This is a genomic window from Pseudomonas sp. Marseille-Q8238 (assembly GCF_965111915.1).
In genome coordinates this window covers 4,772,388-4,883,914 of the sequence record NZ_CBCOPI010000001.1, presented here as the reverse complement: position 1 = coordinate 4,883,914, position 111,527 = coordinate 4,772,388, and the positions used below count along the sequence as shown (strand labels likewise).

Here is a 111,527-nt window from a genome sequence, read left to right as displayed (position 1 = left end):
ACGAGGTGCTGCTGCCCCTGTTCGTCGTGCCGGTCGACCCTGCGCAACGTCAGCGCGAACTGCGGGAGTTGCGCGAACAGACCAAGAGCCTGGTGTTCCACCTCGACACCCTGTTCGTGCAGATCAACGAGCTGGAAAGCGGTCGTGATGTGCTGACGCGCATGCTCAACCGCAAGTTCCTGCCCGTGGTGCTGGGCAAGGAAATTGCCTATGCCCGCGAGCACAAGCGCTCATTCGCGGTGCTTGCCGTGGATATCGATCACTTCAAGCACATCAACGACACCTTCGGCCATGAGTCCGGTGATCTGGTGTTGCAGCAGGTTGCCACGCTGTTGAGCAATCAGAGCCGGGGCGGTGACTACGTGTTCCGCCTGGGTGGCGAGGAATTCCTCGTGCTGCTGGTGGATATCAACCAGTCAGCCGCACTGATCGCGGCAGAGAAACTGCGGCAGGTGGTCGAGCAGGAAGTCTTCCGTCTGCCCCACGACAAGAGCTATCGGCTGACGGTCAGTATCGGCGTGACCTTGCACGATGGGCATCCGGACTACCAGCAAATGCTGCGTCGGGCCGATCAGGCGCTGTACGACGCCAAGCATGGCGGGCGTAACCAGGTCGTGCTGCTTCAGGCCCAACCGGCGGCAGCCAAGGACTGAAACGAAAAACCCCGGGCTAGCCCGGGGTTTTCGTATGCGCTGAGTGGTGCCAGGTCGATCAGCCGTTCTGGCGGATACCGGCGACCAGCCATGGCTGGTTGTCGCCATTGGCCCGCTCCATGCGCCAGCTCTCGCTGAAGGGCTCGCCCTGGTCGAAGCGCGAGGTCTTGGCCACGCCACGGAAGGTTAGGGTGGCGACAGTCTTGTCGGCCAGTTCGTCGATGCCATCGAGCTGGGCGTCGAGGTCGTCGATGTAGGTGGACTGGAAGCCATCACCCAGGCTGGCCCGTTCTTCCTTGAGGAAGCTGAGCATCTGCGGCGTGACGAACTCGGCGATCTTGTCCATCTCGGCGGCGTCCCAGTGCTGCTGCAGCGATTGGAAGTGCTCGCGACCGGCGGCGATGAAGCGCTGCTCGTCGAACCAGGCCGGGGCGTTGATGACCGGGGCCGGTGCGCTGGCAGTGCTGCTGCCGAAGATTGGGGCCTGCTGTGGCATCTCGCGGAACATGCCACCGGCCGCCGCTGCGCTTGGTTGGCCTTGAGCCCGGCGACGGGCGGCAAGCAGACGGAAGATGACGAAGGCGATCAGGCCGAAAATCAGGATGTCGAAGAACTGCAGGCCTTCGAAGCCATCACCCATGAACATCGAGGCGAGCAGACCACCGGCGGCGATACCGGCCAGCGGGCCGAGCCAGCGCGATGCACCGCTGGCGGCAGGCGCGGCGCGTCCGGCGGCACCCGGTGCAGCCTGAGCGGCGTTGGGTTTGGGCGCATCGGCCTGGCGGGTCTGGTGGGTCGGCGAGGAGCCGAAGGTCTTGCCGCCGCCCATGCGCTTGGCACTGGCGTCGAGGCTGAAGGTCAGGCCGATGCAGAGGGCCAGAGCCATGCTGAGAAAGCGTTGCATATCAGGAATCCCGGATTGTGGTTATACGCGCGCCATGCTGCCGAGTCCGGCAGGCAAAGGCCAGCTACAGAGTGTTTCGGGATTTATGGCAACTGTATCTGTTCGCCGTTCGTGGGATGCGGTACATCAGCGGATGATGACAACCGAGGTACGCCATGTACGTTCCCAAGACTTTCGCCCAAGACGATCCCGCTACGTTACACGGGTTTATCGAGCAAACGCCGCTGGCCATGCTGGTGACCCAGGGCGAGCAGGGCCTGCTGGCCAGTCACCTGCCGCTGCTGCTGGTACGCGACGAAGGGGAGTACGGCACCTTGTACGGGCACTTCGCTCGCGCCAACCCGCAGTGGCGTGTCTTGCAGGGCGGTGATGAGGCGTTGGTGGTGTTCCAGGGTGCCAACGCCTATGTCAGTCCGAGTTTCTATCCGGCCAAGGCCGAGCATGGCAAGGTGGTGCCGACCTGGAATTATCAGGCGGTGCATGCCTATGGCCGGGCCGAGGTGTTCGACGAGGGCGAACGGCTGCTGGCGTTGGTCAGTGCGCTGAGTGACCACCATGAGCAGGGTCGTGAGCGGCCGTGGGCGGTCAGCGATGCGCCGCGCGAATACCTCGACAGCATGCTGCGCGCCATTGTCGGCTTCGCCCTGCCGATCAGTCGACTCGAAGGACAGTTCAAGCTCAGCCAGAACAAGGATGCCGCCAACTTCCACGGTGTGCAGCAGGGCTTGCAACGATCTGAGCGGCCGGGTGATCAGCACCTGGCCCAGGTGATGGCGAGTCTCACGTCCTAGCTTCGTGCGCAGCAAGGACTAATAGGGTGCGCCGTGCATGCCCTCCGGAACGGCAGTCACAGCGTACCCTGTGGAGTCGCAGCGAGTCGCCTTACAGCGCTTCCAGCTTGGCGTAGCTGAGCATCAGCCACTTGCTGCCTTCGTTCTCGAAGTTGACCTGCACCCGGGCCTGGGCGGCACTGCCTTCGAAATTGAGGATCACCCCGTCGCCGAACAGCGCATGGCGTACGTGCTGGCCGAGGCGGAAGCCGGTGTCCGGTACTTCGGCGTTGGCGAACATGCTGCTGGTCGAGCTGCTGGCACCCGCGCCGCTGTAGGGGCGGCTGACGCTGTTGGACAGGCGCACTTCCTGGATCAGCGTCGGCGGCACTTCGCGGACGAAGCGCGAGACCTTGTTGTAGGTCTCGCTGCCGTACAGGCGGCGGGTCTCCGCGTAGCTCAGCACCAGGTGCTGCATGGCACGGGTGATGCCGACATAGGCCAGGCGGCGTTCTTCTTCGAGACGGCCGGGTTCCTCCAGGCTCATCTTGTGTGGGAACAGACCTTCTTCCATGCCGACCAGGAACACCATGGGGAATTCCAGGCCCTTGGCACTGTGCAGGGTCATCAGTTGAATGCTGTCTTCGTTCTCGCTGGCCTGGGTGTCGCCGGCCTCCAGTGAGGCGTGGGTAAGGAAGGCTTGCAGCGGGCTGAGTTCCTCATCCTCGTTGTTCTCGAAGGCGCGCGCGGCGCTGACCAGTTCCTCGAGGTTTTCCACCCGAGCCTGGCCTTTCTCGCCCTTTTCCGCCTCGTGGAAGGCGATCAGGCCGCTCTGCTCGATGACAGTCTGGGTCATCAGGTGCAACGGCATGTTGAGCACCTTGGCGGCGAGGTTCTCGATCAGCTCGCTGAACGTCGCCAGGGCACTGGAGGCACGCGCCGGCAAGGCCTTGTTGGCCAGCATCAGGCGGATCGCTTCCCACATGTGCACGTCGTGGGCGCGGGCGTATTCACGGATGGTCTCGACGGTCTTTTCACCAATGCCACGTGCCGGCACGTTGATCACGCGCTCCAGCGCGGCGTCGTTGCCACGGCCGTCGAGCAGGCGCAGGTAGGCCATGGCGTTCTTGATCTCGGCGCGCTCGAAGAAACGCTGGCCGCCATAGATGCGGTACGGGATCTTCTCGCGCAGCAGCGCTTCCTCCAGCACTCGCGATTGGGCGTTGGAGCGGTAGAGGATGGCGATCTCGCTGCGCTTGAGGCCCTCTTTGCGCAGGGCGTCCTCGATGCTCTCGACCACGTAGCGCGCTTCGTCGTGTTCGTTGAAGGCGGCATACAGGCTGAGCGGCTCGCCGTCGCCGACATCGGTGCGCAGTTCCTTGCCCAGGCGCCCCTGGTTGTGGGCGATCAGCGCGTTGGCGGCGTTGAGGATGTTGGCGGTGGAGCGGTAGTTCTGCTCCAGGCGGATGATCTCGGCGCCGGCGAAGTCGCTGGTGAACTGCTGGATGTTCTCGATCTTGGCGCCGCGCCAGCCGTAGATCGACTGGTCGTCATCGCCCACCACCATCAGGCTCTCACCGCCCTGGGCGAGAAACTTGAGCCAGGCGTACTGCACGGCGTTGGTGTCCTGGAATTCGTCCACCAAGATGTGGCGGAAGCGCCGCTGGTAATGCTGCAGGATGCCGCCGGGGTTGTTGCGCCACAGGTCGAGGGCGCGCAGCAGCAGCTCGGCGAAGTCGATCACCCCGGTGCGCGCACAGGCGGCCTCGTAGGCTTCGTAGATGCCGCGCATGGTGGCGAGGAACAGGTCGCCGCTGGCCTGGATGCTCTGCGGGCGGATGCCCTCGTCCTTCTGCCCGTTGATGAACCACTGCGCCTGCTTGGCCGGCCAGCGCTGCTCGTCCAGGCCCAGCTCGCGGATCACCCGCTTGACCAGGCGTTGCTGGTCGTCGGAGTCGAGGATCTGGAAGTTCTCGGCCAGCCCGGCCTCCTGCCAGTGCGCGCGCAGCAGGCGGTGAGCCAGGCCGTGGAAGGTGCCGACCCACATGCCAGCGGGGTTGTGCCCGAGCATGTCTTCGATGCGGTGGCGCATCTCGGCGGCGGCCTTGTTGGTGAAGGTTACCGACAGAATGCTGTGCGGCGAGACGTCCAGGCGCTGGATCAGGAAGGCGATGCGGTGCACCAGCACGCGGGTCTTGCCGGAGCCGGCGCCGGCCAGCACCAGTTGATGCCCAGGCGGCGTGGTTACCGCATGGTGCTGGGCTGGATTGAGGGTGGTGAGCTGTTGGTCGAGGTCATTTTGCATCGCGGCATTCTACGGGCCGGGACGGGGGTGGGCAAACCGCCGCTCGGCATATGGTTGCAGTGGTTGCACGGGGTTGGAAAAAGGTGACCCGCAGGTCGTATAACGGTCAACTTCTCCTACTTTGGAACTAGATGACAACGGTCGGCATAATACTTGGGCGAGCCGTCTAGCTCGGGTATGCTGCGCAAAAGTCGGGCACACCATTACAAGAACATCGCCTATGACCACCCCCGTACAGAATTCGTCGGCCAGCTTGCCGCAAAACGAATCGCGCGCCATTCGCCAACAGTTCGCCACCCAGATGGCGGCCGAGCAGACGCGCCTGCTTTACCAGGGCTCCCAAGTCCCTACTTTTCTCATGTTGCTCAATGCATTGGCCTGCGCCGGTCTGCTGTGGGGCGGCAAGCAGAGCGCATTGCTCGCCGGTTGGCTGGTATGGGTCGTGCTGCTCGCGGTGCTGCGCCTGATCCAGATGACCGCGTTCAAGGCCGCCCTGCCTTCGCACCAGGCCCGACCGCAATGGCAGCGCATGTTTCTGGTGGGGGCCGCGCTTTCAGGTCTGACCCTGGCTTTCGCCGCAATCTTCCTCGTACCGCCTGACCAGTTCCTGTTGCAGGCGCTGGTCTACGGGCTGATCGGCGCGGCGATTCTGTCCGCCAGCGTGGCCTATGCGGTCAACCTGTCGGCGTTCCTGGCCTTTTCCCTGCCATCCCTGCTGCCGTCGGTGGCGTACCTGTTGCTCAGCGCCGACACCCGCCAGCAGGGCTGGGGCGTGCTGGGATTGATCCTGTTGCTGAGCCTGTGGGTGGTGGCCTGGCAGGTCAATCGCCTGGTTCAGAGCGGCCTGCTGCAGCGCTTTCAGAACCAGGCGCTGATCACTGGATTGGAGCAGGCGCGACAAAGCGCCGAAGGGCTGAATCTGGAGTTGGCGCGTGAGGTCGAACAGCGTCGTCGCGCCGAGCGTGATTTGCGCCAGGCGCACGATGAACTGGAGATTCGCGTGGCCCAGCGCACCCTGGAGCTGGATGATGCCAGCCATGCCCTGGGCAAGAGCGAAGAACGTCTGGCCCTGGCCCTGGAGGCCAGCGAGCTGGGGTTGTGGGACTGGAACCTGCAGACCGATGAGGTACACCACGGCCAGTTGGAGGCCATCTTCGGGGTTAGCCAGAACGAGGTGAAAGGGGTGCTCAGCCACCTCAAGCCGCGCCTGCACCCGGATGACCTGCCGCTGCTGCGGCGTTCGCTGGTCGAGCACCTCAAGGGGCTCACCGACGGCTACACCGTCGAATACCGCGTACGCCATGCCGATGGCCGATGGCCGCTGGGTATGGGTCGAGGACCGTGGCCGGGCTGTCGAGCGGGACGAGCAGGGCCATGTGCTGCGTATGCTGGGTACTCGTCGTGACGTAACCGAGCGTCGGCAGCGCGAAGAACAACAGCGCCTGGCGGCTACGGTCTTCGAGGCGGCCAGCGAGGGCATCGTCATTCTCGATGCCGACTACCTGCTGCTATCGGTCAACGAGGCGTTCAGCCAGGTCACCGGTTATCGCAAGGATGAAGTGCTCGGGCGCAGTGTGATGAGCCTGGCCAGCAGCCGCGAGGCGCGTCGCCAGTACCAGCTTATCCGTCAGGAACTGGATGAGCACGGTAGCTGGCGTGGCGAGCTGATCGACACGCGCAAGAACGGCGAGCTCTACCCGCAGTGGCTGCAACTCAGCGTGGTGCGTGATGCCCGCGGGCGGGTCAGCCATATCGTTGGTTTCTTCGCCGACCTGTCCGCTCGGCGCGAGGCCGAGGAGCGCCTGCGCTACCTGTCGCACTACGACGAGCTGACCGGCCTGGCCAATCGCACGTTGTTCCGCCAGCGCCTGCATGAGGCGGGCGAGAGCGCACGGCAGGAAGGCCGCAGCCTGGCCTTGCTGCACATCGACCTGGACCGTTTCAAGTTGCTCAACGACAGCCTCGGCCATGAGGTCGCCGATCAGTTGCTGCGGCAGATGGCGCGGCGCCTGACTCAGTCCGCGCCCGAGGCCAACACCATCGCACGGCTGTCCGGTGACGAGTTCGCCATCCTTTTCGATGCCTACGGTAGCCTGTCCAGCCTGGCGCGGTTGTCCAGCCGCCTGCTCGGCAAGCTGCGCATGCCGATGGATGTCGGCGGCCACGAACTGGTGGTCAGCGCTTCGATCGGCATCAGCCTGCTACCGGACAACGCCCGGGAAATCCCGGCACTGATCAGCCAGGCCAACATGGCCATGCAACACGCCAAGCACCTGGGCGGCAACACCTTCCAGTTCTATACCGACAACCTGCAGGCCTGCACCCTGGAGCGCCTGCAGCTGGAGAACCAACTGCGCAAAGGCATCGCCGACGGCCAGCTGGAAGTCTTCTATCAACCCAAGCTGTGCCTGGCCGACGACAGCCTGAATGCTGCCGAGGCGCTGGTGCGCTGGCGTCACCCCGAACTTGGCCTGGTGCCGCCGGGCGACTTCATCCCGTTGGCCGAAGAGACCGGCCTGATTGCACCAATCGGCGAATTCGTCCTGCGCCAGGCCTGTCGCCAGGCCCGTGAGTGGCAGGTGCAAGGGCTGTGCGACCTGCGGGTCTCGGTCAACCTGTCAGTGCACCAGTTGCGTCAGGGCAATCTGGTCAGCCTGGTGCGCCAAGTGCTGGACGACACCGGCCTGCCGGCACATATGCTGGAGCTGGAGCTGACCGAAAGCCAGTTGCTCGACAACGTGGAGAACGTCATCGCCACCTTCCAGCAATTGCGCGAACTCGGGGTCAAGCTGGCCATCGACGACTTCGGCACGGGCTATTCATCGCTGAGCTACCTCAAGCGCTTCCCGGTGGATTACGTGAAGATCGATCAGACCTTCATCCGCGACCTGTCAGCCAACGGCGAGGATGCGGCGATTACCCGTGCGATCATCGCCATGGCCCATGGGCTGGACCTGAAGGTGGTCGCCGAAGGGGTGGAAACCCAAGGGCAGATGGATTTTCTCAAGGCCCAGCGCTGCGACGAGATCCAGGGCTTTCTGATCAGCCGCCCGCTGCCCGCCGAGCAGTTTGCCCAGTTGCTTCGCGATCAGGCTGCACCGATCTGAGTTGAGGTCTTTCTGCACGAGCAGCGGGGCGCCCAAGGTCTGTTGACGTTTCGACATGGATGGCCTGATCGAGGTAGTTGCGGACGCTCGACTTTGCGTTTTATGACGCGTCGATTGGTGGGCCAAAGCCCACCCTACGCGGGGTGCAAGACTTGTAGGGTGGGCTTCAGCCCACCAGTCGCAGTGTCTGCAATTGCCTCGAAGAGGCCCGTGCGAAGGGCTGGATTGGAAATACATCCCCATCCGCCTCCATGAGTTAAAGCGAAACGTCAACAGCCCCTAGCCTTGCTCGCGATACGGTCTTGGGTGGACGCTACTGGCCATCTAAATAGCGCATCAGCAGGGCATGGCGCAGGTCGATGTCCTCGGGCAGCGGCAGGTACAGCACGTAGCCGTCGCCGGGCGCCACGCTGGTCGCTTCGCCAGTGGCGGTTTCCAGCGCGCCGAGCACGAAGTTCAGGTTGCCTTGCGGGGTCATCAGCTCCAGGCGGTCGCCCACCATGAAGCGGTTCTTCACCCGCACCTCGGCCATTTCGCCACGGCGGTTGCCGGTCAGTTCGCCAACGAACTGCTGACGCTCGGAAACCGAGTTGCCGCGCTGGTAGTTCTGGTAGGCGTCATGCACGTGGCGGCGCAGGAAGCCCTCGGTGTAGCCACGATTGGCCAGTGATTCGAGGGTGTGCATCAAGCTCGGGTCGAACGCTCTTCCGGCCACCGCATCATCGATGGCCTGGCGATAGACCTGGGCGGTACGCGCCACGTAATAGTGGCTCTTGGTACGCCCCTCGATCTTCAGCGAGTGCACGCCGAGCCGGGTCAACTGCTCGACGTGCTGCACGGCGCGCAGGTCCCTGGAGTTCATGATGTAGGTGCCGTGCTCATCCTCGAACGCCTCCATCAGTTCGCCGGGCCGGCTGTTGTCCTCGAGCAGGAACAGGCGTTCGCTGCTCGGGCCGAGGCCGAGCGTCGGCTCGACCTGCTGTACGCCGCAGGACGATGGCTGCGCTGGTGTGTCACGGACGATGGCGCCCAGTTCGTCCTCGCGGCCCTCGTGGGCCTGATACTGCCAGCGGCAGGCATTGGTGCAGGTGCCCTGGTTGGGGTCGCGGCGGTTGATGTAGCCGGACAGCAGGCAGCGTCCGGAATAGGCCATGCACAGGGCACCGTGGACGAAGACTTCCAGTTCCATATCCGGCACCGCCGCGCGGATCTCACCGATCTCCTCCAGCGACAGCTCGCGCGACAGGATCACCCGGCTCAGGCCCTGGCTGCGCCAGAACGCGACGCTGGCCCAGTTCACCGCGTTGGCCTGCACCGACAAATGGATCGGCATCTGCGGGAAGTGCTGGCGCACCAGCATGATCAGCCCGGGGTCGGACATGATCAGTGCGTCCGGGGCCATTTCGATCACCGGTTGCAGGTCCTTGAGGAAGGTCTTCAGCTTGGCGTTGTGGGGCGCGATATTGACCACCACATAGAAGCGCTTGCCCTGGGCGTGGGCTTCATCGATACCGAGCTTGAGGTTGGCGTGGTCGAACTCGTTGTTGCGCACGCGCAGGCTGTAGCGCGGCTGCCCGGCGTACACCGCATCGGCGCCATAGGCGAAGGCATAGCGCATGGCCTTGAGGGTGCCGGCGGGGCAGAGCAGTTCGGGGCGCAAGGGCTGGTTCATGGTGAATCGCACGCAGGAAAAGACGGGCGGCGATTCTAGGCAGTCGCGGGCGCGGTGTTATTGATCTGGAACAGGCTGCTGGCAGCCTGTCAGTCCTGCCAGTAGCGCCCCTGCAGTTCGAGCAGGCTCTGTGCCTGTTCCGGGCCATCGGTGCCGGCCGGGTAGGGGCGTGGCGCCTGGTAGTACTCCAGCCAGCCTTCGAGGATCGGGTCGACCCAGGCCCAGGCGGCCTCCACTTCGTCACGGCGCATGAACAGGGTCGAGTCGCCTTCGATCACGTCCAGCAGCAGGCGCTCGTAGGCGTCCCAGCGGCGTTTCTGCGGGAATACCTGGGCCAGGTTCAGGTCCAGCTCCATGGGGGTCAGGCGCATACCCTTGCCCGGGCTCTTGCCCATCAGTTGCAGGCTGATGCGTTCTTCCGGCTGCAGGCGGATGACCAGGCGGTTGGCCTGGCTGGCCTCGAACAGGCGATGGGGCACGGGTTTGAACTGGATGACGATTTCCGAGCACTTCCTGGCCATGCGTTTGCCGGTGCGCAGGTAGAACGGCACGCCCGCCCAGCGCCAGTTGTCGATTTCCACCTGCACGGCGGCGAAGGTCTCGGTATTGCTGTCGTTGTCGACGTTTTTCTCGAAGTAGTAGGCCGGTACTTCCTGGCCGCCGATCTTGCCGGCGGTGTACTGGCCGCGCACGGTCTTGTCCTGCACGTCGAGGCCGGAGATGGGCTTGAGTGCCTCGAGGATGCGTACCTTCTCGTTGCGCACGGCTTCGGCATCGAAGCGCACCGGCGCTTCCATGGCCACCAGGCAGAGCAGCTGCAGCAGGTGGTTCTGGATCATGTCGCGCATGGCGCCGGCATGGTCGTAGTAGGCGCCGCGGTTTTCCACACCGAGGGTTTCGTTGACGCTGATCTGCACATGATCGATGTGCCCGGCGCGCCAGATCGGCTCGAACAGGGCGTTGGCGAAGCGCAGTGCCATCAGGTTCTGCACGGTCTCCTTGCCCAGGTAGTGGTCGATGCGGAACACCTGGGTTTCGCTGAACGCCGCGCCGATCGCCGCATTGATTTCCAGGGCTGAGGTCAGCGAGTGGCCGATGGGTTTTTCCAGGACGATGCGCGTGTTGTCGCCGGCCAGGCCGACCATTGCCAGGTTGTCGGCGATGGCCTCGAACAGGTCGGGCGCGGTAGCCAGGTAATAGATTCGCGCGCGCTGGCAGGCGCTGGCGCCGAGGAATTTGTTCAGCCGCCCGAACTCGGCACTTTGCGAAGCGTCCATGGCGAAATAGTCGAGGCGCTCGGCGAAGCTGGCCCAGGTCTCGTTGTCGAAGTCGTTGCGCGCCACCTGGGCGCGGCAACGGCGCTCCGCCAGGGACTGGTAGTCGGCACGTTCGAGCACGTTGCGCGCCACCGCGAGGATGCGCATGTCGGCGGGCAGGCGGCCGTCACGGTGCAGGTGATAGAGGGCGGGCAGCAGTTTGTGCAGGGCGAGATCGCCAGTGCCACCGAAGACCAGCATGTCGCATGGGGTGTTCACTACGAGGTACTCCGAGCGGGTTTGCCTGTGCGGTACAGGCAGTCATGTAGTATAACTACAAGGTCACTACAGCCTGATCATAACAGGCTGCGTGAAAACCTCGCGAATGAGGGTTGCCGTGGCATGGGCAGGATGCAAAGACGTTTTACTCCCGTAGAACGGCTCTGCATCCGCAACATGCCGGGTTATCCGCCCCGTTGGCGATTTGCCTTCCATGCGTCTGACAGCCCGAGTCCTGCCTGTGAATCTTCTGCAGCATATTGCCCAGTCCCGCCATCTGCTCCGTAAGTCCGAACTCAAGGTCGCCGACCATGTCCTGCTGGACCCGTCCGCGGTGATGCACAGCTCCATGGCTGACCTGGCCCATGAAGTGGGCATCAGCGAGCCGACCATCGTGCGCTTCTGTCGCGCCATTGGCTGTACCGGCTTCCAGGACCTCAAGCTGAAACTGGCGCAGAGCCTGGCCGCCGGCGCCAGCTTCGGCCAGTTCGCCATCCACGAGAACGACTCGGTCACCGATTTCAGCCTGAAGATCTTCGACACCACCCTGCACACCCTGATGGAAGTGCGTGAGCGGCTCGATACCCAGGCGCTGCAGCGGGCGATCAACGCCATTGCCCATGCCCAGCGCATCGAGTTCTACGGCTTCGGTGCCTCAGGCGCGGTGGCAGCGGATGCCCAACACAAGTTCTTCCGCCTGCTGCTTACCGCGGCGGCCTATTCCGACCCGCACATGCAGGCGATGAGCGCGGTGACGCTCAAGCCCAATGACGTGGCCATCTGCATTTCCCAGTCGGGGCGTTCCAAGGACCTGCTGATTACCGCCAACCTGGTGCGCGAGTCCGGCGCCACGCTGATCACCCTGTGCCCGAGCCAGACGCCGCTGGCCGACCTGGCCACGGTCAACCTGGCCATCGACGTGCAGGAAGACACCGAGATCTACACCCCGCTGACCTCGCGCATCGCCCACCTGGTGGTGATCGACGTGCTGGCGATGGGCGTGGCCATGGCCCGCGGGCCGAGCCTGGTCAACCACCTGAAGAGCGTGAAGCGCAGTTTGCGCAGCCTGCGCCTGTCACCGAAGTCGGTGCGCGCCAGCGAGGATTGAGGTCTAGCCGCCTCTGGCTTCACCGGATCGTCACGACCTGGCCGTCAAATCGTCATGCAAGGGCTCCACGCTGATGCTTCCCGCATCTGCACTGGAGTCGTGTCATGTCTCGTCACCATGATGATCTGCAAGCCCATCCGGGCAAGAGCCGCCGCCAGCAGGAAGACCTGCGCCGCATGCAGTTCCGCCGCGCCATCGAAGACTATTCCGAGCAACGCCGGTTGAGCCTGCAGATCGCCGATTTTCCCGAGCTTATCGCCGCCAATGCCGCCGTCATGCAACAGGCTGCTGGCCGCCGAAGCGCTCGCCCAGCGCGCTGATCTGTGCTCGCTCGTTACGGATGAAGTCGAGGAACGCCTTGGCCACAGGCGACAGGTGCTTGCCGCGTGCATGCACCGCGCACCAGCTGCGGTACAGCGGCAGTTCATCGACGGGTAGCTCGCGCAGCAGGCCGGTTGCCAGTTCCAGGCGTGCCGCATGGCGCGGTAGCAAGGCCAGGCCGAGGCCAGCGATTACTGCTTCGACCTGGGACTCGGTCGAGCCCACCTCCAGGGTCTGGGCAAAGTGCGCACGCTTCTGGTGGCAATACTCCTCGCAAGCCTTGCGCGTGCCCGAGCCCGCCTCGCGGACCAGCAGCGGGTAGCACGTCAGGTCCTGCAGGCGCAGGTCTGCGTGTGCGCCCAGGGGGTGATCCGCCGGCGCCACGGCGATGATCGGGTTGTTGAGGAAGGGGAAGAAATCCAGCGCCAGCTCACTCGGTACCTGGGACATGATCAGCAGGTCGTCGCGGCTCTGCGACAGGCGTTTGACCGCCTGGGCGTGGTTGACCACCACCAGTTGCAGGTTGACCTCCGGGTGTTGCGCGCGAAAGGCGGCGAACAGGTGCGGCACCAGGTACTTGGCGCTGGACTCCACCGCCAGGTTGAGCTGCCCCTGTAGCGTGCCCTGCAGGTCGGAAAGCTGCATATCCAGGCTTTCCAGGCGCCCGAAGATGTCTTCGCTGGTTTTCAGCAGGGCCTCGGCGGCCTGGGTCAGGTAGAGCTTCTTGGCAACGTAGTCGAACAGCGGCTGGCCGATCAGCTCTTCCAGTTGGCGCACCTGCAAGCTGATTGCCGGCTGGGTGAGTGCCATTTCTTCCGCTGCGCGGCTGTAGGAGCGCGTTTCACAGACCGCCCGGAAAATCTGCAGTTGGCGAAATGTTATTCGCATCAATGACTTGCGCATCGATAAGGGGACCGTATGGCGTATGGATCGAATAACTATAAGGTTTAACTAATAGATATCCCAAAAATTATTGATTTTCGGTAATCGATCGAGCGGCGTAGGGTATTTCGCAGGCCGCTACATCCTTGCGGTCACACGTCGCCCGGCCTTGCCGGGCGCCTGTTCACGTGATCGAGGAAGCTGGCTCGTGATCAAGAAAATCCTGATTGCCAACCGTGGCGAGATTGCTGTTCGTATCGTGCGCGCTTGCGCCGAGATGGGCATCCGCTCGGTGGCTGTCTATTCCGACGCCGACCGCATGGCCTTGCACGTCAAGCGCGCCGATGAAGCTCACAGCATCGGTGACGATCCGCTGGCCGGTTACCTGAACCCGCGCAAGCTGGTGAACCTGGCGGTGGAAACCGGCTGTAATGCCCTGCACCCCGGTTATGGGTTCCTCTCCGAGAACGCCGAGCTGGCCGATATCTGCGCCGAGCGTGGGATCAAGTTCATCGGCCCGAGCGCCGAAGTGATCCGCCGCATGGGCGACAAGACCGAGGCGCGACGCAGCATGATCAAGGCTGGCGTGCCGGTCACGCCGGGCACCGAAGGCAACGTCGCCGACCTGGCTGAAGCGCTGCGCGAAGGTGACCGCATCGGTTACCCGGTGATGCTCAAGGCCACGTCCGGTGGTGGTGGCCGCGGTATCCGCCGCTGCAACAGCCGCGAGGAGCTGGAGCAGAACTTCCCGCGGGTGATTTCCGAGGCGACCAAGGCCTTCGGTTCCGCCGAGGTGTTCCTCGAGAAGTGCATCGTCAACCCGAAGCACATCGAGGCACAGGTGCTGGCCGACTCCTTCGGCAATACCGTGCACCTGTTCGAGCGTGACTGCTCGATCCAGCGCCGCAACCAGAAGCTCATCGAGATCGCTCCCAGCCCGCAGCTGACCCCCGAGCAGCGCGCCTACATCGGCGACCTGTCGGTGCGTGCGGCCAAGGCGGTGGGCTACGAGAACGCCGGTACCGTGGAGTTCCTGCTCGCCGAGGGCGAGGTGTACTTCATGGAGATGAACACCCGGGTGCAGGTGGAACACACCATCACCGAGGAAATCACCGGCATCGACATCGTCCGCGAGCAGATCCGCATCGCCTCCGGGCTGGAGCTGTCGGTCAAGCAGGAAGACATCCAGTACCGCGGCTATGCCCTGCAGTTCCGCATCAACGCCGAGGACCCGAAGAACAACTTCCTGCCCTCGTTCGGCAAGATCACCCGTTACTACGCGCCCGGCGGCCCCGGCGTGCGCACCGACACGGCGATCTACACCGGCTACACCATTCCGCCGTACTACGACTCGATGTGCCTGAAGCTGATCGTCTGGGCACTGACCTGGGAAGAGGCGATGGACCGTGGCCTGCGTGCGCTGGATGACATGCGCCTGCAGGGGGTGAAGACCACCGCGGCCTACTATCAGGAAATCCTGCGCAACCCCGAGTTCCGCAGCGGCCAGTTCAACACCAGCTTCGTCGAAGCCCACCCGGAACTGACCAACTACTCGATCAAACGCAAACCGGACGAACTGGCCCTGGCCATCGCCGCCGCCATCGCCGCCCATGCCGGCCTGTGAGGAATTGAATCATGGCTAAAAAGATCACGGTCACAGACACCATCCTGCGCGACGCTCACCAGTCGGTGATCGCCACGCGCATGCGCACCGAAGACATGCTGCCCATCTGCGACAAGCTGGACAAGGTCGGCTACTGGTCGCTGGAAGTCTGGGGTGGCGCCACCTTCGACGCCTGCGTGCGCTTCCTCAAGGAAGACCCATGGGAGCGTCTGCGCAAGCTCAAGGCCGCGCTGCCCAACACCCGCCTGCAGATGCTCCTGCGCGGGCAGAACCTGCTCGGCTACCGTCACTACAGCGACGACGTGGTGCGCGCCTTCGTGGCCAAGGCCGCGGTCAACGGCATCGATGTGTTCCGCATCTTCGACGCGATGAACGACGTGCGTAACCTGCGCGTGTCCATCGAGGCGGTGAAGGCCGCCGGCAAGCACGCCCAGGGCACCATCAGCTACACCACCAGCCCGGTGCACACGGTCGAGGCATTCGTGAAGCAGGCCAAGGCCATGCAGGCCATGGGCATCGATTCCATCGCGATCAAGGACATGGCCGGCCTGCTCACGCCGTTCGCCACGGCCGATCTGGTCAAGGCATTGAAAGCCGAGATCGACCTGCCCGTGTTCATCCACTCGCACGACACCGCCGGCCTGGGCTCGATGTGTCAGCTCAAGGCCATCGAGGCTGGCGCTGATCACATCGACACCGCCATCTCCAGCTTCGCCTGGGGCACCAGCCATCCGGGCACCGAGTCGATGGTCGCCGCCCTGCGTGGCAGCGAGTACGACACCGGCCTGGACCTGGCGCTGATCCAGGAGATCGGCATGTACTTCCACGCCGTGCGCAAGAAGTACCACCAGTTCGAGAGCGAATTCACCGCCGTGGATACCCGCGTGCAGGTCAACCAGGTGCCGGGTGGGATGATGTCCAACCTGGCCAACCAGTTGAAGGAGCAGGGCGCGCTCAATCGCATCAACGAAGTGTTCGCCGAGATTCCGAAAGTGCGCGAAGACCTCGGCTTCCCGCCGCTGGTGACGCCGACCTCGCAGATCGTCGGCACCCAGGCGGTGTTCAACGTGCTGGCCGGCGAGCGCTACAAGACCATCACCAACGAGGTGAAGCTGTACCTGCAGGGCCGCTATGGTCAGGCGCCGGGCAAGGTCAACGAGCAGCTGCGCAAGCAGGCGATCGGCAGCGAGGAAGTCATCGACGTGCGTCCGGCCGACCTGATTCCGCCGGAGCTGGCCAAGCTGCGCGCCGAAGTGGGCGCCCTGGCCAAGTCCGAGGAAGACGTGCTGACCTACGCCATGTTCCCGGACATCGGTCGCAAGTTCCTCGAGGAGCGTGCTGCCGGTACCCTGACTCCGGAAGCGCTGCTGCCGATTCCGGAAGCGGGTGGTGTGGCGCCGGTTGGCGGTGAAGGTGTGCCGACCGAGTTCGTCATCGACGTGCACGGCGAGAGCTACCGCGTGGATATCACCGGTGTGGGCGTGAAGGGCGACGGCAAGCGGCACTTCTACCTGTCCATCGATGGCATGCCGGAAGAGGTGGTGTTCGAGCCGCTCAACGACTTCGTCGGCGGAGGCGGCAGCAAGCGCAAGCATGCCAGCGCACCGGGCGATGTCAGCACCACCATGCCGGGCAATATCGTCGATGTACTGGTCAAGGAAGGCGACACGGTGAAAGCCGGCCAGGCCGTGCTGATCACTGAAGCGATGAAGATGGAAACCGAAGTGCAGGCGCCGATTGCCGGTACCGTCAAGGCCATTCACGTGGCCAAGGGCGACCGCGTCAATCCGGGCGAGGTGCTGGTGGAAGTCGAAGCCTGATCGCGCTGTCCGTAGATGAACATCGGGGCCCACAAGGGCCCCGATTTCGTTTCAGCGCCGCAGGCGCTGGTTGGAGCGCAGGTCGACCATGTCCTGATGGGTGCAGGTTTGCGGCTCGGGACCGGTCAGGTCGTAGCAGCGCTGACCGAAGCCCATCGGCCAGTAGGCAATGGCCACTGGCGGCCAGAACAGGGACGGCACGCGGAAGCGGCTCCTCAGCTTGCCGGCGTTGACGGTGCCGGCCTGCTTGTCTTCGATGCGATAGGGAATCCCCGCAGCTGCGCCCCACGCGAAGGGACGGCTTTTCACCAGGCCCTGCGAATACTGGGTCGGGCGTTCACCAATGACCAGGGTGCTGTTTTCCGGCAGTTTGAACCAGGAAGAGGTGGAGCAGCCGGTGGTGGTCAGGGCAAGCAGGAGCAATACGGCGGCGCGTAGCGAGGGCATGTCTTCGTCCTTGTAGGCATTGGGATGAGCGAAAAATCGCCGACGACTCGTCGAGCGGGGCGCAAATATAGCTATTTGCCACCAGCGGTGCAGAAGAATTTTCGCGATACCGCGCCAAGGCGCAGCGCAGACATGTGCCTGTGCTGCGACCTGCCCTTGGGTCAAGGACCAAGACTGGAAAGAAGCGGTGCGTGCGGGTGCGTTAGCGCCAGAACGGCTTGCGGACTTCCTGGGAGCGTTGCATCAGGCTGATGCCGGCATCGGCTAGCAGGCGCTCATCCAGCCGGGCCAGTTGATGGCGGCTGACGATGCGGCGTTTCCATAGCAGCAGGGTGGAGAGGAGGCTCGGCGACGAGTGGTCGTGAGTCGATACGGGGGACTGTTCGGCGAACAGATCGGAACCGAGGGTACGGTCCATGGTGGTCTTCCTTCCGCTTGTGGCGGCATCAGAGGGTGTTCTACTGGAAGCCTATTTTCCTGATCGAATGGGCAGATTTACAGGCACAGCTGGACGAAATTCTCGGGCTATTGATCGAGTCACACGACAACTGTTCTGCTTTTATGCCTGCAACTGTATGGGTCATAAGTGAATAGCCATGCGGTTACCTGAAAGGCAGCGATAATCACTGGCTGTATAGGTTTTGGCATGATTTTATCACTGGTACAGTTCTGATCTTTTTGTGAATAAGGCAGGCACTGTTACGCTCGCAAGGCAGCGCAACGGCATATCGGGTTGGCGTACAGTAAGGCGCATTCACCTGCCACCGACGGTGGGATTGGAGGAGCCCGAGCATGACCGATCAGACCCAGCAATTTGCCAGCGACAATTATTCCGGAATCTGCCCGGAAGCCTGGACCGCCATGGCCGAGGCCAATCAGGGGCACCAGCGTGCCTACGGCGAAGACCAGTGGACGGCGCGTGCCGCCGACCACTTTCGCGCACTGTTCGAGACCGACTGCGAGGTGTTCTTTGCCTTCAATGGCACGGCTGCCAACTCCTTGGCGCTGGCCTCGCTGTGCCAGAGCTACCACAGCGTGATCTGCTCGGAGACCGCTCACGTCGAGACCGACGAGTGCGGCGCGCCGGAGTTCTTCTCCAACGGCTCAAAGCTGCTTACGGCGCACACCGAACAGGGCAAGTTGACTCCGGCGACCATCCGCGAGGTCGCGCTCAAGCGCCAGGACATCCACTTTCCCAAACCGCGCGTGGTTACCCTGACCCAGGCCAGCGAGGTCGGCACCGTGTACCGCCCGGAGGAAATCCGCGCGATCAGCCAGACCTGCAAGGAGCTCAAGCTCAACCTGCACATGGACGGGGCGCGTTTCTCCAATGCCTGTGCGTTCCTCGGTTGCAGCCCCGCAGAGCTGACCTGGAAGGCCGGCGTCGATGTGCTGTGTTTTGGCGGCACCAAGAATGGCATGGCGGTCGGCGAGGCCATCCTGTTCTTCAACAAGGCCCTGGCCGAGGATTTCGATTACCGCTGCAAGCAGGCCGGGCAACTGGCCTCGAAGATGCGCTACCTGTCCGCTCCCTGGGTCGGGTTGCTGCAGGACGGCGCCTGGCTGCGTTACGCCGACCATGCCAACCGCTGCGCACGCCTGCTCGCCGAGCTGGTCGATGATGTGCCGGGCGTCAGCCTGATGTTCCCGGTGGAAGCCAACGGTGTGTTCCTGCAGCTTTCGGAGCCTGGCCTCGCGCGTCTGCGCGAATGGGGGTGGCGGTTCTACACCTTCATCGGGGCGGGTGGCGCACGCTTCATGTGTTCCTGGGACACGGAAGAGGCGCGGGTGCGTGAGTTGGCGGCGGATATCCGCAGGGCGATGGCCTAGGCTTCCAACGCGGGGATCGATGGGGCGCGTACAGCGAGCATGTTGTGAATGCTCGTGGAGCATGCGGCGCACCCTAGGGTCGAGCTGGGCTGGTTGGTGCCACTCAATACAGCAGTGCGATCCGCGTGGACCTGTAAAAAAGAACCGGCCAATGGGCCGGTTCCGGGTTCAGAGCAGGCGAATCAGTTGCCCGATTTCACTTTTACCCAGGCGCGGGTGCGTACCCGTTCGATCTTCTGCGGCAGCGGCTGCAGCACGTAGAGGGTCTTCTGCGCTTCGGCGGTCGGTGTCAGGTTGGGGTTGTCGCGGATCTCCGGGCCCACCAGCGGCATGGCGTCCTTGTTGGGGTTGGGGTAGCCAAGGAAATCGCTGACCGGAGCGATGACCTTCGGGTCCATCAGGTTGTTGAGGAACTCGTGGGCTTCCTCGACATTCTTCGCGCTGGCCGGAATGGCGAAGGAGTCGTACCACAGCGGCGCACCTTCCTTGGGCAGGCGCCAGTCGACCACCACGCCGTTGCCGGCTTCCTTGGCCCGGTTGGCGAACTGGTAGAAGCTGCCGGAGTAGCCGATGGCCACGCAGATGTCGCCGTTGGCGATATCGGTCATGTATTTGGCGGAGTGGAAGTAGGCGACGTAGGGGCGGATCTTCAGCATCAGTGCAGTGGCTTTCTCGTAGTCCTCGGCCTTGGTGCTGTTGGGGTCCAGGCCCAGGTAATGCAGGGCGATGGGCATGATGTCACCGGGCGAGTCGAGCATCGCCACGCCGCAGGACTTGAGCTTCTCCATGTTCTCCGGCTTGAACACCAGGTCCCAGCTGTCCACGGGCGCATTGTCGCCGAGGGCGGCCTTGACCTTGGCCGGGTTGAAGCCGATCAGCACGGTGCCATACATGTAGGGCACGGCGTACTGGTTGCCGGGGTCGTTGGTGGTCATCAGTTGCAGCAGGCCCGGGTCAAGATGCTGCCAGTTGGGCAGCTTGTTCTTGTCCAGCTTCTGGAACACACCGGCCTTGATCTGCGTGTCGAGAAAGGTATTGGTCGGCACCACCAGGTCATAGCCGGAGTTGCCGGCCAGCAGTTTGGCTTCCAGTGCTTCGTTGGTTTCGAAGGTGTCCCAGGTCAGCTTGATGCCGGTCTTCTGCGAGAAGTCCTTGGGCACCGCTGGCAGGATGTAGTCAGCCCAGTTGTACACGCGCAACTCGCGCTGCGCCGCGTTCGCTGCGCCGGCCAGCAGGGTGACGCCGCAGAGCGTGGCGCCGAGTAGTCGGTTGATCGCTTTCATCGTTTCGCTCCCTTGACTCGTTATAAGCGTTGGCGGGTGGATGGCGGTTTATCCATCGCCCCGGTCTTTCTGGAATGCTAGCGGTGGACGGAAAGGGCGTCGTTCACCCTACGCGCCCTCGAAACCTTCCAGCACGTTCACCGCATTGATGCCGATTTCCTCCACCGCATAACCGCCTTCCATGACGAACAGGGTCGGTTTGCCGAGACGGGCAATGCGCTGACCCATGCGCAGGTAGTCGGGGCTGTCGAGCTTGAACTGGGAGATCGGGTCTTCCTTGAAGGTGTCCACGCCGAGCGACACCAGCACCACATCGGCGTCGTAGGCGGCGATGCGTTCGCAGGCGGTGTCCAGGGCCGCGCCCCACACATCCCAGGCGCTGCCGGCCGGCAGCGGCAGGTTGAGGTTGTAGCCCTCGCCGGCGCCTTCGCCGGTTTCGTCGGCATGGCCGAGGAAGAAGGGGAATTCGAACACCGGGTCGCCATGGATCGAGGTGAACAGCACGTCGTTGCGCGCGTAGAAGATCGACTGCGTGCCGTTACCGTGGTGGTAGTCCACATCGAGGATGGCCACACGCTTGGCGCCCTGGTCGAGAAAGGCCTGGGCGGCGATGGCGGCATTGTTCAGGTAGCAGTAGCCGCCCATCACATCGGCAGCGGCGTGGTGGCCAGGTGGACGGCACAGGGCGAAGGCACTGTGGGCGCCGTCGGCGATCAGCTTCTGGGCGGTAAGGGCGACCTGGGCGGCGCTGTAGGCGGCCTGCCAGGTGCCGGCGGTGATTGGCGCGCCGGCGTCAAAGCTGTAGTAGCCGAGCTGGCCGTGCAGGGTGCTCGGCAGGGTGGCGCGCAAGGTCCGGGCCGGCCAGGTGTAGGGCAGCAGGTCGGATGTGTGGCCGTCGGCGGCCCAGCGTTGCCAGGCGCTGGCGAAGAAGTCCAGGTAGGCGCGGGTGTGGACGCGCTCGAGGGGGCCGCGGCCGAAATCGGCCGGCTCGCGGACTTCGCCGATGGCGCGGTCCTTCACGCGTTGCAGCACGTGGTCGGCGCGCGACGGCATCTCGAAGCAGGGCTTGAGTTCACCGTCGATCAGCTCGCAGCGCCCGTGGTGCAGGCGGTGATCGTCACTGTAGATGGTCAGCATCTTGTTGTTCTCCGGTCGATCAGACTGTCCGCATTGTTGGCAGCGGACGGCCGTGGCGAGAACGTTCGGGATGGCCAGTAGGGGATAGATGTGGCCATTTTGTTGGTTATTTGCCCACCAACTGGTGCATGCAACGCGGCAGGGGCGGGTCCTGTATGCCTGTTTTTCAGGCTGGTGGGTGCAGCGACTCAGGCGCGGAAACGGCTGGGTGACAACCCGCTCCAGCGCTGGAACGCATGCCGGAAGCTGGCGGTTTCGCTGTAGCCCATCACTTCGGCGATGTGATTGATCGGCAGAGCCTGGCCGAGCAATTGGCGCGCCTGCTCGAAGCGTAGCTCGTCCAGCAGGGTCTGGTAGCTGGTGCCGGCATCCTGCAGGTGGCGGCGCAGGGTGCGGGGCGAACACTTCAATTGCCGCGCCAGGCTGTCCAGGCCCGGCGGTGCCGGCAACTGGCTGGCGAGGGTCTGGCGGCAGCGGGTGACCCAGCCCTGGTGGTGGACGAACTCGCTGTTCTGCTGGCGGCAGCGTTCGCGCATGTCGCGGTGGGTCACCGGATCGGCCAGGGGCAGGCGCTGGGCCAGCCAGGCGGCGTCGAAGCACAAGGCGTTACGCCCGGCATCGAAGCGCAGCGGCGCATCGAAACTGGCGGCGTAGGACGCGCGGTAGTCCGGCTCGGGGTGTTTGAATTGCACGTCGCGCAGTGGCAACGGACGACCGAGCAGGTCGTCGCAGACCAGCTTGAGCGAGGCCAGGCAGAACTCGGTATTGAAAGTTTCCAGTTCATGCAGGTCGCGGTAGCCGTCTGCCTGCAGCCAGACGCTGTCACCTTCATGGTGCAGGCTGAGCTCGAAGTAGGTGCCGAGCAGGGCGGGGTAGCTCAGGGCCAGTTCGAGGGCGTCACCCAAGGTGGCACTGGAGAGCAAGGTGTAACCGAGCAGCCCATAGGACGATACGTGCATGCGCTGGCCGAGCAGCAGGCCGAGCTCTTGCCGCCGTGCGCGGGCGTTGGCGCAGACGCGCATTTCCTGTGCGGTGGTGATGCGAATATCAGGGTGCTGCAGGTCGTTCAGACGAATGCCGCTGCCGGCCAGCAGGTCTTCGGCGCTGTCCTCTCCCTCCTTGTCGAGCAACTGGAGGATCAGGGAGATGGTGTGCAGGGTGGTCAGGTGCGAATGCAGCATGGGCGTTATCGGCAGTGACAATGCCAATAAGCAAAGCAAGAACCATACCTCGTCACGGCGAAAGGCTCATGGCCGTCGCCGTGGCACGATGTTCAGCTGTCCCAGCGACCTGGCTCGTAGGAGAACACCGGCAGCGACCACGACCAGCGGATCGCCGCCAGGCGCAGGCTCAGGCCGGCGGTGAACGAGGCCAGCAGGTTGAGATCCTCGTCCACACCGAGGTGGCGCAGCCCCAGGTAGAGCAGCGCGACCAGCAGCGAAACGCTGGCGTACAACTCTTCGCACAGCACCAATGGGGTGCGGTTGCACAGAATGTCGCGCAGGATGCCGCCGAAGATACCGGTGGTGATACCGGCCATGACCACCACGGGCAGCGAGTAGCCCAACTGCAGGGCGACGTTGCAGCCAATCACCGTGAAGGCGATCAGGCCCATGGCATCGAGCAGCAGGAACAGGCGATGCAGGTGGTGCATGAAGCGCGCGATGAGCATGGTGAACAGCCCGGCGCAGATGGTCAGGTAGATATAGGCGGGGTGTTGGGTCCAGGTAACCGGGTAATTGCCCAGCAGCATGTCGCGGACGGTGCCGCCACCGAGGGCGGTGACGAAGGCGATCAGGCCCACGCCGAACATGTCCATGTTGCGGCGTCCGGCGGCGAGTGCCCCGGACATGGCTTCGGCGGTAATGGCGATCAGATAGACATAGAGCAGCACACAGAACTCCTGCGTTCGAATGCCTCTCCCCCTGTCCGGTGTACCTGAGAGTTTGTGCAGCGCGATGCCGCTTGCCCCTTCGGTGGGTTGCTCGAAGCAACCGCTCTCCAGTCGGCTTGAATGGACGTCCGCAGTACTGAGCCTGAGCGATTATGGGAGTTTGCGCCTTCGGCGGAGGACCTTGCGGTCTTCACTCTCCTGCGAGGTGGCGGAGTATAGGGGAAAAGCGGGGTGGTTGCCTGGCCATCCGATGTGGGTTTGGATGAGTGGGCTTGTAGGGTTTTTGATTCTTGGCGTGGCTGTTTGCCGAACTGGCTGAGGAGCTGTTGATGTTCCGATTTAACTCATTGACCCGGATGGAAATATATTTCCGGTCCAGTCCTTCAAACGGGCCTCTTTGAGACGCAAGCGGACACTCGACTTTGCGTTTCATGACACGCCAGTTGGTGGGCTGAAGCCCACCCTACAGAGTCATACCCCCGCGTAGGGTGGGCTTCAGCCCACCAATTGCGGTGTCCGCTTGTGCCTCGATCCAGCCATCCATGCCGAAACGCCAGCGGACTCTAGCCCCCAAGGCCAAGGAATATCGCTCTGATACCAACCTTTCCCCAGAGCTAACGCCTTCAAGACGTGGGCCGAAGCAGCCTCGCATGGCTTAGGGAAGCGGCGTGTCCGTGTTCCAGCCCCCACCCAGCGCCCGCGCCAATGCCACGCCCGCCTGCAAACGAGCCAGGCGCAGTTGCACGCTCTGGTCCTCGGCAGCGTAGAGCGTACGCTGGGCATCGAGCAGGTTGAGCAGGTCATCGGCACCCGCCCGGTAGCGTCGCTCGGCCAACTGCAACGCCCGCTCGGCCTGGGCCTGCACTTCGCGCTGGGCTTGCCACTGGGCATCCACGCCAGCACTGGCATTCAGCGCCACCTGCACATCGGCAAAGGCCTCGACGATGCGCTGGCGGTACGTGGCCAGCAATTCCTCGCGCCGCGCGGCACTGCGGTCGCGCTCGGCAGCCAGGGCGCCGCCGTCGAAGATCGGTGCAGTCAGAGCCGCAGCCAGCGAATACACCGGATCGGCGAATACCCGGTTCAGTCCCCCGGCGGCACCACTGGCACCCGCTGACAGGTTCAGGCGCGGCAGCAGGGCGGCGCGGGCGGCACGCAGGTCCGCGTCGGCGGCGCTCAGCTGGGCTTCGGCGCGGGCCAGGTCGGGGCGGCGTAGCAGCAGGTCGCTGGGCAGGCCGGCGCTCAGCGACGGTGCGGCGAGGGTGGCGAGTGCCGCACCTGTCGCGTCGGCCGATGTGCCCTGGCCGAGCAGCACGGCCAGGTTGCTGCGGATGTCATCGGCCTGCTGTCGCAGTTCTTCGCGGGTGCGCCGCTGTTCCGCCACCAGGCCGCGTTGCTGGGCCAGTTCCAGCGGCGTTGCCGCGCCGGCGGCCTGGCGGGCCTGCACGGTGGCCAGGACCCGTTCGGCGTTGGCCAGGTTGAGATCGGCCAGGCGCAGGCGTTCGGCCAGCGCGACCTGCCGCAGCCAGGTCTCCACCAGGGTGGCGGTGAGGGTCAGGCGCAGGGCGTCGCGGTCGAAGCGGCTGGCGGCCAGCTCGGCCTGGGCGGCATCACGGTCGGCGGCGAGGCGGCCCCACAGGTCCACTTCGTAGCTGGCGGCGAGGCCACCGCTGTAGCGGTTGCCGGCGGTGTCGGGATTGTCACCAAGGCGGCCATCGCGGTTGGCGCCGAGGTTGCCATCCAGGCGCGGCAGCAGGGGCGCACCGGCGGCGCGGGCGGAGGCTTCGGCCTGGCGCAGGCGGGCGGCGGCAGCGGCCAGGTCCTGGTTGTCGACCAGGGCGCGCTCGATCAGCGTATCCAGCTCGGTGCTGGCGAAGCCACGCCACCAGGTATCGGTAACGGTTTCACCGGCCTGCGCATGGCGCCACTGCGTCGGCGCGGCGGATCGCTCGGCAGGCGCTTCGGGCTTGTGGCTGCAAGCGCTCAGCAACAGGGCGGCGCACAGTGCCGGAGCGAGGTAGCGAGTCATGGGAAGTCCTGTCATTGCGCGGCCAGCGCCACGACTGGATCGAGCCGCGCGGCGGTCTTGGCTGGCAGGTAGCCGAACACCAGGCCGGTCCCTACCGAACAGGCGAAGGCCAGCAGCATGGCTGAAAGCGAGAACACCAGCGGTACCTCCCAGAGAATCAGCAATGCGCCGAACAGCAGGCCGCTGGCCACGCCGACGCTGCCGCCGAGCAGGGTGACCAGCACCGATTCGGTGAGGAACTGACGCATGATGTCGCGCTGACGCGCCCCGGTGGCCATGCGGATGCCGATCTCGCGGGTGCGTTCGCGCACGGTCATCAGCATCACGTTCATCACGCCGATACCGCCGACCAGCAGTGAAACGGCGGCGATCAGGCCGAGCATCAGGGTCATGCTCTGCCGCGTCTTGGCTTCGGCCTGCAGTTTGGCGGCGGAGTTGTACACGCGGAAATCCTGGCGACCGTGGCGCTGCTGCATAAGCTCTTCCACCTCGGTCTGCGCCTGGCTGACCAGGTCGCTGCTCTTCACCTCGATGACGCCGTAGCTCTCGTCCCGTAATTTGGGGAATACCCGCACTACGCCCGTGCTGTGGGGTACCAGCACCTGTTCGTCGGGGTAGTTGCCACCGGCCTCGCTGCCTTTCTCGCTCATCACCCCGATCACTTCGAACGGTGAGCTGTTGATCAGGATGATTGCGCCCAGTGGGTTGCTGCTGTCGGGGAACAGGCTCTTGTAGACCTCATGGCCGAGCACTGCCACGGGGGCGATTTCGCGGTTTTCCGCAGCGCTGAAGAAGCGGCCGCGTGCCACCGGCCAGTGGTGGATCTGCGGCAGTTTCTCGCCCACGCCGAGCACCTCGGTCTGCAGGGCCTCCTGGCCATGGCGAATCAACGCCGGATCGCGTAGCACCGGCATCACTCGAGCGACTTCACGCAACTGGCTGATGGCGGCGAGATCATCCAGTGTCAGTACACCGATTGGGCCGCCGCTGCGTGGCACGCTGCTACCGATGTACATCATGTTGGCGCCCATCACGCCCATTTCGGCGACCACCTTCTGCCGCGCACCTTCGCCGACGGCGAGCATGACAATCACCGAGGCCACGCCGATGACGATGCCCAGCAGGGTCAGCGCGGTGCGGAAGCGATGGATCAGCAGCACGCGCAGGGCGCCGCGCAGCATGTCGCCCAGTTCGCTGAAAAACGGCACACCGCTGCTGCGGCCAGCCTGGCGCATGTCGGGGGCGGGCAGCGCCTTGCTTGGCACGGTGGCGCCGCTGTCGCTGATCACTTCGCCGTCGCGTATCTCGACCACCCGCCGCGCCTGGGCGGCGACGTCGCGGTCGTGGGTGATGAGGATGATGGTGTGCCCGGCATCGGCCAGTTCGTGCAGCAACGCCATGACCTCCTTGCCGCTGCGGCTGTCCAGCGCGCCAGTGGGTTCGTCGGCGAGGATGATGCGGCCGCCGTTCATCAGCGCCCTGGCAATCGACACGCGCTGCTGCTGACCGCCGGAGAGCTGGCTGGGGCGATGCTCCAGGCGTTCGTCCAGGCCCAGGCGACGCAGCAGGGCGCAGGCGCGCTCGTGGCGCTGCTCGGCCGGCATGCCGGCATACACGGCCGGCACTTCGACGTTCTCCCGCGCTGACTCGGTGGCGATCAGGTTGTAGCCCTGGAAGACGAAGCCGAAGGCCTCGCGGCGTAGCCAGGCCAACTGGTCGGCATCGAATGCCGCCACATCCTCGCCAGCGAAGCGATAGCTGCCGGCGCTGGGCCGATCCAGGCAGCCGAGGATGTTCATCAGGGTCGACTTGCCAGAGCCGGAGGTGCCGACGATGGCGACGAATTCACCCGCTTGCACCGACAGCCCGATGCCGCGCAGAACGTCCACTGCCGGTGCACCGTTGTCACCGCCGTAGGTGCGGCGGATGCCCTGCAGTTCGATCAGTGGTGTTACCACTGGAACCTCGAAATCCCCGCTTCTGCCGGCGCCTCACCCGTTACCAGGCGTTCGCCTTCTTCTATGCCATCGAGGATTTCCGCAACCTGACGATCACGCGCACCGACTTTCACCGAACGCAGTTCAGGCTGTTCGTCCTTGCTCAGAATGCGCACCTGGTAAGCGCCCGGGCTGCCTTGCAGGGCGTCTAGCGGCGCCGTGAGCACGTTCTTGGCCGAGTCGGTGACGAATACCACCTGGGCGGTCATCTGCGGCATCAGTTCGCCGTCGTCGTTGTCCACCTCGAACAGCACGGTGTACTGCACCACCTTCTCGCTTTCGCTGCTGCTGGCCGACTCGCCCTGGCTGCCGGCTGGCACCGGCGGTGCCGGCAACACCTGGCGCACCTTGCTGTGCCAGCGGCGCTCGTCGCCACCCAGGGTGGTGAAGTACAGCGGCAAGCCGGCCTTGACCCGGCGAATATCGGCCTCTGAAACCCGCGTCCAGCCGGTCATGCTGGAGAGATCGGCGATACGCATCACCGTGGGCGTCTGGTAGGTAGCGTTGAGGGTCTGGCCCTGTTTCACGTCGACACCCAGCACCGAGCCGGCGATGGGGGCGTAGAGGCGGGTGTAGCTGAGCTGCGCCTCGTTGCCGCGCAAGCGGGCCTGGGCTTCGGCGATCTGCGCGCGCAGTTGTTGCAGGCGGGCCTGGGCTGAATGCAGGGTGGCGACGGCAATCTGCACGTCTTCCTCGCGGGTCGCTTCGTCGGCCAGCAGGCGCTGTTGGCGGCGATGCTGCTGCTGCGCCAGGTCGAGCTGTGCCTGTTGCTCGGCCAGTTGCGCGCGCAGGCCGTCGAGGGCGGCGCGGTCGGCTTCCACTGTGGCTTCGTGCAGGCTGGCGTCGATCTCGGCGAGCAGTTGGCCTTTCTCGACCCGATCACCGGGCTCCACATGCAGACGCATGATCTGCCCGGACACCTGGGCGCCGACATCCACCGAGTGGCGTGGCTGCAGGGTGCCGATGGCCACCACCGTGGCCTCGACATCACCGCGTCCGAGGGTGACGGTGGTGTAGCCGGCGGCGGGTTCGCTACCCAGCCACCAGGCGGCCGGCACGACGAGCAGGGCCAGCGCCGCGAGCCACCAGCGGCGTCGCAGCGGTCGTTTAACGCCCGGCATTACAGACCGCTGCCCTGGACGAGCAGCAGGGGCAGTGACACCAGCGCCGAGAGGCCGGCGAGCGCCGCCGCGGGGCGTGGTCGGTACGCCAGCAACAGCACCAGCAGCAGGGCGCCGGCACCGATCAGGCCGATCCAGGCGACGATGCCGACGCTGACACCCCAGGTCCACAGGCAGGGCAGCAGGGCCAGGGCCAGCAGCAGCCAGCCGCCGAGACGCAGACCTCGTTGACCGAACGGGGTGAGTTTCTTCTTCGGCCAGACCTGCGCCGCATGGCGGTTCATGCCCAGGCTCAGGCCGGCCATGCCGGCGTAGGACAGGGCCAGGCCCAGGGATAATGCAAATCCGATGGTCATCAAAGCACCTGTGCAGCTGTGCGATTACGGGCCGGGCGGGTGGCCGGGGCCTGCTGGCGACGGTGCAGCTTCCACGCGCACCAGGCGCTGAGCAGGCCGAATGCCAGGGCAGTCACTTCCAGCCAACCGCGTTCGAGGTCACCGCGTTGCAGGTAGAGCACGAAATGCTCGCCCACCGTGGCCCAGTTCAGCAGTGGCAGGGCCAGGCAGAGCGCGGCACAGGCAGTGAGCTGCTCGATCCAGGCGCGGCCTGCCGGGCGCAGTGCGGCGTGGCCGTAGGTCAGCGCCCACACGGCGAAGAACGCCGCCAGTTCCCATTCGGCACGGTTTTCGATGCCCACCGGAATCAGCCGGTTGCCCCAGAAGAAGGCGATGCAGGCCACGCCCAGCCCGGTGATGGAGCCAATGTTGAGCACTTCGATCAGGCGGTAGATGCGCGGTGTCTGCGCGCCGAACTCGTTGAGCGAGCGCTGGCGCCGCTTGACCATGAACAGGATCGCGCCGGTGGCCATCATGGCCGCACCGGCCAGGCCGCAGACGAAGTACAGCCAGCGCAGGGCCGAGCCGCCGAAGGCCGCGAAGTGCAGGTTGCGCATCACCGTCTGCACGTCCTGGGTTTGGCCACCACGGCGCTCGGCGGGCATCTGGACGTCCCACTGCTCACCGGTGATGCCGTCGAAATGCACCAGGCCATTGCCTTCGCCGCGCAGGGTGTACTCGCCTTCCTTCTCGATGAAGCGGCCGAACACGCGCACCGAGGCGCTGCTGTCGCCAGGGTGCTCGACCGCGACGAAGATCGCCGGGCGGCCGATCTGTTCTTCGCTGCGCAGCAGCAACTGGTCCAGCGGGACGACCGGCGCGGCGATGTGGGTCTGCTCACGGTGCGGCGGGGTGGACAGCAGCTCGGAGAAGTAAGTGTCGCTGTCGGCATAGTGGCCGATGATGCCCAGCGGCATGTACAGCGCGTAGAAAGTCGCCAGGCCGGTGTAGGCGATCATCAACTGGAACGGCAGGGTCAGTACCGACACCGCGTTGTGCGCATCCAGCCAGCTGCGCTGGCCCTTGGCCGGGCGGAAGGTGAAGAAGTCCTTGAAGATGCGCTTGTGGGTGATCACCCCGCTGACCAGCCCGACCAGCATGGCCATGGTGAAGAAGCCCACCAGCCAGATGCCCGCAGTGCCGGCGTGGAACTCGAAGTGCATGTGCACGAAGTGGTGGCCACCTTCGGTCTCGCGCTCGTTCTTGCTGGTGATCGGTTGGCCGCTTTCGATATCGAGCTGGCCGCGGTGGAAGACTTCCTGCTCGTCCTCCCAGAACACGCGCAGAGTCGGGTTTTCCTCGTTGGGCAGGGCGACGCCCCAGAAATGGCCGACCGGCGACACCTGCTCCAGGTAAGCCTGGGCGCTGCGCACCAGAGCCGGGCGGTCGAGGTGCTCGATGACCTGTTTTTCGCCGGCTTGCGGCATTTCCGGCTTCATCCAGCGGGTGATGGCGTCGTCGAACACGCCCAATGTGCCCGTGAGGAAAATGACGAAGAGAATCCAGCAGGCCCACAGCCCGCCCCAGGTGTGCAGCCAGGACATGGACTGGCGCAGGCCGCCCTGTGCGGCGCCGTTCGGCGTTGCCGTGCTCATCGATCACCCCCGATCAAGACGATGCCCATGCCCAGGGCGGTGAATACCAGCGCCGTTACCAGCATGCCGATCCATACCCGTTTCAGACTTTTCTCCGCAAATGCCCAGATGATTGCCGCGGTATACACGGCAAAGCTGGCCAGCGAACCCGCCAGCACAGCCTGGCCCTTGGGCAGTGGTAGCACCGCGCCGAGCAGAATGGTCACCGCCGTGGCCAGCAGGTAGCCGCCGAAGATCGCGGCGGCAATACGTGAGAGCAGCGCGAGCGAATTCGCGCGAGAGGAAGTCGATGGTTTCATGGATAAGGGGACATCGTGGCGAAGAAAAAATACGCGCAGTCGCGAAGCGTCAGACACGTGAAAACTGTGTGTCTGTACATCCAAGACGGACGAGCCTCGGAAAACCCGCACCCACTGGTCAGACTATTTGCAACAGAGTGTGTCCAGAAGCCGGTATTGCTGCGTCCCGTTGCGCCGTGAAGGTGCAGATCAGAGGCCCTGGAGCGTGATGCAGCACACGCGCCGCGGTGTGCCGCGTGCGTTTGCCGGATGGCGCAACGTATTCTTGCCCACTGCCCCAGACAAGGACTGCATCCCATGCACAGCAACCCCTTCGACATCCCGACGAGCGAGGCATGTGCCGAGCCCGTGCAGTCAGGATTGCGTCCGGCGTCGCGCTTGCCCTACGCCATCATGGGTGTGGCGGCGCTCAGCAGCCTGCTGACGATGCTGCTCAGTGCGCTCTCGATCTGGTTCTGGGGCGAGTCTGACGTCTTCAGTTCATACCTCGAAAACCTGCCGTTCATGTTTCCGGGCTGGATCAGTGGCGTGCTACTTGCCTGCCTGGGCACGTTGCTGCTGAGCCGCAGTTACCTCGAGCGTCATGGTATCGCCGCGTTCCGCCAGCCACTGACGGTGCTCGGGATGTATGCACTGCTGAGCGTGGTGTGTTCCCTGGTGCTCTGGCAGGCCACGGTGCCGTTATTTGGCGCGTCCCTCGAGTGGTCGAATGAGCTGACGGGCAGCTACACCCTGGCCCTGTTGCTCAATGAGCCCATGCATTGGCTGAATTTCGCCCTGAGTTCGTTGGTGCCGTTGTGGTTGATCATGCATGTGCTGCGCACAGGCGCCCAACTCGACAGCCAGGCCCGCGTGATTCCGCGCTGGGAGGCGGCACTGGCCTACAGCCTGTGCGTTGAGGTGGTGTTCATGAGCATCCTGGTGATGATGCCGATGCTCTTCGGCGTGCTGTACGACATCGATTGGCTATTCGGGCTCTACGTAGTGGGTGTTCTGGGGCTTTTGCTGCTGGTGTTCCTCAGTGCCTGGCTGGTCTTGCCGGTGCGCCTGGCCCGGCTCAATGCCGGTCGGCTGGTGCTGGCCAGCCTGCTGAGCCTGGTGTTGTGGGGCATCGTGGTAGCGGTGGTGCTGGCCGTGCTGGTTATCGCCGTTGTAGTGGGCGCGGACATCGCGCCAGTTTTGCTGGGGTTGATCGGCTTCGGGCTGCTGGTGCTGCTGTGGTTTTTTACCCGCCTGGGCCTGCGCTGGGTCTACCGGGCTGAGCCGGCCTGATCCCAGCGAAAGTTCAAACTCCTGCGTGCCTCAACAGTCACAGTCGAATGCCGTTGCTGTAGCGCAGGATGTCCCTGTTTTTGCGGCTGAATTGACTAGTTGCGAATTCAGGAGTGACACATGAGCAAGAAAATACTGGTGGTACTGACCAGCGTTGCCAAGTACCCGAACCTGGCTCGCGCCACTGGCCTGTGGCTTGGCGAAGCAGTGCATTTTGTTCGCAAGGTGGAGGCGGCCGGTTTTCAGGTCGACTATGTAAGCCCGGAAGGCGGCTATACGCCGATCGATCCTCACAGTCTGGCTATGGCCGAAGAAGGTGACTGGGACTGGTACCAGGACAAGACGTTTATGGATCGGCTGGGAGCGACTCTCAAGCCGAGCCAGGTCAGCCCGGATGATTACGTTGTCATCTATTTCGCCGGCGGCCATGGCGTGGTCTGGGATTTTCCCGACAATACGGAGCTACAGGTGCTCAGCCGTGGCATCTACGAACGCGGTGGGATCGTTTCCTCAGTCTGCCATGGCGCAGTTGGCCTGTTGAATATCACCCTGTCCGACGACTCCTTGCTGATAAAAGGCAAGACTGTCACCGGCTTTTCCAACGCTGAAGAACAACTCGCTGAACTCGATCAGTACGTGCCGTATCTCACCGAAGACGAACTGGTGAAACGTGGTGCCGTGTACCAGAAAGCGGATGAGCCCTGGGCACCTTTCGCTGTCGCCGACGGGCGCGTTATTACCGGGCAGAACCCGGCATCCGGCGGTCCGGTGGCTGATCTCGTTCTGAAAACACTGGCGCGCTAGTGGCGCAATCAGCCGGATGCCACTGCCCGGCTGAGCCGGGCAGGTCTCAGGCTGCTTTTTCGTAGTGAAGTAGAGTGATTCGACCCTTTTGGATCGATATTTCCGGTACTTCCTGGATTTGCCTTTTGCAGTCTGTGGGCGCGTCATTGCTCGCCCAGTCATGGCAACCCCATACCGCCACGGTGGCAGCGTTGGGGGCTGAAAAAACAAACCCCAGTGCCTTGGGCAAGGCACTGGGGTTGTTCGTTTTCGGCGGGGTGAATCAGGGCTTCAGAAGCGCGCCTGCCATTGGGCGACCAGGGCGTGGTTTTGCGCGTGGCTGCCGTGCTCGCCGCTGTAGCCCAGGCCGATGCTCTGGCCGGTGCTGATGCCGAGGTCCAGGCCGGCTTCGAGGAGCAGGCTGTTGCGGTCCAGGGCGCTGCCTTCGACGCTGAACGCGCTGCCGCCGCTGAGGAAGGACTGGCGCACGCTGCTGTCGAGGGTGCCGTAGGTGTGACGCCAGGCCACGCTCAGGCGCGGGGTCAGGCTCATGCCGTTGTCGAGCATGCCGAGGTGGGCCAGGCGTACACCGAAGGTGCTGCTGAAGTTGTCCTGGTCCTGCTGGTCGACGTGCAGGGCCGCGGCGCCGCCTTTCTCGTTGTACGACTCCTGGCTGTAACGCTGGTAGCCGAGGCTGGCGAACGGTTCGGCGGCCAGACGCCCGCTGCCGAGTTGATAGCCCAGTTCGGCGAAGGCCTGCTGGCTGTCGGCGTTGAAGTCGCCACGCAGGCGGTCGCTGAAGCCATTGAAGGCGATCTTGCGGGTGCTGCTGTTGTCGTGCCGGCTGTAGGCCGCGCCCAGGCGCAGGGCCAGCGGGCCGTTCTGGTGCTGGGCGTAGACGCCGAGGTGCAGGCTGTCGACATCACCGGAGGCGCCGGAGCCGGCATCTATATCGGTCTTGGCGTAGCCACCGAGCACGCCCAGGCGCCAGGCGGAGCCCAGGCCCCAATCGGCACCGAGCACGGCGCCACGGGTGTCCTGGCTGATGTCCTGGCCGCCGCGCGGGCCGTCCAGCTTGCCGTGGCTGCCCAGGCCTTGCAGCCAGAGGCGGCCCTGGGCCTGTGGGTCGTTGAGGTTGCGCGCGCTGCTGGGGACGCCGCTGGCGGCGAGCAGCGGGCCGTTGTCATGCAGCAGGGCGGCTTGCAGGTTGTTGGCGCCGCCCATGGGGCGCATGGCGCTGCGCATGCTGTTGCCGAGCTGGGCACCGCTGGCCAGGCTGACACTGGCCAGGCTGGCGTTGCTGCTGGCGGCCAGTTGTTCGAGGCCGCGGCTGGCATCGGCATTGCTGCTGGTCAGCAGGGCCTGGTACAGCGGGCCGCCGGCCTGGCTTTCGAGGGCGTTGGCAACATTCTGGCCATTGCCGCTCTGGGCGACGTCGGCGAAGGCGCTGCCGTTGCGCAGCAGTTCCAGATCCACGCTGTTGCTGCCGTAGGTCAGGGTCGGAGTGAGGAACGCCAGGTTGCTGCTGACGTTGGCGAAGGTGCCGCTGACACCACCCGTGGCCTGCAACACATTGTACAGGCTGCTGGCCGGGTAGCCGCCGGGCAGGGCGTCGATGCGCAGGTTGGCGCCGGCGAGGCTGGCGCTGCCATCGACGGTCACGCCGTTGCCATGGCCGCTGGGGTCGACCTGCAACACCAGTGTCGCGCCGCTGGCCAGGTCCAGATTGCCGCCGATGTGGCCGCCACCGTAGGCGCCGCCGTCGTCCACCTGGACGTTGCCCTGGATCAGGCCGAGGTTGCGCAGGCCGGCGCCGGCGAAGATGTGGGCGTTGTCGCTGAAGTCATTGGTATCGAGGGTCCAGTTGCCGGCTCGCACGTCGAGGCGTTCGAAGTTGATGCTGTTGCCGAAGCGGCCGCCGGCGCTGTTGTCGAGTACCAGCAGGTCGTCACCGCTACCGCCGTCGACCAGGCCGATGAAGCGCCCGCTGCTGCGTACGGTGAGGCTGTCGTCGCCGTCACCGAGGTCCACGGCCAGGCCGTTGAGGCCTTCGATCAGGCCGGCGTTGATCAGGCTGTCGTTACCGCCGCCCATCTGCACGGCCGCAGCTGCGGTGGTGCTGTTGTCTTCGTCGACGCGAGTGGTGTCGAGGCCGCCACGGATGACCCCGCCGGCATGGTTGATCAGCACGTCGTCGAAGTTGCCGACCAGGCCGATGGCCGCTTCGTCGGCGCCGATGATGCTGCCGGCGTTCTCGATGCGCACCACGCCGCCAATGGCCGTGCTGGTGCCGCGTCCGCTCGCCACGGCGGTACCCGCCGCGCCGTCGTCGATGAGGATGCCCTTGGCCTGGCCGAAGATTTCGCCACCGGCATGGTTGATGAGGGTGCCGCCGCCGGCCGCGATACCGTCGGCGCCGTTGGGGTTGCCGTCGGAGTCGAAACCGCCTGCGCCGGTGCCTTCGATGCGCCCGTAGTTCTCGACGTAGGCGATGCCGTCGATATCGACGCCGTCACCGTCGCCATTATTGATGGTTTGGCCTTGGCCTTCGTGGTCGTAGACGTTGCCGGCGCCGGCGTAGTTGCCGCTGATCAGCCCGTAGTTGAACACCACGCCGTGGCCGTCGAGGCCGACACCGGAGCCGTTTTTGCCCCTGATCTCGCCATCGGCGTAGTTGATCACCACCGGGTTGAGGATCTGGATGTTCTCGGTGGTGATGCCGTCGACCACCTTGTCGAAGGTCACGCCGTTGCCGTCGGCGCTGCGGATGATCAGGCGCTCCAGGCCGATCAGGTTGCTGTCCGCATTGGCGGCCAGGGGGTCGCCGCCGTCGATGCCATGGCGCGGGCCGGTGATGGTGCCGTGGTTGAGGATGGCGACGTTGGAGCGTTTGTTCTCGATGGCCACGCCATCGGCGGCGGATTGGCCGTTGTCGCACAGCGTGCCCATGTAGCGCGGGCAGCTGGTGTTGACCAGGCCGGTGGAGAAGATGTTGCCGTAGTTGACCAGGGTGAAGTTGTTACCCAGGCGCAGGGCGTCGTTGCCGTTGGAGCTGATCACTGCGTTACGGTTGTCGGCGGCGCCGTTGATGATCTGGTTGTGCAGGCTGGTGTATTCGGCATCGGCCTTGATCGCCCGTTCACCGCCAACGCTGACGCCGACCTGCGCGATGGTGCCCTGGTTGTTGATGATGTATTGCCCGGCCGGCCGATTGAGGCGGATGGCGACGTTGCCGGTGGCGGTGATCACCCCGCCGATTTCGTTGTTGATGGTCAGCGTTGGTGTGCCGCTGTCGGAGTCGATGGCGCGGCCGGTGCCGGTCTGGCTGATGGTGCCGGCGTTATTCAAGACAGTGGTGCCGGTCTTGATGTCGACCGCCACGATTTTGGCATCTGTGACCAGGGTGCCACCGGCTGCAACCGTGCCAGTGTTGCCGTTGTTCAGTGTTTGCCCGGCGGTCTGGGTGGTGCCCGCACCAACGGTGAAGTCGGCGCCGATGGCTTGCCCGGCGAGCGCGGCTTGCAGGGCGAGTACCAAAGGAAGGGGGCGCAACAGCGGATTCAGTCGAGGCATGGGGCACCAGGCGTTGGAATAATAAGGCCAGCGACTATGCCCAGCGGGTATTACAGAACGTTGACGAACGGGTGACGGAATTGCGTTCAGGTATCGGCCTGTTCGCCGCACAGGTCGAGGGTGAACCAGTGCTCGGTCTGTTGCTGATCGAGACCGGCGCCGAGCAGGGCGAACAGCTTGCCCAATGCGGCTTCGCGGGTCATGCCGTCGCCGCTGATGACGCCGGCATCGGCCAGCAGGCTGCCGGCGGCATACAGGCCGAACTCGACATGCCCCTGCGGGCACTGGCTGATTGCCGCGAGCACCACGCCGGCGGCATGGGCATCGCGCAATACCTGGACGAAAGCCTGGTCGGCAGTGGGCCCGGTGCCGCTGCCATAACACTCCAGCAGCAAGCCGCGTACACCGCTGGCCAGCACCGCGCGCAGTTGCTCGGCGGCGAGTCCGGGAAACAGCGGCTGGATGGCCAGGGCAACGGTTGTACGTGGCTGGCGGTAGTCGAGCTGGGCCGGCAGGTGAGTGGCGCGCATGCCCCGACGCGGACGGCGGGCTTCGACGAAGGCATCGACGGCATCGCTCTTGAGCTTGCTGGTGCAAGCGCCGTGCAGCAGCTTGCCGTTGAAGTACAGGTGCACGCCCGACGCCACGCCCTGGGCCAGCACTTCGAGGGCGCCGAACAGGTTCGGCCAGGCATCGCTACCTGCTGCCCCGGCCGGCTGCATGGCGCCGGTCAGCAACACCGGCACGGGCAGGCCAAGCAGCAGGAAGGACAGGGCGGCAGCGCTGTAGGCCAGGGTGTCGGTGCCGTGCAGCACCAGCACCGCGTCGTGGCCGTCTTCCACACCCGTGACGATGGCGTCGCGCATGGCCAGCCAGTTGGCCTGGGTCATGTTGGCGCTGTCCAGCGGCGGCAGCAGCTCGCGGAACTGCCAGGTAGGCACCGTGCGTTGCGGCTGGTTGAGTTGCTCGGCGCGCAGGCGGGCCTCGAAGCCGGAGGCGGGGGCCAGGCCGGCGTCGGTCATCTGCATGCCGATGGTGCCGCCGGTGTAGAGCACCAGCAGATTCTGTACGGGCTGCATGGTGGACCTCACGGGAACAGGTGGCGGTACTGGATGAAGCCGGAACGGCTGGCGATGCGCTCGTAGAGCAGGCGGGCCTGGGCGTTGTCCTCCTGGGTCAGCCAGTGCACGCGGCTGGCGCCGGCGGCCTGGGCCTCGGCGTAGACGTGCTCGATCAGGGCGCGGCCGACGCCACCCCCGCGCACGTCGTCAGCCACGTAGAGATCCTGCAGGTAGCAGTAGTCGCCGGTGGTCCAGCAGGAGCGGTGGAAGATCCAGTGCACCAGGCCGATGGCGACGCCGTCGCGCCAGACCAGGGCGGCATGCATCGGTTCGGCCGGGTCGAGAAAGCGTTGCCAGGTGGTGGCGCTGACCACCTCGGGAATGTCGCTGTGGTAGAAGCGCTGGTAGCCCTGCCACAGGGGCAGCCAGGCAGCGTGGTCGGCAGCGGTGACGGGGCGGATGTCGAGTGGCATGGGTGGCTCCTGAAGGGCGAGTGATCATCCTGCCGCCGCGCAGGGCTCCAGGCAACCGGCATCTGCGTGCCGACCAGCGGTGGTGGGCGAAACGGCTGGGGCGGCGGTCTAGACCCTATCGCTGTGACTCAAGGAGACTTGCCCATGTTGCTCGAAGGTTCCTGCCATTGCGGTGCGGTCACGTTCAGCCTGACCAGCGCCCATCCCTACCCGTACCAGCGTTGCTATTGCTCGATCTGCCGCAAGACCCAGGGCGGTGGCGGCTATGCGATCAACCTCGGCGGCGATGCCGGTAGCCTCACGGTGCGGGGGCGCAAGCACATCAGCATCTACCACGCGCGGCTCAAGCCCAAGGGTGCCAAGCGTGCCCACGCCAGCAGCGCCGAGCGGCATTTCTGCCAGCACTGTGGCAGTGGCTTGTGGTTGTTCAGCCCGGAATGGCCAGAGCTGATCCACCCATTCGCCTCGGCAATCGACACCCCGTTGCCGGTGCCGCCGGAGCACACCCACCTGCTGCTGGATTCCAAGGCGTCCTGGGTCGAGATCGACAAACGCCCTGGCGATCAGGTGTTCGAGGGGTATCCGCAGGAGGCCATTGCCGAGTGGCATGAACGTCTCGGCCTGGCGCGTTGAGCGCTGACGCGCATCAGCGGAATAAAAAAAGGGATGGCCGGAGCCATCCCTGAGGGAAAGAGGCTGGGGGCAGCCTCTGGTCGATAACGCGCGGATCAGGCGTTGGCGCTGAGCGGGATCAGGCGCGGGGCGATCATGTTTTCCGGGCGCAGGATGTCGGCCAGGGTGATGTCGTCCAGCAGCTTCTCTTCGCGCACCAGTTCCAGCACACCACGGCCAGTGTCCAGGGCTGTCTTGGCCAGGCGGGTGGCGTTCTCGTAGCCGATGTAGGGGTTGAGCGCGGTGATCAGGCCGATGGAGTTTTCCATCAGCTCGCGGCAACGCGCTTCGTTGGCGGTGATGCCGTCGATGCACAGCTCACGCAGCATATCCATGGCGCGGGTCAGCAGGCGGATCGAGTCGAAGATCTTGTAGGCGATCAGCGGCTCCATGACGTTGAGCTGCAACTGGCCGGCCTCGGCGGCGAGGGTCAGGGCCAGGTCGTTGCCGATCACTTCGAAGGCGACCTGGTTGACCGCTTCCGGGATCACCGGGTTGACCTTGCCCGGCATGATCGAGCTGCCCGGCTGGCGCGGTGGCAGGTTGATTTCGTTGATGCCGGTGCGCGGGCCGCTGGAGAGCAGGCGCAGGTCGTTGCACAGCTTGGACAGCTTGACCGCGGTGCGCTTGAGCATGCCGGAGAACAGCACGAAGGCGCCCATGTCCGAGGTGGCTTCGATCAGGTCGGCTGCCGGCACCACCGGGTGTCCGCTGATGATCGCCAGGCGCTGCACGGCGAGCTTCTGGTAGTTGGGGTCGGCGTTGATGCCGGTGCCGATCGCCGTGCCGCCGAGGTTCACTTCGGTGAGCAGGGTCGGGGCGAGCAGGCGCAGGTGCTGCAGGTCTTCGCCGAGGGTGGTGGCGAAGGCGCGGAATTCCTGGCCGAGGGTCATTGGCACGGCGTCCTGCAGCTGGGTGCGGCCCATCTTCAGGACGTGGCTGAACTCCAGGCCTTTGCTGGCCAGCGCCTGGATCAGCTTGTGCAGGCTGACCAGCAGGGCGTCATGGCCGAGCAGCAGGCCGATGCGGATGGCGGTGGGGTAGGCGTCGTTGGTCGACTGCGCCATGTTCACGTCGTTGTTCGGGTGCAGGTGGTTGTACTCACCCTTTTCATGGCCCATGGCTTCGAGGGCGATGTTGGCGATCACCTCGTTGGCATTCATGTTGGTCGAGGTGCCGGCGCCGCCCTGGATCATGTCGACCACGAACTGGTCATGGAACTCGCCCTGGATGATGCGTGCGCAGGCGGTGCTGATCGCGGTGTGCTTGGCGGCGGACAGGTGGCCCAGCTCGCGGTTGGCGTCGGCGGCCGCCTGCTTGACCATGGCCAGGGCGATTACCAGTTTCGGGTAATGCGACAGCGGCACGCCAGACAGTCGAAAATTCTGCACGGCGCGCAGGGTCTGGATGCCGTAATAGGCCTCGGAAGGGACTTCCAGGGTGCCGAGCAGGTCTTTTTCGATACGCGATGATGCAACAGGGGACATGATCGAGATGTTCTCGCTGGATAAGCGGCACACGCCGCGATGTGCATATCCTCGGCTTTTTATTGGTCTTTCGACCAATGCTGTTAAACGCTATGGTATGCATAATCGGCATAACGTGGGCGTGACTTCCTTTTTGGGGTGGTCGTGCGGAATTTCGAACGAAATCGGGCGGGTACGGCGCGTGTGCCCGCAGCAGGGTGGAGGGCGCTTTCTCCATCCACCACAACCGGGCAGCAGGGCGGCCGCGGATGAAAGATCCTCAGCCACGCGCCCCGATCCACCCTAGGAAAAGCGGGAGCATCGATGAACCTGGAAAGCAAATGGCTGGAAGACTTCGTCGCCCTGGCGGCCACGCGCAGTTTTTCCCAGGCGGCGGAAAAGCGCTTCGTCACCCAGCCGGCCTTCAGCCGCCGCATCCGCAGCCTGGAGGGCGCGCTGGGGCTGACCCTGGTCAACCGTTCGCGCACGCCGGTGGAGCTGACCGAGTCGGGCCAGTTGTTCCTGCTCACGGCGCGCAGCGTGGTCGAACAGCTCGGCGAGGTGGTGCGTCACCTGCACCATGTCGAGGGCCAGCAAGGCGAGGTGTTGCAGATCGCTGCCGCCCACTCGCTGACCCTGGGCTTCTTTCCCGAATGGATGGCGCGCCTGCGTCGCGAAGGCCTGCCGCTGAATACCCGGCTGGTGGCGGCCAACGTCGGTGAGGCGGTGCACTCGCTGCGCGAGGGCAGTTGCGACCTGATCCTCGCCTACTACGACCCGGACGCCGCCCTGCAGCTGGCGCCGGAGCTGTTCCCTTCCCTGCACATGGGCCGTACCGAGATGCTGCCGGTGTGTGCGGTGGATGCCGATGGCCGTCCGCTGTTCGAGCTGGAAAGTGGCCAGAGCGTGCCCTTGCTGGCCTATAGCGCGGGGGCGTTTCTCGGCCGCTCGGTGAACCTGCTGCTGCGTCAACGGGCGCTGCGTTCGACCACGGTGTACGAGACGGCGATGGCCGACAGCTTGAAGAGCATGGCCTTGCAGGGCATGGGCGTGGCCTGGGTGCCGCGCCTGTCGGTCAGCGCCGAGCTGGCCCGTGGCGAGCTGGTGGTGTGTGGTGGCGAGCAGTGGCGCATCCCGCTGGAAATCCGCCTGTACCGCAGCGCGATGACCCGCAAGGCTGCGGTGCGCCTGCTCTGGCGCAAGCTCGGAGAAGGAGTGGGCAGTGCCGAGTAGTCTTGGAACCTGTTTACGATCTCCTGACTGTCGGCCATACGGCGTTAAAAACACCCTGGATCGCCAGTCCGGACTGGGCGTCCCCGACGGAATGCTCATTTACCACTCGTAAACCCGAGTGCGGGCCTAGTCCGCTTCCTCAGGCGTTTTTGCGGGGGCGCCTAGCCCTTGTCTGGCTCTAATCCAGAAGATCGTGAACAGGTTCTTGGGGTGTATCGGGCGTGTTAGCCGCCCTGTAGCCCGTACTTCTTCACCTTGTCGAACAGGGTGGTCTTGGCCATGTGCAGGGCCTGAGCGGCCTGGCTGAGGTTGCCGTCGTGGCGCTCGAGGGCGGCGACCAGCAGGTTGCGCTCGAACGCTTCCACCGCTTCGGCGAAACCCGGGCCTTCGCCGTCGCTGGCCAGGCCGCTCTTCTTGAACACCGGCAGGCCGAGGGCAAAACGCTCGGCGACGTTGCGCAGTTCGCGCACGTTGCCCGGCCAGTCGTGGGCCATGAGGCTGGCGAGGGTCTGGCGGTCGAGCTCCGGCGCCGGGCGGTCGAAGCGCAGGGCGGAGAGTTGCAGAAAGTGCTCGAACAGCAGGTTGATGTCTTCGCGGCGCTCGCGCAGTGGCGGCAGTTCCAGGGTGACCACGTTGAGGCGGTAATAGAGGTCGCTGCGGAACTGCCCGGTGCGGCCCAGCTCGTCGAGGTCGGCCTTGGTCGCGGCGATCACCCGGCAGTCGACTGCGACGCTCTGGTTCGAGCCCAGGCGCTCCAGGCTGTGTTCCTGCAGCACGCGCAGCAGCTTGATCTGCAGGTTCAGCGGCATGCTTTCGATTTCGTCGAGGAACAGGCTGCCGCCGTTGGCGTGCTCGATCTTGCCGATGCGGCGTTTGCCGGCACCGGTGAAGGCATGGGCCTCGTGGCCGAAGATCTCGCTTTCGAACAGGTTCTCCGGCAGGCCGCCGCAGTTGAGGGCGACGAACTGCTTGTTGTGCCGCCGGCTGAAGTCGTGCAGGCAGCGGGCGACCAGTTCCTTGCCGGTACCGGTCTCGCCTTCGATGAGCACGTTGGCGCCGGTATCGGCGACGTTCTCGATCAGCGCGCGCAGCTCCTGCATGGCTGGCGAGCGGCCGATGATGCGTTGTTCCAGGGCCTGGCGCCCGGCCAACTGGCGGCGCAGGGCGGAGACCTCGCGAGCCAGGGCGCGCTGTTCGAGGGCGCGGCGGGCGACATCCACCAGGCGTTCCGGGGAGAAGGGTTTTTCCATGAAGTCGTAGGCGCCATCGCGCATGGCGCCGACCGCCATGCTGATGTCGCCGTGGCCGGTGATCAGCACCACCGGCAGGCTGGGGTCGCGCTTCTTCAGCTGGGCGAGCAGCTCCAGGCCGTCGATGCCGGGCAGGCGAATGTCGCTGATGACGATGCCGGCGAAGTCATCGCCGATGCAATGCAGGGCTTCCTCGGCGCTGCCGACGCCGTCGCTGGGGATATCTTCCAGGCTGAGCGCCTGCTGGCAGCCGAGCAGCACATGGGGGTCGTCTTCGACGATCAGCACGCGGAGGGATTCATTCATCGGCGGGTCTCGCGGCGGGGCCCGGGCCGATACGCCGCAGGCTGAGAATGAAGGCGGTGCCGCCGTCCGGAGGATGGCGCACGCTGAGGCTGCCACCGGCGGCGGCAGCCAGGCTGGCGGAGAGGGTCAGGCCGAGGCCCAGGCCCTGCTCGCCGGGTTTGGTGGTGAAGAACGGCTCGAACAGGTGCACGCGGGTTTCCGGGGCGATGCCGGGGCCGTTGTCGCGTACTTCCAGCTGGTAGTGGTCGTCGTGCTCGCTGCCGGTCAGCCAGAGCTGGCGGTCGCGCTGGTCGCGCATGGCGTCCAGGGCGTTGGCGATGAGGTTGATGAGGATCTGTTCCAGGCGTGTCTGGTCGATGGCCAGGTGCTGGTCGAGGCAGGTGCGGGTGATGCGCACATCGGTCTGCTTCAGGCGCGGGTGCAGGAGCATCAGGGCGGCGTCGATGGCCTTGTCCAGGCGCGCTTCGCCACGGTCGTCGGAGCGGCGGGCGAAGGCGCGCAGGCTGGCGGTGGTCTTGCCCATGCGGTCGACCAGTTCGTTGATGGTCTGCAGGTTGGTGCTGGCCACGTCGTAGGCGCCGCGAGCAAGGAAGCGCATGGTGTTGCCCGACAGGGTGCGCAGGGCGGCTAGCGGTTGATTGAGTTCGTGGGCGATGCTGGTGGACATCTGCCCGATCACCGCCAGCTTGCCGGCCTGGACCAGGCCGTCCTGGGTCTTGCGCAGGTTTTCCTCGGTCTGCCGGCGTTCGCGGATCTCGGCCTTGAGCCGGTCGTTGCTGGCGCGCAGGTCGGCGGTACGCTCGGCGATCTTGCGTTCCAGGTGGTTGTTGGCCTGTTGCAGGGCTTCGCGGGCGGCCAGGCGGGTGGCGATGACCTTGCGCCGCTCGTTCCAGGCGATCAGCAGGAAGGCCAGCAGGGCGGCGGCGACGGCGGCCAGCATGCCATGGCTCATGGCTTCGCGGCGTTGGTCCTGCAAGGGGGTGAGCAGGGTCAGGCGCCAGGGCGTGTCATCCAGCGGCCGGGTTTGCGACAGGTAGCGGATCGGCTCGCCCTGCCGGTCGGCACTGGCGAAGCTGACTTCTTCGATGTTCTCGCCCAGCGGCACGCGGGCCAGGGACTTGAGTTCTTCCAGCTGCTGCCAGTGATAGCGCAGGCTGCGCGCCAGTTCTTCGCGCGTCCGGCTGTCCAGTGGCTTCGTGGCCTTGAGCCGGCGCTCCGGGTTGCCGGAGAGGATGATCACGCCGTTCTCGTCGCTGACGTAGGCTTCCAGCTGGGCTCGTTGCCAGCGCTCTTCCAGCGAGTCGAGCCGTGCCTTGACCACCGCCACGCCGATGACGCGGCCGTTGGCCTTGAGGCCATGGGCCAGGTAGTAGCCGGGTTCGCCGCTGGTGCTGCCGATGCCATACATGCGCCCCGGCCGGCCACGCACGGCGTCCTGGAAGTAGGCCCGGAAGGACAGGTCTTCGCCCAGGTAGCTGTCGGGTTTGCGCCAGTTGCTGGTGGCCAGCACGCGGCCGTCGATGTCCATCACGTAGATGGCCAGGCTGCCGCTGCGCAGGTTGAGGCCTTCGAGGTAGTCGTTGACCCGTTGCCGGCGGTAGGGAGAGGGCGTCAGCAGCAGGCGGCTGACGTTGGATTCCAGCTCCAGCAGGCTGGGCAGGTAGGTGTACTTGGTGATTTCGCTTTCCACCGCCCGGGCGTTGAGTTCGAGCTGGCGTTCGCCGTTTTCGCTGACGGCGCGGATGCCCGCCCGTTCGCTAAGCCGATAGCCGACATAGCCGCAGCCGAGTACCAGCGCGAGCATCAACAGTATCAGCAACAGGTGGCGGGCGAGGCGTGGTTTCACGGTCAGGGCATGCGGCATGGTGCGGCTGCTGGGAGTGCCCTGCATCATAGACGCTGGGTTGTCCCTCGCGGTAGCCGCACGCCCTCCGCGCACCCGATCAGTACTCCCAGAAGATGCGTTGCAGCGCCTTGCTGTCGACGTTGGCGGTCAGCGCCACCATGGCCAGGATGCGGGCTTTCTGCGGGTTCAGGTCATGGGCCACGACCCAGTCGTTGGCGTCATCCGGCTGCTCGGCGTTGCGCAGGACGAAGCCGCCCTGGTTGACGTGGCTGGAGCGGATGATCTGCAGGCCGTCGGCGCGCAGGGCCTTGAGGGTCGGCACCACGTTGGCGGCCACCGAACCATTGCCGGTGCCGGCATGGATGATGGCTTTGGCGCCTGCCTTGGCGAAGGCCTGGTAGGCGGTGTCATCGAGGTTGCCGTGGGCGTAGGCGATGTCCACGCGCGGCAGGCTGTCGATCTTGTCGATATCGAACTCGGAACCGATGGTGTGACGCTTGGCCGGCAGGCGGAACCAGTAGGCCTTGCCTTCGACCACCATGCCCAGCGCGCCCCACGGGCTGTTGAAGGCATTCGGGCGGATGTTGATGGTCTTGCTCACGTCACGACCGGACTGGATCTCGTCGTTCATGGTCACCAGCACGCCCTTGCCGCGCGCGCTCGGGGTGCCGGCCACGGCCACGGCGTTGTACAGGTTGAGCATGCCGTCGGCGGACATGGCGGTACCCGGACGCATGGAGCCGACCACGATCACCGGCTTCTCGCTGTGGATGACCAGGTCGAGGAAGTAGGCGGTCTCTTCCAGGGTGTCGGTGCCGTGGGTGATCACCACGCCGTCGACGTCCGCCTGCTTGACCAGCTTGGACACGTGCTTGCCGAGGGCCAACAGGTTGTCGTTGCTGATGCTTTCCGAGGCGATCTGCATGGCCTGCTCGCCGCGTACCTTGGCGATGTTCTTCAGCTCCGGCACGCTGGCCAGCAACTGGTCGACCGGCACCTTGGCAGCGGTGTAGGTGGCGCTGTTGGCAGTGCTGGCGCCTGCGCCGGCGATGGTGCCGCCAGTGGCGAGGATGACCACGTTGGGCAGTTTGACGGCTGGGGCTTCGGCCGATGCCTGTACGGGCAGCAGCAGGAACAGGCCGAGGGCGGCTGCCGGAACGAAGGATTGAAGCAAGGTTTTCATGGGTGGTGCTCCTTTTGTTGTCGTTGTGTTGAAGCGTGTTGATCCACCGCGTCGTCTTGAGGAGACGGCACGGGTCGTGCTCGGTGCAGTGGCTTGAAAGACCTGTTCACGACCTGGCGAGCCAGATCGTGGGCAGGCTTTAGTGCTGGAGAATCTTCGCGAGAAAGTGCTGGGCGCGTTCGGAGCGCTGCGACACGTCACCGAAGAACTCGTCCTTGGCGCAGTCCTCGACGACCCGCCCGGCGTCCATGAAGATCACCCGGTCGGCGACCTTGCGGGCGAAACCCATCTCGTGGGTCACGCACATCATGGTCATGCCTTCATGGGCGAGCTGGACCATCACGTCGAGCACCTCGTTGACCATTTCCGGGTCGAGGGCCGAGGTCGGTTCGTCGAACAGCATCACCACCGGGTCCATGGCCAACGCACGGGCGATGGCCACGCGCTGCTGCTGGCCGCCGGAGAGCTGGCCGGGGTGCTTGTGCGCCTGCTCCTTGAGGCCGACGCGTTCGAGCAGGGCCAGGCCCTTTTCGGTGGCTTCGGCCTTGCTGCGGCCGAGTACCTTGACCTGTGCGATGGTCAGGTTCTCGGTGATGGTCAGGTGCGGGAACAGCTCGAAGTGTTGGAACACCATGCCAACCCGCGAGCGCAACTTGGGCAGGTCGGTCTTCTTGTCGGCGATGGAGGTGCCGTCGACCACGATGTCGCCCTGTTGGAAGGGTTCCAGCGCGTTGACGCACTTGATCAGGGTGGACTTGCCCGAGCCGGACGGCCCGCACACCACCACGACTTCGCCCTTCTTCACCTCGGTGCTGCAATCGGTCAGCACCTGGAAGTCCCCGTACCACTTGTTGACGTTCTTGATGGAAATCATACGGCTAACCTTTTTTGCAGGTGCTTCACCAGGCGCGAGGCGATGAAGCTGATGGTGAAGTAGACCAGACCGGCGAAGATCAGGAACTCATGCGGCTGCCCCAGGATATCGCCCCGTGAGCGGGAGGCGTTGAGGAAGTCGATCAGGCCGACGGTATAGACCAGCGAGGTGTCCTGGAAGAGGATCACGCTCTGTTGCAGCAGCAACGGCATCATCTTGCGGAAGGCCTGCGGCAGGATGATCAAGCGCATGGTCTGGCCATAGCTCATGCCCAGGGCTTGCGCGGCGCCCATCTGGCCCTTGGGAATGGCCTGGATGCCGGCACGGACGATCTCGCAGAAGTAGGCCGCCTCGAACATCACGAAGGCCACCAGGCACGAGGTGAAGGCGCCCACCGGCGTGTCTTCGCCGGTGACCCAGCGCAGGATGAACGGCACCGCGAAGTAGAACCAGGTGATCACCAGCAGCAGCGGGATCGAGCGGAAGTAATTGACGTAGAGCGCGGCGATGTTCGACAGCAGTGTGCTGTTGGACATCCGCATCAACGCCAGCAGCGTGCCCAGCACCACGCCGCCGAGCACGCCCAGCGCGGTGAGCTGCAGGGTCATCGCCATGCCTTCCCAGAGGCCCGGCAGGGCGGGAACGATCTGACTGAAGTCCATCATTTACCCCCTACGGAAATCAGCCCGGGCACCGCGACCTTGCGCTCGACCAGGCGCATGAGCAGCATCAGGCTCATGTTCAGGGTGAAGTAGATCAGCGTCGCCAGGGTGAAGGCTTCGAACAGGTTGGCGCTGAATTCGGCGGTCTGCTTGGTCTGCGCCAGCAGCTCCATGAGGCCGATCAGCGAGGCCACCGAGGAGTTCTTGAAGATGTTGAGGAACTCGCTGGTCAGTGGCGGAATGATGATGCGCATGGCCTGGGGCAGCACCACGTAGCGGTAGATCTGCGGCAGGCGAAAGCCCATGGCGCGGGCGGCAGACGCCTGGCCCTTGGGCAGTGCTTCGATGCCGGTACGCACCTGCTCGCAGACGCGGGCAGCGGTGAACAGGCCCAGGCAGACGATCACGCTCAGGTAGGCCGAGGTAGCTGGGTTGAGGTCCTGCTTGAACCAGATTTCCAATGGCTCGGGCAGCAGATCGGGCACCAGGAAGTACCAGAGGAACAGCTGCACCAGCAGTGGCACGTTGCGGAAGATTTCCACGTAGGCGGTGGCAAGGCCCGACAGCAGGCGGTTGGGCAGCGTGCGCATCACGCCGAGCACGGTGCCCAGTGCCAGGGCGATGACCCAGCCGGCCAGGGCGATGGCGAGGGTCCAGCCCAGGCCGGTGATGAACCAGTCCAGGTAGATTTCGCTGCCGATGCCGGTGGACTTGAAGTAGATACCCCAGTCCCAGTTGTAATTCATGCGGGTTTCCCCTTGGTGTAAAGAATGCGGGCAGCCGTCGGCCTGGCGAGCACGAGGCTGGCCCGGATAGGAGCGGTTACAGTTAATGGGGGAGGCTGAGCGCCTCCCAGGTTCCCCGCGAACGCCGCGCCTTGTGAGTGCGGCGTCGCATCACCGTCAGTGCTCTTCTGCAGCCTTGTCGGTGGGGTTGGCGATCAGCTGTTTCAGCTCGTCGCTCATGGGGAAATTCAGGTTCAGGCCCTTGGGCGGGACCGGTTGCATGAACCACTTGTCATAGAGGGCGTTGACCTCGCCAGAGGTGAAGGTGGCAGTCAGTGCCTTGTCGACCACCTGCTTAAAGGCGGGGTCGTTCTTGCGCATCATGCAGCCGTAGATTTCGAAGGACTGCGGGGTGCCGGTCACGTGCCAGTCAGCCGGTTTCTTGGCCTTGGCCATTTCGCCGGCGAGCAGGGCGTCGTCCATCATGAAGGCCACGGCACGGTTGGACTCGAGCATCAGGAAGGACTCGCCGTGGTCCTTGGCGGAGATGACGTTCATGTCCATCTTCTTCTCGGCGTTCATGGCCTTGATCAGGCGCTCGGAGGTGGTGCCGGCAGTGGTCACCACGTTCTTGCCCTTGAGGTCGTCGAAGTCCTTGATCGGCGAGTTGACGCGCGTCAGCAGGCGAGTGCCGACCTCGAAGATGCCGACCGAGAAATCGACCTGGCGCTGGCGTTCGACGTTGTTGGTGGTGGAGCCACACTCCAGGTCCACGGTGCCGTTCTGCACCAGCGGGATGCGGGTCTGCGAGGTGACCAGGTTGTAGCGTACCTTCAGCTCGGGCAGGTTCAGTTCCTGCTTCAGGGCTTCGACGACCTTGAGTTGCAGGTCGTGGGAGTAACCGATCGGTTGGCGTGCATTGTCCCCGTAGTAGGAGAAGGGGATGGATGAGTCGCGGTGGCCCAGGGTGATGGTGCCGGAGTCCTTGATCTTCTTCAGGGTGCCGGTGAGTTCGGCGGCCAGTACGGGCGTGGACATCAGGATGGCGGTGACCGCTACGGCCAGGGCACGGGGAGCAATACGCATGGATCGATTCCTCGGTGTTGTTTTTATTCATACAGAGGTCGCTGGGTAGCGTCTCTGTTCCGGAAGGGCTATCGCATTCCTGTCGGTGTATAGAGCAGGATGTGTGCCAGGGATCTCCGCGTATGATTTTTCAGGGCAATTCATTGATAAATAAGGGCTTATTTATTTTTATCGGTGGCGTGACGAATCTTGGCTATTCGGTTTCTCGACCATTGGCGGCTTTGGCGTTCGGAATTCCGAATGCCGGGCTGCCGGGTCGCCCCGTGATGGCATGCCGGGCTTCAAGACCCGTTTCTGGGCGTGCGATGCAAGGTACAAGCGACCTCGTTCACGGACGCCAAGCCGGGCCATCGCTACACTTCCGGCCTTCACATCGCATAAGGACATCGTCATGCAACGCCTGTTTTTGCTGCTCGCCAGCGCCGTGTTTTCCGTCAATGCTGCCGCTCTGGAGCTGGCCAAATACCCACAGGTATTCGACGCCGGTCAGGGCGTGAGCGTACAGCTCGCCCCAAGTGTCGATGGCAAGCAGGCCCTGATTCAGGTCAGTGGTATCAACCATCCGGTGGACGGCGTGGTATTCCTCACCGACGTGGCCGAGCGTGGCAACGATGAGCGTGACTATGGCACCACCCTTGATGGCCGTTCTTTCAATCTGGTGGTCAAACGCCAGGGATGGAGTGGTGAGAGCTACCAGCTATATCTGCCGGGTACCGAAGGTTTCACCCTCAGCTTCAATGAGGCTCGCAGCAAAGCCAGCAAACCCGCTGACCTGCAGGCGCAGTACGACAAGCAGAAGGCCAAGGGTGTGCAGGCCAAGCTCGCCACCTTCGACCGTGACAAGCGCCTGAAGAGCACCCAGAGCGAATTGCAGCAACTGGACCAGGCTGCTTCCAGCGCGTGTGGCGTCAGCCTGACCACCCAGGTTGATTGGCCGAAAGTCACCGATCAGCAACTGCTGGAACTCAGCGTTGCCAGCTTCTGTGGCGAGGTGGCCAGTCAGGTGGGTCGCCTGTGTCAGGACGACAGCGCTTTCAAGCGCCAGGCACGCACCATCAAAGGGTTGGAATGCCGCTTCGACCGGGCGATGAAGCTGCGCGAGGAAGACGGCGTCATCCGCTTCGCCACCGAGAAGGACGCACCCAACCAGGGCGACTTCATCCGCGCCTTCCTGCTCAACCGTTGAGTCCTGCCGTAGGGCGGTGAATTCACCGCCCTCGCTGCTGGGCTGACAGTCAGGAAATCGTAAGCAGGCGTTCAGGGGCTTTTGAACAAGCTCCAGACAAACGCCAGCAACGCGCTCAGGGTGGCCAGCCCCGCGATCCAACCAACCACGGAAAGCCCCTGCCATGTCGGGCCGGCGGCGGCGATCTGTGGGCCGAAGGCGATCAGCAGGGCGCTGATCAGCAGCGCCAGGGACAGCCGAGTGGAGGCCAGGCGCAGGGATTTTTCCAGGCGTTCGATGCCTGGCATGTCGAGGCGCAGGTCGACCACGCCGTGTTTCAGGCGGTTGATCAGCAGGCGTGTCAGCTGCGGCAGTTCGCTCAACAGGCCGCTGCCCAACTCCAGGCCGTCGAGGCCCAGGCGCCGAGCCAGTTTCCAGTTGAAGCGTTCCCTGAGCATCTTGTTGATCGCGGGCCGCGCGGTGACCACCAGGTCCAGTTGCGGGTCGAGCCGGGTCAGCACGCCATCGGCGGTGATCAGCGCCTTGAACAGCACCAGCAGGTCCGCCGGTAACAGCAGCCGGTATTCGCGCATCAGTTCGAGGAAGTCCTGAATCATTGCGCTCATGTTCAAGGCCTGGCCGCCATGGCGGCCCATGAATTCGCGCGCGGCCTGCTCGATGGCGGACAGGTCGCGCACCTGCTCGTCGCTCCAGTCGATCAACACCGCCACCAGGGCTTCGGTGCTGCCTTCGGTCATGGCGCGCATGAAGCTCATGACTTCCAGGCGGCGGCGTTCGTCCAGGCGGCCGACCATGCCGAAGTCGATGAAGCCGACCCGGTTGTCGTCCATGGCGCGCAGGTTGCCGGGGTGCGGGTCGCCATGGAACAGGCCGTCCTCGAGAAGCATCTTGATAAAGGCTTCGGCACCGCGCCGGGCCAGCAGGCTGGGGTCCAGGCCCTGCTCCAGCAGCGCTTCGCGTTCCAGTGGCGTGTGGCTGGGCAGGAAGTCCTGCACCAGCAGGCGCTGGCTGCTGTAGGCCCAGTAGATGCGGGGAATGACGATCTGCGGGTGTTCGGCAAAATTCGCCGCCACCGTGTCGCAGTGCTGGCCTTCCTCGGTGAAGTCCAGTTCTTCGAGCATGGCGCGGGCCAACTGCCGGACCATCTGCCGTGGCTGGTAGTGGGCCAGGGCGGCATTTTCCTCCACCAGCAGGGCCAGGCTTTCGAGCAGTTGCAGGTCGGCGGTCATCTTACGCCGCAAGCCTGGGCGCTGGACCTTGACCACCACTGCCTCTCCGCTGAGCAGGCGAGCCCGGTACACCTGGGCGATGGACGCGGCGGCCAGCGGTTCGCGGTCGAACTCGGCGAACACCTGATCCAGTTCGCCGCCGAGGTCTTCCAGCACCTGCGCTTCCACGTCGTTCCAGGCCAGGGTCGCGGCACTGCTGTGCAGCCGTTCCAGCTCATTGATCCAGGGCGCCGGGAGAATGTCGCTGCGGGTGGCGAGAATCTGCCCCAGCTTGATGAAGGTCGGCCCCAGCTGCTCCAGCGCCAGGCGCACCCGCTGGGGTGTGGAGCCCTGGGTCGGGTTATCGTCGGTTTGCGGCGAGTCAGCCAGCAAGCGTCCCAGGCCCAGGCGCAACAGCACATCCTGGGCGCCGAAGCTCGCGAGTACGGTGACGATCTGGCGAATGCGTTGATGGTGCTTGAGTGCCGTCCAGGTCGATTCCAGCATGGTCGTGTCAGTCCTTGGGCCAGTGGATCCTTGCGGGATCGTCACCTCAGCGTAGACGCTGTGCCTGACGATACCCGTGCCTCAAGGTCCGACCATGGGACAGGCCGATGATTCGAGTGATGTGCTCGGAGGGCGGTGCGGTGTGGTGAAGAGGCCTGCGTAGGGTGCGCTAAGCGCCTGATCAGCCCAGCGCACCCTGAAGGTCATCAGAACTGCATGACGATGCGCCCTTCGATCTGCCCGGCGCGCATCTGCTCGAACACCTGGTTGATGTTTTCCAGCTTGTCGGTGTGGATGGTCGCCTTGACCTGGCCTTCGGCGGCAAAGTCGAGGGCTTCCTGCAGGTCCGCACGGGTGCCGACGATGGAGCCGGTGATGCTGATGGCCTTGAGTACCACGTCGAAGATCGGCGTCGGGAAATCGCCTGGCGGCAGGCCGACCAGCGCCACGGTGCCGTGACGACGGGCCATGCCGATGGCCTGGCCGAAGGCGCTGTTGGACACGGCCGTTACCAATACGCCGTGGGCGCCGCCGATGTCGCGCTGGATCACCTCGACCGGGTCTTCCTTGAGGGCGTTGACGGTCAGGCTGGCGCCGAGCTTGCGTGCCAGCTCCAGCTTGGCGTCGTCGACATCGATGGCTGCTACATGCAGGCCCATGGCGCGGGCGTATTGCACGGCGACGTGACCGAGGCCGCCGATCCCGGATATCGCCACCCACTGGCCGGGGCGGGCGCCGGTGACCTTCAGGCCCTTGTACACGGTGACACCGGCGCAGAGGATCGGCGCGATCTCGTTGAAGCCGACATGCTGCGGCAGCAGGCCGACGAAATTGGGATCGGCCAGCACGTATTCGGCGAAGCCACCGTTGATCGAATAACCGGTGTTCTGTTGCCCGGCGCAGAGGGTTTCCCAGCCGGTCAGGCAGTGTTCGCAGCAGCCGCAGGCGGTATACAGCCAGGGCACGCCGACGCGGTCGCCTTCCTTGACCCGGGTGACACCGCTGCCGACGGCGGCGACATAGCCGACCCCTTCATGGCCGGGGATGAACGGCAGGCTGGGTTTCACCGGCCAGTCGCCTTCGGCCGCGTGCAGGTCGGTATGGCAGACCCCGGAGGCTTCGATCTTCACCAGAATCTGCCCGGGTCCGGGCAGGGGTACCTGCACTTCCTCGATGCGTAGCGGTTCGCCGAAGGCGTGCACAACGGCGGCTTTCATCGTTTTGTCCATGACAGTGCTTCTCTCGGTGCGACAAGGGAACCTTCAGTCTGGACCCGTCATGCGCAACCGTATTGAGCTGGGACAAGAAAGCCGCCGTCGTGGCGCTATTTGCTGCTCAGGCGTTCGCTGCTGATCAGTGGGCAGGCGAACATCTGGTAGCACGACATCGCCTCTTCCTGCGCGTCGGCGACGTAGAGGGCGCGGTGTTCCCGGGTAGCGAAGGGCTGGTCGTGCAGGGCGGCGCAGCCACCGAGAGCGGTGCTTGCCAGCAGGGCGATACAGGAGAGGGGGCGGAGCATCTTGAAAGTCCTTTTCAATCCGTCGAGGGGCGGCGATTGTACGCGGACTCCGTCGAAATTGAAGCACCGGGATTGCGATTCGCGCTGTCCTTTCCTCTCTCTCGTCGCGTGATCGCTCAGCAACTGAACGGGTAGAAGCGCTCTTCAAGGACACGACCATCACTCATCAGGGACAGCCATCGACCCTGGTGCTGCACCTCCATGAAGCCGCAACCCAATGCCTGGAAGCCGCTGTAGTTCGTTGGGCTGGCGAGGCTGCCATCCGCGCGATGGATGCGGTACACCTCGCCCTGCTTCGATGGGGTTTTCACCACAACCAGCCCCGTGGCTTCTTGGCCCATTTCGATCCGCCCGGGAATGCTGCTGACGAGACGCAGGCGGGCATCGGGCTCTATGGCATAGACCTGCACCGTCTGGTTATCGGCGTCGGTAAAGAGGTAGCGGCGGTCCGTGCTGTTCTGCCCGGTATCGCAATGGCCCTGGCGCAACGGCAGCAGGTGCGGCATGAGTGGCCGCAGTCGCATATCCAGCAGGCGGCATCCGGCTTCGCCCTCCAGGCGCACGACCAGCGCGGCACGTTCTGTTGCCTGACGCCCCGGCGCATGGGGGAACAGGTTTTCCCATTTATCCAGCGAGGCGATATCCCGGATCAGTGGGGTTCCTCCATCGAGCGGAAACAGCGTGCTGCGGGCATCGCGTGTCGCCAGCAGATAACGCGCGGGCTGGCTGTCTTCCACGAGCCCGATGGCCGCTATGTGTTGCCAGTGCGGCGCGAGGACCTCCCCGAGATCGCGGAGATCGATGATGCCGTGACCGCTGCTGTGCTCGGTCTCGACGTACACCTCGCGCAGGTGCTCTGGCCAGAATGCCCTGGATGAGAAGGGGGCCGCGGTATAGTCCTGCTGCGAGGCCGCCAGCAGGCGGCCTTGCCCGAAAAGCGCCAGCCTGTAGCGGGAGCCGGTTACCAGGCGCAGCAGTACCTGGCCTGGCGTAACGGCGCTGTCGTATTCGAGCATCTCGAACGCAGGGGTGGGGTACGCGGTGCCTTCCGGGTCGAGCAATTGCAGGCAGCCATGGCGCAGCGCCACGAAACCCACCGCGCCATCACCCAGTCCGATGGGCTCGATCGAATCGAAGTGCTGGCCGGGGCGGGTGATCAGCTCGAACTGCGGGCTGCCGTCATCTCGAGTGAGGGTGCGTACGGACGCATGCCAGGTTTCGTCCTCCTCGGGGGCGCCTTTGTCTCCTGTTGTGTAACCCAAATAGGGTTCTTGCGAGCTCTGGCTGCCAGGCACGCAGGCTGACCAGGCGGGAAAAAGGACGAACAGCGATGACAGCAGTATCACCACGCGGCAAATTCCAAGACGCGCGCTCGGTGTGGCGTGCAGGTACCTCCAGGCTGAGAAGCGGCTCCCTTCGGTCGGTGGGAAGTGGGTAGGCTGCATTCGGCTGTGCATATCCAGCATGGGAAATGCCGGCAGTCTGCGGTGCGGCATGGTCTTTCTCAAGGCAATGGTCCCTGCTGCAAAGGCGTTGAATGGCCGGTTTCGGGTGGCTCTGGATAAACGGTCGCGGCCAATGCTCGCCAGCGGCGGCTTTGCGGTATACTGCGCGGCTATTTTTTAGCCGGCAGCGCACGCCGGCTTAACATCGCAGACAAGCCACGCCATTCGCGTGGCTTGTTGGTTTTTGTCGCGCCACCCGGCGCACCTTGATGAGGCAAGACGATGAGCGCACTGGTAGGCGTGATCATGGGCTCCAAATCCGACTGGAGCACCCTCAGTCACACCGTCGAAATGCTCGACAAACTGGGCATTCCCAACGAAGTGCAGGTGGTCTCCGCGCACCGCACCCCGGACCTGCTGTTCCAGTACGCCGAACAGGCGGCGGACCGCGGCATCCAGGTGATCATCGCCGGCGCCGGTGGCGCCGCGCACCTGCCGGGCATGTGTGCCGCCAAGACCCACCTGCCGGTGCTCGGCGTGCCGGTGCAGTCTGCCGTGCTGTCGGGTGTCGACTCGCTGCTGTCGATCGTGCAGATGCCGGCCGGTATTCCGGTCGCCACCCTGGCCATCGGCAAGGCGGGTGCGGTCAATGCCGCGTTGCTGGCGGCGAGTATCCTCGGTCACCAGCACCCGCAGTTCCACGCGGCGCTGAAGCAGTTCCGCCAGGAGCAGACCGAGACTGTGCTGAACAACCCAGACCCACGCGAGGCCTGAGCCCACTCAGTAGGAGCTGCGACACGGCGCCGTCGAGTGCCGTCCGCTGCTCGGAATGCTCATTTACAGCCACGTAAACTCAGCGCCCTGCGCTGCGACGGCACTCAACGACTTGGTCTCGCTGCCTACTGAAAGGGGCTCATGTATGAAAATCGGCGTAATCGGTGGTGGTCAACTGGGCCGTATGCTGGCCCTGGCTGGTACTCCCCTGGGCATGAATTTCGCCTTCCTCGACCCGGCGCCGGATGCCTGTGCCCAGGCCCTGGGTGAGCACATTCGTGCCGATTACGGCGATCAGGATCACCTGCGTCAACTGGCCGACGAAGTCGATCTGGTGACCTTCGAATTCGAGAGCGTGCCGGCCGAAACCGTGGCCTTTCTCTCGCAGTTCGTGCCGGTCTACCCGAGCGCCGAAGCGCTGCGCATCGCCCGTGACCGCTGGTTCGAGAAGTCGATGTTCAAGGATCTCGGCATTCCCACGCCGGAGTTCGCCGATATCCAGTCTCAGGCGGATCTTGACGCGGCAGTGGCCCGCATCGGCCTGCCGGCGGTGATGAAGACCCGCACCCTCGGCTACGACGGCAAAGGCCAGAAGGTGCTGCGCAAGGTCGAAGATGTGCTGGGTGCTTTCGCCGAGCTGGGCAGCGTGCCGTGCATCCTCGAAGGCTTCGTGCCGTTCACCGGCGAGGTGTCGCTGGTGGCCGTGCGCGGTCGTGACGGCGAAACGCGCTTCTATCCGCTGGTGCACAACCGCCATGACAGCGGTGTGCTGGCCCTGTCCATCGCCAGCACCGACCACCCGCTGCAGGCCTTGGCCGAGGATTACGTCGGCCGCGTGCTCAAGCAGCTGGATTACGTGGGCGTGCTGGCGTTCGAGTTCTTCGAAGTCGACGGTGGCCTCAAGGCCAACGAGATCGCCCCGCGTGTGCACAACTCCGGGCACTGGACCATCGAAGGCGCCGAGTGCAGCCAGTTCGAGAATCACCTGCGTGCCGTTGCCGGCCTGCCTTTGGGTTCGACTGCCAAGGTCGGCGAGAGCGCCATGCTCAACTTCATCGGCGAAGTGCCGGCGGTGAGCAAGGTGGTGGCGATCGACGATTGCCACCTGCACCATTACGGCAAGGCCTTCAAGGCCGGGCGCAAAGTTGGCCATGCCACCCTGCGCAGCGCAGACCTGGCCACGCTCAAGGCCCGCATCGCCGAGGTCGAGGCGCTGATCAAAAGCTGAACCGCTTCGCTTGCTGCTAGTCTGAGACAAAGGCGTGCCATCCGGTACGCCTTTCCTTTATGCAGTGGAGTTGCGTATGGGCATTATCGGTACCATCTTGATCGGCCTGCTTGTCGGGCTGGTGGCACGTTTTCTCAAACCCGGCGACGACAGCATGGGCTGGATCATGACCATCCTGCTCGGTATCGGCGGCTCGCTGGCGGCTACCTACGGCGGCCAGGCACTGGGTATCTACCAGGCCGGGCAGGCGGCGGGCTTCATCGGTGCGGTGGTCGGCGCGATCATCCTGCTGGTCATCTACGGCTTGATCAAAAAAAGCTAAGAAGCTGTTTACGGTCTTTTGGACTAGAGCCAGACAAGGCAAAAACAGGCGAGGAAGCGGAGCTTACGAGCTGTAAATGAGCATTCCGACTGGGCTCGCATCCGAGCCTGTTTTTAACGCGGTATGGCCGACGGGCAAGAGATCGTAAACAGCTTCTAAAGCAGACGAAGCTCGCGGGCCAATGGGAACCAGGCGCTGGAGCCGTTAGTCTTAGCGCCTGTCCCTTCTCGTGAGTGTTGTCATGCGTGGCTTCCTGCTGCTGGTCCTGCTGTTGTGTTCCACCCTGGTCCGCGCCGAACTGGCGGAGACCGACTGGCTCGAGCTGATGCCGATTGAGGATCAGCGCGCGCTGGAGGCGATGCCGGAGATCAGTCACGACAGCCCCGAGGGCGATGGCACCTTCAGCAACAAGGGTGGCCTCAAGCAGCAGGATCACGACCTGCCAGCGGTGATGTATTCGGCCAAGACCGTGGCCGCGCTCGACGGCAAACGCATTCGTCTGGGCGGCTATCCGGTGCCGTTGGAAGCCGATGCCAAGGGCAATAGCACGCTGTTCTTCCTCGTGCCTTATCCGGGCGCCTGCATCCACGTGCCGCCGCCCCCGCCAAACCAGATCGTGCTGGTGCGGTATCCCAAGGGCATTCTCCTCGACGACATCTATTCCCCGCTCTGGGTCGAAGGCCCGCTGAAGATCGAGACGGTGAGCAATGACCTGGCCGATGCGGCGTATGCCATCGATGCCAGTGGCGTACGTCTGGTCGAGGATGAAGACCTGTAGCGGGCGGCCGCTTGCCCGCGTTGCTGCGGTATGCGCCCTACAGGGCGCTACTCCACAGGCTCAGGGCCAGGCGATGGCGTTCACCCGGCGCCAGGGTGATGCAGTCATCCCAGATGTTCGCCGTCTCGATGCACAGCATGCCTTGCCAGGCATCGTCGGCGAAGTGCGATAGCCGCGCAGCCTTGTCGATCCACGGGTTCCACACCACGGCCGAGCGCGAGCCCTGGGCGTTGAGGTGGATACGGCGTTGCCAGCCGCTGTCGACGATGGTCAGCCGGGGCGGCGTATCGAGGTAGATGCGGTCGGTTTCTCCGCTGAAATGCAGCTCGCCCTGCTGGGTGCGTTCCTCCCAGCCGGCCAGGGTTTCGATATAGCGACAACCGTCCAGACCGGCCACGTTGACCGCATGGATATCACTGACGGCGAAATAGGTATGCAGCGCCTGGCTCAGTGCGACGGGCACGGTGCCCAGGTTGTGGCTGGTCAGTTCCAGATGCAGATGCTGGTCGAGGCGAATGGTCAGGCGCAGTTCTACCGCGTGGGGCCAGTCGGGCAGTGGCTGGTGACTGCTGTCGAAGGCGAACTCCAGCGAAACCACGCCATCCTGCTCATCGATGCCCAGCAAGCGCCAGTCGAGGCCGCGTACCCCGCCGTGGGCTGGTGCACTGTCGACCTGCTGGTGCAGGGCCCGGACGGCAGGTGGATTGCGGCGCAGGTCGCCAAACCAGGGCCAGCACACCGGTATGCCACCGCGCACCGACTGGCCGGATTGGTAGCCGGCTTCGTCGCTGAGCCAGATCAGCGGGGGTTGATTGCCGTGCTGGTAGTGCAGCACCTGCGCACCCTGCTGGGCGACCAGCAGCTCGGCATCACCATTGTGCACGCGCCAACAGGTCAGTTCGCCCAGCTCCACGCGTTCGATCTGCGTCTGGCTCATGTTCGGTCTCCTCGATGCTGATACAGGGTGGACCGCTGTAGGGCAGCAGGGTGCGCCATGCACCGACAAACGATGCATAGGTTGTGGGATAAGGGCAGAAGAGGGCGGGCACGACCTCGGTCGTGCGGCCTGAGTCTCAGCGGCGGGGCGGTACTGGGCGGGTGCGTCCGCTGCCGTCGATGGCGACGAACACGAACACCGCTTCGGTGACCTTGCGCCATTCACTGGACAGCGGATCGTCGCTCCACACCTCGACCAGCATCTGGATCGAGCTGCGGCCGATCTCCAGGGCCTGGGTATAGAACGACAGCTGCGCACCCACGGCCACCGGCACCAGAAAGGCCATGCGATCGATGGCTACCGTGGCTACGCGTCCGCCAGCGACCTTGCTGGCCATGGCAGTACCGGCCAAATCCATTTGCGATACCAGCCAACCGCCAAAAATGTCGCCGAAACCATTGGTTTCACGCGGCAGGGCGGTGAGCTGCAGGGCCAGATCGCCCTGTGGTATCGGGTCTTCCTGTTCGAGTTCGATCATTGTTGTGGAACCCTGAGCTGCTTTCTTGTCATGGGCGAGCGCGGTGCTCGGCTATCCCGCGGAGCATCTTGATCCGACCCTACAAGCCGCAAGGGCTCTGACTCCGGGCTGGCGGATGCTTCGGCAGTATATCGGGCGCGGCGTCAAACGACGACCGTTGGGTCTGCATTTCTCGTGCGCGGTATTGCCGCATTTTGCTATCGTGCCGCTGCTGCGATGCAGTGCCTGCCTTCACACCCTTATATAGAACCGCTGATCATGTCTTCCGTGCCCTCCAGTGCCGCGCCCGTCCAGCGCCCACTGACTCGTCGTGACTACAAAACGCTGTCGCTGTCCGCTCTGGGCGGTGCCCTCGAGTTCTACGACTTCATCATCTTCATCTTCTTCGCCAAGGCCATCGGTACCTTGTTCTTCCCGGGGGATATCCCCGAGTGGCTGCGCCAGTTGCAGACCTTCGGGTTGTTCGCCGCCGGTTACCTGGCGCGCCCGCTGGGCGGCATCATCATGGCCCACTTTGGCGACCTGCTCGGGCGCAAGCGCATGTTCACCCTGAGCATCTTCATGATGTCGGTGCCCACGCTGCTCATCGGGTTGATGCCGACCTATGCGCAGATCGGCATCTGGGCGCCGTTGCTGCTCCTGCTGATGCGCATCGTCCAGGGCGCGGCGATTGGCGGCGAGGTGCCGGGGGCCTGGGTGTTCGTCGCCGAACACGTGCCGGCGCGCAACGTCGGCTATGCCTGCGGCACGCTGACCTCGGGGCTGACCTTCGGCATTTTGCTTGGTTCGCTGATGGCGACCCTGCTCAACAGCCTGTACACCCCGGCAGAAGTGCTGGACTGGGCCTGGCGTGTGCCGTTCCTGGTCGGCGGTATCTTCGGCCTGTTCTCCGTGTACCTGCGCCGCTGGCTGCACGAGACGCCGGTGTTCGCCGAGCTGCAGCAGCGCAAGGCACTGGCGGCCGAGGTGCCGCTCAAGACCGTTTTGCGTGAGCACCGCGAAGGCATCGTGCTGTCGATGCTGCTGACCTGGGTACTGACCGCCGGCATCGTGGTGGTGATCCTGATGACGCCGAATTTCCTGGAGACGGTCTACAAGTTCGATGCGGTGACCGCGTCCAAGGCCAACAGCCTGGCGATCATCTGCCTGACGTTCGGCTGCATCGCGTCGGGTGCGCTGGCCGACCGTTTTGGTGCGGGGCGTACCTTCGTGGTTGGCGGCCTGTTGCTGGCGGCCAGTTCCTGGACCTTCTACACCAGCCTGGCGGCCCATCCGGACTGGCTGTTCCCGCTGTATGCCCTGACCGGGCTGCTGGTTGGCACCATTGGTGCAGTGCCGTACGTGATGGTCACGGCGTTCCCGGCGGAAGTGCGTTTCTCCGGGTTGTCGTTTTCCTACAACCTGGCCTATGCGGTCTTCGGCGGGCTGACGCCGATGGCGGTAGCCCTGCTGATTGCCTGGGACCCGCTCGGGCCGGCCTATTACGTGGCTGCGCTATGCGGGGTCGCGGTGCTGAGCGGCTTGTACCTGCTGAAGAAGGGGCGCTAAGAGCTTGCTCACGATCTCCTGGCGGATAGTTATGCGGCGTGGCAACGACCAGCGGGAGTAACAGGCAGTTGCGGACACCGCAACTGGTGGGCTGAAGCCCACCCTACAGGAACAGAACCCCGCGTAGGGTGGGCTTTAGCCCACCAATCGGCGCGCCATGAAACGCAAACGTCGAACGTCCGCAACTGCCTCGATCCGGCCATCCATGCTGCAACATCAACAGCCCTGGCTCTGCCTGGTCTGGCTCGGACTCAGGCCGTGAGCAGGTTCCTGGCTGCGTGCGTGCTGCAGGGCCTGCTTTCAAGAGCGGTGGCCCCGCGGCCCGCTATCACTGCGCCGGCGTTACCCGCCAGACGGTGTTGCCGACATCGTCGGTCACCAGTAGCGCGCCCTGCTTGTCGAGGATTACGTCCACCGGCCGGCCCTGGGCCTTGCCATCGGCATCCAGGAAGCCGGTCAGCACGTCCTGCGGCAGGCCGTTCGGCTTGCCTTCGGCGAACGGCACGAAGATCACCTTGTAGCCGCTGTGCGGTTTGCGGTTCCACGAACCATGCTGGCCGACGAACAGGCCGTCGCGGAACGCCGGCAGCGCGCCGCCCTGGCCGAAGGCGATGCCCAGCGAGGCGGTGTGCGGGCCCAGCGCATAATCTGGCACCAGGGCCTTGGCTACCTGCTCGGGTTGTGGCGGCTGTACGCGCACATCGACGTGCTGCCCGTAGTAGCTCCAGGGCCAGCCGTAGAAGCCACCGTCTTTCACCGAGGTGATGTAGTCTGGCACGAGGTCACTGCCGATCTCGTCGCGTTCGTTGACTGCCGTCCACAAGACACCGCTTTGTGGCTCCCAGGCCAGGCCATTGGGGTTGCGCAGGCCGCTGGCGAACAGGCGTTTGTTGCCGCTGGCGCGGTCGACTTCCCAGATCGCCGCGCGGCCTTCTTCTATATCCAGGCCGTTTTCGCCGACGTTGCTGTTGGAGCCGACGGTCACGTAGAGCTTGCTGCCATCGGCGTTGGCGATGACGTTCTTGGTCCAGTGGTGATTGATCCCGGCCGGCAGGTCGGTGACCTTGACCGGTTCCGCGTCGATCCGCGTCTGGCCTTCGCTGTAGGGCACACGCACCAGGGCATCGGCGTTGGCGATATAGAAGTCGTTACCAACCAGGGCCATGCCGAAGGGCGAGTGCAGGTTGTCGAGGAACACGCTGCGTACATCGGCTACGCCATCGTTGTCGGTGTCGCGCAGCAGGGTGATGCGGTCGGCGCTGGGCACGCCGGCGCCGGCGCGGGACATCACCAGCCCGGCGATCCAGCCCTTGAAGCTGAAACCCTTGTCGGCCCGTGGGGCATTGCTCTCGGCCACCAGTACGTCGCCATTGGGCAGCACGTACAGCCAGCGCGGGTGGTCCAGGCCATCGGCGAATGCATTGACCTGGGTGCCCGGTGCCGCCAGTGGTTTGCCACCCTGTGGCCAGCCGGTAGCCGGGGCGATGTTCACGGTGGGCAGCAGGGTCTTGTTCGGCGCCGGCAGTTGCGGGTTGGGGCCGGTGCCATCCTGTACGTTCAGCGCGGCCTGTTCGCCGCAGGCACTGCAGAGCAGGACCAGGGCGGTAAGGGGCAGCAGGCGCAATGGCGTCATGGGTGTTCTCCTGAGTGGAAAAGAGTATGGACAGTCATGCTGGCCTTTCATCCAATTGTCACATTGTCTTCATAGAGTGTTCATACGGCCTACAGATACTTGGCCCCGATCCAACCAACACCACTTCCTGCTAGGAGCAAGGCATGAAACTCAAGCGTTTGATGGCAGCCCTGACCTTCGCCGCCGCTGGCGTGAGCGCCGCATCTGCGGTGGCCGCTATCGACCCGGCTCTGCCGACCTATGAAAAGACCTCCGGTGTGTCGGGCAATCTGTCCAGCGTCGGCTCCGATTCCCTGGCCAACCTGATGACACTGTGGGCCGAGGAATACAAGAAACTCTACCCGAACGTGAACATCCAGATCCAAGCCGCCGGTTCGTCGACCGCGCCACCCGCGCTGACCGAGGGTACCGCAAACCTCGGCCCGATGAGCCGTGCCATGAAGGACAACGAGCTGCAGGCCTTCGAAGAGAAGTATGGCTACAAACCGACCGCCATCCCGGTTGCGATCGACGCCCTGGCCGTATTCGTGCACAAGGACAACCCGATCAAGTCGCTGGATATCGCCCAGGTCGACGCGATCTTCTCCAACACCCGCCTGTGCGGTGGCGAGAAAGACCTGAAAACCTGGGGTGACCTGGGTCTGACCGGCGAGTGGGCGAGCAAGCCGATCCAGCTGTTCGGTCGTAACTCGGTATCCGGCACCTACGGTTACTTCAAGGAAGAAGCCCTGTGCAAAGGCGACTTCAAGGCCAACGTCAACGAGCAGCCGGGTTCGGCTTCCGTGGTCCAGTCGATCTCCAGCACCGTGAACGCCATCGGTTACTCGGGCATCGGTTACAAGACCGCCAGCGTCCGTGCCGTACCGCTGTCGAAGAAGAATGGCGAGATCGAAGAAGCCAACGAGAACAATGCCCTGTCCGGCAAGTACCCGCTGGCCCGCTTCTTCTACGTCTATGTGAACAAGGCGCCGAACAAGCCGCTGAGCCCGCTGGACGCCGAGTTCGTCAAGCTGGTCCTGTCCAAGCAAGGTCAGGAAGTGGTGGTCAAGGATGGTTACATCCCGCTGCCGGCTAAAGTGGTCGAGAAGACCCGCAAAGAACTGGGCCTGTAAACAGCCCGCCGTCCTGCCGGGTCACGAGCCTGGCAGGTCACCGCACACGCCCGCCCTTGCATGCCTGCATGTGGCGGGCGTTGTTGCGTCAAGCGACTGTAATTTTTCTGTCACACAAGATCGCTAGATTTAGGCTCCTGCTCAATCCAGGGGCGCGAGTGCGCAACCGCCCAGAGATCCTCGCATGAACGACTTGGCCAACGACTCCATGACCGCTTCCTCGAACAGCAACCAACGGTTGGACTTCAATACGCCAACCCTGCAGCGCAAGCGTCGCGTGCGAGCCTTCAAGGATCGCCTGACCCGCTGGTATGTCTCCATTGGTGGCCTGGCCGTACTGGCCGCCATTACCCTGATCTTCTTCTACCTCGCGCATGTCGTGCTGCCGATGTTTTCCGGTGCCGACCTCGAGGCCCGCCAGGCGCAACAGCCGGCGTGGCTGGCGGGCGAGGGTTCGCCGCTGTTGCTGGCGATGGAAGAACAGAATCGGGTCGCCATGCGCCTGAACAGCGATGGCAAGGTGCAGTTCTTCGCCGTCAGGGACGGCGCTGCCCTGAACGCCTACGACCTGCCGCTGCCGGCCGGGGCGCGCATCAGTTCGATCAGCCAGGACCAGCCCGGCAGCCGCCGTGTGGTACTCGGCCTGTCCAATGGCCAGGCGCTGGTGTTCGAGCACGACTACAAGGTGACCTACCCGGACAACGTGCGGGTCATCACCCCCAAACTGGTCTACCCGTTTGGCCAGGAGCCGTTGAACCTGGATGAGCAGGGGCGTGCCCTGGAGCACGTGTCGATCAGCCAGAACGGCAATACCCTGCTGGTCGGCGGCTCTACCGGCGCCGACGTGCACCTGCTGTCGATCACCCGCGAAGAAAACCTGATGACCGGCGAAACCAGCCTGGAGCAGCAGGCGATTGCCCTGCCGCAGATCGCCGAGCCGATCAAGGCACTGGTCATCGACCCGCGCCAGCAGTGGCTGTACGTGGTCAACGGCAAGGCCACTGCCGATGTCTTCAACCTGCGCAACAACAGCCTGAATGGTCGCTACAAGCTGATCGAAGGCGATGCCTCGGTCAGCACGGTGAACCCGCTGCTGGGGGGGATCTCGCTGATGGTCGGCGACAGCAAGGGTGGCATCGCGCAGTGGTTCATGGTGCGTGACGGTGACGGCAAGGCCGTGCTGACGCGCATTCGTGACTTCAAACTGGGCAACAGCCCGATCACCCAGATTCTTCCGGAAGAACGGCGCAAGGGTTTCCTGGCGCTGGACGCCGACGGCACCCTGGGCATCTTCCACAGCACCGCCCACCGTACCCTGCTGATCCAGAAGGTTGCCGACGCCGGTGCCGTAGCGGCGCTGTCGCCACGCGCCACTCGGGTCATGGTCGAGTCCAAGGGCCAGCTGCAACGCTACGTGGTCAATAACCCGCACCCGGAAATCTCCTGGAGCGCGTTGTGGGGCAAGGTCTGGTACGAGAGCTACGACGAGCCCAAGTACGTCTGGCAGTCGACCTCGGCCAACACCGATTTCGAGCCCAAGCTGAGCCTGTCGCCACTGACCTTCGGTACGCTCAAGGCGGCCTTCTACGCCATGTTGCTGGCCGCTCCGCTGGCCATCTGCGCGGCCATCTACACCGCCTACTTCATGGCCCCGGCGATGCGCCGCAAGGTCAAGCCGGTGATCGAGTTGATGGAAGCATTGCCGACGGTGATCCTCGGCTTCTTCGCCGGTCTGTTCCTCGCGCCTTATGTCGAAGGGCACCTGCCGGGGATATTCAGCCTGTTGCTGCTGATGCCGCTTGGCATCCTGCTCGCGGCCTTCGCCTGGAGTCGCCTGCCGGAGAAGATTCGCCTGCTGGTACCGGATGGCTGGGAAGCGGCGCTGCTGGTACCGGTGATCCTGCTGGTCGGCGCGTTCTCGCTGAGCATGAGCGGGCACATGGAGAACTGGTTCTTCGGTGGCGACATGCGCCTGTGGCTGAGCAATGACCTGGGCATCGCCTTCGACCAGCGCAACGCCCTGGTGGTCGGCCTGGCCATGGGCTTCGCGGTCATCCCGAACATCTTCTCCATCGCCGAAGACGCCGTGTTCAGCGTGCCGAAGAGCCTCACATTCGGCTCCCTGGCCCTCGGCGCCACGCCCTGGCAGACGCTGACCCGCGTGGTCATCCTCACTGCCAGCCCGGGCATCTTCTCGGCGCTGATGATCGGCCTGGGCCGCGCGGTTGGCGAAACCATGATCGTCCTCATGGCCACCGGCAATACGCCGATCATGGACATGAACATCTTCGAAGGCCTGCGCACCCTGGCTGCCAACGTGGCGGTGGAAATGCCGGAGTCGGAAGTCGGCAGTACCCACTACCGCGTGCTGTTCCTCTCCGCGCTGGTGCTGCTGTCGTTCACCTTCGTGATGAACACACTGGCGGAGATGATCCGTACCCGCCTGCGCAAGAAATACGCGTCGCTCTAAGACTCGGGAAGGTAAACGTCCGTGAACGTAAAACAGCAAAGCGTAAAAGCCTGGTTCAAGAGTGGTACGCCCTGGGTGTGGATGACGGCGGGTGGCGTGGCCATCGCCGTGATCATGACCATCGGCCTGCTCGCCGTGATCGCCACCCGTGGTCTCGGCCACTTCTGGCCGGCCGACGTGATCGAGTCCGACTACCAGGTGCCTGGCGAGGCGCCGCATGTCTTCGCCGGTGAGCTGGTGCAGAAGGAAGAGGTGCCCCGTGCGCGCCTGGCGGCCGCTGGTCTGCCGGTGGATGTGAAGGGCGGCGAGTTTATGACCCGTGAGTTGCTCAAGGTGGGTAACCGCGAGCTGTTCGGCGCGGACTTCCACTGGGTGGTCGGCGAATGGATGAGCAATCCGCGCACGCCGGTCAACCTGATGGTCATGGAGCGCCGCGAGTGGGGCAACTTCTATGGCTACCTGGTCAACGTCAAGCAGGACGGGCAGGTGGTTGCCGAGGGCGATACCGCCTGGGGCGAACTGCAACAGCGCATCGCCCGTATCGATGACCTGCATGCGCAGATCAAGGCCCTACAGAAGCGTGACATCGGCCGCATCAACCACGGCCTCGAGCGCCTGCGCCTGGAAACCCGCAAGCACGAGCTGAAGAACAACCTGGATGCCGCCACCCAGGCCGATATCGACGCTCGACGTGCCGAATGGGACGCCGAGTACAAGGTCCTGGAAAAGGAACTGACGGCGCTCAACACCGCCTTCAACCGTGACAGCGTGACCGTACGCACGGTCGACGGTCGCGAGGCGGAGATCAGCCTGGGCAAGGTGGTCCGCGCGTTCCAGCCGAACGCCATGGGCACCTTCGACAAGCTCGGTTTCTACTTCGCCAAGCTGTGGGAATTCGTCAGCGACGAGCCGCGTGAGGCCAACACCGAGGGCGGTATCTTCCCGGCCATCTTCGGTACCGTGATGATGACCCTGATCATGGCGGTGATCGTCACCCCGTTCGGCGTACTGGCGGCCATCTACCTGCGCGAGTACGCCAGGCAGGGTCCGCTGACCCGGCTGATCCGCATCGCGGTGAACAACCTGGCCGGCGTTCCCGCGATCGTCTACGGTGTATTCGGCCTGGGCTTCTTTGTCTACGTGCTGGGTGGCTCGCTCGACCGGCTGTTCTTCGCCGAGGCGGCGCCAGCGCCGACCTTCGGCACGCCGGGGCTGTTGTGGGCCTCGCTGACCCTGGCGATCCTCGCCGTACCGGTGGTGATCGTCGCCACCGAGGAAGGCCTGGCGCGCATCCCGCGCTCCCTGCGTGAAGGTTCGCTGGCCCTCGGTGCGACCAAGGCCGAGACCCTGTGGAAAGTGGTGCTGCCGATGGCCAGCCCGGCGATGATGACCGGCCTGATTCTCGCCGTGGCCCGCGCCGCTGGTGAAGTGGCGCCGCTGATGCTGGTGGGCGTGGTCAAGCTGGCGCCGGCGCTGCCGGTGGACGGCAACTACCCGTACCTGCACCTGGACCAGAAGATCATGCACCTGGGCTTCCACATCTACGACGTCGGCTTCCAGAGCCCCAACGTCGAGGCGGCGCGCCCGCTGGTGTACGCCACCGCGTTGCTGCTGGTGCTGGTCATTGCCTTGCTGAACCTGTCGGCCGTGTTCATCCGCAACCACCTGCGCGAGAAGTACAAGGCGCTGGATCATTGATTACCTGCGTCGCCGCGGCATGGGCCGCGGCGGCTTGAACGAATTGTCAGCGTAGGGAGTACCCCATGCAGCACGAAACACACACTCACGGCATCAACATCGCCGCCCTTGGCCGCGAGAAGCAGGGCCTCAACCTGGCGCAGGAAACCGTGGCCCTGGAAGTGCCCGGTCTCAACCTGTTCTACGGCGAGAAACAGGCGCTGTACGACGTCAAGATGAACATCCCCAAGCAGCGCGTGACGGCCTTCATCGGCCCGTCCGGTTGCGGCAAGTCGACCCTGCTGCGCACCTTCAACCGGATGAACGACCTGGTCGACGGCTGTCGCGTGGAAGGCGAGATCAACCTCGACGGCCACAACATCTACAGCAAGGGCGAAGACGTCGCCGAGCTGCGCCGTCGCGTCGGCATGGTGTTCCAGAAGCCCAACCCGTTTCCCAAGAGCATCTACGAGAACGTGGTCTACGGCTTGCGCATCCAGGGCATCAACCAGAAGCGCGTGCTCGATGAAGCGGTGGAGTGGGGCCTGAAAAGCGCGGCGCTGTGGGATGAGGTCAAGGACCGCCTGCACGATTCCGCCCTAGGCCTGTCCGGTGGTCAGCAGCAGCGTCTGGTGATTGCCCGTACCGTGGCCGTGCAGCCGGAAGTGCTGCTGCTCGACGAACCGTGCTCGGCACTCGACCCGATCTCCACCCTCAAGGTCGAAGAGCTGATCTACGAGCTCAAGAGCAAGTACACCATCGTCATCGTGACCCACAACATGCAGCAGGCGGCGCGCGTCTCCGACTACACCGCATTCATGTACATGGGCAAACTGATCGAGTTCGGTGACACCGACACGCTGTTCACCAACCCGGCCAAGAAACAGACCGAGGACTACATCACCGGTCGCTACGGCTAGCCCCTGGCTATGTGAAATCGCGCTGGGCGTTGTCGGCGCCGCTTGCCGTACGAGTTGTACTGTCTGCGCGGCGCCTCCTAACCCAGCACGATTTCCCAAAGGCCAGGACGATTCAATCTCAAGAACCTACTTCGCTTCGCAAGGGCTCGACCATGATCAACAAAGACAGCCTCACCCATCACATTTCCCAGCAGTTCAACGCCGAGCTGGAGGACGTGCGCAGCCACCTCCTGGCGATGGGCGGCCTGGTCGAGAAGCAGGTCAATGATGCCGTCACCGCGCTGATCGAGGCCGACTCCGGCCTGGCCCAGCAGGTGCGCGAGGTCGACGACCAGATCAACCAGATGGAGCGCAACATCGACGAGGAGTGCCTGCGCATTCTCGCCCGCCGCCAGCCGGCTGCCTCCGACCTGCGCCTGATCATCAGCATCTCCAAGTCGGTGATCGACCTGGAGCGCATCGGCGATGAAGCCACCAAGATCGCCAAGCGCGCCATCCTGCTCAGCGAAGAAGGCGAAGCCCCGCGCGGTTACGTCGAGGTGCGCCACATTGGCGACCAGGTGCGCAAGATGGTCCAGGAGTCGCTGGATGCCTTCGCCCGCTTCGACCCGGAGTTGGCCCTGTCGGTCGCCCAGTACGACAAGACCATCGACCGCGAGTACAAGACGGCCCTGCGCGAGCTGGCCACCTACATGATGGAAGACCCACGCTCGATCACCCGCGTGCTCAACATCATCTGGGCCCTGCGTTCGCTGGAGCGCATTGGCGACCACGCGCGCAACATCGCCGAACTGGTGATCTACCTGGTGCGCGGTACCGATGTCCGTCACATGGGCCTGGCGCGTATGAAAGAAGAAGTCGAAGGCGGCAAAAGCCAGTAACGCTGCCGTTTCGGGCCGCTGACAATGCCCGGCGAGCGCGCGCCAATCGAGGACGCGCGCTCGCGGTGATTGCCGGTTGGCCTTTGGCCATCAGGCAAGGCTATGCTTATCGCCATTCGTGCAGGAGCGGTCGATGAGCAAAGTCAGCGTGCTGGTGGTGGATGACGCAACCTTTATCCGGGATCTGGTGAAAAAGGGGCTGCGTGATCACTTCCCCGGTATCCATATCGAAGAAGCGATCAACGGGCGCAAGGCCCAGCAGATGCTGGCGCGCCATCCGGTCGACCTGATCCTCTGCGATTGGGAAATGCCCGAGCTCTCCGGCCTGGAGCTGCTGAGCTGGTGCCGCGAGCAGGACGCCCTGAAAACCACGCCCTTCATCATGGTCACCAGCCGTGGCGACAAGGAAAATGTGGTCCAGGCCATCCAGGCTGGCGTTTCCGACTATATCGGCAAGCCCTTCTCAAACGACCAGCTGGTGACCAAGGTCAAGAAGGCCCTGCAGCGTGCCGGCCTGCTGGAAAAACTGACCGCCAGCGCACCCCTGAAGATGCTCAGCAGCGGTGCCTTCGCCAACGATTCGCTGGCCGCGCTGACGGGCGGCAAGGCCGAGGTGGTCAAGAGCAACGCTCCCACTGCGCCACGCCCGGCACCCGCTCCCGCCGTTCCTACGCCAGCAGCCACGCCAGCGGCCAACCCTGCCAGCGGCCGTGGCCAGGGCCAACTGCGCTTGCCCAATGGCAACATGGCCTGCGTGATCAAGGCGCTGAGCCTCAAGGAAGCGCTGCTGGTGGTCAAGCGTACCGAGCACCTGCCGCAGGTGCTGGAAAGCGCCGTGCTCGACCTGGAGCAGGGTGAGGCGGCGGAAACCGCTCGCCTCAACGGCTACCTGCATGCCGTCGCCGCCTTCGAGCCGAAACCCGACAGCGACTGGTTGCAACTGACCTTCCGTTTTGTCGACCGCGACCCACAGAAGCTCGACTACCTCTCCCGCCTGATCGCCCGTGGCACCACGCAGAAGCATTTCGTGCCGGGGGCTTGAGCCTGCTATCAAGCCATTCGTGACAGGAGTGCAGCCGTTGCGCCCGTTTACCTATGTCGTTCTCGCCGTTGTGGGGTTCCTGGCGGTGACCTTTTCGATCACCGTGGTTCAGAGCCCCTACAAGGCTGAAACTCTTTTGGCATCGGCCTACGAGGAAGGCCTTGTGGTCAATGTCGACACCGCAAAGGCCGCACAGTGGTATCAGCGCGCAGCTGAGCGTGGCGATCAGGCAGCTCAGTACAAACTGGGGCTAATGCAGTATTACGGACGTGGCCTTGAAGAGGATCGTCCGGATGCCCTCCTCTGGATGGCCCGCTCTGCCGAGGAGGGATACGCGGCGGCCCAGTATTTCCTCGGCCTTTCCGCTGATGCAGGTCTGGATGAGCCCCATGATCCTGTGCGAGCCGCATCTTGGTATGCCCGTGCCGCCGAGCAGGGGCACAGTGAGGCGCAACAAAAGTTGGCCTCGTTCTATTGGTCCGGTTTGGGTGTCGAGCAAAGTGATCAGTTGGCCTTCAATTGGGCGAGCAAGGCCGCTGCGCAGGACAATGCCGAAGCATTTGTGTTGTTGGCCAAACTCTATTTCTCAGGACGTGCCGGTGCGGTCGATTCGAAGCATGCCGTAGAGCTGCTTGCCCGGGCGGCGGAACTGGGTAATAGGCAGGCTGAGGAAATGCTTGGCGCCGCAGCACTTGAAGGTCGCGGTATGCCCAAGGACGTTAAGGTCGCCATTGATTGGTACTCACGTGCTGCCAAGCATGGCGCGCCCATCGCGCAATACATGTTGGCCACGCTCTACAGTGGGGATGAGTCAGCGGTTGATGAGGGGCGTGTCAGTCACTGGTTGTTGCAGGCAGCCATTCAGGGACATGCAATCGCGCAGGTGACTCTGGCTGCTCGCCTGGATAATGGTCAGGGCATTGCCCGCAGCAAGGTCAAGGCTTGCGCGTTGCTACGGGCTGCACTCAAGAAACCGCTTCCTGATGAGGTTGTACCGTTACTGCGGGAACAGCTTGGGCAAGAAGAGGCGACATTGACGCCTCAGGAGCTCGTAGATGTAACCCGACTGGAAGAGCTGTACGCAACGGGTGCAGGTATCGGCCAGTTGCAAGAGGATCTACTCAGGCTCTAACCATCTATCACAGATGACCTTAATCCTCCTCTGCTGGAAAGAGGCAGAGGAGGGGCCATACGCTGTGAGACTCAGTGCATCCCGGTCGGCGGACGCTTGATGGTCTTGAGCAGGTCGTCCGGGGTGATGTAACCGACCATGCTGGCCTGGCTACCCGGTTGTGGCTGGTTGAAGATGTGGCCCTTCATCTTGCCGATGATGTGCATCTCGCAGGGCTTGCAGTCGAACTTGAGGGTCAGCACTTCGTCCTGGTGGATCAGCTGCATCGGCGCGACCTTGGTGCGTACGCCGGTCACACCCTTGGCCTGCTTGGGGCACAGGTTGAAGGAGAAGCGCAGGCAGTGCTTGGTGATCATCACCGGGACTTCGCCGGCTTCCTCGTGGGCCTCGTAGGCGGCGTCGATCAATTGCACACCGTAGCGGTGGTAGAACGCACGGGCCTTCTCGTTGTAGACGTTGGCGAGGAAGGTCAGGTGCGCTTCCGGGTACACCGGCGCCGGCTCGCTGACGGCCTTGCGCGCGCCACGTGGGTGAGCCGCCACACGGGCAGTGGTCAGCGCGTCGATGGCTTCGCGGCGCAGGGCCTTGAGCTGCGAGTTGGGCACGAAGAACGCCTGCGGTGCATCGAGGGCAACGCCTTGAGCGTGGTAGCAGGTGGTGCCGAGCTGGGTGAGCAGGTCACGCAGTCCGTCCAGTGCCTGTTCCGGTTTGTTGGCGGCGCCGAAAGGGCCGTCCAGGCTGACGCTTACGCTGACGCCTTCCTCGCTGCGGGCTTGCAGGGTCAGGCCGCTCTCGCGCAGCACGGCCTTCCATTCGACACCGATACGGCGCTCGGCGCTGGTTTTCTGCAGCGCCTGTTGCCAGTTGTGGTCGAGGTTGCGCGACAGCGGATGGCTGGGGCGCAGGCGGTGCAGGCCCTCGGGCATCTCGTTGGGCTCGACGCGGTAGCGCCAGCGCTTTTCGCCATCTTCCTCGAACTCAGCCTTGAGTTCGGCGATGTTGGCGCGAAAACCCACGACTTCACGTTTGACCAGCACATTAAGGCCGTCGCCGTTGGACAGCGGCTCGTGGGTGACGGCGATCAGGTCACGCTTGTTGACCTTCTCCACCTGGCCGACCAGCAGGCCGGTGAAGGTCGGCGAGTCGAAGGCGCCAATGTCCACCTTGCGGTCGGTGACGAAGTAGTCGGTGCTGCCGCGGTGGAAGGTCTTGTCCGGGTCGGGCAGGAAGAAGTGAGCGGTGCGGCCGCTGGACGCACGGGCCAGGTCCGGGCGATCCGCGAGGATGTCGTCGAGCTGCTGCCGGTAGAACGCCGTGATGTTCTTCACGTAGCTCATGTCCTTGTAGCGTCCTTCGATCTTGAACGAGCGCACGCCGGCATCGACCAGGGCGCGCAGGTTGGCGCTCTGGTTGTTGTCCTTCATCGACAGCAGGTGCTTGTCGAAGGCCACCACGCGGCCCTGGTCGTCCTTGAGGGTGTAGGGCAGGCGGCAGGCTTGCGAGCAGTCACCGCGGTTGGCGCTGCGCCCGGTTTGCGCGTGTGAGATGTTGCACTGACCGGAGAAGGCCACGCACAGCGCGCCATGGATGAAGAACTCGATGGTCGAGTCGACGCTGCTGCTGATGGTGCGGATTTCCTGCAGGTTCAGCTCACGCGCCAGGACCAGTTGGGAGAAACCGGCCTGGGAGAGGAAGCGGGCCTTGTCCAGGGTACGGATGTCGGTTTGCGTGCTGGCATGCAGCTCGATGGGCGGAATGTCCATTTCCAGTACGCCCATGTCCTGAATGATCAGTGCGTCGACGCCGGCCTCGTACAGTTGCCAGATCAGTTGCCGGGCCGGCTCCAGCTCGTCGTCATGCAGGATGGTGTTGATGGTGACGAAGATGCGCGCATGGAACAGACGGGCGAACTCCACCAGCTCGGCGATATCCGCCACGCTGTTGCTGGCATTGTGTCGCGCGCCGAAGCTGGGGCCGCCGATGTAGATGGCATCGGCGCCATGCAGGATGGCTTCCTTGGCGATGGCGATATCGCGCGCAGGGCTGAGCAGTTCGAGGTGGTGCTTGGGCAAGGACATGGCTGAATTCTGGTTATGAGCAGGATAGGCACGGGCAGCCGTGTATCTTAGCCGGAAAGCACGGCCCTCGCTCGGGTGGGCGACGTGGGGCGCTCTTGCGCGGAGCGTGGGGGTAAGCCAGTGCGCGCAGAAATGACAAAAGGCGCCAATGGCGCCTTTTGCGTTAGAACCTGTTCACGATCTTCTGGATTAGAGCCAGACAAGACAAAAACGCCCGAGGAAGCGCAGTTTACGAGTGGTAAATGAGCATTCCGAGGGCGTTTTTAACGCCGTATGGCCGCGAGCCAGGAGATCGTGAACAGGTTCTTAGGGAAGGCCGCAGCGGCTTGTGGCTGCTACGGCCAACTGGGCGTGCAGGGCAGCGGTTAGCTCGCCAGCATGCGCCCGGTTTCCTCCAGATTGATGTGCCATTGCATCGCTTCGCGCAGGATGTGCGGGGTGTGGCCGCCACGGGCGCAGGCGCGTTCGAAGTAGTCGTTGAGTGCGCCGCGAAAGTCCGGGTGCACGCAGTTGTCGATGATCGCCCGCGCCCGCTCGCGTGGTGCCAGGCCGCGCAGGTCGGCCAGGCCCTGTTCGGTGACCAGGATATCGACATCATGCTCGGTGTGGTCGACGTGGCTGACCATCGGCACCACGCTGGAAATCGCGCCGCCCTTGGCGATCGACTTGGTGACAAAGATCGCCAGGTGGGCGTTGCGCGCGAAGTCGCCGCTGCCGCCGATGCCGTTCATCATTTTCGTGCCGCCAACATGGGTCGAGTTGACGTTGCCATAGAGGTCGAACTCCAGGGCGGTGTTGATGCCGATGATGCCCAGGCGGCGGACGATTTCCGGGTGGTTGGAAATCTCCTGCGGGCGCAGCACCAGCTTGTCCTTGTAGTGCTCGAGGTTACCGAACACGCGTTCGTTGCAGCGTGCCGACAGGGTGATCGAGCAGCCCGAGGCGAAGCGCATCTTGCCGGCGTCGATCAGCTCGAAGGTCGAGTCCTGCAGCACCTCGGAGTACATCACCAGGTCTTCGAACGGCGACTCGATCAGGCCGCACATCACCGCGTTGGCGATGGAGCCGATGCCGGCCTGCAGCGGGCCGAGGTTCTTCGGCAGGCGCTTGGCTTCGACTTCCTTCTCGAAGAAGGCGATCAGGTGGTCGGCGATGCCCTGGGTCTCGGCGTCCGGCGGGGTGACGGTGGAGTAGGAGTCGGCCTGGTCGGTGATGACGATGGCGACGATCTTCTCCGGCGGGATCGGGATGGCGCCGCTGCCGATGCGCTGGTCGGCCTGGACCAGCGGGATCGGTGTGCGGGTCGGCCGGTAGGTGGGGATGTAGATGTCGTGCAGGCCTTCCAGGTTCGGGTTGTGCGCCAGGTTGATCTCGACGATCACCTTCTCGGCGAAGATCGCGAAACTGGCCGAGTTGCCCACCGAGGTGGTCGGCACGATATGCCCCTGCTCGGTGATGGCCACCGCTTCGATCACCGCGATGTCGGGCTTTTTCAGTTGCAGGTTGCGGATCTGCTCGACGGTGTCGGACAGGTGCTGGTCGATGAACATCACCGAACCGTCGTTGATCGCCTTGCGCAGGGTGCTGTCGACCTGGAACGGCATACGTCGCGCCAGCACGCCGGCCTCGGTGAGTTGCTTGTCGAGGTCGTTGCCCAGGCTGGCGCCGGTCATCAGGCTGATCTGCAGCGGCTGGACCTTGGCCCGCTCGGCCAGCGCACGCGGCACGGCCTTGGCTTCCCCGGCGCGGGTGAACCCGCTCATGCCGACGGTCATGCCGTCTTCGATCAGGGCGGCGGCATCGGCCGCACTCATAACCTTGTCCAGCAGTGCAGGCAGGCGCACGCGATCCTGGTACATGGGAGAAACCTCGGGGAATGGGGGAAAACGAAGGGCGCAAGTCTAGGCGGTGGCCCGTGATGCGCCTGTTCGACCAAAGTCGAATTGAGCGCTCTGCGTCGCACCTTTCGTCGGCAAATTGGGAGGGCGGGCGATTGTGCAACGCCGATTGCCGCACAGCGCGACGGATGGCGGCTCGCGCAGGCCGGGTCACGCTGCTAGTCTTTCCAGCCCGGATACCAAATAAACCATTAAATCCGAGACGTTATGCTAGGGCGTTCATTTCTTTTCTGCGTACTGGTGCTGGCTGCTGGCCAGGCCAGTGCGCTGACCATCTACAAGTACGTCGACAAGAACGGCGTGGTGACCTACAGCGATCAGGCTGTGGCCGGCGCGCAGGTGTTCGTCTTTCGCGACCGCATGGTCGAGCGCCTGGACAACCAGGTGAAGCTGGAAACCAAGAAGCATGATGCCGGCGAGACCCTGCTGGTGCGCAACGACCTGTATGCGCCGGTGGAAATCGAGCTGAGCCTGAGCAAGCTGGTCAATGCCAGCGGCGCACCGGAGCAGCCGATTCGCTGGGTGCTGCCGCCACGCAGCCATATTCGCCTGGCCACCCTGGCGCCCCAGGTGGCAGGCAAGCCGATGCGCTACAAACCCCGCCTGCGCTATGCCCTGGGCGACCCGCGCTTGTTGCCGAAGGTCTACCATTATCCGTTGCCCTGGCGCGGCGGCCCGTTCCGCCAGACCCAGGGCGCCAATGGCGAATACAGTCACTACACGCCCAAGGGCCGCTACGCCATCGACATCGCCATGCCCGAAGGCACGCCCATCGTGGCTGCCCGCGCGGGCATGGTGGTGAAGACCGAAAACCAGCAAAGCGGACGCGGCAACAACCCCTCCGGCAACTTCGTGCGCATCCTGCATGACGACGGCACCATGGGCGTCTACCTGCACCTGATGCGTGGCTCGGTGAGCGTGCGTGAAGGCCAGCATGTGTATGCCGGCGAGCACCTGGCCAATTCCGGCAACACCGGCAACAGCACGGGCCCGCACCTGCACTTCGTGGTGCAGCGTAATGTCGGCCTGGCGCTCGAGTCGATCCCCTTCAACTTCGCCCAGCCCGTGGACAGCCTGCCCAATTTTGCGGTGGGTGGGGACTGAGAACCTGTCTCGGATCTGCTGCGCGTCGGCCAAACTGCGTTGTAAAGCAGCCTGGATCGCCAGCCCGGTCAGAATGCTCATTTACAGCCCGTAAACCCGAATGCGGGCTCAGTGCGTTCCTCAGCTTTTTCGCGGGGGCGCCTAGCCCTTGTTTTGCTCTAGCTCGCGAGATCCGAAACAAGTTCTGAGCGCTTCACGCGCCAGGTACCTGTCTGAGCAGGCCGGTTATTTCCCGATAAGCGTATAGTTGCGCCTGGCTGCTTTGGGGGTAACCGAGTGGCTGTGAGCCTTCGTTTGGGAAGGCATATCGCTCCAGACTCCGCTCAAACAGTGATGAAAGCAAAACGTGGATGCGTTCTGGTACTGCCTGTGCAGAACCAGAGCGTGGGTCTGTGGATTAAAGGTCTTGAGGAATAAATGAAGGCGCTCAAAATCGTTAATACGATCTCGATTTACATTCTTTATCTGGCTGCAGCGGTGTTCGTCGTGGGTGGCACGCTTACTGTCGCTTTCAGAACGGGGCATATGACGAATGTGCTGCTCGGCTCGCTGTTCATCGCACTGACCTCCATTCCCTTTACGTTAGCCAACCTGATTCAGGCATATCGGCGTGGCGTGATAAGCCTGAACTACATCGTATTCTCGGTGCTTATTTCCTGTTTCGTGGCCGGACTGGGCTGGTTCGTCATTCCGTTTTCTCTGCGGCGCGATATCGCCGAGATGATCCAGGCGCGGGAAGCGGCCGATGCTTCGGCCACGGAAATGACAGGTTGATACAGGGGCGTTTTTCAATGAAGGGATTGATCATCGCGTGCTGTCTGGCTGTCATCTCGGGTTGTGCCGCGCACGGCAAAACGGATCAGCAGATCTATCAGGAAGCCCTGGGAGCTGTGGCTGAACAGGCCGGGCGTGCGGATGTGGGCCTATCGGCCGTGGTCATCCAAAGCCACGGCATGGTCGCAGACGGCCTGACCGTAGCGGCCGGAGGAGGCCAGAACGCCGCGCAACTCCGGCAGGCGCTGCATCAGGTCCGGCAGGCCGGAGAGCCGGGTTTTCTGATCATGGGTGGCAATGGCGCGCTGGATGCTGCCGTCATGAAGGGCGCTTGCACGGGGCAGGACTTCAGCGGCCTGACGATCGTCTTCGCTGGCAAGCCCGAGCAGCACTCGACCATCCAGGACATTGTCCAGAAAACCCAGGCGGATTTTCGTTTCATCAGCCGCCAATAAGGGCGGTCGGAATCGAAAATAGCAGTCAGCTGCTGGTGCATGTTCACAAGCAACTGAGGCGCAGCAGCGGCTCGGATTTGCCCGTGCGAGTGTCAGACCCGGCTGGCCAGGCGGTATTGCTCTGGGGTCGTTCCCGCTTCGCGGCGGAACATGGCGATAAAGGCCGAGGCGCTGCTGTAGCCGAGATCGAAGGCGATCTGTTGCACGCCCTGGCCAGCCTCCAGTGCCTCCAGCGCGGTAAGAAAACGCAGGCGCTGGCGCCATTCACCGAAACTCATGCCCAGTTCGCGTTGGCAGCAGCGGGCCAGGGTGCGCTCGGTGCTGTGAACCTGATGGGCCCAGTCGGCGAGGGAGCGGCTGTCGCCGGGGTTTGCCTGCAACGCGTCGAGCAATCCGCCGAGCAGTTCGCTCTGGGCGAACGGCAGGTAGTCGTCGAGTCGTGGTGAGGCCTGGAGTTGGTCCAGTACCACCAGGGCCAGGCGCTGGTCGGCCTCACTCTCGGGGATGTTCACGCCGCGAGTGGCGAAGTCGGAGAGGATGGACTTGAGGATATCGCTGATGGCCAGGGTGCAGGGTTTGTCCGGTAGCACAGCGGACAGCTCGGCGCTGACATAGAGCGAGCGGTAGACGATGGCTTCGCGGTTAAAGCAGCCATGCTCGATATTCGGCGGCATCCAGACTGCGTACTGCGGCGGTGAGAGAAATCGCTGGCCGCCGACCTCCAGTTGCATCACGCCATGGGAGGCGTAGTTGAGCTGGCCCCATGGATGGCGATGTGGCGCCGAATGGGTGCCGGCGCCAAATTCGTCGTAGCGAAAATACAGCGCTGCCGGCAGTCGCGGGTGGTCAGGCAGGGGGAGTGGCAGGGATTTGTTCGCGGGCATGTCCGAAAGGCGCAGTGAGTTGTCCGGAATCGAGTATAAGCGCCGTTTGCGACGGGCGGACAATGGCTCACTGGTTTTATCGAGTGCGCTGCCATGACGTATTTCTTCCCGCTCTTTGCCGTGGTCATCTGGTCGGGCAACACGGTGGTCAACAAACTCGCGGTCGGGTTGATCGCGCCGGCCGAGATCGGCTTCTTCCGCTGGCTGCTCGCCGGCGTGCTGCTCACGCCGTTTTTCCTGCGCCCGGTACTGGCCCGTCGCCGCGCGATACGCGCGCATGTCGGGCGCATCGTGGTGCTGGGCCTGTTGGGCATGGCGGTTTACCAGAGCCTGGCCTACTACGCCGCACCGCTGACCAGCGCGACCAACATGGGCATCATCCTCGCCCTGATGCCATTGATGTCGATGGGGTTGGCCAGCGTGCTGCTGGCTCAGCGGCTCACCGCTGGCGGTCTGCTCGGCTCGCTGTTGTCGCTGGTCGGGGTCATGCTGGTGATCGCCCAGGGCGACCTGCAGAGTCTGCTGCACCATGGCATCGGCCTGGGTGACGGCATGATGCTGTTGGCCACGTTGGCCTATGCGCTGTATGGCGTGCTGCTGAAGAAGTGGCAGATTCCCTTGCCGGCACTGCAGCTGCTGTACCTGCAGGTGTTGGTAGCGATCGTCGCCTTGTTGCCGCTGTACCTGCTCTCACCCCACCAGGGGTTGAACCCCGGTAACCTGCCGTTGGTGGCCTATGCCGGCCTGCTGGCCTCCATCGCCGCGCCGCTGGCGTGGATGCATGGCGTGCAGGTGATGGGGCCAAACCGCATGGCGTTGTTTTTCAACCTGCTGCCTATCTTCACGGCGGCCATTGCCGTGGTCTTGCTGGGGGAACGCTTGAGCATTCATCACTGGCTCGGTGGTGTGCTGACCCTGGCGGGTGTGTTCCTCGCCGAGCGCTGGCGGCCACGGGCGAGCACCAGCCCGGCTGGACGTTAACCCTATTCAACCCGCGCCGGGGCGGGCAGCGGGACTCAGTGTTCGCCTTCAGCCGCCGTGTCCGCAGTGGTCCTCTGGTAGGCCGCTGCGATGCACATGCCGGCGTCCGAGGGCAGGGTGGCGGCCATGACGCACTGGTAATCGGCGCGGTTGAGAACCTTCAGGCTGGTGCACTGGGCGAAGGCCATATCGCTGAGATCTTTGAAATCGTCGCGCTTGGATACGCTGTCGAGCGCGTCGAAGTTATCCCCGGATATGGCCAGCATGTAGAAGGCCTGCCGATCGGCAATGGAGCGGCACTCGCGCTCGGAGAGCGAGTCGGTCGCGTTGGTGCAGGCCGGCAGGCTGGAAAGGGCGAGGGCGATAAACAGCGTGCGCATGGTTCTGGTTTCCTGAAGCGGCCAATGCGGGCCTGCGTGGTTCGTTGTGGGCGCCCGGATTCTATCCTTCCAGGCGCTTTTGCACTGAGCGGGGCTTCCCGCTTTTCTCCTGCCTTCACCTTCCCCGGATCGTCATCAGCTCGGCTGCACCGAAATCAGGCGTGACGCCTGCCGCTGGTGCATCACCGGTGGGTGAAAGGGCGGCCAGCCCAGCGCCCGGCCTGGCTGATGTCGACCCAACACCTTGTATCGACTGGGCTTTATCAGCATCCACGTCGTCGCCTGCGTGGCCTGGCACCGGACTTGCTATGACCTCAGCAGACGGGATGAGTCAATGCGTCGGCCAAGCCGGTACGTCAGTGCTCATGACGCTTGGCACAGTGGAGTTTTACCAGAGGCGAACTAGGGTTCCGGTCCACGCGAGTGGATGCTGGTCCGAGAGTTTTCCGGCCCTAGGGAGCAGGGCTACACGGCGGGATAAAAGCCCGGGAGACGCGTTGTCATCCCGTGCCGTTTTTCCCCCATCGTGTAGGAGTGTTTGCCATGACCTCGTTGTCCTGTTTCAAGCTGCCTTCCTTGCGCAAGAGCCTGCTCGGGGCCTGCCTGGCCACCGCCACACTGGTTCTGCCGTTTTCCGCTCATGCCGTCGAGAAGCTCAAGCTCGGCACCGTGGTCTGGGCGGGCTATGCACCGTTCTATGTCGCCGACCAGCTGGACCTGTACAAGGCCCATGACCTGAAGGTGGAGCTGCAATTCTTCAATGACCCGGCGCTGATTCCCTCGGCGATGCTCGGCAGTGCACTGGATGGCGGCATGCTCACCTACGATCAGGTGGTCAGCAGCGCGGCCAAGGGGCTGAAGCACAAGGTGGTGATGCCCATCGATTTCTCCAACGGCGGTGATGCCATCGTCGCGGACAAGTCGATCACCTCGGTTGCCGATTTCAAAGGCAAGAAGATCGGCTTCAACCCGCTGTCTCCCTCCGATTTCCTGCTCGCCTATGCATTGAAGATCAATGGCCTGAGCGACAAGGACATCAGCCCGGTGAACATGACCCCCGAGGGTATTCCTGGCGCGATGGCGTCCGGCAGCCTGCCGGTGGGCGTGACCTATGAGCCCAACGTGTCGCAGATCCTCGGCATGCCGGGCGACAAGTTCCATGTGGTGTATTCGTCCAAGGATGCGCCGGGCCTGATCACCGACGTGCTGGTGTTCGACGAGAAGGTGATTGCCAAGAAACCCGCTGCGATCAAGGCCCTGATCCAGGGTTACCTCGATGGCCTGGCCTATATCCAGAGCCACCCGGACGAGTCGGCCAAGATCATTGCCAAGGTGCTCGGCGTCAGCCCCGAGGAAGCCAAGGAGCAGATGAGCGGCGTGTACAACATTCCGCTGGCCGAGATGGGCAAGAACTTCACGCCATCCGAAGCCACCTCGTCGTTCTTCGGCAGTGGTGCGGTCATCGCCAAGCTGCTCAAGGACAACGGCCAGATCGCGGTCATTCCTGACTTCGCCAGCACGTTCGACGCGCAATTCGTCGAGGCCCTGACCCAGTAAGCGGCGCTCACCCGCCAGGCCGCGCGGGAGGTGGATGGATATAGCGCCATCCATCCTCCGCAGCTCGCCACGCCCTATTCGGAGGAATCCATGTCTACTCAGCTTTATCGCTATGCCGACGGCCGTGTCGCCAACAGCCTGGCCATCGCCTACGCCCTCGGTGGCTTCGCCACCGGCCTGGGCCTGCTGTTCGTCGACAGCTGGCTGGTCAACATTGCCGGTACGCTGCTGCTTGGTCACGCGATGATTATCGCCGCCTACCTGATTCACGAGTTCGCTCACGGCACCATCTTCGCCAAACCCAAGCACAACGAATGGGGCGGTGAAGTGGCGAGCTGGCTGTGCGGCAGTTGCTACGCCGGCTTCCAGGATCTGCGGCGCAAACACATGCGGCATCACGTCGACCGTGCCGACGTGATCACCTTCGACACCAAGGCTTTCCTCAACCGCTGCCCGGGCTGGTTCCGCAAGCTGGTGTTGGCGGCCGAATGGGCCTATGTGCCAGCGGTCGAGCTGATCATGCATTACTACGTGATCCTGCTGCCGTTCATTACCGACAACCCCAAGCACCGCGCCAACCGGCGCAAGGTCGCCGTGACGCTGTTGATTCGTGGCGTGTTGTTCGCGCTGATGGCGGCGGTGTCGTTCAAGGCCGTGGTGCTGTACTTCATCGCCTGGTCGATCATGCTCACCGTGCTGCGTTTCACCGACGCCTACCAGCACACCTACGACGCCTTCGCGGTGCTCGAAGACGGCGGCAAGATCCCCGACGACAAGCAGCGCGACCGCACCTACGAGCAGATGAACACCTTCAGCAACGTGGTCTCCGTGCGCTGGCCGGTGCTCGATCTGCTGCTGCTCAACTTCGCTTACCACAACGCCCACCACGAGAAGCCGGTGGCGCCCTGGTACCGCCTGCGCAAGCTGCACCATGAGCTGTATGGCGATCAGTACGGCCAGGTGCTGCCGATGCACCTGCTGTTCAAGAGTTTCCACCAGCATCGCCTGCGCCGCGTGATCGATGACCACTACGGCGTGGTCGAGCCCGAGGGCGAGCGCCGTGCCGATGGCTTCTACGGGGCGGTTGGCGTGTCCTTTCTGACGGCGGTGTGACGATGATCGACTATCGCGGCAAACAGGTGCTGCTCACCGGCGCGGGCAGCGGCATTGGTCGTGGCCTGGCGCGTGCCTTCGCCGAGCAGGGCGCGACGCTGGAACTGCTCGACCGCAACGCCGAGGCATTGGCCCGCGTGGCGGACGAACTGGCACCACTGACGGCCAGTCGCATCGCCACCGTCGACCTCGGCGACAGTGAAGCCATCGCTGCTTATGTCGCCCAGCGCGGCGAGCGGCCGGTGGATGTGTTGATCAACAATGCCGGCGTCGAGTACGCCACGCCGCTGGCCGATACCGGCAGCGCGGCGGATGCGTACTGGCAGGCGCTGCTGGATAACAACGTGGCGTCCATGCTGCGCCTGACCCGCGCCCTGCAAGGTCGGCTCAAGGCCGGCAGCAGCGTGATCAACCAGGCCTCTATCTGGGGCCTGAAGGGCGTGCCCGGTTTTTCCGCCTATGTCGCCAGCAAGCATGCGGTGATCGGCCTGACACGCTCCCTGGCCTGGGAGCTGGGGCCGCGGCGTATCCGCGTCAACGCCGTATGCCCGGGCTGGATCGGCACCGAGGCGGCGATGCGCTCGCTCAAGGTGATGGCCGAGAGCAACGGGCGCAGCGAGGACGAAGAGCTGGCGCTGATCCTCGGCGCCCAGGCGGTGCCGGAGCTGCTCACCCCGGCCGATCTGGCCGGTACCTTTCTGTTTCTCGGCAGCGCCCTTGCCGCGCCGATTACCGGGCAGGCGTTGTCGGTCAGCCATGGCGAGGTGATGCATTGAGCCCCTTGACGCAGCAACTGCCATTGGCCGGACAGACCGCGTTGGTCACCGGTGCCGCGCAAGGCATCGGCCGGGCCACGGCCATCGCCCTGGCTGAAGCGGGTGCGCTGGTATGGATCAATCACTTGCGTCAGGACGAGGCTGCCTCAGCACTGGTCGCCGAGATCGAAGCCTTCGGTGGCCGCGCACGCACGGCACAGGCCGATGTCGCCTCGCCGCTGCAGGTGGACAGCCTGTTCGAGGAAGTGCTTGCCGCCGGCCCGCTGGACATCCTGGTCAACAACGCCGGGGTGATTCTGGAGAAGCCCTTTGTCGACACCGATGAGGACGACTGGGCTCATGTGCTCGGTGTCGACCTGCATGGCGTGTACCGCTGTTGCCGCCATGCCCTGCGCCACATGCAGGCGCGGCGCAGTGGCCGTATCGTCAACATTGCCTCCGAGCTGGGTCACCTGGGCCGTGCCGACTATGTCGCCTACTGCGCGGCCAAGGCCGGCGTGATCGGCCTGACCCGTTCGCTCGCCCGCGAGTTTGCTCCGTGTATCCGTATCAACGGCGTGGCGCCCGGTCCGGTGGATACGCCGATGGTCTCGGCCGAACACATGAGCGCCGAGATGATCGCCAAGGAAAGTGACATTCCGGCGGGCCGTCTCGGGCGTCCGGAAGAGATCGCCGCGGCGGTGCTATTTCTCGTTTCGCCCGCTGCCAGTTTCTTCCATGGGCAGATGCTCGGCGCCAATGGCGGCGCCTGGATGGGCAGCTGAAATGATCAGGCTGAAGCCGGAACTCGTCCTGCTCGTAGGGGCCGCCGTCTGGGGGCTGGGCTGGATCCCGCTGCACTTCTTCGCCGAACGTGGTCTGGCCGGCATGCCGGTGGTACTCGCCAGTTACGGTTTGCTGTGCCTGCTCGCGGTGCCGGCGATGCTCTGGCAATGGCGGGCCTGGTGGGTGCAGCGGCGCTGCGTGCTGGCCATGATTCTGTTCGGCGGGTTGTCTACGGCGGGTCTGGTCGGGGCGCTGTCCGAGGGCGACGTGGTGCGCATCATGCTGCTGTTCTACCTGGCACCGGTGTGGTCGACCCTAGGTGGTTGGCTGTTGCTTGGCGAGCGCCTGGGCAGCCTGCACATCGGCGCGCTGGTGCTGGCGATGCTCGGCATCGTGCTGAGTCTGGATATCGACAGCAGCGTGCTGCACGCGCTCGATGCCACCGATTGGCTGGCCCTGATCGCCGGGTTGACCTTCGCCCTGAACAACCTGGCGACCCGTGCCGCTGACCGTGTACCGCTGCTCAGCAAGACCATGGCGGCCTTCGTCGGCAGTGCCCTGTTCGGCGCGTTGTTCTGCTGGTGGCAGGGCGTCGGTGTCCCGGACATGCCCGCCCTGCGCTGGGGCCAGGTCGCGCTCTTCGGCCTGTTCTGGCTGCTGGTGATGGCCGCTGCCCAATACGGCTTTACCCATATCGATGCCGGTCGCGCCGCCGTGCTGGTGGTGATCGAACTGGTGGTGGCGGTGCTGTCCGCGGCCTGGCTGGGTGACCGCAGCCTCGGCCTGGGTGAGTGGTGCGGCGGCCTGCTGGTGCTGATCGCTGCGCTGATCTGTGCACGCCCGGCCCGTGAAATTCCTTCTTCCCCCTGTGAGGTACGCCCATGAACGCTGTCCGCATGGATCAGATCAGCTGGATCGAATACGAGCGCCGCGTGCGCGAAGAATCCCCCGTGGTGTTCCTGCCCTGCGGCGCGACCGAACAGCACGGCCCGCACCTGCCTTTGGGCACCGATGCGCTGCTGGCCAGCGCCTTGTGCGAAGACGTCGCCGCACAGGTCGGCGGGCTGGTCGCGCCGGCGCTGTCCTACGGCTACAAGTCGCAACCCAAGTGCGGTGGCGGCAACCATTTCTGCGGCACCACCAGCCTCGATGGGCAGACCCTGATTGCCCTGGTGCGCGATGCCGTACGCGAATTCGCCCGTCACGGCGTGACCCGCCTGGTGCTGGTCGACGGTCATTACGAGAACCAATGGTTCGTCACCGAAGGCATCGAGCTGGCGATGCGCGACCTGGGCCCGAACGCCAAGCTGGAAGTGATGCGCCTGGAACATTGGGACTTCTGCACCGAGCAGACGTTGGCTGACGTGTTCCCCGACGGCTTCCCTGGTTTTGCCCTGGAACATGCGGCGGTGATCGAGACCTCGCTGATGCTGCATTACCTGCCGCATCTGGTGCGCATCGACCTGATCCCCGACGACGCGCCGGCTGACTTCCCACCTTATGACATGTACCCGAGCCGCACCGAGTGGGTACCGCCGTCTGGCGTGTTGTCCTCGGCGAAAGGCTCGACGGCGCAGAAGGGCGCACGCATGGCTGCCGATATCGGCCAGGGTATCGCGGCCGCTGTGCGCAAGGAGTTCCGTCTGTGAGCACAGCTCTGATCATCATCGACATGCAGCGCGACTTCTGTTCGCCGGGCGGCTATGCCGACCAGGCCGGGCTGGATATCAGCCTGCTGCGTGCGCCGATTCCGGCGATCCGCCGTTTGCTGGACGCGGCGCGTGCCCGTGGCCTGCTGGTGCTGCACACCCGCGAAGGCCACCGGCCTGACCTTTCCGACCTGCCCGAGCCCAAGCGCCTGCGCGCGGCGCATTCCGGGGCGCCCATCGGCCATCCCGGCCCGCTGGGCAAGCTGCTGGTGCGCGGTGAATATGGCCATGACCTGATCGATGAACTGCAACCGCTGCCGGGCGAGCCGGTAATCGACAAGCCGGGCTACAGCGCATTCGCCAGCACCGACCTCGACCTGCTGTTGCGCAACCGCGGCATCACCGAGCTGATCGTCACCGGCGTGACCACCGAGGTGTGCGTACACTCGACCCTGCGCAGTGCCGTGGACCGTGGCTATGCCTGCACCCTGGTCAGCGATGCCTGTGGCTCGGCCTACCCGCAACTGCATGGCGCCGCGCTGGTGATGGTCGAGGTGGAAGGCGGGCTGTTTGGTCGCGTGCTCGACAGCCATGCGCTACTGGCCGAGTGGGAGGGCGCATGACCCAGGTTACCCGGCTCTGGCCGCTGCTCACGGCGACCCATCGCTATGACAAATCGATCTCCACCTGGCAACGGGGCTATGGTCAGTTGATCGATGCGCCGATCCTCGCCTACCTGATCGAGACCAAACAGGGGCGCATCCTGTACGACGTTGGCTGCGACTACGCCAAGATCGCCGACCCGACCCAGCGCGAGCGTTGGTACGGCGACTTCGCCATGGGTGCGCCGCAGATGCGCGAAGAGCAGCGCCTGCCCGCGCACTTCGCCCGTCTCGGCCTGACCCCGGCGGACATCGATGTGGTGTTTCTCGGCCACCTGCACTTCGACCATGCCGGCGGCCTGTGCGAGGTCTGCGGTGCCGAAGTGCATGTGCATGCCGCCGAGCTGGACGCGGCGAGGGCGCAAGCTGACGATGCCTATTTCGTCGACGACTTCGCCGGTGACTACCGCTGGAAGGTGCAGACCGGCGAGTACGATCTGCTGCCCGGCGTGCGCGCGATCAACACGCCCGGACACACCGCCGGGCACATGTCGCTGCTGATCGAATTGCCCACGGGAAAGCCGGTGATCCTCGCTGGTGATGCCGCCGACCTGACGGAAAACATCGAGCAGGAAATCGCCCCCGGCACCCTCTGGCAAGACCGCGAAGACCTCGCCCTCGACAGCATTCGCAAACTCAAGTCCCTCGCCGCCGAAACCGGCGCCGAGCTGTGGCCCAACCACGACATGGCCTTCTTCAAGCGCCTGCGGCAGTTCCCGGAGTTCCACGCATGAAAGCCGTACCCGACGCCTACCTCGGCGTGTGGCAGCGCACGTTGCTGACCACCACTGCCGGCCTGCGCGATACCACCACCCAGGTCTACTGGTTGCAGACCGCGTACCTGTTCGCCGACCTGCGCATTCCGCAGCCCGCGCCGACACAGCCTGCCGAGCTGGCTGCGCAGGCCGGGTTCGCCGGTGTCACCGCCATCGATGGCGAGCGCTGCCAGTGGCACCGCGCTATCGACTTCCAGCCGCCGAGCGGCCGTGACGATATCGGCCGCATGCGCTTCGAGCGCCCCGATTACCTGATCGAAGACGGCCTCGATGACAGCTATCACGAAGTCTGGGAACGCCTGCCGGAATCCCTCGGGCGCAATGCCGGTGTGTGGCTGACGGCGGCGGACGGGCGCCAGGGCTGCCTGCTGCTGGCGGGCGATTGCTTCCTGTTCGCCGCCAGCCGTGCCCAGGCCCTGCCTGCGGCGGGCTCGCTGAATGAGCTGCTGGCCGAGGCCGCACACCCGGAGGCTTTGCTCGACTTCGAACTGTCCTTCGGTCGACACGGCGCCGGACAACACCCCTGGCGCATCGAGTTGTCGACCCTGCCCGAGCGCAGCGGAAAACGCCTGCTGCCGGCGCATATCGATCCTGATCAACCGGAGCAGTGGCGTGACCCGGCACTGCTCGCCAGCCTCGGTGCCACACCAGCCACCTCGGGCTGGCAGGTGCGTGACGAGCCTCTTTTCTACTGCGCAGGAGTACGCCCATGACTGCCCATCAACCCCTGCCCACACCCACTGCCACGGCGCCTGCACGGGCGAGCTGGTGGGTGATTCGCGGTGAGCTGCCGCGTGGCGCCATCTGGGGCCTGGCCGCTGCCGGCCTGTTGCTGCCCATACTGGTCTGGTGGGCGTGCAGTGCCTTCGGCCTGACCAATCCGATGTTCATGCCCGGCCCTGATGCGGTGCTGGCGCGCGTCGGTCGCTGGTGGAGCGAAGAAGGGCTGCTGGCTGATATCGGCATCAGCGTGTGGCGAGTGATGGGCGGCTTCGGTGCGTCTGCACTGTTGGCCCTGCCGTTGGGCCTGTACATCGGCACCTACCGCCCGGTACAGGCATTTCTCGAACCGCTCACCGACTTCATCCGCTACATGCCGGCGGTGGCGTTCATCCCGCTGATCATGCTCTGGGTCGGTATCGACGAAGGCTCGAAGATCCTCATCATCTTCATTGGCACCTTCTTCCAGATGGTGCTGATGGTTGCCGAGGACGTACGCCGCGTGCCCATGGCGCAGATCGAGGCGGCGCAGACCATGGGTGCCTCGCGCAGCGAAATCATCAAGCTGGTGGTCTTGCCCTCGGCACGCCCGGCCCTGCTCGATACCCTGCGCATCACCTGCGGCTGGGCCTGGACCTACCTGGTGGTGGCCGAGCTGGTAGCGGCCAACTCCGGCCTCGGCTACGCCATCCTCAAGGCACAGCGCTACATGCACACCGACAAGATCTTCGCCGGCATCCTGTTGATCGGCATCATCGGCCTGCTCACCGACCAGGCGTTCCGCTGGCTCGGCCGCGTGGCCTTCCCCTGGATGAAGAGGTAATCGCCATGACTGACAGCAAGATCCAGATTCGCCACGTCGACAAGGTATTCAACAGTCAGGGGCGGTCCGTGCAGGCGCTGCAGGATGTCAGCCTGGATATCCGCGCGAACGAATTCATCACCTTCGTCGGTGCCTCCGGCTGCGGCAAGTCCACCCTGCTGCGCAGCATCGGTGGCCTGGAGCGGCACAGCGCCGGCGAGATCCTGGTCGATGGCCGCGCAGTCAACGGCCCCGGCATCGACCGGGCGATGGTGTTCCAGCACTACAGCCTGTACCCCTGGCTGAAGGTCATGGACAACATCAAGTTCTGCCGCCAGCTCAAGGTGGTCAGCGACACCGTGCGCGGCGACGCCGATGTGGAGGTGGCCAGCGGCCGCGCCGATGCATTGCTCAACCTGATGGGCCTGTCGGCCTTCGCCCAGGCTTATCCCAACCAGCTTTCTGGTGGCATGCAGCAGCGCGTGGCGATTGCCCGTGCACTGATGCCCAAACCGCAGATCCTGCTGATGGACGAACCGTTCGGCGCCCTCGACGCGCAGACCCGCGAGGTGATGCATGACCTGATCCGCCATGTGCACCGTCTGGAAAAGAGCACCATTCTGTTCGTCACCCACGACGTCGAAGAGGCGATCTACCTCGGTGGGCGTGTGGTTTTGATGGCGCCACGCCCTGGTCGCATTGACACCATCTACGATGTACCGCTGCCGGCCGAGCGTAACCAGGACATGAAGCTGTCTGCCGAATTCCTCACCTTGAAAAAGGAAATCCTCGCGCGCATCCGCGAAACCTCAGGCATGAACACCGACCTTGAGCTGCTGGAGAAACTGACCCGTACCGCTCAGGCCTGAGCGATTGCGGCGCGCTGAGACGCACCCAGGCGACTGCTTGGTCACCTGAGCAGGCCCGCACGTTTGCAAGAACGGAGAACCTTTGCCAGATGGATCGCATTCCTTGGTTTTGGACTTAAGCCTGACGCCAAAATAGTGTCTAATTGCTACGGCTTTGCCTTTGGGCAGCAGCGCCCCCTTGCTGCTGCCCGACATACTCCGGGGACAAGGAAAGGTATAAAAACATGAACTGGTATCTCAACGTTCTGAAGCAATATGCAGTGTTCAGCGGCCGTGCCCGCCGCAAGGAATACTGGATGTTCGTTCTGTTCAACTTGATCGTCAGTGTTGTGCTGTCGTTCGTCGACGGCGTGGTCGGCACCTTCAGTGTTGAAGCAGGTATTGGTCTGCTCAGCGGTATCTATGCACTGGCTGTGCTGATCCCGTCGCTGGCCGTGGCTGTACGTCGCCTGCACGACACCAACCGCAGCGGCTGGTGGTTGCTGATCGCACTTGTTCCGCTGGTTGGCGGTATCGTGCTGCTGGTGTTCCTGGTGCTGGACAGCACCCCGGGCGACAACCGTTTCGGTGCCAACCCGAAAGGTTCGCTGGCCGGCGCCGTCGCTTAAGTCGACCGCTGCCGCATCGGTGGTGCCCCTTGCGGGCGCCACCGATTCTTCTCTTCCGCTCGTCTCCCTCCACAGCCACCGCTACCGGCATAGTGCCCCATAGCCCAGTGTCTGCACGCTGCGTTCTTCCTCAAATCCCCTTTGCCCTATTGGCTGCTCGTCGAGGGCAGTGACTGAAGCTTGCCGAATCGCAAGTCGACCCTTCGTCGGTTGGCTGCCGCACCTGGCCTGGCTGTTTTATGGTGGAGGCACATGCCTGCGAGGTAGTTGCCATGACCAGCCTGCACTGCATCCATCGTGACCATGCCATTCATGCCGATGTCGTCGAACACCCGGGAATCCCCACGCCCTGGGCCGGCGGCTGCCACATCACCACGCCCGACGGGCGGACCACGCGGCGCTTGTCGTTACCTGTGGACTACCGCTTTCTCAGCGAGCTGGACAAGGCCCAGCGCGCTTCGATTGCCCACGGCAAATGGCTGGTGGACCAGCATCTGGACAAGGGAATGGCGCTGACCTGAGTCGCGCTCGTGGCGCTACGAAGGAGGACGTGCTCAGGTTCTAGACGCGGCGCTGGCCGGCGCGGCCAGCGCGTGCTGCTCAGTCCAGCTTGAGCACCTTGGCCAGGACGATTTTCGGGCCTTTCATCTTCTTGATGATGATGCGCAGGCCTTCGCCGTCGACCACTTCTTCCTCTTCCGGCACGCGGTTGAGGGTTTCATAGACCAGGCCGGCGAGGGTTTCCGCTTCGATGTGGTCGAGGTCGACGCCCAACAGGCGTTCGATCTTGAACAACGGCGTATCACCGCGCACCAGCAGCTTGCCGGGCTGGTAGGCGAGCAGGCCGCGTTCAGCCTTGTGGTGTTCGTCCTGGATATCGCCCACCAGTGCTTCGAGCACGTCCTCCATGGTCAGGAAGCCGATGACCTTGCCATCGGCCTCTTCGACCAGGGCGAAGTGCGCACCGCCCTGGCGGAACTGTTCCAGCAGGCGCGGCAGCGGCATGTGCTTGGATACGCGCTCCACCGGGCGCAGCAGTTCGCTGAGTTTGAGCGCCGAGGGCAGCATTTCCAGGAGTGACAGGTGCAGCAGCAGGTCCTTGATGTGCAGGATGCCGACGAAGGTATCGGCGCTTTCGTCATAGACCGGGAAGCGGCTGTACTTGTGGCGGCGGAACAGGCTGAACACTTCGTCGAGCTTGGCGTTGCTGTTCAGGTAGACCAGGTCTTCGCGCGAGTTGGCCCAGTCGACCACTTCCAGTTCGCCCATTTCCACGGCGGAGGCGAGCACGCGCATGTCCTGGTCGCTGGGGTCGCGGGCGCGGCTGGAGTGCAGGATCAGCTTCAGTTCGTCGCGACTGTAATGGTGTTCGTGGTGCGGCCCCGGCTCGCCCTGGCCGACCAGGCGCAGGATGCCGTTGGCGCTGGCGTTGAGCAGCCAGATCGCCGGGTACATGGCCCAGTAGAACAGGTACAGCGGCGCGGCGGTCCACAGCGACAGCAGCTCGGGCTTGCGGATCGCCCAGGATTTCGGGGCCAGCTCACCGACCACGATATGCAGGTAGGAAATGATGAAAAAGGCGACGAAGAAGGCGCTGGCGTGGACCAGCTTGGGCGACTCGAGGCCGAAGTAGCTGAAGACCGGCTCCAGCAGGTGAGCGAAAGCAGGCTCGCCGACCCAGCCGAGGCCGAGGGAAGCCAGGGTAATGCCCAACTGGCAGGCCGAGAGGTAGGCGTCGAGCTGGTTGTGTACGGTGCGCAGGATATGCCCGCGCCAGCCGTTTTTTTCGGCAATGGCTTCGACCTTGGTGGCGCGTAGCTTGACCATGGCGAACTCGGCCGCGACGAAGAATCCGTTGAGCAGCACGAGGAACAGGGCGAACAGGATGAGGCCGAAATCGGCGAAATAACTGGCGGCGGTGTAACTAGGGGAAGGGTCCATGGAGGGTTCGGGTGATGGATAAAGTCTGAAGGTTGGCGGCTCGCGCGGGTGATTGCAAGTCGTCAGCCGCGCATGGACACCTGTTGGGGGGGGAAATGGCAGGTGAAGGTGCTGCCCTTGCCCGGCACGCTGGTGATATCCAGGCGGGCGCGGTGGCGCAGCAACACGTGCTTGACGATGGCCAGGCCCAGGCCAGTGCCGCCGGTGTGGCTGGCGCGGCTGGAGTCGACCCGGTAGAAACGCTCGGTCAGGCGTGGCAGGTGCTTGGCTTCGATACCGATACCGCTGTCGCTCACCGAAAAATGTGCGCCCGTGTCGTCGTGCCACCAGCGGATACGGATCTCGCCTTCATCGGGTGTGTACTTCACCGCGTTGAACACCAGGTTGGAGAATGCGCTGCGCAGCTCCGCCTCGCTGCCCTTGAGACGCACGCTGGCGTCGGCTTCCAGGCTGATGCGGTGATTGCGCGTGGCGGACAGGGCCTGGGCGTCGTTCTTGATGCTCAGCAGAAGCAGGTCGACCGGTACCGGCTGGTTGTCGGAGGGGTAGTCGGTGGCCTCCAGCTTGGCCAGCAGGAGCAGGTCGTTGAGCAGGTTCTGCATGCGTGCACCCTGTTGCTGCATCTGCTGCAGGGCACGCACCCAGCGCGGGTTCACGTCCTCGACGTTGTCGAGCAGGGTCTCCAGGTAGCCGGCGATCACGGTCAGTGGTGTGCGCAGTTCGTGGGACACGTTGGCGACGAAGTCCTTGCGCATCTGCTCCAACTGATGGATGCGGGTGACGTCGCGCACCAGCATCAAGTGGTCGGCATTGCCGTACTGGGTGATCTGCAATTGCAGGCGCTGGTGATCATTGACCGGCGAGGGCAGCTCCAGAGCCTCCTGGTAATTGCCCTGCTCGAAGTATTCCTTGAAGCGTGGATGGCGGACCAGGTTGGTGATCGGCTGGCCGCTGTCCTGTGGTGTTTTCAGGCCCAGCAGGGTTTCCGCGGCGCGGTTCCACCACTCCAGATTGCCGTCGCTATCGAGCATGATCACCGCGTCGCGCAGGGCGGCGGTGGAGTCCTGCACGCGGTCGATCACGGCTTGCAGGCGGCCACGCACACGCTGGTCACGGCGTTGCAGGTGGTAGATGTTGTCGAACACCTCGCCCCACAGGCCGTAGCCTTCTGGCGGTGCTTCATCCGGCTTGCGGTCGCGCAGCCAGATATACAGGCGCAGCAATTGCTTGATATGCCAGGCCAGGTAGGCACCCAGGCCGAGCACCAGGGACCAGGCATATTCGCCGCTGATCAGGCCGAGCAGCCCGCAGGCGGCTAGCAACAGCAGCAGGTGACGCACCACGACGCTACGCCAGTTCTGATTCACCATACTTCCTTAATCGGGTGTGGCCAGCTCAGCTTTTGGTGGAGAAACGATAGCCGGTGCCACGTACGGTCTGCACCAGGTCTTCGTAGACCTCGCCCAGCGCCTTGCGCAGGCGGCGGATGTGCACGTCGACCGTGCGCTCTTCGACGTAGACATTGCCGCCCCAGACCTGATCGAGCAACTGGCCACGGGTATAGGCGCGTTCCTGGTGGGTCATGAAGAACTGCAGCAGGCGGTATTCGGTCGGCCCCATCTCGGCCGGCTTGCCGTCGATGGTGACGCGGTGGCTGACCGGGTCGAGCAACAGGCCGCCCACCTCGATCGGCGACTCACCATCGTTCGGCGCGGCGCGGCGCAGCACGGCCTTGAGCCGGGCGACCAGCTCACGGGGCGAGAATGGTTTGGTGATGTAGTCATCGGCGCCGACCTCAAGACCCTGGATCTTGTTGTCCTCTTCGCCTTTGGCGGTGAGCATGATGATCGGGATGTCGTCGGTCATCTCGTCGCGCTTGAGACGGCGGGCCAGCTCGATGCCGCTGGTGCCGGGCAGCATCCAGTCGAGCAGGATCAGATCCGGCTTGCGGTCGACGATCAGGGCGTGTGCCTGCTGAGTGTTTTCCGCCTCGATACAGTCGTAGCCGGCCATCTCCAGCGCGACGGCGATCATCTCGCGAATCGGCGCTTCGTCATCAACGATCAGAATGTTCTTGCCAACCATGGTCTGGCCTCGGGTTGTCTGTCTTGCGCCGCATTAGATAACGGAATTATTGCAGCGATGTGACAACTGCGCGGCAGCGTGGTTTTGATACGTGAACGGTAGGGCGTATCGCAACGTGAATTAGGCCATGGATGCGCACGAGGCGCCCGGTTCGTTACACCACCGGGCGCACGGCGTAATCGAGCACGATGCCGAGAAAGATCGACAACCCCGCCCAGTGGTTGTGCAGGAATGCGGCGAAGCACTTCTGCGGATCGCGCTCACGGGTGCTCCAGAACTCCCAGGCGAAGCACAGTGCCGCGCCAAGCAGGCCGAGCAGGAAGTAGATGCCGAGGCCGAAGCGCACACCCGCCAGTGCCAGGCAGAACAGGGCCATGCCCTGCAGGGTGAGGATGATCACGCGATCGGCATCGCCGAACAGAATGGCGGTGGATTTCACCCCGATCTTCAGGTCGTCTTCGCGGTCGGTCATGGCGTAGTAGGTGTCATAGCCGACAGTCCACAGCAGGTTGGCCAGGTACAGCAGCCAGGCCGCGGGCGGCGGCAGTTCGCCGGTGATCGCGGTAAAGGCCATCGGCATGCCCCAGGAGAAGGCCGCGCCGAGCACCACTTGCGGGTAGAAGGTATAGCGCTTCATGAACGGATAGCAGGCGGCAAGGGCCAGGCCGCCGATGGAGAACACGATAGTCAGCCAGTTGGTGAAGAGCACCAGGACGAAACTGAGTCCGATCAGCACGGCGAACAGGATCAATGCTTCGCGCGCTGTGACCTTGCCGCTGACCAGCGGTCGATTGCGGGTGCGTGCGACATCGCCGTCGAAGTTACGGTCGGCGTAGTCGTTGATTACGCAGCCGGCAGCGCGCATCAGCGTGACGCCGACGACGAAGATCAACAGATGCTTGAGGTCCGGCGTGCCCTTGCTGGCCACCCACAGCGCCCACAGGGTGGGCCATAGCAGCAGGTAGACGCCGATGGGGCGGTCCAGGCGCGTCAGCTGGATGAAATCGAAGAGGCGTGGGTGCAGGCGATTCAGCGATTGCAGCAGGGTGGTGTACATCGACGGCTCTCCGGACACAGTGGGCGCGATTATACGGAGACGAGTCGCACCGTGCAGGACGAAGGCCTCACGCCGGTTGTTCGGCCTGCTGCCAGAAGGCTGGCAGGAAGACTTCGGCGACCAGTACACCAAGCCCATCGCGGCGGAAACACGAACGTCTGCCCCACAGGCGCTCCTCGCGCACAGCGGCAGGCAGCCAGATGGCCGGGTAGCGGCAGACCTGCAGCTCGCCGCGCTGAAAGGCCTGATCACTGAACAGCAACTCGCCCAGCGAACGGCTACCCAGTTTGCCCAGGTCGAAGCCGGAGCCTTCCAGGGCGCTACGGGCTGCAACGCTGCGGGCGAATACCCAGGGTTGCTCGGCGCCACGCAGGAACACCTCGCGCACCCAGCCCTGACTGCCGACCGGCACCTGCAGGCTGTCGCACTCATCGGCGCGCAGCACCTGCCAGCCTTGCAGCAGCGGCAGCACACTGAACTGGCCGGCGCTCAGGCCCGTCAGGCGGCGGGTCAGCGAGCCCTGGTCAAAGAGCCAGTCACGATGCAGGGGAGTGGGTACGGGATGCAGTTGCGCGCTGGTGAGCCAGCGTGGCGGATGGGCGAGTGACACGATGTCAGGCTTCAAACGGCACAATGAGGCCGCGAGCTTAACATGCGAAATGGCGTCGTAGACCGCCGGCAGGTACTTGCGCCAGGGCGCGCTGACCAGTACAAAGCCTGCTGATTTTATGGCCAGCAAATGCCCACACGACGCCTGACGCGAACGACCGACTCCTCCATGCCTAGTTGCCTGGGCTGGGGAGCACTGCCTTGAGGCGGTCGGTTTCAGGCTATCAGAGGTATATCGGTCCGGTCTGTCCGATGAGGAGGTAACGACAATGAAGAAGTGGCAATGCGTGGTCTGCGGACTGATCTATGACGAAAGCCTGGGTTGGCCAGACGATGACATCGCGCCTGGCACCCGCTGGGAAGATGTACCCGCCGATTGGCTGTGCCCGGATTGCGGCGTGGGCAAGGCTGATTTCGAGATGATCGAAATCGGCTGAGGCGTGTTCCTGAGCTGATATGAGCGGCGACCTATAGGGTCGCCGTTTGTGCTTTCAGTGTTTGTATCTCTGCATCTATGCGTGACGGTGCGATAGTCACCGACCTCACAAAATCGCACTTATGCTGTGGCATATGGCTGGTTTGTCACTCGATATGGCATAAAAGCCTTGCTAAAGGCGATGTAAACCGCCCAGCAGTACTGGCGCGGTGCCTGATGGCGTGCCATTCTCCCTCGGTCTGCCGCAGCGCAGAGCTGTTGCGGCGCCTTGGGCGCTGTTCCGGATGGACAGCACGGACACAAAAACAACAAACCGTCAAAGAGGCATTTATGCGCAAACCCGAACTCGCCGCGGCTATCGCCGAAAAGGCAGACCTGACCAAAGACCAGGCCAACCGCGTACTCAACGCCGTTCTCGAAGAAATCACCAATGCGCTGAACCGCAAGGACAGCGTGACTCTGGTTGGTTTCGGCACCTTCCTGCAGCGCCACCGCGGTGCTCGTACCGGTAAAAACCCGCAAACCGGTCAGCCGGTGAAGATCAAAGCCAGCAACACCGTGGCGTTCAAGCCGGGCAAATCCCTGAAGGATGCGGTCAACTGACAGCCTTCGGTCCGGGGCCGCAAGGTCCCGGATTTGCCAAAGTTTGTGCTCATTTCGTCGCGTTCGCGCGCGAAACGGTAACAAACGCCAGGATGTAGTCCCTGGCGCAAGTCGCTACAATGCACCGCCGATTGACACACTTCGAGGCTGTGCACCATGAAATTCCGCTTTCTCCTCTGGATGCTGGGCCGGCTGATGGCCAAGGCCAGCCGCACCAATCCTGACTTCCAGAAGCAGCTGGAAGGCAAGGACATGGTTTTCCAGATGCATACACTGGACGGCAAGATCGCCCGTCACTACATCATCAGTCAGCAGCGCGTCACCAGCCGTGCCGGCAAGGCCGAGGCACCGGCGTTCGCCATCGGTTTCAAGGACGCGCTCTACGGCTTCGCCACCCTGCAGGCGAAGAACAAGCAACTGGCCTTCATGCAGGGCATCCAGAACAAGGACATCCAGATCCAGGGCAACCCGGCACTGGTGATCTGGTTCCAGGGCCTGCTCAAGTACGTTGTGCCGAAGAAAGCCAAGACCCAGCCGAAGAAGGCTGCTTGAGACACGCGCAGGGCGCTATCGGTTAGGCTTGGCGTTTTCAGGGAAGTTGTCACCATGCGTTTGCTGAGCGTTTTTCCTCTTCTGCTGCTCTTGAGTGCCACGGTGCAGGCTGCACCGGTCGATCCGACGCTTACCCGGGTGCTGGAGCTGTCAGGCGTTGCCTTGCTGTGCGAGCAGACCGCACCGTTGTTGCAGCGGGGGATGCCCGCTAATCAGCAGAAACGCCTGGACAAGACCTTTGCCGCGTCTGCCTTGTGCGATGACCTAGCCAAGCGCCTGGCGTCGGAACTGCCCAAGGCCCAGTTGGAAGAGGCGTTGCAGTTGCTCGATAGCCCCCTGGCGCAGCAATTTACCGAGGCCGAACGGGGAGTAGCGGAGGCCGGTGGCCTGGCGGATTACCGTGCTCAACTGAGCCAGCGTCCGCCGCGTGCCGAGCGGGTTGAACTGGTACGTCGTCTCGACAAGGCCGCGCACACGACCGAACTGGCTACCCTGTTGCGCTATGAAGTGGGCAAGACTCAGGCGTTGCTGACGTTGAAGGCGCGGGGTGAGACGCTCAGTGAGAAGGCACTCGGCGAGCAGACCGCCGGCCAGATTGCAGCCTTGCGCAGCTCCAGTGCCAGCGGTGTTGAGGCCTTCATGTTGTATGCCTATCGGCAGACGCCCAGTGCGCAGTTGACGGAGTACGCTGCCTTGTACGAACAGGCGCCCGTGCATGCGGTGCTGGAAGCCACGGTTCGGCAACTGCCCAAGGTCTTTGCGGCACGCCGGGCGCAGCTCAAGTAGCGCGTATTCGGTGTCCATGAAAAAAAGGGGCCTTGCGGCCCCTTTTTCATGGGTGTTGCTCAGTGCGGCAGATTGAGTTGCGACGCCAGCTCTCGCAGTGCCGCTTCGGCCTGGAGCACCTTGTTCAGGGCATCGTCGGCTTTTTCACGGGTCAGGCCCAGGCGCTCGAACAGGGCATCCGGAATCTCGCTCTGCGGGCCGCTGCCAATCCCGTGATTGCGCAGCAGGCTGACCGCCAGGCACACCAGGTTCGGGTAGGCGGCATGTGGGCCGTCGTAGTCCGGGTCGTGCTGGAAGCGCAGCGCGGTGGCCAGTTCCTCCGGCATGTCCCAGAAGCGCATCAGCCAGGCGCCGATCTGCTCGCGGCTGATGCCCAGCAGGTGCTGCTCGATGTAGCTGGGCGGCAGGTGCGGATTGACCTCCAGGTGCCGGCAGATCAGCGAGAAGTGCGGCGGGAAGACATGGGCCAGGACCAGGTAGCCGAAGTTGTGCAGCAGGCCGGCCAGGTAGGTCAGGCCAGCCTCCGGACGTTGCGCGCGGGGCATGGCACGGGTCAGGCCTTCGATCACCGCGGCGCTGTAGATCGCTTGTTGCCAGTACGGTGTGGCTTGCTGCGGCTGGTCTTTGGGCAGGCTGAGGCTCTTGCCCAGTGCCAGGCCGAGGGCGAGGTTGATTACCAGGTCGAAGCCCAGGACACGGACAATGGCATCTTCCACCGAGCGGATCTTGCCCGGCGCGGCGTAGTAGGGCGAGGCGGCCCAACTGACGACTTGCGCCGCCAGTGCCGGATCGGTCTCCACCACGCCGGTGATGTCGTCGACGGTGGCATCCGGGTCGACGCGCAGCTTGATGATTTTCTGCGCGGTCTCCGGCAGCGGCGGGATCTCGATGGTTTCCTCGAGGCGCTGCTGGATGCGCCGGGCGGTGAAGGCCTGGACCGCCTGGGTGATTTCGGCGCGGTCGTCGTCTGGACGGTCGAGGTTGAGCTGGATGCTCGCCAGTGGCTCACCAAAGCGGGCCGCGCTGGCCTTGCTCAACAGCACGGTCTTGTAGGTTTCGCTGGCGATTTCCAGCAGCACGCCGGGTTGTCCCGACTCGATCAGCAGGCTGTCGCCACGCAGCAGGCGCTCGTCGTACAGGCAGGGTGAACTGGTCAGTGGCGGTAGTCCGGGCAATTGACCAAGCTCGTGTTTGGCCAGCATCCGCTCCAGGCGCTCGGGTTTGACGGCGGTCAGCTTGCGTCCGGTGAGTTCGGCAAGGCGGTTGAGGTCGAGCAACTGGTCCTGAGGAAACAGCACCAGCAAGGCGCCGACCGCATCGTCGAGCAGGGCGGCCTGGACGCGGCGCTCGGCTGGCAACGCGGGATGATCCAGCCGTACCTGGCACGCTACACCGAGTTTTTCCAGAAGCTGAAGAATCATCGCCGGTGGGCGTGGCGCGGAATCAGGTGCAAGGGCTACATCGGTCATGGGCGGAGTCCAGCTGAAAAACGACTGCGGAGGAGTATAACCAGCGGTGCTGCCAAGGGGCGCTGCCATCGTGCAAGCGACCCGCTAGCTGTGCGCGTGCTCACACTTGGCCATATTGCTGGCCATGGCGCAACCAGCGTTCGAGCAATGGGCTGGCATGTTGCGGCCACTGTGCCAGCAGTGTTTGTGCGGCATCGCGTACGGCGGGCAGCAGGTCGGCATCGCGCATCAGGTCGGCGACCTTGAATTGCAGCAGGCCGGTCTGGCGGGTGCCGAGCATTTCGCCGGGGCCACGCAGTTCGAGGTCTTTCTCGGCGATGATGAAGCCGTCGCAGGTCTCGCGCATGATCGCCAGGCGCTCGCGGCCCATCTGTGACAGCGGTGCGTGATAGAGCAGCACGCAGTGGCTGGCGGCGCTGCCTCGCCCGACTCGCCCGCGCAACTGGTGCAACTGGGCCAGGCCCAGACGCTCGGGGTTCTCGATGATCATCAGGCTGGCGTTGGGCACGTCAACACCGACTTCGATCACCGTGGTGGCGACCAGCAGTTGCAGCTCGCCGCGCTTGAACTGCTCCATCACGGCGGCTTTTTCTGCCGCCTTCATGCGTCCGTGGATCAGGCCCACACGCAGCTCGCCGAGCGCGCTGGAGAGTTCTTCGAAGCTGGTCTCGGCGGCCTGGCAGGTCAGCTCCTCGGACTCTTCGATCAACGTGCACACCCAATAGGCCTGACGGCCTTCGCGGCAGGCGATGCGTACGCGTTCGACCACTTCGATGCGGCGGCTGTCGGCGATCACCAGGGTGTTCACCGGGGTGCGCCCAGGCGGCAGCTCATCGAGGATCGAGGTATCGAGGTCGGCGTAAGCACTCATCGCCAGGGTTCGCGGAATCGGCGTGGCGGTCATGATCAACTGGTGCGGACACAGGCGGCCGGCAATCCCTTTCTGGCGCAAGGCCAGGCGTTGCTGCACGCCGAAGCGGTGCTGCTCGTCGATGATCGCCAGGGCCAGACGCTTGAACTGCACCTCTTCCTGGAACAGGGCGTGAGTGCCGACCACCATGGGTGTGCCGGTGGCGATCTGCTCCAGGGCTGCCGCGCGGGCCTTGCCCTTGAGTTTACCGGCGAGCCAGGCCACATCGATGCCCAGCGGCTGCAGCCAGCGACTGAAGTTGAGGAAGTGCTGCTCGGCGAGGATCTCGGTGGGCGCCATCAGCGCGACCTGGTAGCCGGCTTCCAGTGCTTGCAATGCGGCCAGGGCGGCGACCACCGTCTTGCCGGCGCCGACATCGCCTTGCACCAGGCGCAGCATCGGCTCGTCCTGGGACAGGTCATAGGCGATCTCGGCGCCGACCCGTTGCTGTGCGCCGGTGGGCTGGAATCCAAGGTTCTGTAGAAACAGCTGTGGCAGGCGCTTGGCCACGGGCAGGCGCGGGGCCTGCTGGGCGCGGACCTGTTCGCGCAGGCGTTGCAGCGAGAGCTGGTGGGTCAGCAATTCCTCGAAGGCCAGGCGATGCTGGGCCCAGTGGCGGCCCTCGGCCAGTTCCTCCAGATCGGCATCCGGCGGTGGCCGGTGCAGGTAGCGGATCGCTTCGTCCAGCGGCCCCAGGCGATAGTCGCGCGCCAGTTCGGCAGGCAGCCAGTCGGGTAGGCTGTGTGGCCCGAGACGTGCCAAGGCTTGCTGGCAGAGCTGGCGCAGACGCTGCTGGGTCAGGCCTTCGGTGGTCGGGTAGATCGGCGTCAGGGTCTGTTCCACCGGTGCCGGCTCATCACTGTTCAGAGCACGGTATTCCGGGTGGTAGATTTCCAGGCCCGAGGCGCCGGGGCGCGCTTCGCCGTAACAGCGCAATTGGGTGCCACGCTTGAGGCCATCCTTCTGCGCCTGGCTGAAGTGGTAGAAGCGCAGGCTCAGGGTGCCGCTGCCATCCTGCAGGCGTACCAGCAGGCTGCGACGGCGACCCATGACGATATCGGCGCCTGCGACTATGCCTTCGATCACTGCATCCTGGCGGGGACGCAGGGCTCCGATGGGCACCACGCGGGTGCGGTCCTGGTAGCGCAGGGGCAGGTGGAACAACACGTCCTGCAGGGTTTCCAGGCCGACCTTGGCGAGCTTTTCCGCCAGTGCCGCGCCAACGCCCTTGAGGGCAGTGACGGGCACTTGTGCCAGTTCGGTCATGCCGGCAGGGCTTCACCTTGTGGGCGCGCGGCGACCGAGCACAGGCGGATCGAGTCGGCCAGCAACTCGATGGCCTTGGGCCGCGGGAAGCTGGCGCGCCAGGCGATGGCCACGGTGCGGAATGGTACCGGTGGGGTCAGCGGGCGGACCTCGATGATCCCTGGCGCATAGTGGTGGCTTTCCACTGCAGAGAGCGGCAGGACCGAGATGCCCAGGCCCGAGGCGACCATGTGGCGGATGGTTTCCAGCGAGCTGGACTCGATGGTGGTGTGCTTGTTCTCTTCGGTCTTGCGGGTGGCCGGGCAGGCTTCGAGGACCTGATCGCGGAAGCAATGGCCTTCGCCGAGCAGCAGCAGGCTCTTGTCGTTGAGCAGGGCGGCGTCGATGTTCTTTTTCGCGGTCCACGGATGGTTGGCGGGCATCAGCACGAAGAACGGCTCGTCATACAAGGGTTTGGTCAGTACGTCGGCTTCCTGGAACGGCAGGGCGATGATGATCGCGTCCAGCTCCCCGGTACGCAGCTTGTCGCGCAGCACGTGGGTGAAGTTTTCCTCGATGTACAGCGGCATTTCCGGAGCGACCCGGTGCAACTGCGGAATCAGGTGCGGGAACAGATAAGGACCGACTGTGTAGATGGCGCCGATCTTCAGCGGTGCGGCCAGCTGGTTCTTGCCAGCCTGGGCCAGCTCGCGGATGCCCTGTGCCTGCTCCAGCACCTTCTGCGCCTGGGTGACGATACCTTCACCGACCGGAGTCAGGCGCACGGCGCTCTTGCTGCGCTCGAAAATCAGCACGCCCAGCTCGTCTTCGAGTTTTTTCACACCGACCGACAGGGTCGGTTGGCTGACATGGCAGCGCTCGGCGGCACGTCCGAAATGCTGTTCCTGGGCCAGGGTGACGATGTAGCGCAGCTCGGTGAGGGTCATAGTCTTTATCCATTGAGATGCGCCCAAGCATAGCGGCTGTCTTCAATGGAACCAACACCTGAAATGCAGCGCCGTGGCGGCTCCGGGACCGTGTGCTGACACGGCCCCGGCAGGTCAGCGACGGTCCAGCGAGTAGACGAACGGCGCGACGATTTCCAGGCTGCCATTATTGAGCAGCTCGGGTGGCGGCTTCGGCAGGGGCTGCGCACGGCGGATCATCTCCAGCGTGGCGCGGTCCAGCGAGGCGCTGCCCGATTTGCCGGCCAGCGAATAGGACAGCACCTTGCCGTCGGCATCGACGACGAAGCGCAGGCGATTGACCCCTTCGAAGCCACGGCGGCGGGCATCTTCCGGGTAGCGCTTGTATTTTGCCAAGTGGCTGAGCAGCTTGCTCTGCCAACTGATTTCGGCCTGGCTCGGCGTGCTGACCGGTGCTTGCAGCGGGGCCGCAGCTTTGTCTGCAACCTGCGGGCTTGGCGGCGCTGGCGGCGCGTCTTCCTGAGGCTGATCCGGCTCCTGTGGCTTGGGCTCAGGCGGCTTGGGCTTCGGCGGTTTGGGCTGTGGCTTGGGCTTCGGCTTGGGCGGAGTGACCGCAATGGTCGGCTTCGGCGCTTCGGCCAGCTTCGGCATGGGCTCGGGCTCTTCCGGCTTCACTTCCGGCGGCGGTGGCGGAGCCGGCTTGGGCGCGGCAGGCGGCAAGGGCTCCAGCTCGATGACCATCGCTGCCGGTGGGATTTCCAGCGGCGTGAGCGTGGGGTGCCAGAAGAACGCCCAATAGAACAGGCCGGCATGCAGCGCGAGCACGACGATGATGCTGACGCTCCACCGCGACAGCTTGGCTGGCGTTGAACTCATTGCTTACCGACCGTTTCCAGACCCACCAGGCCAATCTTCAGATAACCGGCGCCACGCAGGTTGTCCATCACGACCATCAGGTCGCCATAGTCGACGCCCTTGTCACCGCGCACGAAGATGGTCTTTTCCCGATCGTTGTGGGTCAGGTTATCCAGCGCCGAGCCCAGCTTGGTCGGGTCGACCTGCTGGTTATCGAGGTACAGACTCTTGTCGTCCTTGATGCTCAGGTAGATCGGTTTTTCCGGGCGTGGGGCCGGTTTGGCGCTGGAGGCCGGCAGATCGACCTTGACGTCGACGGTGGCCAGTGGGGCTGCGACCATGAAGATGATCAGCAGCACCAGCATGACGTCGATGAAGGGCGTTACGTTGATCTCGTGGCTTTCCTGAAGATCATCACCACCTTCGTTCAGATGCAGGCCCATGGCATCAGACCGCCTTGACCATGTGGGGCTGTTGGCCGCGCTCGCCGCTCGACTGGTGGTCGAGGTCACGGCTGACCAGCAGCAGGACCTGTGCCGAGGCGTCGGCGACTTGTGCGCGGTAGCTGGCGATGGAGCGGGCGAAGACGTTGTAGATGATGACCGCAGGAATCGCCGCGACCAGGCCCAGAGCGGTAGCCAGCAGTGCTTCGGCGATACCGGGGGCGACGACGGCAAGGTTGGTGGTCTGGGTTTTGGCGATGCCGATGAAGCTGTTCATGATGCCCCACACGGTGCCGAACAGGCCGACGAAGGGCGCAGTGGAGCCGATGGTGGCCAGCACGCCGGTGCCTTTGCTCATCTCGCGACCGCAGGCAGCGACCAGGCGCTCCTGGCGGAAGCTGATGCGTTCCTTGAGGCCTTCCTTTTCCTTGGTGCCGGCGGACAGTTTCAGCTCTTCGCGGGCATCTTCGATCAGTACGGTGCTGAAGCTGTGCTTGGTGCGGGCTTGCTCGGCGGCCTGGTTGAGAGTGCGGGTGCCCTTGAGGTCGAGCAGTTCCCGCTTCAGGCGGCGGCGGGCGCCAATCAGCTCGATGCTCTTGGCGATCCAGATGGTCCAGGTCAGGATCGACGCCAGTACCAGGCCGATCATTACACTCTTCACCACCACGTCGGCACTCTGGTACATGCCCCAGGGCGACAGGTCATGGAAGGCGGCGTCGGCGTCATCCAGCGCGGCTTCGGAGAGCTGGTTGCCCAGTTCTTCCGCCATGCTCAGGACTTCCAGTGCCTTGGCGATGTCTTCAGCCGACGCGCCTTGCTCTTCCAGGGTCTGGCGAGTGGTTTCGCGGATCTGCTCGGCGCTCGCATCCGGGCCGAGGGCTGCGAGCTTCTCGCGCAGCGCGGCAGCGGCAGGCGTTTCTTCAGTGGCCGGAGCGACCGGCGCGGTTTGCTCGGCAGTGGCGGCGCCTGGTGTTACGGCTGGCTCTTCGGCAAATGCGCTGGAGGGCACCAGCAACAGGCTGAAAAGCAGGACGCCCAAGGCGCGCAGGGCGCGCGACGGGAAAACGGTGGTTGGCTGAACGCGGAATGCGATGGTGTTCATGCTGGCCGGACCTAGATTGGGAAGAGCGGTGACCATGGCTGCATACGGCAGCCTGGCTAAAAGGGTGGCCATTATTGCAAGTAATTCTTGTTTGTGAAAGAAACGCTGTAACTTTATTGCCCTGGATTGCAGCTGTTACCCTGTTTGGCAATTGTCACCGGTAACGCGTTATCCAATGAGGAGCTGTGCATGTCTGCTGTTCGAAGCCTGTTGATTGCGGGATGTGGCGATGTAGGCGGGCGGCTGGCGGTGCGCATGGGCGAAGCAGGCTGGCAGGTGTATGGCCTGCGGCGTACGGTCGCAGCCTTGCCGGCGGGAACCTTGCCGGTAGCAGCTGACCTGAGCGAAGCGACCTGCCCGGCGCAGTGGCCGAGCGGTACGCTGGATTATCTGGTGTACAGCGCTGCTGCGACCCAGCACGACGAGGCTGGCTACCGGCAGGCCTATGTCGAGGGCTTGCGTCACGTACTCCAATGGTTGGCTCAGCATGGGCAACGGCCCAAGCGTGTGCTGTTCGTCTCCAGCAGTGGTGTATACACGCAGGCTGATGGCAGTTGGGTCGACGAAGCATCACCAGCCGAAGCGCAGAGCTATTCCGGGCGCATCATGCTCGAAGCCGAGCGCCTGTTGCTGGACAGTGGACTGCCCGCTAGCACGGTACGCCTGACCGGTATCTACGGGCCAGGGCGTGAGTGGTTGTTGAAGCAGGTGCGTATGGGGTACCGGGTGGTCAGTGAGCCGCCGCTGTACGCCAATCGCATCCATGCCGATGATGCCGCTGGCCTGTTGGCGTTTCTCTTGCAGGCCGATGCCGCCGGCACGGCGCTTGAGGACTGTTACATCGGTGTGGACGATGCCCCGGCTCCCTTGCATGAAGTGGTGGCCTGGCTGCGCGAGCAGATAGGCGTAGAGCATTGGGCCGAGGAGTCCACCGTGCGTCGCTCCGGTAGCAAGCGCTGCAGCAACGCCCGTGCACGGGCACTGGGCTGGGTGCCGCAGTACCCGAGCTATCGAGAAGGCTATGCGGCTATTTTGAGTGCCGATCAGTCGTCAGAACGGCCGGTATAGCGCCCGCTCGAGTCATATTGCCGACCGTCGCGGTCCTGTCTGCCTTCATAGCGTCCGGCGGAGTCGTACTGACGGCCTTCCTGGTCCTGGCGCCCGGTGTAGCGCCCACTGGCGTCATACGTCTGGCCGTTTTCGCTCTGCCGGCCGAGGTAGCGTCCGGCGTCATCGTAGCGCTGGCCATTGGCATCGGTTCTACCGGTATAGCGACCGCTGCTGTCGTAGTGGCGGCCGCTGTCGTCCGTGCGGCCGAGGTAACGTCCGCTGCTATCGTAGTGGCGCTGGTCAGCCTGGGCGGTCAGGGCAACTAATAGCAGTCCAAGCAATAAGTTGTGGCGCATGTGCGGACTCAGTCTCGTTCGAGCAGCCAGGCTTGGTGACCTGGTCGATATTCGGGCATCTCGGTCGATTGGGCCTGGTTGACCGCTTCGAAGATGCGTAATTCATCACCATCGCGTTCGAATAGCCACGGCGCGCCCTGTTGCCCGAGTTGCAGCCAGAGGCTGTCGTGGTCGCCGGCCATCGAGGCGCAATCGCCAGCTAGGCACAGCGCATAGCGTTCGCTTCCTGGCAGCCCCTCGACACGGCCGTCCGGATGGAAGATCACCAGCCCGCCTTGGCCAAGGCCTTGGCTGATGGTCCACTTGCCGCCCAGGTAGGCCTGGTACAGCGCCCATTCAAAGCTGCTGCCCGGTGGCGCATCGGCAGCCATGGCTGTAGCGGGTTTGCTGAAGTGCTGTTCCGGCCCGTTGGCGCTGGCAGCTTGCACCAGTTGCTTGCCATCGAGGCTGAGCTGTTCCTGGTAGTCGCCGTGGTAGTCGACCTGCCAGTGCCCGGGCTGCTCGGCACTCAGTTGCCCTTCGCCCAGCTCGAAACCGTTGCTGTACGTGGCGATGCCCCGCGCACTGTCGATGCGCCATTCCAGATTCGGCCCATGGGCGAGGAGTGCCTCACGCAACGGGCCGCCTTCGCGCGCGGCGTCGATCAGCGGCTGGTTGATCCAGATGCCATCCGGACTGCCCGGCTTGCCGGCACAGCCGACCAGCAGGGCAGAGGCGAGCAGGGCCGTCAGGGTGTGGCGCATGGGCGGTCTCAGTCGATAACCAGGATGCCGTCCATTTCCACTTGTGCGCCGCGCGGCAGGGCAGCTACGCCGATGGCGGCGCGGGCTGGATAAGGCTGCTCGAAGTAGCGGCCCATGACTTCGTTGACCTTGGCGAAGTGGCTCAGGTCGGTGAGGAAGATGTTCAGCTTGACCACGTCCTTGAAGCTGCCGCCGGCGGCTTCGATCACGGCCTTGAGGTTCTCGAAGACCTGTACGGTCTGCTCTTCGAAGCCCTCGACCAGTTCCATGGTTTTCGGGTCGAGCGGGATCTGGCCGGACAGGTAGACGGTGTTGCCGCTCTTGATGGCCTGGGAATAGGTGCCGATGGCGGCTGGGGCCTTGTCGCTGGTGATGACGCTCTTGCTCATGGGATTCTCCTGAGTGAGGGGCGCGGGCAGGCTGCCCGGCGCAAGGGGTCAGGCGCGCATGCGGGTGATGCGAATCACCCCGGTCAGCGCCCGCAGTTTCTTGATCACGCGTGCCAGGTGCACGCGATCATGCACGCTGACGACCAGTTGGACCACGCTGATGCGGCCATCGCGCTCGTCCATGCTGATCTTCTCGATGTTGCCGTCGGCGGCATTCACGCTGCTGGCCAGCAGGGCGATCAGGCCGCGTTGGTGTTCCAGTTCGACGCGCAATTCGACGTTGAATTCGCCGGTGACATCCTTGGCCCAACTGAGCTGGATGCACTTTTCCGGATTGTGGCGGATTTCGCTGATGTTCTTGCAGCTGTCCAGGTGCACCACCATGCCCTTGCCCGCCGACAGGTGGCCAACGATGGGGTCGCCGGGGATCGGCGTGCAGCACTTGGCGTAGCTGAGTACCAGGCCTTCGGTGCCGCGAATGGCCAGCGGGCCCTCGGCGCTCGGCAGCTCGTCGCCGTCGCTGGCCAGCAGGCGACGGGCGACGACATAGGCCATGCGGTTGCCCAGGCCGATGTCTTCGAGCAGGTCTTCGATGACCTCCAGGCGATATTCGCCGAGAGCCTGCTGGATGCGCTCCGGAGAGATCTTTTCCAGGTGGCTGTCGAAGCCGGTCAGCACCTTGTTCAACAGGCGCTCGCCAAGGTTGATCGACTCCGAGCGGCGCTGCAGTTTGAGGGCGTGGCGAATGTGCGTGCGTGCCTTGCCGGTAACCACGAAGTTGAGCCAGGCCGGGTTGGGCCGCGCGCCAGGGGCAGTGACGATTTCCACCGTGGAGCCGCTTTCCAGCGCCTGCGACAACGGCGCCAGGCGCCGGTTGATGCGGCAGGCGATGCAACTGTTGCCGACATCGGTGTGCACCGCGTAGGCGAAATCGACCGCCGTGGAGCCCTTCGGCAGCTCCATGATGCGGCCCTTGGGCGTGAACACGTAGACCTCGTCCGGGAACAGGTCGATCTTCACGCTTTCGATGAATTCCAGCGAGTTGCCGGCGCGCTGCTGCATTTCCAGCACGCCCTTGACCCACTGCCGGGCGCGGGCGTGGGTGCCCTTGGGCTGCTCGTCATCGCCGGACTTGTACAGCCAGTGCGCGGCGATGCCGTTGTTGGCCATCTCTTCCATCTCGCGGGTGCGGATCTGGATCTCGATGGGCACGCCATGCATGCCGAACAGGGTGGTATGCAGCGACTGGTAGCCGTTGGCCTTGGGGATCGCGATGTAATCCTTGAAGCGTCCGGGCAGTGGCTTGTACAGGTTGTGCACGGCGCCGAGCACACGGTAGCAGGTGTCGACTTTGTCGACGATGATGCGGAAGGCGTAGACGTCCATGATCTCGTTGAACGCCCGACGCTTGCCACGCATCTTCTGGTAGATGCTGTACAGGTGCTTCTCGCGGCCGGTCACTTCGCCCTGCATGCCTTCGCGTTCCAGGCAGGCGGTGATCGACTCTTCGATCTTGGCGACGATTTCCTTGCGGTTGCCCCGGGCGCGGCGCACCGCGGCGCGAATACGCTCGGAGCGCATCGGGTGCATGGCCTTGAAGCCGAGGTCCTCGAATTCCACGCGCATGCTGTGCATGCCCAGGCGATTGGCGATGGGCGCGTAGATTTCCAGGGTTTCCTTGGCGATGCGCCGACGCTTCTCGCCGGACAGCACTTCCAGGGTGCGCATGTTGTGCAGGCGGTCGGCCAGCTTGACCAGGATCACGCGGATATCGCGGGCCATGGCCATGGCCATCTTCTGGAAGTTTTCGGCCTGGGCCTCGGCCTTGGTCTCGAAATTCATCTGGGTCAGCTTGCTGACCCCGTCGACCAGTTCCGAGACGGTTTCGCCGAACTGCGCGGTGAGTGCTTCCTTGGCGATGCCGGTGTCCTCGATGACGTCATGGAGCATGGCTGCCATCAGGCTCTGATGGTCCATGTGCATGTCGGCGAGGATGTTGGCGACTGCCAGCGGGTGCGTGACGTAGGCTTCGCCACTGCGGCGGCGTTGCCCGTCATGGGCTTGCGCGGCGTAGAAATAGGCGCGGCGGACCAGATTGACCTGGTCCGGGCCGAGATAGGCCGAGAGTCGTTCTGCGAGTGTGTCTATGCTCGGCAAGGGTTTGCCCCCTGCCGCTCCGGCTGCATGCGAGTCGCGCGACGTCGGCCCATCGCTTTACAGGGGCTCGTTGGCCTCGTCTTCCAGCGCTGCGAAGAAAGGTTCTTCTTCAACCAGGTCGTCTTGGGCGATCACGTCATAGTCGACCAGGCCGGCTGCGATTTCGCGCAGGGCAACAACGGTCGGCTTGTCGTTTTCCCAAGCCAGCTTGGGCTCTTTGCCGCCGGTGGCCAGTTGACGGGAACGCTTGGTGGCGAGCATGACCAGCTCGAAGCGGTTATCGACGTTGTCCAGGCAATCTTCAACGGTAACGCGGGCCATGGTGTTCCTCGTGGCAATAGCAAAAAGGCTGGGCCCGAATGGGCGAGCGGACTGAATAGTCTAAAAAATCACCAGCATTAAGGGAAGCGCTGTTTTGAGCGGTCAGACCAGCAGTTCGCTGAGCAGGCCGGCATGGCGCTGTTGCTGCGTACTCTGGCCCAACTGGTTGGCGCGGAAAATGGCCTTCAGGTCGTCCAGGGCATGCTGGAAATCGTCGTTGATCACCAGATAGTCATATTCGACGTAGTGGCTCATCTCGCTGACCGCCTCACGCATGCGCCGTTCGATGATGTCGCTGCTGTCCTGCCCGCGGTTGGTCAGGCGATGGCGCAGGGCCTCCTGGGTCGGCGGCAGGATGAAGATGGACTTGGCCTGCGGCATCAGCTTGCGCACTTGTTGCGCGCCTTGCCAGTCGATCTCGAGGATCAGGTCGTAGCCCTCGGCCAGTGTTTTCTCCAGCCAGGTCTGCGAGGTGCCATAGAAGTTGTCGAAGACCTGGGCGTGTTCCAGGAAGTCGCCGCGTTCGATCATGGCGGTGAAGGCGGTGTGGTCGACGAAGTGGTAGTTGACCCCGTCTTCTTCGCCCGGGCG

Annotated in this window: 101 protein-coding genes, 2 pseudogenes and 3 riboswitches (2 of these 106 cut by a window edge); of the genes and pseudogenes, 47 read left to right on the top strand and 56 right to left on the bottom strand. The window is 64.1% G+C overall.

Annotated elements, in window-relative coordinates:
• Positions 1-653, top strand: the end of a protein-coding gene (locus ACWPW0_RS22485) for a diguanylate cyclase (RefSeq protein ID WP_454256607.1). Its footprint begins 742 nt before the window's first position; 653 of the gene's 1,395 nt are visible here — the last part of the coding sequence; its start codon lies beyond the left edge, outside the window; the stop codon is at positions 651-653.
• A 58-nt stretch (positions 654-711) separates the two neighbouring features.
• On the opposite strand, the gene ACWPW0_RS22480 is transcribed toward ACWPW0_RS22485, so the two are convergent.
• Positions 712-1,557: a Tim44 domain-containing protein gene (locus ACWPW0_RS22480; RefSeq protein WP_447595251.1), complete on the bottom strand. Its 846-nt coding sequence runs from the start codon at positions 1,555-1,557 to the stop codon at positions 712-714.
• 155 nt (positions 1,558-1,712) lie between these two features.
• Between ACWPW0_RS22480 and ACWPW0_RS22475 the strand changes: the two genes are divergently transcribed.
• On the top strand, positions 1,713-2,348 hold the full coding sequence (locus tag ACWPW0_RS22475) for an FMN-binding negative transcriptional regulator (RefSeq protein ID WP_454256606.1): 636 nt from the start codon (positions 1,713-1,715) through the stop codon (positions 2,346-2,348).
• Positions 2,349-2,439: 91 nt separating this feature from the next.
• Here ACWPW0_RS22475 and uvrD read toward each other — a convergent pair whose 3' ends face one another.
• Positions 2,440-4,632 carry a DNA helicase II gene (gene uvrD / locus ACWPW0_RS22470; protein WP_447595248.1) on the bottom strand — a complete coding sequence of 731 codons (2,193 nt, stop codon included), beginning with the start codon at positions 4,630-4,632 and terminating at the stop codon, positions 2,440-2,442.
• Between the two features lie 220 nt (positions 4,633-4,852).
• Between uvrD and ACWPW0_RS22465 the strand changes: the two are divergent.
• Positions 4,853-7,739, top strand: a pseudogene (locus tag ACWPW0_RS22465) (putative bifunctional diguanylate cyclase/phosphodiesterase).
• A 269-nt stretch (positions 7,740-8,008) separates the two neighbouring features.
• On the opposite strand, the pseudogene trhP reads toward ACWPW0_RS22465, so the two are convergent.
• Both trhP and zwf read right to left on the bottom strand, forming a co-directional pair.
• Positions 8,009-9,411 (bottom strand): annotated as a pseudogene (gene trhP / locus ACWPW0_RS22460) (prephenate-dependent tRNA uridine(34) hydroxylase TrhP).
• A gap of 89 nt (positions 9,412-9,500) precedes the next feature.
• Complete coding sequence (gene zwf, locus ACWPW0_RS22455; protein ID WP_447595756.1) at positions 9,501-10,928, bottom strand: glucose-6-phosphate dehydrogenase; 1,428 nt, start codon at positions 10,926-10,928, stop codon at positions 9,501-9,503.
• A 259-nt stretch (positions 10,929-11,187) separates the two neighbouring features.
• On the opposite strand from zwf, the gene hexR reads away from it, so the two are divergent.
• A complete protein-coding gene (hexR, locus tag ACWPW0_RS22450) occupies positions 11,188-12,054 on the top strand; it encodes a transcriptional regulator HexR (protein ID WP_447595242.1) in 867 nt (288 codons plus the stop codon).
• Positions 12,055-12,158: 104 nt separating this feature from the next.
• Positions 12,159-12,374: a PA3496 family putative envelope integrity protein gene (locus ACWPW0_RS22445; protein ID WP_447595240.1), complete on the top strand. Its 216-nt coding sequence runs from the start codon at positions 12,159-12,161 to the stop codon at positions 12,372-12,374.
• Here the strand turns inward: ACWPW0_RS22445 and ACWPW0_RS22440 are convergent.
• Positions 12,328-13,278 (bottom strand): LysR family transcriptional regulator, encoded by a 951-nt coding sequence (locus tag ACWPW0_RS22440; protein ID WP_454256605.1) that lies wholly within the window; start codon positions 13,276-13,278, stop codon positions 12,328-12,330. The genes ACWPW0_RS22445 and ACWPW0_RS22440 overlap by 47 nt on opposite strands.
• A 187-nt stretch (positions 13,279-13,465) precedes the next feature.
• Between ACWPW0_RS22440 and ACWPW0_RS22435 the strand changes: the two genes are divergently transcribed.
• The gene (locus ACWPW0_RS22435) at positions 13,466-14,881 is read left to right on the top strand and encodes an acetyl-CoA carboxylase biotin carboxylase subunit (RefSeq protein ID WP_454256604.1); all 1,416 of its coding nucleotides are present in this window, start codon (positions 13,466-13,468) and stop codon (positions 14,879-14,881) included.
• A gap of 11 nt (positions 14,882-14,892) precedes the next feature.
• Entirely contained in the window at positions 14,893-16,701 is a 1,809-nt protein-coding gene (oadA, locus tag ACWPW0_RS22430; protein WP_447595235.1) for a sodium-extruding oxaloacetate decarboxylase subunit alpha, read from the top strand.
• A gap of 51 nt (positions 16,702-16,752) precedes the next feature.
• Here the strand turns inward: oadA and ACWPW0_RS22425 are convergent, their stop codons facing one another.
• Positions 16,753-17,148, bottom strand: coding sequence for a hypothetical protein (locus ACWPW0_RS22425; protein ID WP_447595233.1), 396 nt, complete (start codon positions 17,146-17,148; stop codon positions 16,753-16,755).
• A 202-nt stretch (positions 17,149-17,350) separates the two neighbouring features.
• Positions 17,351-17,566, bottom strand: a complete 216-nt coding sequence (locus ACWPW0_RS22420) for a DUF1127 domain-containing protein (RefSeq protein WP_454256603.1) — start codon at positions 17,564-17,566, stop codon at positions 17,351-17,353.
• A 374-nt stretch (positions 17,567-17,940) separates the two neighbouring features.
• Here ACWPW0_RS22420 and ACWPW0_RS22415 point away from each other — a divergent pair, with 374 nt between their 5' ends.
• Positions 17,941-18,978, top strand: coding sequence for a threonine aldolase family protein (locus ACWPW0_RS22415; protein ID WP_454256602.1), 1,038 nt, complete (start codon positions 17,941-17,943; stop codon positions 18,976-18,978).
• 182 nt (positions 18,979-19,160) lie between these two features.
• Here the strand turns inward: ACWPW0_RS22415 and ACWPW0_RS22410 are convergent, their stop codons facing one another.
• The 10 genes from ACWPW0_RS22410 to ACWPW0_RS22365 all read right to left on the bottom strand — a co-directional run bounded on the left by ACWPW0_RS22410 (position 19,161) and on the right by ACWPW0_RS22365 (position 30,728).
• On the bottom strand, positions 19,161-20,261 hold the full coding sequence (locus ACWPW0_RS22410; RefSeq protein ID WP_454256601.1) for a polyamine ABC transporter substrate-binding protein: 1,101 nt from the start codon (positions 20,259-20,261) through the stop codon (positions 19,161-19,163).
• A 108-nt stretch (positions 20,262-20,369) separates the two neighbouring features.
• Positions 20,370-21,398, bottom strand: coding sequence for a histone deacetylase family protein (locus tag ACWPW0_RS22405; RefSeq protein ID WP_447595225.1), 1,029 nt, complete (start codon positions 21,396-21,398; stop codon positions 20,370-20,372).
• Positions 21,399-21,586: 188 nt separating this feature from the next.
• The gene (locus ACWPW0_RS22400) at positions 21,587-22,579 is read right to left on the bottom strand and encodes an AraC family transcriptional regulator (RefSeq protein ID WP_454256600.1); all 993 of its coding nucleotides are present in this window, start codon (positions 22,577-22,579) and stop codon (positions 21,587-21,589) included.
• Positions 22,580-22,671: 92 nt separating this feature from the next.
• Positions 22,672-23,292, bottom strand: coding sequence for a trimeric intracellular cation channel family protein (locus ACWPW0_RS22395; protein WP_447595221.1), 621 nt, complete (start codon positions 23,290-23,292; stop codon positions 22,672-22,674).
• A gap of 21 nt (positions 23,293-23,313) precedes the next feature.
• Positions 23,314-23,413: riboswitch (glycine riboswitch) on the bottom strand.
• Positions 23,414-23,503: riboswitch (glycine riboswitch) on the bottom strand.
• A 444-nt stretch (positions 23,504-23,947) separates the two neighbouring features.
• Positions 23,948-25,321 carry an efflux transporter outer membrane subunit gene (locus tag ACWPW0_RS22390; protein WP_454256599.1) on the bottom strand — a complete coding sequence of 458 codons (1,374 nt, stop codon included), beginning with the start codon at positions 25,319-25,321 and terminating at the stop codon, positions 23,948-23,950.
• An 11-nt stretch (positions 25,322-25,332) separates the two neighbouring features.
• Positions 25,333-27,279, bottom strand: a complete 1,947-nt coding sequence (locus ACWPW0_RS22385) for a MacB family efflux pump subunit (protein WP_454256598.1) — start codon at positions 27,277-27,279, stop codon at positions 25,333-25,335.
• The gene (locus ACWPW0_RS22380) at positions 27,273-28,439 is read right to left on the bottom strand and encodes an efflux RND transporter periplasmic adaptor subunit (protein ID WP_454256597.1); all 1,167 of its coding nucleotides are present in this window, start codon (positions 28,437-28,439) and stop codon (positions 27,273-27,275) included. Before ACWPW0_RS22380 ends, ACWPW0_RS22385 begins: the two co-directional genes overlap by 7 nt.
• Positions 28,439-28,795, bottom strand: coding sequence for a DUF3325 domain-containing protein (locus ACWPW0_RS22375; RefSeq protein WP_454256596.1), 357 nt, complete (start codon positions 28,793-28,795; stop codon positions 28,439-28,441). The genes ACWPW0_RS22380 and ACWPW0_RS22375 overlap by 1 nt, the downstream gene beginning before the upstream one ends.
• Entirely contained in the window at positions 28,795-30,429 is a 1,635-nt protein-coding gene (locus ACWPW0_RS22370; protein WP_454256595.1) for a PepSY-associated TM helix domain-containing protein, read from the bottom strand. The genes ACWPW0_RS22375 and ACWPW0_RS22370 overlap by 1 nt, the downstream gene beginning before the upstream one ends.
• Positions 30,426-30,728: a hypothetical protein gene (locus ACWPW0_RS22365; protein WP_447595211.1), complete on the bottom strand. Its 303-nt coding sequence runs from the start codon at positions 30,726-30,728 to the stop codon at positions 30,426-30,428. Before ACWPW0_RS22365 ends, ACWPW0_RS22370 begins: the two co-directional genes overlap by 4 nt.
• Before the next feature lie 297 nt (positions 30,729-31,025).
• Between ACWPW0_RS22365 and ACWPW0_RS22360 the strand changes: the two genes are divergently transcribed.
• Both ACWPW0_RS22360 and ACWPW0_RS22355 read left to right on the top strand, forming a co-directional pair.
• Entirely contained in the window at positions 31,026-32,000 is a 975-nt protein-coding gene (locus tag ACWPW0_RS22360; protein ID WP_454256594.1) for a hypothetical protein, read from the top strand.
• 120 nt (positions 32,001-32,120) lie between these two features.
• Entirely contained in the window at positions 32,121-32,804 is a 684-nt protein-coding gene (locus ACWPW0_RS22355; protein ID WP_454256593.1) for a type 1 glutamine amidotransferase domain-containing protein, read from the top strand.
• A 270-nt stretch (positions 32,805-33,074) separates the two neighbouring features.
• Here ACWPW0_RS22355 and ACWPW0_RS22350 read toward each other — a convergent pair whose 3' ends face one another.
• The 3 genes from ACWPW0_RS22350 to ACWPW0_RS22340 form a co-directional block, all read right to left on the bottom strand.
• Entirely contained in the window at positions 33,075-36,356 is a 3,282-nt protein-coding gene (locus tag ACWPW0_RS22350; RefSeq protein WP_454256592.1) for an autotransporter domain-containing protein, read from the bottom strand.
• 86 nt (positions 36,357-36,442) lie between these two features.
• Positions 36,443-37,435, bottom strand: a complete 993-nt coding sequence (locus tag ACWPW0_RS22345; RefSeq protein ID WP_454256591.1) for an asparaginase — start codon at positions 37,433-37,435, stop codon at positions 36,443-36,445.
• A gap of 8 nt (positions 37,436-37,443) precedes the next feature.
• Complete coding sequence (locus ACWPW0_RS22340; RefSeq protein ID WP_454256590.1) at positions 37,444-37,890, bottom strand: N-acetyltransferase family protein; 447 nt, start codon at positions 37,888-37,890, stop codon at positions 37,444-37,446.
• 144 nt (positions 37,891-38,034) lie between these two features.
• Between ACWPW0_RS22340 and ACWPW0_RS22335 the strand changes: the two genes are divergently transcribed.
• Complete coding sequence (locus ACWPW0_RS22335) at positions 38,035-38,523, top strand: GFA family protein (protein ID WP_454256589.1); 489 nt, start codon at positions 38,035-38,037, stop codon at positions 38,521-38,523.
• Positions 38,524-38,618: 95 nt separating this feature from the next.
• Here the strand turns inward: ACWPW0_RS22335 and ACWPW0_RS22330 are convergent, their stop codons facing one another.
• Positions 38,619-40,049, bottom strand: a complete 1,431-nt coding sequence (locus tag ACWPW0_RS22330; RefSeq protein ID WP_447595200.1) for an aspartate ammonia-lyase — start codon at positions 40,047-40,049, stop codon at positions 38,619-38,621.
• A gap of 303 nt (positions 40,050-40,352) precedes the next feature.
• Here ACWPW0_RS22330 and ACWPW0_RS22325 point away from each other — a divergent pair, with 303 nt between their 5' ends.
• Positions 40,353-41,261 (top strand): LysR substrate-binding domain-containing protein, encoded by a 909-nt coding sequence (locus ACWPW0_RS22325; protein ID WP_447595198.1) that lies wholly within the window; start codon positions 40,353-40,355, stop codon positions 41,259-41,261.
• Between the two features lie 224 nt (positions 41,262-41,485).
• Here ACWPW0_RS22325 and aauR read toward each other — a convergent pair whose 3' ends face one another.
• The 7 genes from aauR to ACWPW0_RS22290 all read right to left on the bottom strand — a co-directional run bounded on the left by aauR (position 41,486) and on the right by ACWPW0_RS22290 (position 49,193).
• Complete coding sequence (aauR, locus tag ACWPW0_RS22320; RefSeq protein WP_454256588.1) at positions 41,486-42,817, bottom strand: two-component response regulator AauR; 1,332 nt, start codon at positions 42,815-42,817, stop codon at positions 41,486-41,488.
• A complete protein-coding gene (locus tag ACWPW0_RS22315; RefSeq protein ID WP_447595195.1) occupies positions 42,810-44,711 on the bottom strand; it encodes a sensor histidine kinase in 1,902 nt (633 codons plus the stop codon). The genes aauR and ACWPW0_RS22315 overlap by 8 nt, the downstream gene beginning before the upstream one ends.
• 49 nt (positions 44,712-44,760) lie before the next feature.
• Positions 44,761-45,846: an asparaginase gene (locus tag ACWPW0_RS22310; protein ID WP_447595193.1), complete on the bottom strand. Its 1,086-nt coding sequence runs from the start codon at positions 45,844-45,846 to the stop codon at positions 44,761-44,763.
• A 139-nt stretch (positions 45,847-45,985) separates the two neighbouring features.
• Complete coding sequence (locus ACWPW0_RS22305; protein ID WP_447595191.1) at positions 45,986-46,720, bottom strand: amino acid ABC transporter ATP-binding protein; 735 nt, start codon at positions 46,718-46,720, stop codon at positions 45,986-45,988.
• Positions 46,717-47,385, bottom strand: a complete 669-nt coding sequence (locus ACWPW0_RS22300; protein ID WP_447595189.1) for an amino acid ABC transporter permease — start codon at positions 47,383-47,385, stop codon at positions 46,717-46,719. Before ACWPW0_RS22300 ends, ACWPW0_RS22305 begins: the two co-directional genes overlap by 4 nt.
• Positions 47,382-48,128: an amino acid ABC transporter permease gene (locus tag ACWPW0_RS22295; RefSeq protein ID WP_447595187.1), complete on the bottom strand. Its 747-nt coding sequence runs from the start codon at positions 48,126-48,128 to the stop codon at positions 47,382-47,384. The genes ACWPW0_RS22300 and ACWPW0_RS22295 overlap by 4 nt, the downstream gene beginning before the upstream one ends.
• A gap of 156 nt (positions 48,129-48,284) precedes the next feature.
• On the bottom strand, positions 48,285-49,193 hold the full coding sequence (locus ACWPW0_RS22290) for a glutamate/aspartate ABC transporter substrate-binding protein (protein WP_454256587.1): 909 nt from the start codon (positions 49,191-49,193) through the stop codon (positions 48,285-48,287).
• Between the two features lie 391 nt (positions 49,194-49,584).
• Between ACWPW0_RS22290 and ACWPW0_RS22285 the strand changes: the two genes are divergently transcribed.
• Positions 49,585-50,379, top strand: a complete 795-nt coding sequence (locus tag ACWPW0_RS22285) for a hypothetical protein (protein WP_454256586.1) — start codon at positions 49,585-49,587, stop codon at positions 50,377-50,379.
• 71 nt (positions 50,380-50,450) lie between these two features.
• Here ACWPW0_RS22285 and ACWPW0_RS22280 read toward each other — a convergent pair whose 3' ends face one another.
• From ACWPW0_RS22280 to ACWPW0_RS22265, 4 genes are all read right to left on the bottom strand, one after another.
• A complete protein-coding gene (locus ACWPW0_RS22280; protein ID WP_454256585.1) occupies positions 50,451-52,094 on the bottom strand; it encodes an ABC1 kinase family protein in 1,644 nt (547 codons plus the stop codon).
• A gap of 206 nt (positions 52,095-52,300) precedes the next feature.
• Positions 52,301-53,323 (bottom strand): alcohol dehydrogenase AdhP, encoded by a 1,023-nt coding sequence (gene adhP, locus ACWPW0_RS22275; protein WP_454256584.1) that lies wholly within the window; start codon positions 53,321-53,323, stop codon positions 52,301-52,303.
• 95 nt (positions 53,324-53,418) lie between these two features.
• On the bottom strand, positions 53,419-53,613 hold the full coding sequence (locus tag ACWPW0_RS22270) for a hypothetical protein (protein ID WP_454256583.1): 195 nt from the start codon (positions 53,611-53,613) through the stop codon (positions 53,419-53,421).
• A 116-nt stretch (positions 53,614-53,729) separates the two neighbouring features.
• Complete coding sequence (locus tag ACWPW0_RS22265; protein ID WP_454256582.1) at positions 53,730-54,875, bottom strand: hypothetical protein; 1,146 nt, start codon at positions 54,873-54,875, stop codon at positions 53,730-53,732.
• 465 nt (positions 54,876-55,340) lie between these two features.
• Here ACWPW0_RS22265 and purE point away from each other — a divergent pair, with 465 nt between their 5' ends.
• From purE to ACWPW0_RS22245, 4 genes are all read left to right on the top strand, one after another.
• Complete coding sequence (purE, locus tag ACWPW0_RS22260) at positions 55,341-55,832, top strand: 5-(carboxyamino)imidazole ribonucleotide mutase (RefSeq protein WP_447595175.1); 492 nt, start codon at positions 55,341-55,343, stop codon at positions 55,830-55,832.
• Between the two features lie 145 nt (positions 55,833-55,977).
• Entirely contained in the window at positions 55,978-57,060 is a 1,083-nt protein-coding gene (locus ACWPW0_RS22255; RefSeq protein WP_454256581.1) for a 5-(carboxyamino)imidazole ribonucleotide synthase, read from the top strand.
• A gap of 76 nt (positions 57,061-57,136) precedes the next feature.
• Positions 57,137-57,382, top strand: a complete 246-nt coding sequence (locus ACWPW0_RS22250) for a GlsB/YeaQ/YmgE family stress response membrane protein (RefSeq protein WP_447595172.1) — start codon at positions 57,137-57,139, stop codon at positions 57,380-57,382.
• A gap of 241 nt (positions 57,383-57,623) precedes the next feature.
• The gene (locus ACWPW0_RS22245; RefSeq protein WP_454256580.1) at positions 57,624-58,160 is read left to right on the top strand and encodes a DUF3299 domain-containing protein; all 537 of its coding nucleotides are present in this window, start codon (positions 57,624-57,626) and stop codon (positions 58,158-58,160) included.
• A 37-nt stretch (positions 58,161-58,197) separates the two neighbouring features.
• Here the strand turns inward: ACWPW0_RS22245 and ACWPW0_RS22240 are convergent, their stop codons facing one another.
• Together ACWPW0_RS22240 and ACWPW0_RS22235 are read right to left on the bottom strand one after the other, a co-directional pair.
• A complete protein-coding gene (locus tag ACWPW0_RS22240; RefSeq protein WP_454256579.1) occupies positions 58,198-59,097 on the bottom strand; it encodes a D-hexose-6-phosphate mutarotase in 900 nt (299 codons plus the stop codon).
• 136 nt (positions 59,098-59,233) lie between these two features.
• Positions 59,234-59,635, bottom strand: coding sequence for an acyl-CoA thioesterase (locus tag ACWPW0_RS22235; protein WP_447595166.1), 402 nt, complete (start codon positions 59,633-59,635; stop codon positions 59,234-59,236).
• A 258-nt stretch (positions 59,636-59,893) separates the two neighbouring features.
• Here ACWPW0_RS22235 and ACWPW0_RS22230 point away from each other — a divergent pair, with 258 nt between their 5' ends.
• On the top strand, positions 59,894-61,183 hold the full coding sequence (locus ACWPW0_RS22230; protein ID WP_454256578.1) for an MFS transporter: 1,290 nt from the start codon (positions 59,894-59,896) through the stop codon (positions 61,181-61,183).
• A gap of 328 nt (positions 61,184-61,511) precedes the next feature.
• Here the strand turns inward: ACWPW0_RS22230 and ACWPW0_RS22225 are convergent, their stop codons facing one another.
• Positions 61,512-62,816, bottom strand: a complete 1,305-nt coding sequence (locus ACWPW0_RS22225; RefSeq protein ID WP_454256577.1) for a PQQ-dependent sugar dehydrogenase — start codon at positions 62,814-62,816, stop codon at positions 61,512-61,514.
• 143 nt (positions 62,817-62,959) lie between these two features.
• Here ACWPW0_RS22225 and ACWPW0_RS22220 point away from each other — a divergent pair, with 143 nt between their 5' ends.
• The 7 genes from ACWPW0_RS22220 to ACWPW0_RS22190 all read left to right on the top strand — a co-directional run bounded on the left by ACWPW0_RS22220 (position 62,960) and on the right by ACWPW0_RS22190 (position 72,050).
• Positions 62,960-63,928 (top strand): PstS family phosphate ABC transporter substrate-binding protein, encoded by a 969-nt coding sequence (locus tag ACWPW0_RS22220; protein ID WP_447595161.1) that lies wholly within the window; start codon positions 62,960-62,962, stop codon positions 63,926-63,928.
• Between the two features lie 184 nt (positions 63,929-64,112).
• Positions 64,113-66,398, top strand: coding sequence for an ABC transporter permease subunit (locus ACWPW0_RS22215; protein WP_454256576.1), 2,286 nt, complete (start codon positions 64,113-64,115; stop codon positions 66,396-66,398).
• Positions 66,399-66,479: 81 nt separating this feature from the next.
• Positions 66,480-68,096: a phosphate ABC transporter permease PstA gene (pstA, locus tag ACWPW0_RS22210; protein WP_447595754.1), complete on the top strand. Its 1,617-nt coding sequence runs from the start codon at positions 66,480-66,482 to the stop codon at positions 68,094-68,096.
• A gap of 65 nt (positions 68,097-68,161) precedes the next feature.
• On the top strand, positions 68,162-68,995 hold the full coding sequence (gene pstB, locus ACWPW0_RS22205; RefSeq protein ID WP_447595157.1) for a phosphate ABC transporter ATP-binding protein PstB: 834 nt from the start codon (positions 68,162-68,164) through the stop codon (positions 68,993-68,995).
• 152 nt (positions 68,996-69,147) lie between these two features.
• Positions 69,148-69,876, top strand: a complete 729-nt coding sequence (gene phoU, locus ACWPW0_RS22200; RefSeq protein ID WP_447595155.1) for a phosphate signaling complex protein PhoU — start codon at positions 69,148-69,150, stop codon at positions 69,874-69,876.
• A gap of 133 nt (positions 69,877-70,009) precedes the next feature.
• Positions 70,010-70,918, top strand: coding sequence for a response regulator (locus tag ACWPW0_RS22195; RefSeq protein WP_454256575.1), 909 nt, complete (start codon positions 70,010-70,012; stop codon positions 70,916-70,918).
• Between the two features lie 37 nt (positions 70,919-70,955).
• Positions 70,956-72,050, top strand: a complete 1,095-nt coding sequence (locus ACWPW0_RS22190) for a tetratricopeptide repeat protein (RefSeq protein ID WP_454256574.1) — start codon at positions 70,956-70,958, stop codon at positions 72,048-72,050.
• A 71-nt stretch (positions 72,051-72,121) separates the two neighbouring features.
• Here ACWPW0_RS22190 and ACWPW0_RS22185 read toward each other — a convergent pair whose 3' ends face one another.
• Both ACWPW0_RS22185 and ACWPW0_RS22180 read right to left on the bottom strand, forming a co-directional pair.
• Positions 72,122-74,128, bottom strand: a complete 2,007-nt coding sequence (locus tag ACWPW0_RS22185; protein ID WP_447595153.1) for a peptidase U32 family protein — start codon at positions 74,126-74,128, stop codon at positions 72,122-72,124.
• A gap of 365 nt (positions 74,129-74,493) precedes the next feature.
• On the bottom strand, positions 74,494-75,987 hold the full coding sequence (locus ACWPW0_RS22180) for an acetyl-CoA hydrolase/transferase family protein (protein ID WP_454256573.1): 1,494 nt from the start codon (positions 75,985-75,987) through the stop codon (positions 74,494-74,496).
• A 246-nt stretch (positions 75,988-76,233) separates the two neighbouring features.
• Here ACWPW0_RS22180 and ACWPW0_RS22175 point away from each other — a divergent pair, with 246 nt between their 5' ends.
• The 3 genes from ACWPW0_RS22175 to ACWPW0_RS22165 all read left to right on the top strand — a co-directional run bounded on the left by ACWPW0_RS22175 (position 76,234) and on the right by ACWPW0_RS22165 (position 78,359).
• Positions 76,234-77,130, top strand: coding sequence for a peptidoglycan DD-metalloendopeptidase family protein (locus ACWPW0_RS22175; RefSeq protein WP_454256572.1), 897 nt, complete (start codon positions 76,234-76,236; stop codon positions 77,128-77,130).
• A gap of 417 nt (positions 77,131-77,547) precedes the next feature.
• On the top strand, positions 77,548-77,904 hold the full coding sequence (locus ACWPW0_RS22170; RefSeq protein ID WP_454256571.1) for a hypothetical protein: 357 nt from the start codon (positions 77,548-77,550) through the stop codon (positions 77,902-77,904).
• 17 nt (positions 77,905-77,921) lie between these two features.
• A complete protein-coding gene (locus tag ACWPW0_RS22165) occupies positions 77,922-78,359 on the top strand; it encodes a hypothetical protein (protein WP_454256570.1) in 438 nt (145 codons plus the stop codon).
• Between the two features lie 92 nt (positions 78,360-78,451).
• On the opposite strand, the gene ACWPW0_RS22160 is transcribed toward ACWPW0_RS22165, so the two are convergent.
• On the bottom strand, positions 78,452-79,243 hold the full coding sequence (locus tag ACWPW0_RS22160) for an AraC family transcriptional regulator (RefSeq protein WP_454256569.1): 792 nt from the start codon (positions 79,241-79,243) through the stop codon (positions 78,452-78,454).
• A gap of 93 nt (positions 79,244-79,336) precedes the next feature.
• On the opposite strand from ACWPW0_RS22160, the gene ACWPW0_RS22155 reads away from it, so the two are divergent.
• Positions 79,337-80,224 (top strand): DMT family transporter, encoded by an 888-nt coding sequence (locus tag ACWPW0_RS22155; protein ID WP_454256568.1) that lies wholly within the window; start codon positions 79,337-79,339, stop codon positions 80,222-80,224.
• Between the two features lie 35 nt (positions 80,225-80,259).
• Here the strand turns inward: ACWPW0_RS22155 and ACWPW0_RS22150 are convergent, their stop codons facing one another.
• Positions 80,260-80,604, bottom strand: a complete 345-nt coding sequence (locus tag ACWPW0_RS22150; RefSeq protein ID WP_454256567.1) for a hypothetical protein — start codon at positions 80,602-80,604, stop codon at positions 80,260-80,262.
• Between the two features lie 391 nt (positions 80,605-80,995).
• Positions 80,996-81,098: riboswitch (guanidine-I (ykkC/yxkD leader) on the top strand.
• Between the two features lie 49 nt (positions 81,099-81,147).
• On the opposite strand from ACWPW0_RS22150, the gene ACWPW0_RS22145 reads away from it, so the two are divergent.
• The 13 genes from ACWPW0_RS22145 (at position 81,148) to ACWPW0_RS22085 (ending at position 91,422) form a co-directional block, all read left to right on the top strand.
• Positions 81,148-82,161 (top strand): ABC transporter substrate-binding protein, encoded by a 1,014-nt coding sequence (locus ACWPW0_RS22145; RefSeq protein WP_454256566.1) that lies wholly within the window; start codon positions 81,148-81,150, stop codon positions 82,159-82,161.
• A gap of 90 nt (positions 82,162-82,251) precedes the next feature.
• A complete protein-coding gene (locus tag ACWPW0_RS22140) occupies positions 82,252-83,274 on the top strand; it encodes a fatty acid desaturase family protein (RefSeq protein WP_447595137.1) in 1,023 nt (340 codons plus the stop codon).
• Between the two features lie 2 nt (positions 83,275-83,276).
• The gene (locus ACWPW0_RS22135; protein ID WP_447595136.1) at positions 83,277-84,050 is read left to right on the top strand and encodes an SDR family NAD(P)-dependent oxidoreductase; all 774 of its coding nucleotides are present in this window, start codon (positions 83,277-83,279) and stop codon (positions 84,048-84,050) included.
• Complete coding sequence (locus ACWPW0_RS22130) at positions 84,047-84,814, top strand: SDR family NAD(P)-dependent oxidoreductase (RefSeq protein WP_447595135.1); 768 nt, start codon at positions 84,047-84,049, stop codon at positions 84,812-84,814. The genes ACWPW0_RS22135 and ACWPW0_RS22130 overlap by 4 nt, the downstream gene beginning before the upstream one ends.
• A 1-nt stretch (position 84,815) precedes the next feature.
• Positions 84,816-85,700: a DMT family transporter gene (locus ACWPW0_RS22125; protein WP_447595133.1), complete on the top strand. Its 885-nt coding sequence runs from the start codon at positions 84,816-84,818 to the stop codon at positions 85,698-85,700.
• Positions 85,697-86,464: a creatininase gene (locus ACWPW0_RS22120; RefSeq protein WP_447595131.1), complete on the top strand. Its 768-nt coding sequence runs from the start codon at positions 85,697-85,699 to the stop codon at positions 86,462-86,464. Before ACWPW0_RS22125 ends, ACWPW0_RS22120 begins: the two co-directional genes overlap by 4 nt.
• On the top strand, positions 86,461-87,087 hold the full coding sequence (locus tag ACWPW0_RS22115; RefSeq protein WP_447595129.1) for a cysteine hydrolase family protein: 627 nt from the start codon (positions 86,461-86,463) through the stop codon (positions 87,085-87,087). The genes ACWPW0_RS22120 and ACWPW0_RS22115 overlap by 4 nt, the downstream gene beginning before the upstream one ends.
• On the top strand, positions 87,084-87,860 hold the full coding sequence (locus ACWPW0_RS22110) for an N-acyl homoserine lactonase family protein (protein WP_447595127.1): 777 nt from the start codon (positions 87,084-87,086) through the stop codon (positions 87,858-87,860). Before ACWPW0_RS22115 ends, ACWPW0_RS22110 begins: the two co-directional genes overlap by 4 nt.
• Entirely contained in the window at positions 87,857-88,615 is a 759-nt protein-coding gene (locus ACWPW0_RS22105; protein ID WP_447595125.1) for a hypothetical protein, read from the top strand. Before ACWPW0_RS22110 ends, ACWPW0_RS22105 begins: the two co-directional genes overlap by 4 nt.
• Positions 88,612-89,445 carry an ABC transporter permease gene (locus ACWPW0_RS22100; RefSeq protein ID WP_447595124.1) on the top strand — a complete coding sequence of 278 codons (834 nt, stop codon included), beginning with the start codon at positions 88,612-88,614 and terminating at the stop codon, positions 89,443-89,445. The genes ACWPW0_RS22105 and ACWPW0_RS22100 overlap by 4 nt, the downstream gene beginning before the upstream one ends.
• Before the next feature lie 5 nt (positions 89,446-89,450).
• Positions 89,451-90,293: an ABC transporter ATP-binding protein gene (locus ACWPW0_RS22095; RefSeq protein WP_454256565.1), complete on the top strand. Its 843-nt coding sequence runs from the start codon at positions 89,451-89,453 to the stop codon at positions 90,291-90,293.
• A 224-nt stretch (positions 90,294-90,517) separates the two neighbouring features.
• The gene (locus tag ACWPW0_RS22090; protein ID WP_454256564.1) at positions 90,518-90,901 is read left to right on the top strand and encodes a DUF805 domain-containing protein; all 384 of its coding nucleotides are present in this window, start codon (positions 90,518-90,520) and stop codon (positions 90,899-90,901) included.
• Positions 90,902-91,173: 272 nt separating this feature from the next.
• Positions 91,174-91,422, top strand: coding sequence for a hypothetical protein (locus ACWPW0_RS22085; RefSeq protein WP_447595119.1), 249 nt, complete (start codon positions 91,174-91,176; stop codon positions 91,420-91,422).
• A gap of 79 nt (positions 91,423-91,501) precedes the next feature.
• Here the strand turns inward: ACWPW0_RS22085 and ACWPW0_RS22080 are convergent, their stop codons facing one another.
• The 5 genes from ACWPW0_RS22080 to ACWPW0_RS22060 form a co-directional block, all read right to left on the bottom strand.
• Entirely contained in the window at positions 91,502-92,842 is a 1,341-nt protein-coding gene (locus ACWPW0_RS22080; RefSeq protein ID WP_454256563.1) for a hemolysin family protein, read from the bottom strand.
• Between the two features lie 62 nt (positions 92,843-92,904).
• Positions 92,905-94,212, bottom strand: coding sequence for a phosphate regulon sensor histidine kinase PhoR (gene phoR, locus ACWPW0_RS22075; protein ID WP_454256562.1), 1,308 nt, complete (start codon positions 94,210-94,212; stop codon positions 92,905-92,907).
• 25 nt (positions 94,213-94,237) lie between these two features.
• Complete coding sequence (phoB, locus tag ACWPW0_RS22070) at positions 94,238-94,927, bottom strand: phosphate regulon transcriptional regulator PhoB (RefSeq protein WP_447595113.1); 690 nt, start codon at positions 94,925-94,927, stop codon at positions 94,238-94,240.
• A gap of 154 nt (positions 94,928-95,081) precedes the next feature.
• Positions 95,082-95,984 (bottom strand): 4-hydroxybenzoate octaprenyltransferase, encoded by a 903-nt coding sequence (gene ubiA, locus ACWPW0_RS22065; RefSeq protein WP_454256561.1) that lies wholly within the window; start codon positions 95,982-95,984, stop codon positions 95,082-95,084.
• Between the two features lie 67 nt (positions 95,985-96,051).
• Positions 96,052-96,594, bottom strand: coding sequence for a chorismate--pyruvate lyase family protein (locus ACWPW0_RS22060; RefSeq protein WP_454256560.1), 543 nt, complete (start codon positions 96,592-96,594; stop codon positions 96,052-96,054).
• A gap of 268 nt (positions 96,595-96,862) precedes the next feature.
• Between ACWPW0_RS22060 and ACWPW0_RS22055 the strand changes: the two genes are divergently transcribed.
• The 4 genes from ACWPW0_RS22055 to ACWPW0_RS22040 all read left to right on the top strand — a co-directional run bounded on the left by ACWPW0_RS22055 (position 96,863) and on the right by ACWPW0_RS22040 (position 98,970).
• Positions 96,863-97,030, top strand: coding sequence for a rubredoxin (locus ACWPW0_RS22055; protein ID WP_220812555.1), 168 nt, complete (start codon positions 96,863-96,865; stop codon positions 97,028-97,030).
• 329 nt (positions 97,031-97,359) lie between these two features.
• Positions 97,360-97,632, top strand: coding sequence for an HU family DNA-binding protein (locus ACWPW0_RS22050; RefSeq protein ID WP_003457795.1), 273 nt, complete (start codon positions 97,360-97,362; stop codon positions 97,630-97,632).
• A 156-nt stretch (positions 97,633-97,788) separates the two neighbouring features.
• Positions 97,789-98,184 (top strand): helicase, encoded by a 396-nt coding sequence (locus ACWPW0_RS22045; RefSeq protein WP_454256559.1) that lies wholly within the window; start codon positions 97,789-97,791, stop codon positions 98,182-98,184.
• Positions 98,185-98,238: 54 nt separating this feature from the next.
• A complete protein-coding gene (locus tag ACWPW0_RS22040; RefSeq protein ID WP_454256558.1) occupies positions 98,239-98,970 on the top strand; it encodes a hypothetical protein in 732 nt (243 codons plus the stop codon).
• Positions 98,971-99,029: 59 nt separating this feature from the next.
• On the opposite strand, the gene ACWPW0_RS22035 is transcribed toward ACWPW0_RS22040, so the two are convergent.
• The 6 genes from ACWPW0_RS22035 to exbB form a co-directional block, all read right to left on the bottom strand.
• Positions 99,030-100,439 (bottom strand): HDOD domain-containing protein, encoded by a 1,410-nt coding sequence (locus ACWPW0_RS22035; protein ID WP_447595103.1) that lies wholly within the window; start codon positions 100,437-100,439, stop codon positions 99,030-99,032.
• Between the two features lie 100 nt (positions 100,440-100,539).
• Positions 100,540-102,615, bottom strand: coding sequence for an ATP-dependent DNA helicase RecG (gene recG / locus ACWPW0_RS22030; RefSeq protein WP_454256557.1), 2,076 nt, complete (start codon positions 102,613-102,615; stop codon positions 100,540-100,542).
• Positions 102,612-103,541, bottom strand: a complete 930-nt coding sequence (locus ACWPW0_RS22025) for a LysR substrate-binding domain-containing protein (RefSeq protein ID WP_447595099.1) — start codon at positions 103,539-103,541, stop codon at positions 102,612-102,614. Before ACWPW0_RS22025 ends, recG begins: the two co-directional genes overlap by 4 nt.
• A 114-nt stretch (positions 103,542-103,655) precedes the next feature.
• Positions 103,656-104,396: an energy transducer TonB gene (locus ACWPW0_RS22020; protein ID WP_447595097.1), complete on the bottom strand. Its 741-nt coding sequence runs from the start codon at positions 104,394-104,396 to the stop codon at positions 103,656-103,658.
• A complete protein-coding gene (gene exbD, locus ACWPW0_RS22015) occupies positions 104,393-104,818 on the bottom strand; it encodes a TonB system transport protein ExbD (protein WP_447595095.1) in 426 nt (141 codons plus the stop codon). The genes ACWPW0_RS22020 and exbD overlap by 4 nt, the downstream gene beginning before the upstream one ends.
• Before the next feature lie 4 nt (positions 104,819-104,822).
• Entirely contained in the window at positions 104,823-105,920 is a 1,098-nt protein-coding gene (gene exbB, locus ACWPW0_RS22010; RefSeq protein WP_454256556.1) for a tonB-system energizer ExbB, read from the bottom strand.
• 189 nt (positions 105,921-106,109) lie between these two features.
• Here exbB and ACWPW0_RS22005 point away from each other — a divergent pair, with 189 nt between their 5' ends.
• A complete protein-coding gene (locus ACWPW0_RS22005; RefSeq protein ID WP_454256555.1) occupies positions 106,110-106,988 on the top strand; it encodes an SDR family oxidoreductase in 879 nt (292 codons plus the stop codon).
• On the opposite strand, the gene ACWPW0_RS22000 is transcribed toward ACWPW0_RS22005, so the two are convergent.
• From ACWPW0_RS22000 to gmk, 6 genes are all read right to left on the bottom strand, one after another.
• Entirely contained in the window at positions 106,964-107,326 is a 363-nt protein-coding gene (locus ACWPW0_RS22000; RefSeq protein WP_447595089.1) for a hypothetical protein, read from the bottom strand. The two genes, ACWPW0_RS22005 and ACWPW0_RS22000, sit on opposite strands and share 25 nt — an antisense overlap.
• An 8-nt stretch (positions 107,327-107,334) precedes the next feature.
• On the bottom strand, positions 107,335-108,069 hold the full coding sequence (locus ACWPW0_RS21995; RefSeq protein ID WP_454256554.1) for a hypothetical protein: 735 nt from the start codon (positions 108,067-108,069) through the stop codon (positions 107,335-107,337).
• A gap of 8 nt (positions 108,070-108,077) precedes the next feature.
• The gene (locus tag ACWPW0_RS21990; RefSeq protein WP_454256553.1) at positions 108,078-108,458 is read right to left on the bottom strand and encodes a RidA family protein; all 381 of its coding nucleotides are present in this window, start codon (positions 108,456-108,458) and stop codon (positions 108,078-108,080) included.
• A 48-nt stretch (positions 108,459-108,506) separates the two neighbouring features.
• Positions 108,507-110,615 carry a bifunctional GTP diphosphokinase/guanosine-3',5'-bis pyrophosphate 3'-pyrophosphohydrolase gene (spoT, locus tag ACWPW0_RS21985; protein WP_447595085.1) on the bottom strand — a complete coding sequence of 703 codons (2,109 nt, stop codon included), beginning with the start codon at positions 110,613-110,615 and terminating at the stop codon, positions 108,507-108,509.
• A gap of 57 nt (positions 110,616-110,672) precedes the next feature.
• Complete coding sequence (rpoZ, locus tag ACWPW0_RS21980) at positions 110,673-110,936, bottom strand: DNA-directed RNA polymerase subunit omega (protein WP_447595083.1); 264 nt, start codon at positions 110,934-110,936, stop codon at positions 110,673-110,675.
• 102 nt (positions 110,937-111,038) lie between these two features.
• Positions 111,039-111,527, bottom strand: partial view of a guanylate kinase gene (gene gmk / locus ACWPW0_RS21975; RefSeq protein WP_454256552.1) — the 3' portion only. It continues 132 nt past the right edge of the window; only the last 489 of its 621 coding nucleotides appear in the window; its start codon lies off the right edge, out of view; the stop codon is at positions 111,039-111,041.

Excerpts from the sequence above, each read along its gene's own strand:
- ACWPW0_RS22480 (WP_447595251.1), bottom strand. The coding sequence starts at position 1,557 with ATGCAACGCTTTCTCAGCATGGCTCTGGCCCTCTGCATCGGCCTGACC.
- ACWPW0_RS22475 (WP_454256606.1), top strand. The coding sequence starts at position 1,713 with ATGTACGTTCCCAAGACTTTCGCCCAAGACGATCCCGCTACGTTACAC.
- uvrD (WP_447595248.1), bottom strand. The coding sequence starts at position 4,632 with ATGCAAAATGACCTCGACCAACAGCTCACCACCCTCAATCCAGCCCAG.
- zwf (WP_447595756.1), bottom strand. The coding sequence starts at position 10,928 with ATGCTGGTCTTCGGTGGCACTGGCGATCTCGCCCTGCACAAACTGCTG.
- ACWPW0_RS22445 (WP_447595240.1), top strand. The coding sequence starts at position 12,159 with ATGTCTCGTCACCATGATGATCTGCAAGCCCATCCGGGCAAGAGCCGC.
- ACWPW0_RS22440 (WP_454256605.1), bottom strand. The coding sequence starts at position 13,278 with ATGCGCAAGTCATTGATGCGAATAACATTTCGCCAACTGCAGATTTTC.
- oadA (WP_447595235.1), top strand. The coding sequence starts at position 14,893 with ATGGCTAAAAAGATCACGGTCACAGACACCATCCTGCGCGACGCTCAC.
- ACWPW0_RS22425 (WP_447595233.1), bottom strand. The coding sequence starts at position 17,148 with ATGCCCTCGCTACGCGCCGCCGTATTGCTCCTGCTTGCCCTGACCACC.
- ACWPW0_RS22420 (WP_454256603.1), bottom strand. The coding sequence starts at position 17,566 with ATGGACCGTACCCTCGGTTCCGATCTGTTCGCCGAACAGTCCCCCGTA.
- ACWPW0_RS22415 (WP_454256602.1), top strand. The coding sequence starts at position 17,941 with ATGACCGATCAGACCCAGCAATTTGCCAGCGACAATTATTCCGGAATC.
- ACWPW0_RS22410 (WP_454256601.1), bottom strand. The coding sequence starts at position 20,261 with ATGAAAGCGATCAACCGACTACTCGGCGCCACGCTCTGCGGCGTCACC.
- ACWPW0_RS22405 (WP_447595225.1), bottom strand. The coding sequence starts at position 21,398 with ATGCTGACCATCTACAGTGACGATCACCGCCTGCACCACGGGCGCTGC.
- ACWPW0_RS22400 (WP_454256600.1), bottom strand. The coding sequence starts at position 22,579 with ATGCTGCATTCGCACCTGACCACCCTGCACACCATCTCCCTGATCCTC.
- ACWPW0_RS22390 (WP_454256599.1), bottom strand. The coding sequence starts at position 25,321 with ATGACTCGCTACCTCGCTCCGGCACTGTGCGCCGCCCTGTTGCTGAGC.
- ACWPW0_RS22380 (WP_454256597.1), bottom strand. The coding sequence starts at position 28,439 with ATGCCGGGCGTTAAACGACCGCTGCGACGCCGCTGGTGGCTCGCGGCG.
- ACWPW0_RS22375 (WP_454256596.1), bottom strand. The coding sequence starts at position 28,795 with ATGACCATCGGATTTGCATTATCCCTGGGCCTGGCCCTGTCCTACGCC.
- ACWPW0_RS22370 (WP_454256595.1), bottom strand. The coding sequence starts at position 30,429 with ATGAGCACGGCAACGCCGAACGGCGCCGCACAGGGCGGCCTGCGCCAG.
- ACWPW0_RS22365 (WP_447595211.1), bottom strand. The coding sequence starts at position 30,728 with ATGAAACCATCGACTTCCTCTCGCGCGAATTCGCTCGCGCTGCTCTCA.
- ACWPW0_RS22360 (WP_454256594.1), top strand. The coding sequence starts at position 31,026 with ATGCACAGCAACCCCTTCGACATCCCGACGAGCGAGGCATGTGCCGAG.
- ACWPW0_RS22355 (WP_454256593.1), top strand. The coding sequence starts at position 32,121 with ATGAGCAAGAAAATACTGGTGGTACTGACCAGCGTTGCCAAGTACCCG.
- ACWPW0_RS22350 (WP_454256592.1), bottom strand. The coding sequence starts at position 36,356 with ATGCCTCGACTGAATCCGCTGTTGCGCCCCCTTCCTTTGGTACTCGCC.
- ACWPW0_RS22345 (WP_454256591.1), bottom strand. The coding sequence starts at position 37,435 with ATGCAGCCCGTACAGAATCTGCTGGTGCTCTACACCGGCGGCACCATC.
- ACWPW0_RS22340 (WP_454256590.1), bottom strand. The coding sequence starts at position 37,890 with ATGCCACTCGACATCCGCCCCGTCACCGCTGCCGACCACGCTGCCTGG.
- ACWPW0_RS22335 (WP_454256589.1), top strand. The coding sequence starts at position 38,035 with ATGTTGCTCGAAGGTTCCTGCCATTGCGGTGCGGTCACGTTCAGCCTG.
- ACWPW0_RS22330 (WP_447595200.1), bottom strand. The coding sequence starts at position 40,049 with ATGTCCCCTGTTGCATCATCGCGTATCGAAAAAGACCTGCTCGGCACC.
- ACWPW0_RS22325 (WP_447595198.1), top strand. The coding sequence starts at position 40,353 with ATGAACCTGGAAAGCAAATGGCTGGAAGACTTCGTCGCCCTGGCGGCC.
- aauR (WP_454256588.1), bottom strand. The coding sequence starts at position 42,817 with ATGAATGAATCCCTCCGCGTGCTGATCGTCGAAGACGACCCCCATGTG.
- ACWPW0_RS22315 (WP_447595195.1), bottom strand. The coding sequence starts at position 44,711 with ATGATGCAGGGCACTCCCAGCAGCCGCACCATGCCGCATGCCCTGACC.
- ACWPW0_RS22310 (WP_447595193.1), bottom strand. The coding sequence starts at position 45,846 with ATGAAAACCTTGCTTCAATCCTTCGTTCCGGCAGCCGCCCTCGGCCTG.
- ACWPW0_RS22305 (WP_447595191.1), bottom strand. The coding sequence starts at position 46,720 with ATGATTTCCATCAAGAACGTCAACAAGTGGTACGGGGACTTCCAGGTG.
- ACWPW0_RS22300 (WP_447595189.1), bottom strand. The coding sequence starts at position 47,385 with ATGATGGACTTCAGTCAGATCGTTCCCGCCCTGCCGGGCCTCTGGGAA.
- ACWPW0_RS22295 (WP_447595187.1), bottom strand. The coding sequence starts at position 48,128 with ATGAATTACAACTGGGACTGGGGTATCTACTTCAAGTCCACCGGCATC.
- ACWPW0_RS22290 (WP_454256587.1), bottom strand. The coding sequence starts at position 49,193 with ATGCGTATTGCTCCCCGTGCCCTGGCCGTAGCGGTCACCGCCATCCTG.
- ACWPW0_RS22285 (WP_454256586.1), top strand. The coding sequence starts at position 49,585 with ATGCAACGCCTGTTTTTGCTGCTCGCCAGCGCCGTGTTTTCCGTCAAT.
- ACWPW0_RS22280 (WP_454256585.1), bottom strand. The coding sequence starts at position 52,094 with ATGCTGGAATCGACCTGGACGGCACTCAAGCACCATCAACGCATTCGC.
- adhP (WP_454256584.1), bottom strand. The coding sequence starts at position 53,323 with ATGGACAAAACGATGAAAGCCGCCGTTGTGCACGCCTTCGGCGAACCG.
- ACWPW0_RS22270 (WP_454256583.1), bottom strand. The coding sequence starts at position 53,613 with ATGCTCCGCCCCCTCTCCTGTATCGCCCTGCTGGCAAGCACCGCTCTC.
- purE (WP_447595175.1), top strand. The coding sequence starts at position 55,341 with ATGAGCGCACTGGTAGGCGTGATCATGGGCTCCAAATCCGACTGGAGC.
- ACWPW0_RS22255 (WP_454256581.1), top strand. The coding sequence starts at position 55,978 with ATGAAAATCGGCGTAATCGGTGGTGGTCAACTGGGCCGTATGCTGGCC.
- ACWPW0_RS22250 (WP_447595172.1), top strand. The coding sequence starts at position 57,137 with ATGGGCATTATCGGTACCATCTTGATCGGCCTGCTTGTCGGGCTGGTG.
- ACWPW0_RS22245 (WP_454256580.1), top strand. The coding sequence starts at position 57,624 with ATGCGTGGCTTCCTGCTGCTGGTCCTGCTGTTGTGTTCCACCCTGGTC.
- ACWPW0_RS22240 (WP_454256579.1), bottom strand. The coding sequence starts at position 59,097 with ATGAGCCAGACGCAGATCGAACGCGTGGAGCTGGGCGAACTGACCTGT.
- ACWPW0_RS22235 (WP_447595166.1), bottom strand. The coding sequence starts at position 59,635 with ATGATCGAACTCGAACAGGAAGACCCGATACCACAGGGCGATCTGGCC.
- ACWPW0_RS22230 (WP_454256578.1), top strand. The coding sequence starts at position 59,894 with ATGTCTTCCGTGCCCTCCAGTGCCGCGCCCGTCCAGCGCCCACTGACT.
- ACWPW0_RS22225 (WP_454256577.1), bottom strand. The coding sequence starts at position 62,816 with ATGACGCCATTGCGCCTGCTGCCCCTTACCGCCCTGGTCCTGCTCTGC.
- ACWPW0_RS22220 (WP_447595161.1), top strand. The coding sequence starts at position 62,960 with ATGAAACTCAAGCGTTTGATGGCAGCCCTGACCTTCGCCGCCGCTGGC.
- ACWPW0_RS22215 (WP_454256576.1), top strand. The coding sequence starts at position 64,113 with ATGAACGACTTGGCCAACGACTCCATGACCGCTTCCTCGAACAGCAAC.
- pstA (WP_447595754.1), top strand. The coding sequence starts at position 66,480 with ATGACGGCGGGTGGCGTGGCCATCGCCGTGATCATGACCATCGGCCTG.
- pstB (WP_447595157.1), top strand. The coding sequence starts at position 68,162 with ATGCAGCACGAAACACACACTCACGGCATCAACATCGCCGCCCTTGGC.
- phoU (WP_447595155.1), top strand. The coding sequence starts at position 69,148 with ATGATCAACAAAGACAGCCTCACCCATCACATTTCCCAGCAGTTCAAC.
- ACWPW0_RS22195 (WP_454256575.1), top strand. The coding sequence starts at position 70,010 with ATGAGCAAAGTCAGCGTGCTGGTGGTGGATGACGCAACCTTTATCCGG.
- ACWPW0_RS22185 (WP_447595153.1), bottom strand. The coding sequence starts at position 74,128 with ATGTCCTTGCCCAAGCACCACCTCGAACTGCTCAGCCCTGCGCGCGAT.
- ACWPW0_RS22180 (WP_454256573.1), bottom strand. The coding sequence starts at position 75,987 with ATGTACCAGGATCGCGTGCGCCTGCCTGCACTGCTGGACAAGGTTATG.
- ACWPW0_RS22175 (WP_454256572.1), top strand. The coding sequence starts at position 76,234 with ATGCTAGGGCGTTCATTTCTTTTCTGCGTACTGGTGCTGGCTGCTGGC.
- ACWPW0_RS22170 (WP_454256571.1), top strand. The coding sequence starts at position 77,548 with ATGAAGGCGCTCAAAATCGTTAATACGATCTCGATTTACATTCTTTAT.
- ACWPW0_RS22165 (WP_454256570.1), top strand. The coding sequence starts at position 77,922 with ATGAAGGGATTGATCATCGCGTGCTGTCTGGCTGTCATCTCGGGTTGT.
- ACWPW0_RS22160 (WP_454256569.1), bottom strand. The coding sequence starts at position 79,243 with ATGCCCGCGAACAAATCCCTGCCACTCCCCCTGCCTGACCACCCGCGA.
- ACWPW0_RS22155 (WP_454256568.1), top strand. The coding sequence starts at position 79,337 with ATGACGTATTTCTTCCCGCTCTTTGCCGTGGTCATCTGGTCGGGCAAC.
- ACWPW0_RS22150 (WP_454256567.1), bottom strand. The coding sequence starts at position 80,604 with ATGCGCACGCTGTTTATCGCCCTCGCCCTTTCCAGCCTGCCGGCCTGC.
- ACWPW0_RS22145 (WP_454256566.1), top strand. The coding sequence starts at position 81,148 with ATGACCTCGTTGTCCTGTTTCAAGCTGCCTTCCTTGCGCAAGAGCCTG.
- ACWPW0_RS22140 (WP_447595137.1), top strand. The coding sequence starts at position 82,252 with ATGTCTACTCAGCTTTATCGCTATGCCGACGGCCGTGTCGCCAACAGC.
- ACWPW0_RS22135 (WP_447595136.1), top strand. The coding sequence starts at position 83,277 with ATGATCGACTATCGCGGCAAACAGGTGCTGCTCACCGGCGCGGGCAGC.
- ACWPW0_RS22125 (WP_447595133.1), top strand. The coding sequence starts at position 84,816 with ATGATCAGGCTGAAGCCGGAACTCGTCCTGCTCGTAGGGGCCGCCGTC.
- ACWPW0_RS22120 (WP_447595131.1), top strand. The coding sequence starts at position 85,697 with ATGAACGCTGTCCGCATGGATCAGATCAGCTGGATCGAATACGAGCGC.
- ACWPW0_RS22110 (WP_447595127.1), top strand. The coding sequence starts at position 87,084 with ATGACCCAGGTTACCCGGCTCTGGCCGCTGCTCACGGCGACCCATCGC.
- ACWPW0_RS22105 (WP_447595125.1), top strand. The coding sequence starts at position 87,857 with ATGAAAGCCGTACCCGACGCCTACCTCGGCGTGTGGCAGCGCACGTTG.
- ACWPW0_RS22100 (WP_447595124.1), top strand. The coding sequence starts at position 88,612 with ATGACTGCCCATCAACCCCTGCCCACACCCACTGCCACGGCGCCTGCA.
- ACWPW0_RS22095 (WP_454256565.1), top strand. The coding sequence starts at position 89,451 with ATGACTGACAGCAAGATCCAGATTCGCCACGTCGACAAGGTATTCAAC.
- ACWPW0_RS22090 (WP_454256564.1), top strand. The coding sequence starts at position 90,518 with ATGAACTGGTATCTCAACGTTCTGAAGCAATATGCAGTGTTCAGCGGC.
- ACWPW0_RS22085 (WP_447595119.1), top strand. The coding sequence starts at position 91,174 with ATGACCAGCCTGCACTGCATCCATCGTGACCATGCCATTCATGCCGAT.
- ACWPW0_RS22080 (WP_454256563.1), bottom strand. The coding sequence starts at position 92,842 with ATGGACCCTTCCCCTAGTTACACCGCCGCCAGTTATTTCGCCGATTTC.
- phoR (WP_454256562.1), bottom strand. The coding sequence starts at position 94,212 with ATGGTGAATCAGAACTGGCGTAGCGTCGTGGTGCGTCACCTGCTGCTG.
- phoB (WP_447595113.1), bottom strand. The coding sequence starts at position 94,927 with ATGGTTGGCAAGAACATTCTGATCGTTGATGACGAAGCGCCGATTCGC.
- ubiA (WP_454256561.1), bottom strand. The coding sequence starts at position 95,984 with ATGTACACCACCCTGCTGCAATCGCTGAATCGCCTGCACCCACGCCTC.
- ACWPW0_RS22055 (WP_220812555.1), top strand. The coding sequence starts at position 96,863 with ATGAAGAAGTGGCAATGCGTGGTCTGCGGACTGATCTATGACGAAAGC.
- ACWPW0_RS22050 (WP_003457795.1), top strand. The coding sequence starts at position 97,360 with ATGCGCAAACCCGAACTCGCCGCGGCTATCGCCGAAAAGGCAGACCTG.
- ACWPW0_RS22045 (WP_454256559.1), top strand. The coding sequence starts at position 97,789 with ATGAAATTCCGCTTTCTCCTCTGGATGCTGGGCCGGCTGATGGCCAAG.
- ACWPW0_RS22040 (WP_454256558.1), top strand. The coding sequence starts at position 98,239 with ATGCGTTTGCTGAGCGTTTTTCCTCTTCTGCTGCTCTTGAGTGCCACG.
- ACWPW0_RS22035 (WP_447595103.1), bottom strand. The coding sequence starts at position 100,439 with ATGACCGATGTAGCCCTTGCACCTGATTCCGCGCCACGCCCACCGGCG.
- recG (WP_454256557.1), bottom strand. The coding sequence starts at position 102,615 with ATGACCGAACTGGCACAAGTGCCCGTCACTGCCCTCAAGGGCGTTGGC.
- ACWPW0_RS22025 (WP_447595099.1), bottom strand. The coding sequence starts at position 103,541 with ATGACCCTCACCGAGCTGCGCTACATCGTCACCCTGGCCCAGGAACAG.
- ACWPW0_RS22020 (WP_447595097.1), bottom strand. The coding sequence starts at position 104,396 with ATGAGTTCAACGCCAGCCAAGCTGTCGCGGTGGAGCGTCAGCATCATC.
- exbD (WP_447595095.1), bottom strand. The coding sequence starts at position 104,818 with ATGGGCCTGCATCTGAACGAAGGTGGTGATGATCTTCAGGAAAGCCAC.
- exbB (WP_454256556.1), bottom strand. The coding sequence starts at position 105,920 with ATGAACACCATCGCATTCCGCGTTCAGCCAACCACCGTTTTCCCGTCG.
- ACWPW0_RS22005 (WP_454256555.1), top strand. The coding sequence starts at position 106,110 with ATGTCTGCTGTTCGAAGCCTGTTGATTGCGGGATGTGGCGATGTAGGC.
- ACWPW0_RS22000 (WP_447595089.1), bottom strand. The coding sequence starts at position 107,326 with ATGCGCCACAACTTATTGCTTGGACTGCTATTAGTTGCCCTGACCGCC.
- ACWPW0_RS21995 (WP_454256554.1), bottom strand. The coding sequence starts at position 108,069 with ATGCGCCACACCCTGACGGCCCTGCTCGCCTCTGCCCTGCTGGTCGGC.
- ACWPW0_RS21990 (WP_454256553.1), bottom strand. The coding sequence starts at position 108,458 with ATGAGCAAGAGCGTCATCACCAGCGACAAGGCCCCAGCCGCCATCGGC.
- rpoZ (WP_447595083.1), bottom strand. The coding sequence starts at position 110,936 with ATGGCCCGCGTTACCGTTGAAGATTGCCTGGACAACGTCGATAACCGC.